This is a genomic window from Bacillus sp. TE8-1 (genome assembly GCF_008368855.1).
GTDB classification, from domain to species: domain Bacteria; phylum Bacillota; class Bacilli; order Bacillales; family Bacillaceae_G; genus Bacillus_A; species Bacillus_A cereus.
Map to the genome: position 1 here is coordinate 230,685 of NZ_QPET01000021.1, position 115,343 is coordinate 346,027.

A 115,343-nucleotide genomic window follows, 5' to 3' on the forward strand; every position below is an offset into this window, starting at 1 on the left:
AGCAGGCTCGCATTGGAATGGAAAAGAAATATAATATGATTATCTTGAAGCCAATGGAGTATAACAATACATATGCACTAGCTATGCCGAAAAAAATAGCAGATCAAAAGAATATAAATACAATTTCTGATTTAGGGAATGTTGCGCAGGAAGCCAAAGTAGGATTTACATTGGAATTTGCTGATCGTGAAGATGGTTATAAAGGAATGCAAAAATTATATAACTATAAGTTCTCGAATGTTAAAACGATGGAGCCGAAGCTGCGTTATAGCGCAATTGAATCTGGAGATGTTAACGTAATTGATGCATATTCAACAGATAGTGAATTGGAGCAATACGGACTGAAAGTGCTGAAAGATGATAAAGGGTTATTCCCACCTTATCAAGGAGCACCATTATTAAGAAAAGAAACGTTACAGAAATATCCTGAACTTGAAAAGGTATTAAATAAATTATCTGGAAAGATTACAGATGAAGAAATGCGAAAAATGAATTATGAAGTTAACGTAAATGGTAAAAGTAGTGAAGAAGTCGCAAAACAATTTTTACAAAAAGAGAAGTTACTTCGTTAAATTTACAAGAAATATACAAATTTATATGTTTGAAATGACCGTTCATTACAAAATGAGCGGTTTTTTTGTGCATACTTATACATTTTTTCAAAAAAGTATTCCATTTTTGCTCATTTTCTTTTAGAATAAGTAATGTTTTCCTGAAAAAATATAAGAGAAACGTCTATTAGAGAAAAAGGTGACTTTAATAGTTGAACGAACATAACACCTAGAATGACAGATGGGGTGGTACAAATAGAAAAGAAGTTAGGATTTTTTCCATTAATCGCATTAGTAGTTGGAACAATGGTTGGTGGCGGTGTTTTTAGTTTACCGCATGATTTAGCAGTAGGAGCAAACAGTGGTGCAATAATAATTGGCTGGTGTATTACAGCGATGGGAATGATTCCACTTGCGCTCGTATATCAAACGTTAGCAAGACAAAAACCGGAACTTGAAGGTGGAATTTATAGTTATGCACGTGCTGGTTTCGGTGAATACATTGGATTTAATAGTGCTTGGGGATATTGGCTAGCAGGAATCTTAGGTAATGTCGCAACAATTATGTTACTGTTTAGTACATTAGGTTATTTCTTTCCAATTTTCAAAGGAGGAAATAATGTTGCGTCTATCGTTGGGGCATCACTTTTATTATGGACACTTCATTTTTTAATTTTATTTGGAATCCGTGAAGCTTCTATTATGAATGTGATCGCAACAATAGGGAAGTTAGTTCCAATCGTTTTATTTATTGTTGTAATGGTAACAGCCTTTCGCTGGGATACATTTACACATGATTTTTGGGGAGAAGGAACGATCTCACTTTCCGCTATACTTGGTCAAGTGAAAAATACAATGCTTGTAACACTTTGGGTTTTCATTGGAGTTGAAGGAGCGGTTGTATTATCTGGAAGAGCGAAGAATAGTCGAGATGTTGGTAAGGCAACAGTATTGGGACTTATTTTAGTAATGTCCATTTATATTTTAATTTCTGTCCTGTCAATGGGTGCTATGACAAGAGGCGAACTTTCTGTGTTAGAAACTCCGTCAATGGGACATGTATTAGAGCACGTTGTTGGTCCATGGGGTGCAGTTGCGATTAACATCGGATTAGTTGCTTCACTTGTCGGTACATTAATTGGCTGGTTTTTACTTGTTTCTGAAATTTCTCATGTAGCAGGAAAAGATGGCGTATTTCCGAGAGTCTTTACGAAAACAAATAAGAAGCAAACACCGCACATGGCATTATGGATTTCAAATGGTGTTGCCCAAATTATATTTATCATCGTTTTGTTTTCGGAATCAACATATCAAATTATGTATTTCATTGCATCAACATCAATTTTATTACCATATTTATTATCAGCGTTATTCCAATTTAAATTAGTCATTACAAACGAGTTAAAAGACGCTAAATTAAAAAACGGAGCGTTAGCTTTAATTGCTTCTATTTACTCTGTATGGCTTCTTTATGCAGCTGGTTTAAAGAATTTACTACTCGTTTCAATTGTGTATGGAATTGGAATTATTGTTTACACGTTTGCAAGAAAAGAACAAGGGAACCGTTGCTTTGTAGGTGCAGAGAAGTATGTGATGTGGGCAATTATTGTTGCGGCTATCACATCCATATATATGTTATTAACTGGAAATATAAAAATGTAAAAAGTCCTTTTCATTTAAAGGGCTTTTTTCTTTGTTTAGAGAATATTTACTACATAAGATATTCAGGAGGGATGAGAATGGAAGAAAAAGAACAGTTGTCTAGAATAATTGATTTAGCTAGTGAGTTAAGGAAAGTATTAGTGCAAGAATCTTTTTTTAATCATCATCCTGAACTAAGAGGAGTCATTGAAAATTTAGCAAGTTCTGTTGAAAATTTGGCGGAATTACAAATAAGTAAAGATGAAAACGCTGAAGATCGATTACGTTACGTACTTGCGAAAATGAAAATTGCTCATAATGCAATTTTACAAGAGAAAAAAGCATTTCCTTCTCATTAATATAAGTTTTTATTTTGAACCTGGCGGATAACGTCAGGTTTTTTATTTCTAGTTTTTCGTTTCTTTCATACACTAAGAATAGTATGAAAAAAGAAGGTGACTAAGGTGAAATTACATAAAGCTCTTCAGCCAAGTTTTATAAAACGAATGTACTATATGAGATTTTTAGGGAAATTTACAAAAGCTGAGAAAGAGAAGAGTGGAGAGAATTTTTTTGTACAATGCTTATCGCCAATACCATTCACTTTACAGGAACAATTTATAAATGAACCATATGTATTTGAAGGGTTATGTAGCAATAAAAAGAATGAAAAAATCTTTTCGGAATTAAAGAAGAGGAAATTAGAAAAGCAATTAGTAATGTTTCGTCTTTATTATGAAAGAGGAAATGTATACGTGGAGTTAATATGTACAGAAGAACCGAAAGAAATAGCAAGCAGCTATAAAATGATTCCGGCACCTAAAGTTACAAATCATAAAAAAAGAGAATCTTTAGAGCGAAAACTTAGCAACGGTTATTTATCATTTCTTATGCCAAAATTTCCGAAAGACTTTGAGCCTCCTGAATTATTGTGGCACGATGGAAGACTGTACGGAAACATATCCCTAAAGTCATCAATTAGCTCAATCGCCTATTTTGAACAGAAACGTGAATGTAAATATATAAACTGCAGTGACTGGACGAAGTATGTAGAAATAGCGGTAGAAGATCAATTATATTTTGTAAGTGATTATGTGTATGAGCAATTAAAAAAACGAATGCATGAAGAAGGTAAGCTAGTTGAAGTAGAGGATATAAAAATACAAAAAGATGAATGGGAATGGGATGAGCGTGAATCGTCCTTTTTACAGTATGTACAAAGTATGGTGCATAATAAAGGGTTATATTTGGATGAAACGGATATTTATAATTTCCATATAAGTGTAAAAACAAATATGTTAACGATTCTTGGTGGTATACCGGGCGTTGGAAAATCACGTTTTGTGCAAACTTATGCAGAAGCATTAGGGTTACAGTATGGGGAAGAGTTGGTTTGGATTCCAATTTCGCCATCGTATCAAGAACCACATGATTTACTTGGTTACCTTCATCCAAATGGTACTTTTATTGAATCTGAAGCGAAGTTAGTTAGGACGTTAATGAAGGCGAAAGAAAATCCAAATCAACTGTATATAATCGTTTTTGATGAAATGAACATGTCTCATATTGAGCATTGGTTTACTCCGTTTCTATCTGTTCTTGAACTTGAAACAAAAAATCGTATTTTAAACTTGTATGAGGGTGTACAGGACATAGAGAATTCAATTCCATCAACAATTGAAATTGGAGAAAATATTATATTTGTAGGTACTGTAAATTTTGATGAAACAACGAAAGAGCTCTCTGATCGATTATTAGACCGAACGAACCTAATAACGTTACAGAAAATTCCGTTTTGTGAGATGGGCATGGAACAGGGGAAAGTCGTATTACATCCACCTTTGAAAGTAACGGCGGGAGAATTTCGGATAAATTGGATGAGAAATAAAGCGATGATTGAAGTGTTTTCTGAAGAAGAATTAGAGCTATTAGATAAGTTGCATGTCGTATTGTCATCACATGACGCGTCTAAGGGAATTTCTTTCCGATGTGCAAATGCAATTGCGACTTATTTGCAAAACATACCGTTTCAAAATAACCATACCTATATGATTAGTAGAGAAGAGGGGTTTGATTTACAAATAAAGCAGCGTGTATTGACGAAAATCAGAGGGACCGAAATGATGGTTGGGCCTTTACTTTCTGAAGAAGCAAAAAGGGGGGCGACCTTAGTACCTCTTTTGCAATCTACACTTGCAAACAGAGTATCTACATTTGAACACTCTTTAGCATATATACGAGAAAAACGTAGAGAACTGGAGTTGTATGGATATGCAAAATGAAGGGCGTTATGAAACAAAAATCGTTGATACGAATGAAACGCTCCCTTTTGTATTAAAGTTAATCATTGGAAATGAAGGGAAAGGAGATTATATTTTATTAAATCGTCTTTGTACATCTACTACAGCATTAGTTCAATGTATTTATAAAGTACAAGAATTAAAACCAATAAGATTACAGTACAATTATAAAATCCCAATGAATATTACTTTTATATGGAATAAAGTATATGAGGGACAGAAAAATATAAAAGAGGCTCAATATGAAATAAATGAAAAAAAACAAAGAGTATTAATATATGAACATGGGAAAACAGAATTCTTTTATCCATGGCGCTGTGGTCTATACCATTTTGAAGTGCGTATAGAAGATACAACGTATTATGGCGCATTTCAAATCGTACCGAAAAACTTTTTTGATGATCAATTTGAAATGATTCAAGACTATGTGAAGTCAATTTTAAATGAGTTGATTTTGGATAGAGGTTACTATAAAAAGACCTTCTCTGCACTTAGCGATATTGAGGATTCTTCTTATTTAGTGTTACTTAGAAAGTTACCGCAAAAAATGAAAATGATAAAGCAAATCTTTAAGAAAATAGAATCAAGCTCAACTTTTATAAATGAATATAAATGGGAAGGAAAAGAGCGAAAGCCAACAAGAAAAGGAACTATAGTGGCAGAACGAAAACCTTATGCCAAACATTATAATCGTAAGTTTATGGAACAAAAAAATAGTAAGGAAAATGCATTTCTTAAATATAAAGCGATGCAATTTTATCATTATTTAATTGAAGCTAAAAGTTTTTTACGTCAAACAATTGAAATCTTAGAAAGAGAAAAAAAGAAAAAATCAGAAGAGTTTCAAGCTGTAAAAACGATTATACAAACAATTGAGCGTAATGGATCAGTAACCGATAGAGAGAAGCAAAAATATAAAAATATACATTTACTAAAAGAAGCCGATTTACGAAAGAGCTCAATGAAAATACAAGAATATAAAATATTGGCGCATATTGTGCATGAAAATGTACAATACTTTCAAATGTTAATGCACTCTTCATTTTGGAGGGAAGTTACTGAAACAAGTAACATGAACTTACATGATTTACCGATACCACATCAACAATTACTACATCATTTAGAAGTACTCCCGCAATATACGGATCAATCTCCATCATTATTATTTGTTTATAAGCCAACGTTTTTAGTGTATGAATATTACGCTTTTTTTATCGTTATTTCACTTTTAGAGCAAATTGGTTTTGAGGCTAGAAACTCCATCCGTGAACAAATACAAGAACATTTTTATGTAGATGGATTACAAGATGGAACGACAGTAGTTTTAGAACGAGATGATATAAAGGTGCATGTCGCATTTAATGACTTAATTGAAACACATCCTCTTATTGCATTAAGTAAAGGTAGTAATTTTTACAATGGTGAGGATACGAAGAAGCCAGATATTCGCTTAGACTGTTATGTAAAAGAAGATGGGAAATACGTATATAAATCTTCTATTATTATTGAAGTGAAGTATAGTCCAATGTACAATATTTTTCAGCACGTCGGAAATACGAAAGCAACTGAGCAAATGTATAAGTACTGGTCTATAAAGTATGTAGAAGAACAGGATGGAAAGCGAGTCTATTATCGAAGGTCAATTTATGAAGTCATTTGTGTATATCCAGGAAGCCATATGCATAGTAAAAAAATTGAGTCTGGATGCGGTGTTTTCTTGCAGTTATATCCATATAAGACGAAACAAGGGGAAGAGAAATTAGCTGGAAAACATGGGATGGTACAAATTTTTGAAAAATGGCTAAAAAGCATTAAGAAGTAAAAGAAATCCTTTTTCATAAAGGATTTCTTTAGATTAAGAAGAATTATATGCTGTATGGAAAGAAACGTAGTGTAATTGAGATTTGAAAAGTGCTACAAATGTGTTATTAAAAGGAATGTGAGCGCGGGATAAAAGTCGATTAAATTGGAATCTAATTCATTTTGCAGAATATAATAAGTCATAAATATTTTTAGTTGCATACGAAGATTTGTTCTTATATGATAGATAGTGAAAGCGTTATCAAAAAACAGAGCGGCGATGGGAAAGGCGGTTAAATATGTTCCAGCGTGTTCAAACAAAGGAAGAACATTTTGGGTTCGAGCAACTATGGGGAGATTTTTGTGAAGAAAGAAACTTAATGTTCGTAGAACGTAATTTAAATCCATCACGATTTTTATTAATAGAAGATGAACATCCTATTGGTACAGTAGAATGTATTAAGTATACGGTACCTGAACAATCAAATTCTGAGTTTTTCTATCCGTTTTCTAAAAATTATTTAGTAAAAGATTTGAAGAATGTATATGAAATAGGCAAGTTAAGTATTTCGAAAACGTCTCGTGGAAGAGGACATTTCAAAAGGCTAACAGCTATTTTATTTATACATGCGTTAGAAACAAAAGCTGAATGGTACATTGCAGCAGTAACAAAAAGAATGTATATGTATTTACTTACACTTGGTTTTCCAATTGAACCAATAGATAATCCTTTTCAGTTTCATGATACTTTACAAGGTGTACCAGTAAGAATTCATGCTCGAAAAGGGGTTACGCATTTGTATTCTTTAAAAGAATTTCGTGATGTGATTCAAGGGAATGCTCATGCACAGGCATTAATTACAGAATACAGTAAAAATATTATGTTAACGAAATAAAGCGAAGTGAATATGTATAATAAAGAGAATAATATTTGTATAGGATATAACTCTTCATTAAAAAAGACCCTTATTATTTTAATAAGGGTCTAAAAATTATAATCCAAATATACTAAAAATCATTTTGCGGCGCTTCGGTTTCTTTTCTCGTTCATATGTTGGTTTTGAATCCGGAGTAATATAAATGGGTTCTTCTTTCGTTAGGGCAGCTTCTAACTTTTGAATTCGCTCTAACATTTCCTCCATTTCACGACGGTGTTGTAAAAGTTGGTACGTGACGACATCATTTGCCTTATCTTGCATTTGTTCTTCCATTCGATCAAGTCTTCTCGTAATAGTGTTTAATTGATTAGCTAATTGCTCAAAATCATTCGATGATATGTTTTGAACAATTGTATTAACTTGAGTTTTTAATTCCTCAACTTCATTTGAGGAAGCCTTTTGAGTAGATTGAGAATTTTGAGATTGCTCTATTTGAAATCGATGGTGTTCTAACATTTGATCGACATCCTCTTGTGTGAAAATAAAGTGGCCATATTTGTTTTTCTCTATCGTAAGATTTAATTGTTGCGCGATCCGGACAACAGCCTTTGGGCTAACACCTAATTTCTTTGCGATAAATGGTGTTTTATATTCCAAAATAATCCCTCCTATATATATCCTGTTGAATGATTTCGAGCTATGAAGTAAGTTCCCTTCTAGTGCGACAAAAGAAGTGTGGAATCGGCAAAGAAAGTGTTTTTTCACGAAATTGAGTTGAGGAGAATAGTTCTTTTAAATAAAAATGTCTTATCGTAACATTTAGAATAATTTGACGAGTGTAAATGAATTAGATTATCATAATGATAAATATCTTTTTTATGTATGCATATAATATATAAAAAGGTGGTTGCTAATGTAGAATTTTGTTAGAGTATTAGAATGCTTACTTCACTTGAATAAAATTAAGTAGGAGGTGGCTTCCTTGCTTACAAAGTAAGTAAGGAAAAGTATTTGGACATATATAGTATAAGTATAGTGATTGTTTTAATTGCCTTAACGGCATTTTTCGTTGCAGCAGAATTTGCAATTGTTAAAGTGAGAAGTTCACGAATTGACTATTTAATTGCAGAAGGAAATAATCGTGCAACATCGGTCAAAACAGTCATTACAAACTTAGACGAATATTTATCTGCTTGTCAGCTAGGAATTACTGTTACAGCTTTAGGAATTGGGTGGTTTGGTAAACCTGCGTTAAAGCAAATGTTTGATACGCTTTTTGCAAATTGGAATATCTCTACTCAACTAGCAGACATTTTTGCTGTAATTTTAGTATTTTTGTTAATTACTTTTTTACATGTTGTAATAGGGGAATTGGCCCCAAAAACATTTGCAATTCAAAAGTCTGAACAAGTGAGTTTGCTTGTTTCTAAACCGTTAATTTTCTTTTATCGTATTGCATTCCCATTCATTTGGCTATTAAATGGTTCAGCTCGAATCATTACGAAGCTGCTAGGGCTGAAACCGCCGAAGGGGCATGATGAGGTTCATTCAGAAGAAGAATTACGGTTGTTAGTTTCAGAAAGTTATAGAAATGGTGAGATTAATCAATCTGAATATAAATATGTGAATAAAATTTTTGAATTTGATGATCGGATTGCAAAAGAAATAATGGTACCTCGAACTGAAATGAATATTATAAGTAAAGAGATGCCTGCTGAAGAAGCTTTGCAAAAAATGTCTCGTGAAAAATATACAAGGTATCCAGTTGTTGATGGCGACAAAGACCACGTAATAGGTTTTGTGAATTTTAAAGATATTTTTACTGAATTTGTACAACATAAAGCTGTTAATAAGAAGACAGTAGAGCAATATATGAGACCAATTATTTTAGTTATCGATTCTATTCCAATTCATGATTTGTTTTTGAAAATGCAAAAAGAAAGAACACATATTGCTATATTGATAGATGAATATGGTGGAACATCTGGACTTGTTACTGTTGAAGATATTCTGGAAGAAATTGTTGGAGATATTCAGGATGAGTTTGATACGGATGAGCAGCCAGAAATTCAACAAGTTAGTGAAACGAAGACGATACTAGAGGGAAAAGTACTTGTTAGTGAAGTGAATACGTTATTTGGTTTAGGGATTGATGATGATGGTGTTGATACAATCGGTGGTTGGATTTTAACGAAGAATATAGAGATTGCTGAAGAGGATTCCATTGAAATTGAAAATTATAAGTTTTGTGTGAAAGAATTAGATGGACATTATATAAAAAGATTAGAAGTTACAAAGATAGTAGAATCGATTGTTATTTTAGAAGATGAAAAACAAATTTCGTTACAAGAGCAAATTAGCTCGTAAACTCTGCTATATAGCAGAGTTTTTTTGAGCATAATGTTTTTTGAGGGATAAGGGCTATGATACAATGACATAAGTCAAACCTTTCACTAGGTGAAGTATTGTTGTATACATATATTTGGAAGGAGCAGAAGTATGAAAAAGCATTTATATATAAATGGAGATTGGAAATCTGTAAACACGTATAAACCATTATACGCACCATATTCTGAAGAAACATTAGCGGAAATTGCACAAGGCACAGAAGAAGATGTAAAAGAGGCTGTTACCGCTGCAAAAAATGCAATGACAAAAATGAATACATTATCTGCATATGATCGTGCGACTATTTTAGAGAAAGTTGCACAAAAAATGGATGAAAGAAGAGAAGAATTTGCAGAGATTATTGCAAAAGAAGCTGCAAAACCAATACGTGCTGCAAGGGGAGAAGTAGATCGTACTGTTCAAACATACAAATTTGCAGCTGAAGAAGCGAAGCGTATATATGGTGAGACATTGCCATTAGACGCCGCACCTGGTGCAGATGGGCGTATTGCATATACAATCCGAAAGCCGATTGGGGTTATAGGGGCTATTACACCATTTAATTTCCCATTAAATTTAGTAGCGCATAAAGTTGGACCAGCAATCGCTGCCGGAAATACAGTTGTATTAAAGCCAGCTGATCAAACGCCATTATCATCTTATGCATTAGTTGAGTTATTTGAAGAGGCAGGATTGCCAAATGGAGCTTTAAATATCATTTCTGGCCCTGGCTCCACGGTTGGTGAGGCAATCGTCAAAAATGATTACGTTGCTTCTATTACTTTTACCGGAAGTCCAAAAGTTGGAATCGGAATAAAACAAAAGGCTGGGCTAAAACGAGTTACGTTAGAACTAGGCTCAAATGCTGCTGTTATCATTGATGAAGATGTAGAGTTAACAGATGAAATAATTGAACGTGTAAAATGGGGAGCATTTGTTAATAATGGGCAAGTTTGTATTTCAGTACAACGTGTTTTTGTACATGAAACGAAAATGCATGAATTTCTTTCGAAGCTAAAGAAAGCGATGGAATCAGTTGTTGTTGGTGATCCACTGCTTGAGGAAACGGATGTATCAGCTTTAATTTCAAAAAGAGATGTAGAGCGAATTGATATGTGGGTTCAAGAAGCAATTAAGGAAGGAGCAACTGTTTTATGCGGTGGTAAGAAGCGGGATGCAAGAATTTTTGAACCGACTGTATTAACAAATGTTCCAGATCATGTATCTGTGCAGTGCCAAGAAGTATTCGGTCCACTCATGACAGTAAATACATTTAAAGAATTTGATGAAGCGATTGGGCAAGTAAATAATTCGCGTTACGGCTTACAGGCAGGAGTATTTACAAATAATTTATTTAAAGCAATGCGTGCAATTGATGAGCTAGAGGTTGGTGGTGTCATGATTAATGATATTCCAACGTTCAGAGTAGATCATATGCCTTATGGTGGTGTGAAAGAAAGTGGCACGGGACGCGAAGGAATTAAATATGCAATAGAAGAAATGACAGAAATGAAATTAGTATGTATTAAAAAATAAAGTGGAAAAACTTAAAACTTGCACTAAAAAACGAGTAGGAAATGTTTACGATTCCATACTCGTTTTTTACGCTTCTAGTAACTATTTAATTAAGTGTAACTTTTACTTCATTTCTTGTTTGAAAATAGTATCTTCTACATAAATTTGTTCTTTATCTATAGCAGTAGCATGAGTTAATACTAAACCGATTGGTGTTTTTGTATCTTTATTTTGAACAATTGTAAAAGGAACATTTTTTTCGTTTGCTAATTTAATGTATTTTGATAAATGTGGGTAAGCAATGCCACCATTTAGGAGGAGTTGTAATGATTGAGAAGAGCGCATGCTACCCGCTACTTCAGAGTATACATTACTTTGCATTACTTGACCGATTGTTAAAGCGATTTCCACACGCTCACGTAATGTAGTTAAATACATATTACGTTCTTCTGGTTTGTTTTGCTTTTGGCCGTAAATGCCTTCTTGGAGATAATCTTCCACATTTTTATTTACCATATTTTTCACACCTTTCATTTTCTATTGTACGCAAGAATTAAAAATGATGCAAAAAAAAGTCGTTTTGATTACGGAAATAATGAAAATATGTGAAGGAAAAAGGGGATTTGTATACAATTAGTTAAATAAGAAAGAAAAAATAATTTTATCAACAGAAATTAACAAAATGTGACAAAAATCTATTAACGAATCGTATTTTTTGTGTTAATATTCAAAATATAAAGGGTATTCGTCGTATGGAAATGGAGGGAATGGAGGTTTTTCCAATCGATAAGGATATTAAAGAAATATTTTGTTCACACTTGAAAAACAATAGGCACCAATTCGTAGAGAACTGGAAAAACAAAATGATAATTTCCGAAAAAGATCCATTTAAACTAGAAGTAGTTCAAAATGGAGAGGATTTACTAGAGTTAATTATCGAACTTACTATGGAAGATAAAGATATAAATTATCTTCAACCGTTATGTGAGAAAATTGCTATTGAACGTGCTGGAGCAGATGCGAATATTGGAGATTTTGTTTATAACGCAAACGTGGGAAGAAATGAACTTTTCGAAGCGATGTGTGAATTAGATGTTAGCGCTCGTGAATTGAAACCAATTATGGCAAAAATACATACTTGTTTTGACAAATTAATTTATTATACCGTTTTAAAATACTCGGAAATTATATCGAAGAATTTAGAGGAAAAACAGCAATATATTAACGAAACACATAAAGAAAGGCTGACGATTTTAGGGCAAATGTCAGCTAGTTTTGTACATGAATTTCGTAATCCGCTTACTTCCATTATGGGGTTTGTTAAATTATTAAAGGCGGATCATCCGAGTTTATCGTATTTAGATATTATTTCGCATGAATTAGATCAATTAAATTTTCGTATTTCGCAATTTTTACTCGTATCGAAAAAAGAAATGTGGAATGAATCGGAACGGTTTTGGCTTAATGACTTGTTTCAAGACATTATACAATTCTTATATCCGAGTTTGGTCAATGCGAATGTTTTGATTGAAAAGAATTTACCGTATCCAATTCCGCTTGTTGGTTATCGGAGTGAAGTGAGGCAAGTATTTTTAAACATATTAATGAATTCAATTGATGCTCTTGAATCAATGAAAGAAGAACGAAAAATTATCATTGATGTATTTGAAGAAGATCAAGCTATTCGAATTGTGATAAAAAATAATGGACCAATGATTCCAGCTGAAAATGTAGAAACGATTTTTGAACCATTTGTAACTACTAAAAAGTTAGGAACTGGTATTGGATTATTTGTATGTAAACAAATTGTGGAAAAACATAATGGATCCATTATGTGTCGATCAGATAACGATTGGACAGAATTTCAAATTGCATTTCAAAAATAAACAGTCTACACCAAATGAATGGTGTAGACTGTTTTAATTTGTGAGTATAAGGGCTTCTAATTTAGGATCTTTAGTTGAATAACCTACTATTGAAATTGTATAAATAACATTTGGTTCAACATTGAATTTCGGTATAGTCAATAAAACGTTTTTATTATCTGCGAGTGAAATTTCAATATCTGCTGTACCAGGGCTAACTTGCAAAAAATCTGTTATTTGTTTAAAGAGTACATTTTCAAATAAATGATCCCCATCTTTTAAATCTACGTTTACAACAGGGGTATCTGGAGAGAAATGTGCAAACCGTATTTTGGCTTGACCAGCTGGTAAATGTGTATTATCAAGTATAGGCTGTAATTGTAGGTGATTATCACTATTTATTGCAGCGAGAGTATAAGTATGATTTCCCATTATTGGTACCAACGCTGAAAAGATTGGAGTTTCATTTCCGACAGGAACAATATCTATACGGTATTTACCTTGCACTAATGATAAATAAGGGCTGAATTGCTTAAATGAAATATTTTTAATAACCGTTTGTCCGTTTACTAAAATGTCAACCGCTGGTATATTTGGATCGGCATGAAAAATTCTTATATGTGACGGTAAAGCAGCTTCTTGTGAGTCTCTTGTTTCATACGCCTGTACAAGTTTTGATAGTGCATCGTAATATTTCATATATAATTCTATATATTTTTTAGGATTACGAAACTGATAGTAACGTGCGAGTTGTTCGTATTGTGTAACTTCTTGTCCATATTTTTCGATTTCAGATTGAGACATGAACATTCCTCCTTTGTCATCATTAAAACTATATGCGAAGCAAGAAAGCGGTTATGCAAAAAAAATGATTTTATAAAGGGAAAATTAAAAATTGACAACAAATATGTTTTCATAAAGAGGTGCTGGTGCTTACGAGAATTTCGCAGAGTAAGGCAGTACATATGACTGTACGAAAGTAAAATAAATGCCAAATTGAAAGTGCATTTCAATTAACATATTGAATACATGTCCAAAAATCGCTAGAAAACTAGGGATTTTTTAAATTATAGGCAAATACACATACAAAGTGATAATTGTCCTACATAAATTATAAAGGAAAGATACTTTGAATCTGAGGAAAGGAGTGCCACTTCGGGATAGGGATATCCCGATAGTAATTGTGAATGAAGTTATGAAAAGGTTTTGTGTTATAGGCTGTAGGATGAATTTGTAAACTTCATTTTTCTATTTATTTTAGCAATTGACAGTATTAACCCATAAGAGAGCGTCATGACGAACTGATTAGTGTGGTTAATCGGTTCTTTTTTTATAGTTTAAAACTGAAAAGTTTACATAATGAATAGGAATCTGAATTGATTAGTAAGGTGGGTGTCGAAATTTGTTTTAAAATATGCAATTTAAAGTAGGATAATAGGAAGGAGTTTAACGGGAGTTCCGTCGAAGTGTACAGAATGTCGGCATTTAAGGACAGCTGGCATTATGCTATAAAAACATTTGGTGATGTAGTCATTTCATATAAAAAGGAGGGTTATTTGGGCGTATAGAAAAGGGTTGGTCTTCGTTTTTTAGTTCTGAATTTTCTGTTTTATAAAAATTTTTAAGCACTCATTTGTATATTTTATAATAGTTTTTTGATAAATTCACTGCTTTTGCAGAGGATTCTTTTTTATGAAAGAAACGTCAATTTTCTTCATATATATATACAAATTGGAGAAATGGGGGAGCGCTATGCGCGATTACTTAATTAAACCACTTGTTGGTCAGCCGTATCCAATGATTTCACATGGAAAAGGTGTTTATTTGTATGATCAAAATGGCAATAAATATTTTGATGGTTCGTCAGGAGCAATTACGGCAGGTATTGGGCATGGCGTAAAGGAGATTGCAGACGTTATTAAAAAGCAAGCTGAGGAGATTGCTTTCGTTTATAGATCACAGTTTACGAGTGAACCAGCTGAAAAATTAGCGAAGAAGTTAAGTGATTTAAGTGTAGGAGATTTGAACTGGAGTTTTTTTGTAAATAGTGGTACGGAAGCGAATGAAACAGCTATGAAAATTGCAATTCAGCATTTTCAAGAGCGAGGTATTCAAGGGAAACATAAAATTTTATCAAGATGGATGAGTTATCACGGTATTACGATGGGTGCTTTATCGATGTCTGGGCATCCACTACGTAGACAACGTTTCGTATCTATTTTGGAAGATTATCCGACTATACCAGCTCCATATTGTTTCAGATGTCCTGTTCAAAAGGTATATCCAACTTGTCAGCTGGCATGTGCGACTGAACTAGAAAGATCAATTGAAAGAATTGGTGCAGAGCATATTGCTGCTTTTATTGCTGAGCCGATTATCGGAGCAGCTGGAGGCGCGGTTGTTCCGCCGAAAGACTATTATAAAGTCATTAAAGAGATTTGCGACCATTACGATATTTTATTTATTGCGGATGAAGTAATGACTGGGCTCGGTCGTACTGGAGCATGGTTTGCGATGGAGCATTGGGGCGTAGAGCCGGATATTATGACACTTGGTAAAGGGTTAGGAGCGGGATATACACCGATGGCAGCGACAGTTGTAAGTGATCGTGTTATGGAACCAATATTACGTGGATCACGTTCAGTAATGAGCGGTCATACGTTAAGTGCAAATCCATTGTCTGCAGCAACGGCTTTAGCTGTTATTGAATATATGGAGAAACATAATCTTCCTGAAAAAACAGCAGAAAAGGGAGAGTATTTAATAAAAGGCTTACAGAAAGTTCAGCAACAATCGACAATCATTGCTGATGTGCGCGGAAAAGGGTTGCTAATCGGAGTAGAATTGCAACCGTTTACAAAAGCGTCAGAGCTTATTTCAGTTGCAGCTAAAAATGGTCTGCTTTTATACCAAGCAGTTTCAGGGCAAGCAGGAAAAGAAGATAGTGCACTGCTTGTAGCACCGCCAATGACAACTACATATTCCGAGTTAGATGAATTACTTTCAATTTTCTCTAAAAGTGTGGAAGAGATGATGCAAAAAGGAGGGCATAGTATCGCATGACAACTATTACAAATACATTCGGTAAATTAAAAGAAATTGAGGAAGTAATTTCTTTGTTCCATGATGATATGACATTGATGTTTGGGGGATTTGGAGGGATTGGATCCCCTCCATCTTTAATACAGGCAATTTTAGAAAAAGGCGTTACAAATTTAAATTTAATTGGAAATGACACTGGATTTCCTGATGTAGGTATCGGTCGTCTTGTTACAAATGAAAGAGTTAAATCAATAATTACTTCTCACATTGGCTCCAATCCAAATGCAGGAAGGCAACTAAACGAGGGAAGATTACAAATTGAATTTTCTCCGCAGGGAACATTAGCAGAGCGTATTCGCGCTGGTGGCGTTGGTCTTGGTGGTGTTTTAGTTGATGTTGGTGTTGATACGATTGTGGAAGAGGGAAAACGAACAGTTGAAATGAATGGTAAGACCTACTTAGTTGAAACAGCATTAACTGCTGAAGTTTCAATTGTATATGCGAAAAAGGCAGATCCGTTTGGTAATCTTGTATTTGACAAAAGTGCACGAAATATGAATCCCCATGTAGCTATGGCTGGGGATATAACAATTGTAGAAGCAGAAGAAATAGTCCCGCTTGGAAGTTTAGATCCAGAGGAAATTGTCGTTCCAGGTGTTTTCGTAAATTATATTGTACCGTCGGAAGGAGTGAACTGGAAATGGGTATGGGCGTAGAAGTGAGGGATAAGATTGCTAGGCGTGCGGCGAAAGAAATACAAAATGGTATGATTGTAAATTTAGGTATTGGCATACCATCGCTTGTACCAAATCATTTGCCTGACGATATAAATGTTATGTTTCATGCGGAAAATGGAATCGTCGGCATGGGACCAACGCCAAGTAAAGGGAATGAAGATGAAAATTTGTGTAATGCAGCAGGTTTACCAACTTCTCTTATAACAGGAGCGAGTTATTTCGATAGCTGCACAGCGTTTGGGATGATTCGAAAAGGTTTGCTAGACATAACGATTCTTGGTTCATTACAAGTAAGTGAAAATGGTGATTTAGCAAACTGGATTGTACCTGGAAAACGTGTTCCAGGTATTGGTGGAGCAATGGATTTAGCACAAAAAGCGAAGCGGGTCGTTGTTGTGATGAATCATGTTGATAAGTACGGAAATGCAAAAATTGTTTCAGAGTGTACATTGCCATTAACTTCAAAGAAATGTGTAGATTTAATTATTACTGATATGGCAGTCATGGAGGTAACTCCGAGTGGACTTATATTACAAGAATTAATGAGCCCATACACAGTAGAAGATATAAAACGACATACAGAAGCTGATTTTCAAATTAGTTCTAACTTACTAGTAATTGAATGAAGGGAGATGTAATATATGGAGCAATTAAAAAAGCAAGTTTGTGATTATATTGAGAGCCATGAAGAGGAAAGTGTGAAATTTTTAAAACGATTAATTCAAGAAAAGAGCGTAGCTGGTGATGAAAGCGGTGCGCAGGCAATTGTGATTGAAAAATTACGTGAATTAGGTTTAGAGCTCGATATATGGGAGCCTTCTTTTTCTAAAATGAAAGATCATCCTTATTTTGTATCACCCCGTACAAGTTTTTCAGATAGCCCAAATATTGTAGCAACTTTAAAAGGAAGTGGGGACGGGAAATCTATGATATTGAATGGGCATATTGATGTAGTTCCAGAAGGGGATGTGAATCAGTGGGAACATCATCCTTATAGCGGTGAGAAAATCGGAAATCGTATATATGGCCGTGGAACGACGGATATGAAGGGCGGAAATGTCGCACTTATGCTTGCGATGGAAGCGATTATTGAATCTAACATTGAATTAAAAGGAGACATCTATTTTCAAAGTGTAATAGAAGAGGAAAGTGGCGGAGCAGGGACATTAGCAACTATATTACGAGGATATAAGGCAGATGGTGTCATTATTCCGGAGCCTACTAATATGAAGTTTTTCCCGAAACAACAAGGTTCCATGTGGTTTCGTCTACGTGTAAAAGGGAAAGCTGCACACGGTGGAACGCGCTATGAAGGGGTTAGTGCAATAGAAAAAAGTATGTTTGTTATAGAACATGTAAGAAAGCTAGAGGAGAAAAGAAATAGTCGAATTACAGATCCGTTATTTAAAGAAATTCCGATTCCAATTCCAATTAACATTGGGAAAATTGAAGGAGGGAGTTGGCCAAGTTCTGTTCCCGATGAATTAATTTTAGAAGGAAGATGCGGTGTTGCGCCGAATGAGACTATAGAGGCGGCAAAAGAAGAGTTTGAGAATTGGATTGCTGAATTAAATGATGTGGACAATTGGTTTGTTGAAAATCCAGTAGAAGTAGAATGGTTTGGAGCGAGATGGGTTCCTGGTGAACTAGAAGAGAAACATGAACTCATTACGACACTTCATCACAACTTTGTTGAAATCGAAGGGAACGAACCAATTATTGAAGCATCTCCGTGGGGGACTGATGGAGGTTTATTTACACAAATTGCAAACGTACCAACAATAGTATTTGGTCCAGGAGAGACGAAAGTAGCACACTATCCAAACGAATATATAGAAGTTGATAAAATGATAGCTGCCGCAAAAATTATTGCATGTACATTACTAGATTGGTGTGAGGTGAAAAAATGAAATACTATGAATCTTTTAGAGAACAGACGAATTGTTATACAGTAGAAGGTGTTTTAGATTATTTTAATAAGCGTATTCGGGTAGATCACTATACAGGAAATGTTGAAAGTATTATACAGACCATTGACGAACTAGCAGAGAAACATTCTTTCACTAAATGTATTATTAAAGGAAAGGGAGAGCATGTTTCAACATGGCTCTCTTTCGGTTTTTTGTTGGAAGCAACGATACCTCATTATTTTCAAGGGCACGATGCATACTTTTTTGTGAAATATAATAATGATGAAAGACGAAATAGTATGCATTGGACTGAGGAAGATACTATATTAAGCGGTGTAAAAGGAAAAGAAATAAAAGAAAAAGTAGTTCCAGAGAAATTTTTGCTGAGAAAAGCGACTGAAGAAGATGCAGAAGAATTAGCAACTGTATTCGGAAAAGTATTTGAAGTGTATCCGACACCTTTAAATGAAGCGAGTTATGTATTACAGACGATGAAAGAAGACGATACAATTTACTACGTGTATGAATTTGAGGGGAAAATTATTAGTACAGCATCTGCAGAAATGAACATAAAGGAAGGGAATGCAGAATTAACGAATTGTGCTACTTTACCTGAATACCGTAAACATGGATTTATGAAAAGTTTACTAATTAAATTAGAGGAAGAACTTCAAGAAAGATCTATTTTCTGCTCCTATACAATTGCTCGATCGCTTTCTTTCGGAATGAATGCTGCCTTTCATCAATTAGGCTATACGTATACAGGAAGACTGGCGAATAATTGCTACATTTTCGATAAGTTGGAAGATATGAATATATGGGTGAAAGATCTATCTAGCTATTCGAAAGCAGTAAAACTTCCACCTCAAAATTTGGCTGTAAAGCAAAACAGTTAGGTGGAGCTGGGTGTTTGAAAAAGCCGCACTAATTAGAGTTTCGAGTTATCTAATGAAAATATAAAATTGATTAAAATTATAGAACGGAATCGTCATGCTTACAATCGCACATAGGTGTGCCGAAAATTCGGCATGTAATTGCTGGATTTTCGGCAAGAGGGGGGATGACATTGCTAGCAGTTTCGACACAAGAAGTCATTGAAGCGATTTTGGGCAGTATTGATGAGGCTATACACGCTGTAGATGAAAATGGAATTACAATATTTTATAATTCTGTAGCTGCAAAACACGATGGATCGAAGATTGAAAAAGTGTTAGGGAAACATCTGTTAGAAGCGTTCCCTTCTTTATCAAGGGAAACGAGTACATTGATGAAAGTACTAGATACAAAAAAACCTATCGTACATCAGGTACAACATTATCAAAATTTAAATGGTGAAGATGTTTGTACAGTAAATACGACGTTACCTATTTTTATAGATGGGAATATTGCTGGGGCTGTTGAAATTGCAAAGGATTACTCTACAATTCAAAAGCTTACTGACACAATTGTTGACTTACAGTCGAAAATAAAGCGATCATCTAGAAAAAAAGTGATTAAAAAGCACGCTGCATTTGAGACGATAGTGACAAATGATACGCGGTTTAAACAGACGAAAGAGTTAGCACAAAAAGTAGCACCAACAGACGCGAATGTTTTAATATATGGTGAAACAGGAACAGGAAAAGAACTGTTCGTACAAGCAATTCATGAAGCTTCTAAAAGAAAAAACAAGCCATTTATTGCACAAAACTGTGCAGCTTTACCAGAGTCGCTATTAGAAAGTTTATTGTTTGGAACGACAAAAGGAAGCTATACGGGAGCGATTGAAAGAGCTGGGCTATTTGAACTTGTTGATGGTGGTACATTATTTTTAGATGAACTGAATTCAATGCCTCTTGATTTGCAGGCAAAAATGTTACGAGTGTTAGAAGATGGAGTCATTAGAAGAATTGGTGATAATAAGACGAGAAAAGTAGATGTTCGTGTTATTACCGCGATGAACCAGCCTCCAGAAATATGTTTACGAGAGAATAAAATTCGCACTGATTTATATTATCGCTTAAACGTATTTTCATTATATATCCCACCGCTTCGTGAAAGAACTGAGGATGTACTATTATTAGCATCTTATTTTTTGAAAGAATATAATAAAAGTTATAAAAAAGGTGTACTTCAAATTGATGAGGAAGCGAAAGATAGACTGCAAGCTTATCAGTGGCCTGGAAATGTACGGGAGTTAAAACATACGATTGAACATGCTGTTATTATTGCAGAAGGGAATACATTAACAGCCAATTGTTTACCACGTACATTTCGGAAAGAGAAGTTTTCGAAGAAGAAGGGTATAATGCCACTTAGAGAAGCACTTCATCAAACAGAAAAAGAATTAATAGATCAAGCGTTGATTGAAACGGAAGGGAATATATTACAAGCCGCAAAAATGTTGGGTATCCCTCGTCAAACGCTTCAATATAAACTGAGCAAGTACGACAAAACCGCCGAATAATCGGCGGTTTTTGTGTGTTTGCACCAATAAAAGAGCGTTTACATATATAAAAAGTAATGAATATGATGTTAAGTATTGATTTCATACAACGCTTAAAAATATTTTTTCGCTTATGTAATAGGGTTCTCCGCACATTTACTTATCAACAATGTAAAGTTGGCATAACTATTGCTTATATAAAGGATGAGCGTATAAAAAGGGGGAATAGCAATGTTACATGATGTATACAAACCAAATCGTCACTGGAAGGATATCGAATTATGGAAAGATGTTACTGAAGAGCAATGGAATGATTGGGTTTGGCAATTAACGAATACGATCAAAACGTTAGATGACTTAAGAAAAGTAATTAACTTAACACCTGAAGAAGAAGAGGGCGTTAAAATTTCAACGAAAACGATCCCGTTAAACATTACACCGTACTATGCTTGGCTAATGAATCCTGATGATCCACGCTGTCCGATTCGGATGCAATCAGTACCGATTTCGGAAGAGTTATATAAAACAAAATATGATTTAGAAGACCCACTTCACGAAGACGAAGATTCACCAGTTCCAGGGCTAACACATCGTTATCCGGACCGTGTACTATTCTTAGTAACAAATCAATGTTCTATGTATTGTCGTTACTGTACACGTCGTCGTTTTAGTGGACAAATTGGAATGGGTGTACCGAAGAAACAATTAGATGATGCAATTGCTTATATTCGTGAAACGCCACAAGTACGAGATGTATTAATCTCCGGTGGTGACGGACTTCTAATTAACGATAAAATTTTAGAATATGTATTAAAAAATTTACGAGAGATTCCGCATGTTGAGATTATTCGTATCGGAACGAGAGCACCAGTAGTATTCCCACAACGTATTACAGAAAACTTATGTAACATTATTAAAAAATACCATCCAGTATGGTTAAATACACATTTCAATACATCTATTGAAATTACTGAAGAATCGAAAAAGGCATGTGAAATGTTAGCGAATGCTGGTGTTCCAGTCGGAAACCAAGCAGTAATTTTAGCTGGTATTAACGACAGCGTTCCAATTATGAAAAAACTTATGCATGACTTAGTAAAAATCCGTGTACGTCCATACTACATTTATCAATGTGACTTATCTGAAGGTATCGGTCACTTCCGTGCACCAGTATCTAAAGGTCTTGAAATTATTGAAGGTTTACGTGGACACACATCTGGTTATGCTGTTCCGACATTCGTTGTTGATGCGCCAGGCGGAGGCGGTAAAATTGCACTTCAACCAAACTATTTAATCTCACAAAGTGCAGATAAAGTTGTACTTCGTAACTTTGAAGGTGTTATTACGACGTATCCAGAGCCAGAGAGCTATATTCCAGGAAGAGCGGAAGGATACTTTAAAGAGATTTATCCGAACTACGAAGAAAAACGTTCAGATGTTGGTATCGCAGGTCTTATGAGCGATAAGAAATTTAACCTTGTTCCAGACGACTTACAGCGTATGAACCGTCGTAAAGACTACGAAGATAATGATACTCACGCATCTTTAAAAGATAAACGTGATAAGCGCGATCAATTAAAAGATAAAAAATATCAAGCACAAATGGCTAAGTTAGAAGAAAACGACAAAAAAACTGAGGGTGATGCAGTATGAATTGTATGTGGTGTGACAGTACAGAAGCGAAAGAAAGCTTGAATACTGTATATTGGGAATTACCAGATGGTACGAAAGCCATTGAAATCCAAGAGACACCATGTATTTCTTGTTCCTCGTGCGGGATGGACTATCAATCAGACCATACAGTAAAAGAAATTGAAGATCAATTATTCTTAATTTACACGAAAGATTTACCAAAACAACTAACATATGAAGAATTAATGGGAAGACCGCGTCTATTAAAAAGAAATTATTTCGACTTTTAACCAGCTTTTATGCTGGTTTTTTTCTTTTTTGCCTTGTATAATGTACCCAAGTTAGAAAGGTAGGGAATATTTTTGAAAAAGACATTTTACCATTATATGATGAAGCATCGTGCAGCTTTATTTAGAAATGAAATTTCAGATTTAGCAGAGGCGATGTATGATGATTTAAGTTTTCCGAAGCAATCTGAAGACTATGATGAAATTAGTTCATACTTAGAGTTGAGCGGAATGCTAGAAAGTATGTCTATATTTGATGAAGCCTGGGATTTATACATACAAGATAGATAAAAACTATTTGAAAACATACAGAATACATTACTTTATTTAAAGTGAAGTATTCTGTATGTTTTTTTATTATGAAATTTGTTGATTTGAAGCTAGTCTAGTTACTAGCTTTTGTTTGAGTGTAATGTAAATTTTATAAGATTATATTTTTTATTGAAAAAATTTATGAATATAAGCTTCTGTGATAAGCGTTTTTATGTAGGTTGCATATACTGATATCAAAATCACGACGTCAAAAAAAGGAGAGATAGAGATGGCAAGAAAAAAACAACCTAAATACAACGTAGGGGACATAGTCGTGATTACGCTATATGGAACCGTTGGGAAAATCACAAATATGAAGGTTTTAGATGGAGTTTATGTATACGAAGTCAATAATCACGATGGATTTTACGTAGAGCAAACATTGCAGCACGTTACAGAGCAAGATATGAAAAAGGGCGATACGGAGTGGATTGAATTAAATTATAATTTCACGTTTGGTGATCTTGTGCAAGTAACTGGATATGATAAAGATGTTTTCCGTATTGTTGGTTTTCGTACAGAAGTATGGAGATATAAGAATGACGCATGGGAAGATACAATTTATGAATTGTCACGGATTACGGATGGTGAATGGTTAGAAGCGGATGAATCAGATTTAACGTTACTCGCCAATGCTCAAACGGCAAATGCAATTTTGAAGAAAATGAAACAAGATAAAGCAGGTATGAATAAATTAGATTTAGGAAAGTTAAAGTCAATTAACAACTCGAAAAAAGTGAGTGTTAAGACGAATCGTCAAGAAATCATTGATGGATTACTTGATATTTATAACGATTATCAATTATTGTTCGATACATTTAAAGATGAAGAATATAAAATTGTAATGGATGTTGTTCATAATTATTTAGTTAAATTGACAGAGAAAAAATAGTTAACTAGAAAGAGAGAATAAATTGAACAACAACATATGCAGTATAAGGTATGCCTACAACTATTAAAAAAATAAAAAGCCACTTTATAAGAGAGTCTGCCCATTGATCTTCATGCATGAACTCTTCTTTTGTTTGTCCTACTTCATATTGATTTTCCATTATTATTTCCCCCTTTGAATAGCTTGTACTACAATCGTATGCATCTCGTCCAAAGCTTATGACCTATAAAAAAATAAAATCTATTTTTCTAATCTCATATACATAATTTTGAGATTTTTTCATAAAACAGAAATAAAGGAGTGATGCTCATGAAGGAAATTGAAGTCGTGATTGATACGGAAGAGATTGCGGAGTTTTTTTATGAGCAACTAATTGAAAGAGGGTACGTCCCAAAACGAGAAGAAATTGAAGATCTCGCAGATATTACATTTGAGTATTTATTAGAGAAATGTATGATTGATGAAGTTTTTGATGAAGAGGATGAATGAAAGTAACGACGGGCATAACTCGTCGTTTTTTACTCTTTACAAACCTGTCACAAATATAGTCAATAATTATTGGTATAATGAAAAGGAAATTTTACTCAAGAGGTGAAGGAATGTTCAAAAAAATTATTGATTCTTTATTAGGAAAGAAAAAATATCGTTCGTATTCAAGTAGTGATTATCGTCGTAGAGGGCGCTCGTATTCAAGTAGCGACTATAAACGACGTTCATCTGGTTATGGACATCAACATTATAAAAGAAAACATAAAAGCCGTAGCTTCTTTTCAAGTAGCTGATGAAATGGTGTCGTGTACTAGCATTATTTGATAGACCACTGCGAAAAAATACAATTGTTGCAGAACGTTATAAAATTGAATCAGTAATTGGAATGGGCAGTTATGGGGTTACATACGTCGTTAATGATTTACAAACAAATAGATATAAAGTCTTAAAACAATTAAGACAAAGTAAACAAAGATATGAGTCTGGTAGAAAATCATTTGAACAAGAGAAAATGATTTTACAAACATTAAATCATTATGCAATTCCTAGTCTATATGATCATTTCATATGGGAGAAAAAGAGCTTCTTTGTGATGGAGTACATGCCTGGTGAAAATTTTGAAGATTATATTTTCATAGATGGGTATGTATATACAGAACGTGAAGTTTTTAAGATTTTATATGAAATATTAGAAATTGTATCGGTGTTTCATAGTGAAGGCATTATTCATCGAGATTTACGCATTCCAAACATACTAATGAAAGAAAATCAAATTAGTATTATTGATTTTGGATTGGCTAAATGGAAAGGTGAGGATGATGAGCGAGCTACAACTTACGAAGGTGAACAAGCTTTGATGCGAGAAGTTCACTTTCGTAGCGACTTTTATGCGCTCGGTCATTTCTCATTATTTTTATTATATGCAGGATATGAATCTAATGAAAAACAGGAAAAACCATGGTACGAAGAATTAACTTTGGAACATTATAATCGCGAAATTCTTATGCGAATGTTACAAATAAAAACGCCGTACTATGAGAATGTACAAGATTTAAAACAAGATGTAGCTTCTGCTTTAGAAAGGATGGAGACTCCATGTTTCAAAAGTTTTTAGCAAGCGTTGGTATTGGAAGTGCAAAGGTAGATACTGTTCTTGAAAAAGATGAGTATATTGTTGGGGAAGAAATAGTTGGAAAGGTTCATATAACTGGAGGTTCAGTTAGCCAACAAATTGAAAGCATTTACTTAACATTATCGACGTCGTATGTACGAGAAGTGGATGATAAAAAAGTAACAGCAACATATGATTTAGAGCGAGTACGCTTAACAGAACCTTTTTCTGTAGAACCGAATGAAAAAGTTGAAATTCCATTTTCTTTTCCAATGCCAATTGAAGCACCACTTACACTTGGTATGAAAACGGTTTGGATTCATACAGGTCTTGATATTAAACGTAGTATAGACCCAAGTGACCGCGACTACGTTCAAGTGTTACCCAATGCATTATTAAGTAGTGTTTTAGATAGTGTAAATGAATTAGGGTTTAAAGCACGTCATATAGAATGTGAAGAATTACCGCACCGATTACGTAAGCAAGTTCCATTCGCACAAGAATTTGAGTTTATTCCGGTTTCTGGAGAGCACTATGGGAAATTAGATGAATTAGAATTATTAATCTTGCCACGTGCATACGACCGACTAGAAATTATTATGGAAGTAGATAGAAAATCCCGTGGTTTAGCTGGATTATTCGCTGAGGCGCTTGATCTTGATGAGAAGGTGATTCGTTTTACCGTAACAAGAGAAGATATCCCTGAGATGAAGCGGAAAATTAATAATTATATTTTTTAATAAACTATGCATAAAAAAGAAATGGAGAGGAAAACTAAAACAACCGCTCCATTTTTTTGCATAGTGAGGTTATGTATGTGAAACGATATCGACATTTATACTTGCTAAGTTTTACGTTACTCATTTGTTTTGTCGTATTATCACTTTCGTATCATACCGCTTGTATTGAGAACTTTGACAATATAGTCGCACATTTTATTCAAAGCTTTCGAAACGATTATTTGACGACCTATTTTACTTGGGTGTCTTTTATCGGTTCCAAAAGAATATATTTTCCATTACTCATTATTCTTGTAATGTATTTTCTCGTTAGAAAAAAGTTGCTTAGTGCGTTACTTCTAACAATTAATTACTACGGATCTCGTTATTTAAACAGTATGCTTAAACTATGGTACGAACGAGCAAGACCTGATGTCACGCAGCTTGTTACTGCAACTGGATATAGTTTTCCGAGCGGTCATACGATGAATGCTACTGCTTTTTTAGGATTTATTGCATACGTCACAATTACTGAAGAACGTATTTCGTTGCATAAAAAATTGTTAATTATTCTTATAGCAAGCTTTGTTGTATTATCTATTTCAGTTAGCCGAATATATCTTGGCGTGCACTATCCATCTGACATATTAGCAGGATGGGCAGCTGGCGGTAGCTGGCTCGTTTTATGTGTTATATTCCATAAAACGTTCATAAAAAAAGAACCTATGTCATAATAGGTTCTTTTTTCATTGGCTCAACATGAATGTGTGCATGGTAAATTCCAAATTTTTTGCGCAGCATAGCTTCGATGTTGTCGGTAATACAGTGACTTTCTCCAACATCCATGCGAGCATCTACTTCAATTGTAATATCAACGTACGTTTGATTCCCATACATACGTGCTCGAATATCTACAATGTTTTCCACACCGCCAATATGCTCAATAGCATCAGCGTATTCTTCCATTTTATCAGGATCAATTCCATCTGTTAGCATATGAGAAGATTCTACGAAAATCTCCCATGCAGTTTTACAAATAATAAGACCGACAATTAAAGCGGCAATAGGGTCTAAAATAGGCATTTGGAACTGAGAACCGACAATACCTACTACGGTACCAATACTTACGAGTGCATCTGATAAATTATCCTTTGCAGCGGCTTCTAATGATTTACTTTTTGTTCGTGCTGCAATTTTTTTCGTATACAAATACACGCAGTACATAACGACAGCAGAAAATAAAGCAACCCATGCAGCGAGTACATTAGGCGCTGCTTGTTTCGGATTTAAGAAAGATTGAATGGCACTAATAACAACTTCTAATCCGACTGTTGCCATAATGAAGGACGCAACAAGTGATGCGATTTGTTCGGCACGCGAATGCCCATACGGATGATCTGGGTCACGAGGTTTACGAGATATTTTTAGACCAATTAATATCGCTAAAGAAGCACCGATATCCGTTAAGTTATTTAAACCGTCAGCGCGTAATGCGCTAGAGAGGGTAATATAACTGATGATGATTTTCATAGAGGATAAAAATATGTAGGCCATAATGCTGACAATAGCACCTTTATCAGCTTCTTTATGAGAAAGAGTATCCATTTTAATCACTCACCTTTCTTTAAAGGAATTTCTTTCTATAAATAGAGTATCAAACGAAAGTCGTGTGGGTCTATACAAACATTGTTGACGTTTTATAGCTTTTTAAGAAGGGGATAACAAAGTTTCGTAAAGGAAAAATATGTTGAAAAGTACAAAGTCAAGGTGTGAACCTAATTGGAGTTTATTTACTAAAGAGATAGGAGGGTAGATGGATGAGGAAACGAATACTTTTCTTACTACGTATTATTCTTATCATGACAAGGTGTAATTCATTAAACGATGAAAAACTTCAAAAGATAATTGTGAAAATAGATGAAAACCCTCTGAAAAATATTTTCCAGAGGGCTTTCATTTTAGTATGCTTCTAAAAACTCAGTAACTTGCTCTTCTGTTTTTGCATTAGCACTATGTAAGTGGCCTAGCTTCTCACCGTTTTGGTATACAAGTAAACTTGGAATACCCATTACTTGATACTCTTCAGCGATACTTGGAAACTCATCTTTATTGATAGAGTACCATTCAAATTTATTGAACTCTTCCATTACATCTCCGATAAAGTTGTCCATACGTACGCAATCTGGGCACCATGTAGTAAAGAACTTAACAACTACAGGCTCCTCGCTTGCGATGATGTCTTTGAATTCTTGTTCTGTTTTAATTTCTTTCATAAGTAAAACTCCTTTCAATATCACACGAATTTATATGCAAAATTCGTATTTGCAAACATGTTGCAAACTTATTATTTGTTTTTTAGTTTTGTAGTTCGTTCACACTTATAAAATTATATGTAACATGACTGCGCTACTAAGTGTGAAAATAATGGAACCTCACTTTTCTTTATAAGCTTTTTCCAGGATTGTGTCAAACTTTTGAATTTTATACAGAAATTAAAGAAGCCCACACTTTGATTGAGTATGGGCAGAGTGACTAAAATTAATCGCTTATTAATTTCGAATAGATATTTAAATCGATAAGCTTTCCAGCTGATTTTTCGCTCTTTCTCAGAATCCCTTCTAGATTAATTAACTTTTATTATACAAGAAAATTACTACATTGAACAAAGGCGTTAATTGGAGGTAACGAAATGACAAACTCATCAATTGAATATTGCGTTCAGTGTGATTAAGAAAGTGGTGTATAAAGATGGGAAGAGATGAGAGTTACTTCCAAACTAAAAAAAGAGTAGATAATTTAAAAACATTTTACATTCATTTAACCATCTACATACTAGTCAATCTGATGCTTTTTTTACTTTTTAAGTAGTGAATTAGCTATTTTTTATTTTAATTACAAAAATTGAATAAGGTTAGAAATTATATGGTTGTAATGGGAATTGAGGGATATGAATAAAAAAATTTTATCCCGCTATTTGTCGGGCAGTAATACCCCCACCTCAAAATTCAGCGGAAGCAAAGAAGTTAGGTGGGGTCGGGCTGCCAGTAAAAGCCCGATTGGTGAGAGCTGATTAAAGTTTCACTTTATTAGGGATTTGCCTTAAACATTTATTACAGTCAAGAATATTTATAATAATATGAACTAAAAAAGGTCCAATTTTTGTAATGTTGGAGGGGATTATTGTGGACATAACTCAAAGTGTATCAAGAATAGTGGTTAATGGGAAAGACCTTTCTTTCACTTCAGTTCAAACCTCTGCATGGAATCATGGACCTGTAAATGATTTAATCGTTACGACGAATCAGAGAGTGAATGAGCTTTATCAATTCATGTGGTCGCAAGTACCGGTTACGATTTCGGTATATTTCCTTCAAGGAGCGGATTTACTGAGGTTCGTTAGGGTTGCGGGAATTAATGAGCGTGTAACAGGAGAATATGTATATCATTTCATTTGGTGATAAGAAGGAGTCAAAGTAGTCTAGCAGCTACTTTTTTATTTTGTCATTTGAATATAAGCGAGCGGACTAGCTTTATAGTACCCACTGAAATAAAGAATCATAATATAATTTGTAATAAATTATACGGGAAGGGAACTGAGAATCATGTTTTATTCATATTTTAATTCTGAAACTGGTATGCGACCAGCATATGGTACATCTATAACGTATAGTGGAGCACAAAGTACAGTCCAAGCTATTCAACAAGCATTGCAAATGCAACAACAAATGCAAATGCAGCAGCAAGGAGTACAACCATATTACTCATCCGTAGAGTATTTTTACCCAGTACATCATGTTACACCGTACGGAAGTTCTTTTCTTACTATTCCATATGGAACTATATACAACTTATAACTAGTAAGGAATGAAGTGGTGTATATAAATAAGGGTGCAGATTAATAGCGCCCTTATGAATAATAAAAATAGCTAGTCCAAACCTTATAAATCAATCTTACATAATATATAGTAATAAGTTTGAAAGGGGAATCAGTATGTCTTGTTATTACTACTGTAAGTATTGTAAGGAGTATAAAAATAAGCATCATGATTGTTGTAAGAACACTAGTAAGTGTCATGATAACAAGGACAATCTTGTTAGAGCATCGGCATTTAGAGCTAGAAATACTGTGAATCAAAATGTTCCTGCTAATACTTTTGTGAAAGTGTTATTTCAAAATGAACAATTTGATTTAGCGAATGAGTATAATCCAGCAACATCTATTTTTATGCCGAAGACTAAAGGTGTATATTCTATTATTGGAACGATTGGTTTCTTTCCAAACGATCCAACTTTAAATTATAGAGCGCGTGTAGAAATTCGTGTGAATGGAAACGCAGCGATAGCTATAGATAATGACTTTTTTGGTCCAATAAGTTTTGGAAATGTCGTAAGTGTTTCGACGATTGTTCAATTGAATGCAGGGGATGAAGTTGAGATTTATGCACAAAGTAGTATAGATGGAGTTTTAAGTCCTTTAGAAGATGGTGCACATTTTGAAGCAGCAAGATTTCCTTCTCCAACTAAATAAAACTGATCATTAAATGTTTTTTAGTAGGTTTAGTTAATCCCCTTACCAAATGGTAGGGGATTATTATTGTTTTTCTAAAATATATAAGTAAATAGGTAAAGCGTAGTTTAATTTGTAGGGGCTTCAACCTTCTTCAGATAATAAACAGAATAATAAGTAACATGCTTGTAAAAACGCATTGTTAGTAAGTTTACTAGTTTTCTTATAGAACAAGAAAGACGGAATACATAAAAAATCGTATCATTATGTTTTTTCTTTACTATATAGAAATTATATATTGAACATAGATTTGTGTAGGGAATGCTAATACACTGAAAAGAATAGCATAAAGGCGATTACACTATATAAAAACAAAATCAATCCTAAGATGAGTAGTATTGGATGCAACTTGAACATATTTGACCTCCTTGAGTATATAAAGAATTTTAATATATTGTTGGTCAATTTAGAAGGGGGACGGTTACATAAAAAAAGAGCATACATAAAAAGTACGCTCCAAAGAAAGATAGGTTTTATGAGTGGATAATCTCCATACGATAATATATGTTCTTTTCATAAAAACGTGTAAAAAATCAATGAATTATCAATGGAATATCATAACATGAGTAATTTTAGTCTAGGAATGCAGTTATTTTCTTTCTCGGTTATTTTAGGTAATAAAGTTGTGAAAATCGTGCATTATGCGGACTAACAACGGGATAGCGATCGTACTTCCGTTACATATTTCTTAAAGTCTGGGTATTGCGTGATAGTTTGACATTTAGGGGTGCATAGTTGATTAATTATAGACACATTTGTAATTACTTCGTTACAAGGACCGAAAAATGTAATTTTTAGCTTTGAATTTGGTGGGATTTTGAACACGATAGGTTTTTTTTCCATGAAATCAGCTCCTAATATTGAGTATTATAATTTAATGGATATAGAGTCGTATTAGTATAATATGAAATTTCAGTGGATTTGCTTATAATAAAGAATTTTATAGTAGTAAAAGTGCTTAAAGATGTAAAGGGGAAATTGAGAATGGGAAATAAAATGTTTAATTAATATAATCAATAAATACGCAAATGGTTAATATAACTAATGCATTTTTTTGTTTGTTACATATTATGTTAGTAAGAATGGTATAAGGAGGTAGTATAAAATAGTGGAAGAAAATGTACAAGCGCAGCTTTCGCCACCGTGGATCACATATTTTAATGAATTAAAAAATTCAATAGGTGCTGATCCAACTGTTACAGTTGGGCCGCTTATTCCTGTTGGTGGTAATTATATTATTTTAGTGCATGCGTTAAGCAACGAAAAAGCGAGAGCATTAGCAACGCTTTTAAAATCTTTTGTACAATTTGGGAATGTAAGTGTGACAGTTATTGTAACGAATAATGAGAATGAAATTGTAAATCCATTTCCTTGTCCACTAGATGCATTTGAAATAGCTCATTTATTTCAAGTAGCACTAGAAAATAATCCTTATTTTGAACAAGTTGTGGTACAGCCTCAGTTCCCTGGCGGACCGAATGTTGTTTTTCCGGTTTTCGCTGCGGAAGTCATTCAGTTTTTCAATGACGATATTTCTAACTTATGTCAAACGTTTACAGGTGTTGCTGCCAATGTGTTTCGTGATGTAATGAATGATGAGGTTTGTGGTATCCCAATTCTATTTTCCACAAGTTGTGTTATGAGCAGTGAAAACTCACAATTACAAAATACAGATTTAGCACCAAAGTTGTTTTATTAAACTGTAAAAAGACATTTTCAGTAATAGAAAATGTCTTTTTTATGCACCAATAGTGTTCAGGTTGGAAAATAGCAATTTAATAGGAGTAAACTTCAATTAATTAAAATTTTTCTAAATCTCAAATTTCATGTAGAGGTAGTAATTTTGACTTAAGAGTATATAGAAAATGAGGGATGAAATTTTTTAGTTGAAAGGAAATCGATACTGAAAGTTATAATTTAATAATACAGGGAATTTTTTTTTAATATCTGTAAAAATGATTGATAGGACGAGATTACATAATAAATGAATAGTAGGGTATATTTCGAATGTTTTATGTGGCATACATGTTAAAGTTGATAGAAATATTTCTGAAAGAGAATATATTTTGAAAAACAGTAAAGATTCTTTTTATTTATATTATAGATAGCTAGTTTTAGAGAGAGGAGGCTTACAATAAAACAAGCTATGAATAAGACATTCAAAAGGAGCTGGAATGTATGGGGTATATTGTAGATATTTCAAAATGGAATGGAACTATTAATTGGGATATTGCAGCATCTCAGCTAGATTTAGTGATTGCTAGAGTTCAAGATGGCTCTAATACGGTGGATTTTATGTATCAAAATTATGTTAGTGAAATGAAAAAGCATAGTATCCCATTCGGTAATTATGCTTTTTGCCGTTTTATATCTATTGCTGATGCAAAGAAAGAGGCACAAGATTTTTGGAATCGTGGTGATCAATCTGCTAAGTTTTGGGTAGCGGACATAGAAGTTCAAACGATGGTAGATATGCAAGGCGGGACACAGGCATTTATTGATGAATTACGCCGTTTAGGTGCGGAAAAAGTAGGATTATACGTAGGGCATCACACGTATTTATCATTTGGAGCATGTAATATTGAAGCTGATTTCATATGGATCCCTCGTTATGGAGGGAATAAGCCAGCATATCCATGCGATATGTGGCAATATACGGATTCAGGGAATGTTCCTGGGATTGGGAAATGTGATCTGAATCGATTAGTAGGAAATAAGTCACTTTCTTGGTTTTATAGATTCCAACAAAGCAAATCAATCTAACATAGTGTATACACAGCAACCGAATGGCATTGGTATTGCAGTTTCGAAATATCCTGATGGATACGGAATAAATTTATATGAAACTCCCATGACCCCTCAATTTACAGGTGCACTCACTCAGAAAATTCCATATTTAATCTTAACAGGTTATTGGGGAGGCGGTGAGCAAGATATGATTTGTTTAGGGAACGATAAGCAGTGGGCATATTTAAAACATTTTAATGTGAAATGGTTTTATGCAACTTCGAAATATCCTGCCGGTTACGGAGTAAATTATTATGAAGAGCCTGAATGTATGAATTATAAAGGGAATATAGATGGATCGACATCTTTTCGAGTGTGGGGTAGAGTGGGAAATGCGATAGATATCGGGCAGAATAGTTGGATACCTGAAAAACATGTAATTATTAAGTAACTATAGCGGCAGTATTGTTTTTAAGGAGTATGTAAAGAGTCTTCTTACTATACATAATAGTAAGAAGACTCTTTACGTTTAAAAATGAAAATACATGATACATAGTCTACTCATATGAAATGAATTACATGTAGAAAACACACTGTTTTCACAATGACTGTGTATAGTTAATTTGCATAATGATAAAAGTGAGGTATTTGAATTGAAAAAGAAAAAAATATTTATTGGAACAATTATTTCATGCGTGATGCTAGCATTATCTGCATGTGATTCCTCAGACAACGTAGTAACATCAAAAGTAGGGAATGTTACAGAGAAAGAATTAAGTAAAGAATTACGACAACAATATGGAGAAAGTACTTTATATCAAATGATGTTAAGTAAGGCATTGTTAGATAAATATAAAGTTTCAGATGAGGAAGCAAAAAAGAAAGTAGAAGAAGCAAAAGATAAAATGGGTGAGAACTTTAAATCGACTTTAGAACAACTTGGGTTGAAAAACGAAGATGAATTAAAAGAAAAAATGAAGCCAGAAATTGCATTTGAGAAAGCGATTAAAGCAACAGTTACAGATAAAGATGTGAAAAATAACTATAAACCAGAAATGAAAGTAAGTCACATTTTAGTGAAAGATGAAAAAACGGCTAAAGAAATAAAGGAGAAAGTAAATAATGGTGAAGATTTTGCTGCCTTAGCAAAACAGTATTCAGAGGATACTGGTTCAAAGGAACAGGGCGGGGAAATATCTGGTTTTGCTCCTGGGCAAACAGTGAAAGAATTTGAGGAAGCTGCGTATAAATTAGATGCAGGCCAAGTAAGTGATCCGGTTAAAACAACTTACGGTTACCATATTATTAAAGTGACGGATAAAAAAGAATTGAAGCCATTTGATGAAGTAAAGGATAAAATTCGTAAAGATATAGAACAACAAAGACTACAAGATACGACAGGTAAATGGAAACAACAAGTAGTTAATGATTTATTGAAAGATGCTGATATTAAAGTGAATAATAAAGAATTTAAAGATACATTTAAATTTCTAGAAAAGAAATAATGACTGTAATCATAATTAGAAAAGGGAACTCATATAGAGTTCCCTTTTCTAATTAGTGTGTGAGTTATAAATAGATAGTAAGACAATACAATATTACATTTAAATATTAAGAATTACAATGGAAAATTATGGTTTATAATTATTTCAACGAAAGTGGGTATTCTACGGTTTTCATTATGCAAGTTTATTACATATATTTACTCTTTAATAATGAATATCGAACATAATTTAAAAAATAATACATATAATGTTTTTGAATAAATATTTAACATGGATAATTAGTAAAAAGCTGAGCATTCGATTGGAAAGGATGCTCTTTTTGTTGTGAAAATTTTAGGATAAAGAATGAATCGTTTTAAACGCATCATTTACCACATCAATAAATTAAGGTGGGGAGAATATATGAAAGTAATCTTTCAAGGAGAGGGCGGAGCGAAAATTTTTGAGTCATATGATGAAAATATAAGTGATTTATTAGCTATATTAAAAGAAACGAAAGGGATTAAAATCGGAATTGTTGAGTATAAAGTGTTAAAGTACGAACTTAATTATTTTCGTCATCCGAAAAAAGCGGATACAGAGAGAGAGTTACATATAATAGTACAACCTAAGTATATGTAATGAAATATAATAATAAAAATCACTGATTCAGTTTTGTAAAGTTCCATAGAGTATGTAAGAAAAGAGAGTGTTGTAAATGCTCTCTTTTCTTATGCTTTGTGAGTTCGTTCATCATAGTATATGTGTTCAGTTATAGATGGTTAATAAACGAAAAAATTTAAAACTTTTTTGTTTAGGCAGGGATTTTATATTTGAGTAAATAAATATACTATGAAGTATTTTTTATACGAATATTGGAGGAGTATAAAATGAGTTTAGCAAGTTACATAGGCTGTAATGTAGAAATTCCGTTAACGGAGCCCGATTCTAATGATGTAATTGTTTTTGGACCATGTTTTGCAGATGAAAGTATGCTTGAAATTGTACAAGAGTATCAATTCCAAAAAAATTACATATATGAGGTTTCAACTAGTTGGGGAATTGAACTTGTCGAGTGGCAAAACGTAAAGGAAAAAAAAGAAGCGAAAGAAAAACTTTTAACTTTATGCAAGATTATGGAAGGTTATTTGGAAGATGGAGACTATTTTGAATTATTCAGTTGTTGGGTTGGTGATGAAGATAAGGAACGAGTAGGGGAATTGAAATTAAAAATAAATCATTTTAATATAGATGAATTATGTATTCCAGAAAGAACATTAGTTAGGATAGAAAAATAAGCTTTGAATATTTTTTAGAAAAAGGCGATTTCACTTTGTGTGAAGTCGCCTTTTAGTTTTTATATGCATTTTATATAAGAAATGAAAAGTTTATTTGATAAAGGAAAAAATATGGAGATAAATAAAATTATGTTTTTTGTTAAGAAATAATAAGTATAGCTCTTCTCAAAGGAACGTAAGTTCGTGTATAATAAGAACGAATGTTCTTTTAAGAGGTAACCTAATTATAGTTTAGAAGTAAATTCGAGTTTAGTAAGTATTAAAAATAACTAAGGGATAGCATGAATAAATAAATGTATAAATGATCAAGGAGATAAAAAATGAACGATGTAAAGATACAAAAAGAAGAAAGAGAGTGGGTTCCGTTTACAGTAATGTCCGAACAACTTTTAAATATGAGAAAGATTATTGGAGAGAAATTAAAAGTACAAAAACCGCTTTTAACAAATGAAGCAAAAGAGAGGATTTCTGATAAATTATTAACGTCATTACTGTCTGAGAAAGAAATATTGGTAACATATTTTGAAGATGGTTACATATTAACAAGCTACATGACTGTTGTACATATCAATCCGGTAAAACAAATTGTAATTTGTACAGACGCCTTTTATAAAACTTACGTATTTAACGCTATGGATATTATTGAAATAATGTAAAAGAAGCTGAATATTAAATGGCAGCTTTTTTTATTTCTGATTTATGAGACAAATAATATAAGAAAAAGCAGCTAGCTTTGTGCTAGCTGCTGAGCCCCAGGGAAAGGGAGAAAAAGATAGGGTACTCCAAAATCGATAAGAGCTGTCAAACAGCCTGATTATAGTATAGACAAATTAAAATTTTCTATACAAAAAGTTGAACATAAGATTAGGCTGTACCCACTTGGTTTTGATCTGCAAGGTCAGAATCAAATGTATTGGTCGCGCTAACACCGCTAAAAGTATTAACAACAAAACCAACGTTTGATGCGCCGGAACCATTATAAGCTTTCGTATTTTCTTTCGGAGAAACGTTGTAGAAATCACCTAAGTTAAATGATCCATTACTATTTTGTACAACTAAATTTCCTACAACTGATGGCATAATTTTCACCTGCTTTATAAAAAGTTGTTAACATTACTATATGGAGTTATAGTCCAGATGGTTCATATAATAAAAATTGTGGAATAGTAAAACGTTTGGAGCATGGATTTCAATAAAAGTGTGTTAAAATTAATATAATAAAGTTGAGTAATTTTTTTAAAAAATTTGTATAATTGATATATATGAAAATAAAGGAGGCAAAATGTAATGAAAGTTATTATGAAAAAAGTTGATTTAACAGATGCCAAATCAAGTAATCTTGTTGCACTAATTTATAGTAATGAAGTTATATTAGTTGAAGACGCATTTTGTCCAAATGAAATAAAATTAAAGTTTAATGAAATTGCAATTTTATCTGCAATTAAAACAGCTCATATTGCGAAAGTGTCTATTAGGAAAGAACTTGAAGCGCTTTTTCATGATACGGGTGTTATATTAGTGAAACAAAATGTTGATTATGGTAGTAGCCAATCTATTACCATGCATTTTGAGCAATTTAAAAAGTTGCAAGATGAGATTGAACATTTAAATAAAAGTATGTAATAAAGCAGCTAAATAAAGGTTCTATCATAAAGGTGGAATGTGTTGTGTTGAAAAAGTGGTTTAAAAATTATTTGGGTGAATCGCATTGTAAACATAAATATATTTTTATTAAGATGCAGGATAATGAGGATTTTAAAAAAGGTACATTAGGTGTAGTTTATATTTACCAGTGTGAGAAATGTGGAAAAGAGAAGTTGAAATATAAAAACAATAATGAAATAAACAATGAATTTTTAGATATATAGCAAAAAGTAACCATGATGGTTACTTTTTTTGTTTATGTATACAATATCAAAACCATTACTAAAGTATGAGTTGAGTTAATACTATAGTAAATCGCTGAATAAAAATGAAGAGAGTAAGATATAGGGAAGGAGGATGAGAGAAATGAAGCGAAAAGAAATTAGTAAATCTGTAATTATTACAGGCGTGACACAAGGGTTAGGGCGTGCGATGGTTGATCGATTTCATGAATTAGGGTGGAACATATATGGTTGTGGACGTTCAAAAGATAAAATTGAAGAACTAAAAAAACAGTACAGTAAAATACATGATTTCCAAGTAATTGATGTTTCAGATTCTCAGCAAGTTAACAATTGGGCAAATTATATACTTAATACACATACAGCTCCCGATATGATAATAAATAATGCATCGATTGTAAATCAAAATGCACAACTTTGGAAAATTACGGCTCAAGAATTCGAAAATGTAATGAATGTAAACGTGAATGGTGTAGTAAATGTAATAAGAGCATTTGTTCCAGCGATGGTAGCTAGGAAAGAAGGAATTATCATTAATATGAGTTCTAGTTGGGGGAGAGAAGGTGAGGCTGAGCTTGCGCCATATTGTGCCTCGAAATTTGCTATTGAAGGTATCACTAAATCTATGGCCCTGGAATTACCTCATGGCATGGCTGTACTTGCTTTAGATCCTGGAGGGAGTATTAGTACTCCAATGCTGAAGTCATGTGCGCCACAATATATAAATGAATCGCCTACACCTGAAACTTGGTCACATAAAGCAATTGAATATATATTGAATATAACAATAGATAAAAATGGAGATTCATTGACATGCCCAGCATTCATATAAAAAGCACCTTTAAGGTGCTTTTATATTAGTAGCACATTATATCATTCACAAAATTACATCTAAAAAATAAAATAAAAGATTAAGGGTGAGATTTGTTTGTTTTGAAAGCTTTAGAAAATATTTAAATAGGTGATAAAAATGAATCCAAGCAGTTTAAAAGTGACAGGGGCATGGTTTCAAGTGGGAGGGAACCTTACAGCTGCTATTGGAACGACAAGAGGATTTATTGGAGAAGAGAAAGTTGAATCGGATCTTGTTATTGTAGGAAGCTCATTACAAGCCCTCGGATATATATTACAAATCATTGCGAGCAATTATGATGATGGGGAAGAAAAAAGAGAAAATCAAAATATAGACTTAGAGAATCAAAGTAAATTACTTGATCAAATAGGAATTGAGTTATTAGCATTAGGCAATATATCAAATGTAATAGGAACATATTTTAATATAAATGAACATTTGAAAGAAAATGATTATCTTATCATTACAGGGAACAGTTTACAATCGATCGGTGCTTTTTTAGGAGTAGAAGCAGCTTTGTTGGATATAAATGTATTACAGAAAATTATTATACTGGGTAACTCCATGCAAAGTTTAGGGGCTGGATTACAAGCGTATCAAGGTGTTTCAAATGTATTGAAAGATGAGAGAATCATTGCACTCATTGGTATTTGGATACAAGCGATAGGAACGTTAATTTCTGCAATTGGAGTAACTGCAATAGAGGAAGAAAATAGGCTAGAAAACAATAAAAAGTCTGAAATACTTATTTAAATAGAAGGAGATACATTGATTTTAGAGGTAGGTTAAGATTAAAATGGTAGTAGGTTTTTTTGCGTATATTTTGAAAAGGGATATATAAAATACAAAATAAGGAGTTTTCAAGGGATGATGTATTTATTAGCAATTCTTCTTCCACCTGTTGCTGTATTATTTTGTGGAAAACCAATTCAGGCAATCATAAATTTCATATTAACATTAATATTTTGGGTTCCAGGAGTTATACATGCAATTCTTGTAGTGCATGATAAAAAAGCTGATCGGCGTTTGAAAAAACAAATTCAAGCATATGATGAAATTAATAAGAGGAATCGAAGATAATTCATCTGCAAAATGTTTTTAAAAGAAAGGAGGATTAACCTCCTTTCTTTTTTAGTGGGTGTTAAGTTTAGATTTTTGTGTGGCGGAAAGAATTTTTAATGTAAGTATTATGATAATAACTTTTAGATTGTGCATGTAATAGGCCAGTATAAATACTTTCTGGTACATTAAAGAAATCGTACATACCATTCTTTAATTGGATTCGCAAAATCATAGAAAAAGGATTGTAGCCAACAGCAACTATATTTTTTGAAATTACGGGAGATAGCTTCATCATTACGCAACTCCTCACTTTTCATTTTTAATACTTTTTTGTAGATGTTGAGGTTGTGATGTTGAAATCCTTATAATTTAAGAGGTATTATACTTATATGCAATATATTAAATGTTTGTTATACGTAATTATAAGGAAGTTCACACGAAGTACATATCGTTGTGCTATTTTTATTTCACCTTTGATTTATAAATAAGAAAATATTGACCATTTGAAAAAAAGGTATATTATTTATACGAGGTATTAAAAATTCACTTTTTACATTCTATGCTTCAAGGGGCAGCGTTATTAGGAAAAATAGAAGTGAAAATAGTTTGTATAAGAAGTATTCTAAAATTTATAATCTGTGAATTGGGAAAATATTGAATGCTCCAGGTCAATATACTTTCTTAATCAAATTCATTTTAGAAAGTGACCTCAATATTTTTAAGTAAATCAACGGGAGAATTGAAAGGCAGGAGAAAGTAACATGTCAGAAAATTATCGTTCTCGAGAGGAACGACGACAAGTTAAAAAGAAAAAACAACCAGCTTCTAAAACACAAAAGCCAAAAGGTAAAACATCATTCTTTCGCAAGTTTTTAATTACTTGTTTATTACTTGGTATTGTTGGTTTAGTGGCGGGGGTTGCTACCTTTTTCGTAATGATTAAGGATGCACCAAAACTTGAGAAAGCAAAACTTGTTAATCCGTTATCCTCAAAAATTTATGATAAAAACGGGGATTTGGTATATGAATATGGAAAAGAAAAAAGGACGAATGTTACGTATGAGCAAATACCTAAATTAGTAGAAAATGCATTTTTAGCGACAGAAGATTCACGTTTTTATGAGCATAGCGGAGTAGATTTTAAAGGTACTGCCCGTGCTGTTCTAGTAAGTCTTAAAGGGGATTATGGTTCTCAAGGTGGAAGTACGATAACACAGCAAGTTATTAAAAACTACTTCTTATCAATGGACAAAACACCAAAGCGTAAGGCGCAAGAAATATATTTAGCTTATAAGCTAGAACAACAGTATTCAAAACATGAAATATTAGAGATGTACTTAAATAAAATTAACTTAGGAAACCGTTCATATGGGATCGCAACAGCAGCACAAAACTACTATGGTAAAGAATTGAAGGACTTAACATTACCAGAAGTTGCGATGCTTGCAGGTTTACCGAAAGCACCGAATAACTATGATCCAACGAAAAAAGAAAATGTTCAAAAAGCAACAGAAAGAAGAAATGTTGTTCTAAGTTTAATGAACCGACATGGATATATAACAAAACAGGAAATGGAAGAAGCAATAAAAGTTGACGTAGAAAAGGGACTCAAGCCTGCAACTCAACTACAAACAATGCCATACCCTGCATTTATGGATGCAGTTGTGAAAGAAGTAGAAAAAGAATTACCAGATGCTAATATCGGTTCTGACGGTTTAGAAATTTATACAACGTTAGATCCGAAAGCACAGAAACTTGCTGATAATATTTTAAATAATAATATCATTGATTATCCGAACGATAAATTCCAAGGTGCATTCACATTTATGGATACGAAAACAGGAGAAGTTCGTGCTATAGGTAGTGGCCGTGGAGAAAATAAAGCTGTATTTAAAGGGCATAATATGGCAATTGAATTAGATCGTGCAGCTGGTTCAACGATGAAGCCGATTTTCGACTACGCTCCTGCAATTGAATATTTAAAATGGGCTACGTACCATCAAATTGATGACTCTCCATTTAAGTATTCAACGGGACAAGAAGTACGAAATGCAGATAGAAGTCATATGGGTCCAATTACAATGCGTGAAGCATTAAAAATGTCGCGTAATATTCCTGCAATTAAAACTGCAAAAGAAGTAGGGATTAGTAAATCAAAAGAATTCTCTGAGAAACTAGGTATTACATTTAATACAGCACCGACAGAATCGACAGCGATTGGTACAAATGAAGTATCGCCAACTGAAATAGCGGGTGCTTATGCGGCATTTGGTAATGAAGGTAAATATACGAAACCGCATTTTGTTAAGAAAGTCGTTTATCCAGACGGTAAGTCACAAAGTTTTGGACAAAAACCAAAACAAGTTATGACAGATTCTACCGCATACATGATTACTGATATGCTTCGTTCTGTAGTTACATCTGGTACTGGTACATCGGCAAATGTAGGCTCCTTAGATGTAGCTGGTAAAACGGGTACGACAAACTATTCATCAAAGCAATTAGCTCAATATAAAATTCCAGAAAGTGCAACTCGTGATAGTTGGTTCGCTGGATATACACCGCAATATACGATGGCAGTATGGACTGGGTATATGAAAGATGGTAAAGACGAGTATATTAGTAGTAAAAATACGAAAATTGCACAGTTGATCTTTAAAGAAATGATGAGCGAAATGGCTACAGATAAATCACGCTTTAAAATGCCAAGTAGTGTTATTCAAGAAGGTAGTGAGCTACGTATAAAAGGTGAAAAACGTGATTCATCGCCAAATACTAGCGTACCGGATACAACGGAGCAACCAAAACAAGATCAACAGCAAAAAACTGAAGAAGAGAAAAAGCAAGAAGAATTAAAGAAACAAGAAGAACTGAAAAAACAAGAAGAACAAAAGAAACAAGAGGAACTTAAGAAGCAAGAAGAACAAAAGAAACTAGAAGAGCAAAAGAAACAAGAAGAACAAAATAATGGAAATGGCCAAGGAACGACACCTCCAGCAAATAACGGAGGAGGTCAAGGAAATACGACACCTCCAGCAAATAATGGAGGAGGTCAAGGAAATACGACACCTCCAGCAAATAATGGAGGAGGTCAAGGAAATACGACACCTCCAGCAAATAACGGAGGAGGTCAAGGAAATACGACACCTCCGGCAAATAATGGAGGAGGTCAAGGAAATACAACTCCACCAGCGACCACACAACCAGAGACTGGCGGTAATGCAGGAGAGACCCCTGCTAATAATGGGCAATAAGAAAAATTTATAAAAAATATTAAAAAGCACTTAAGATTTGTGAAAATTACAATCTTAAGTGCTTTTTTCGTTTAAATGTAGTAGCTATGAAATGATGTGTTTTAAATGTTAAACGTACCATAAAAATTTTGAAAATAAATTGATGGGAAATGATAAAAGACTTGAGCCTGAGGTAGTGGAGCGTGGCTAGGATGATAAAAGGTAGTGCTACTTGGATGGGCACCATGATGCCAAAATGAAGGGGTAGCTTGACCTGGTGATTGGTATTGTTGCCAAATTGCTGGAAGTTCAATGCCGACATCGGAACTTGCTGTATGAACGGCGGGGGCATGTATTTCGGGTATCGAAGGAACCGCGACAGTTACTCTTGATGATAATACCCACATAAAATAATCACTCCTAAGTTGTGATAATAAATTAGCATATTCTTTTCACACGTATAAAGGTACATATATAGGACTTTCGTTTAAAATATGCGTACAAAGTCTTAAGACTAATGTAAGCTGATGGTGGACTATTTAATATGAAAAGATACGTCTATTTGCGGAGGGAAAAGAGATAAAAAAAATATACAATGAGGGTGTTAATCGTAATATTTTACGAGTGTATGGAGGTATTTTTATGGAACGATTATGGACGAAATCATTTATTCAAATGACTTTCGCAATGTTATTTTTATTTACAGGATTTTATTTACTTGTTCCAACGCTCCCGCTCTTTATTAAAGAGATAGGTGGCAATGAATCGCAAGTTGGACTTATGATGGGGATGTTTACAATAGCTGCTGTTGTAATACGACCGATTATTGGAGGAATGTTAGATCAATATGGTAGAAGATCCTTTATTATTTTCGGACTCATCTTTTTTGGCTTAACGATGTACTCCTATAATATAGCATCGACTATTGTCCTTTTAGCTGTTTTACGTGTTATTCACGGAGTAACATGGGCTGTTTCTACAACAGCTGTTGGAACAGCAATAACGGATATTATTCCAGATTCACGCCGCGGTGAAGGTATGGGTTGGTATGGGATGTCGATGACAATTGCAATGGCGATTGGACCTATGATTGGATTATGGGTTGTGCAAAATTATTCATTTGATGGTCTATTTTTATTAGCGACGTTGTTATCTTTTATGGCAGTTGTATTATCATTAATAACGAAGATCCCATTTACGCCACAAAAAGAAAAAGGGAAAATTCATCTATTTGAGAAATCCGTATTAACAATCACGATTGTAGTATTCTTTTTATCGTTTGCATATGGAGGAATAACAACCTTTTTACCGTTATTTGCATCATCAATTCATGTAAACCCGGGAACTTTCTTTCTTGTATATGCAATTGCATTAACAATTGTAAGACCAATTTCAGGGAAACTATTAGATAAGTATGGAGAAGTATTCATCATACTTCCAGCATTATGTATTACTATTTTAGCTATAGTTGTTTTAACTATCTCAAATGGTTTGATAGGTGTAATTATCGCAGCAACATTATACGGTATTGGATTTGGTTCAGCGCAGCCAGCTTTGCAAGCGGCAATGCTTACAATTGTCGATCCGAGTAAAAGAGGAGTTGCAAATGCTTCATTTTTTACAGCGTTTGATTTAGGAATCGGGTTAGGTGCTATTTTACTTGGAGTTGTTTCACAAATGTTTGGTTATCGTATTTTATTTTCAGGGAGTGCAATTTCAGCATTGATAGCCTTAATTATTTTCGTCTTCTTTGTAAAACAACGATTAGGAAAAAAAGAGTTTGCGTAAACTGGAGGAATAAATATGAGAATTTCAATTGATCGTAAAGCTCTGCAATGGTTCCAGGAAGAATTACGTATAAAGCACGGTGAATCTGTACGTTTTACTGTAAGGTACGGAGGGGATAGTTCAATTCAGCCCGGATATTCTTTAGGGGTTGTTGCTGAGAAACCCGATGGCGAAATAGTGTCAGTTGAGAAGGAAGGTATTATATTTTTTGTAGATTCTGATGATCTTTGGTATTTTCAAAACTATGATTTATTTGTAAGTTATCATGAGGAAATGGAAGAAATTCAATTTAATTATGTAAAATAATAACTTTATTAAAAATGAATAAATTTTATATAAAAATTATATTTAAGAGATAGTGAAATAAATATCATATAGTAACGAGCTGTATTTATGTACAGCTCGTTTTTTCTATTTCTCAAATAAAATTAGAATAATTGTATATTTGGCGGTGTTATATGAAAAATCTTTATATCTTGTTTTTGAAAATACGCAAAGAAGTCTATCCTTTCTTTATAAAATATAAGAATTATTTTCAAAAAATTGTATTGTTACAGTAAGAAAAGTGTAGGAAACTTATCATTATAAAATAAATTGAAATCTTCTAAAAACTCTGATACATTGAAATGGAAATGTAGTTTCACAATATTGTAAAGGCTTACAGTTATGTGCACGAAGATCTATTAGGATTGGAGGAAATAATGATGAAAGCTGAAGAGAAATTTTCCCCGGGATTAGATGGTATAGTGGCAGCGGAGACGAAAATCTCGTTTCTTGACACAGTAAAAGGTGAAATTGTAATTCAAGGGTATGACTTAATCGAACTCTCAAAAACAAAAGAGTATTTAGACATTGTGCACCTTTTATTGGAGGAACACCTACCGAATGAAGATGAAAAAGTAACACTTGAAAAGAAATTAAAAGAAGAATATGCAGTACCAGAAGGTGTATTCAACGTACTAAAGGCATTGCCTAAAGAGACGCATCCCATGGATGGATTACGTACAGGTGTGTCAGCGTTAGCTGGTTACGATAATGATATCGAAAACCGCTCGTTAGAAGTGAATAAAAGCCGAGGGTACAAGCTGTTAAGTAAAGTGCCAAACATTGTAGCGAATAGCTATCATATTTTAAATAATGAGGAGCCAATTGAACCTCTTAAAGAATTATCTTATAGTGCGAATTTCTTCTATATGTTAACTGGTAAAAAACCAACTGAACTTGAGGAAAAGATCTTTGATCGTTCCCTTGTTTTATATAGTGAGCATGAAATGCCAAACTCTACATTTACAGCTCGCGTTATTGCATCAACACAATCAGATTTATACGGTGCTTTAACAGGTGCAGTTGCATCTTTAAAAGGAAGTTTACATGGTGGTGCAAATGAAGCGGTTATGTACATGCTTTTAGAAGCTGGTAATGTTGAGAAATTTGAAGAGTTATTACAGAAGAAACTATATAACAAAGAAAAAATTATGGGCTTTGGACACCGTGTTTATATGAAGAAGATGGATCCAAGAGCACTTATGATGAAGGAAGCTTTAAAACAGTTATGTGATGTAAAAGGTGATTATACACTATATGAAATGTGTGAAGCTGGAGAAAAGATTATGGAAAAAGAAAAAGGAATTTATCCAAATCTTGATTATTATGCAGCTCCAGTATATTGGATGCTAGGTATTCCAATTCAACTTTACACACCAATCTTCTTTAGCTCTAGAACAGTGGGATTATGTGCGCACGTTATTGAGCAACATGCAAATAATCGTTTGTTCCGTCCTCGTGTAAATTATATTGGCGAGCGACATGTACTTAGTAAATAAGAACAACTGGGGAGTTGTTAGCGCCGCCCGCCAGATGGGTGTTTGACCGACACCCATCATTAATAATAACGAATTTTCGACAGAAAGGGAAGAATAGCATGATTAAAACAAATGAAATTAAGCAAAAAGATGCATTATTAGAAGAGATTACCGATTATGTATTAAATAAAGAGGTTACTAGTGCAGAAGCATTCAGTACAGCTCGTTACGTATTACTTGATACACTTGGATGTGGAATTTTAGCACTGCAATATCCAGAATGTACGAAATTACTAGGACCAGTTGTGCCAGGAACAATCGTGCCAAATGGTACACGTGTACCAGGTACGTCTTATGTACTAGATCCAGTAAAAGGTGCATTTAATATCGGATGTATGATCCGTTGGTTAGACTATAACGATACTTGGCTTGCAGCAGAGTGGGGACATCCATCTGATAACCTAGGCGGAATTTTAGCAGTTGCAGATTATATTAGCCGTGTTCGTATTTCAGAAGGAAAAGAAGCTTTAAAAGTACGTGAAGTATTAGAAATGATGATTAAAGCACATGAAATTCAAGGCGTGCTTGCTTTAGAAAACAGCTTAAACAGAGTTGGTCTTGACCATGTATTATATGTAAAAGTAGCAACAACTGCAGTAGTTGCGAAAATGCTTGGCGGAACACGTGAAGAAATCTTTAATGCATTATCACATGCGTGGATTGATAATTCTAGTCTTCGTACATATCGTCATGCTCCAAATACGGGCTCACGTAAATCATGGGCTGCAGGTGACGCAACGAGCCGCGGTGTTCATCTTGCAATGACTGCTCTAAAAGGTGAAATGGGTTATCCAACAGCATTATCTGCGCCAGGATGGGGATTCCAAGATGTATTATTCAATAAACAAGAATTAAAATTAGCAAGACCACTAGAGTCATATGTAATGGAAAATGTATTATTTAAAGTGTCATATCCAGCAGAATTCCATGCACAAACGGCTGCAGAATGTGCAGTGAAGTTGCATCCGGAAATTAAAGAGAGATTAGATGAAATTGACCGTATTACAATTACAACTCATGAATCAGCAATTCGTATTATTGATAAAGAAGGTCCATTAAATAACCCAGCTGATCGTGATCATTGCTTACAATACATTACGGCAATTGGTTTATTAAAAGGAGATATCGTTGCAGACGATTATGAAGATGCAGTAGCAAACGATCCACGTGTAGATGAATTACGTAATAAGATGGTTGTTGTTGAAAACAAACAGTACAGTTTAGATTACCTTGACCCGAACAAGCGCTCAATCGCCAACGCTGTTCAAGTTCACTTTAAAGATGGCACAGTAACAGAAAATGTGGAATGTGAATATCCGCTTGGTCACCGCTTCCGTAGAGACGAAGCAATTCCAAAAGTTGTTCAAAAATTCACTGCAAATATGGCAGGTCATTATTCTAGTAAACAACAAGAACAAATTCATGAAGTTTGTTTAAATGAAGAAAAACTAGAAAATATGAATGTAAACGAATTTGTAGATCTATTCTTAATTTAATAATAGGGGGGAATTTAGAATGGCTTGGGTTGTGAAAAAGCAGTCAACACAAGAGGAGCTTGCGAATCGATTCCGAGCTTTAGTAGAAGCAAATGAAATTTTGCAAATTCCAGGTGCTCATGATGCAATGGCAGCTCTTGTTGCGAAAAATACAGGTTTTTCAGCTCTTTATTTATCAGGAGCTGCTTATACTGCAAGTAAAGGTTTACCAGATTTAGGTATCGTGACGTCTACTGAAGTGGCTGAGAGAGCAAGAGATTTAGTAAGAGCTACAGACTTACCTGTTCTTGTTGACATTGATACAGGATTTGGTGGTGTACTAAATGTGGCGAGAACAGCTGTAGAAATGGTGGAAGCGAAAGTAGCAGCTGTCCAAATTGAAGATCAGCAATTACCAAAAAAATGTGGACATTTAAATGGTAAGAAACTTGTTACTACAGAAGAATTGGTTCAAAAAATTAAAGCGATTAAAGAAGTTGCACCGAGCTTATACATTGTAGCACGTACTGATGCTCGTGGCGTTGAAGGATTAGATGAAGCAATTGAAAGAGCAAATGCATATGTAAAAGCAGGTGCAGACGCAATTTTCCCTGAAGCGCTTCAATCAGAGGAAGAATTCCGTCTATTTAATAGTAAGGTAAATGCACCTTTGCTTGCGAATATGACTGAATTCGGAAAAACTCCATATTATAGTGCAGAGGAATTTGCGAATATGGGTTTCCAAATGGTTATTTATCCTGTAACTTCACTTCGCGTTGCAGCGAAAGCGTATGAAAATGTGTTTGCTTTAATTAAAGAAACAGGTTCTCAAAAAGATGCACTTTCTAATATGCAAACGAGAAGTGAATTATACGAAACAATTTCATATCATGACTTTGAAGAGTTAGATACTGGTATTGCAAAAACAGTATTATCAGAAGATCAATAGATAAAGCAGCGAAGGCGATGAAAATACATCTTTGGCAAAATAAAATGCTTGATGTGAAAAATCATCGCCTTCTATTTTCAAAAAAGATATTCCACTCATCGTAGACGAGCATAAGCAAAAAGCTATGAAAGCCGAATGATAGGGGGATACATATGGAGAAAACGAAGTTACCATGGGATGAATTTTTTTCACTTAATAAAGATATAAATCATACTTACTTTACACCAGAAGATTTTTCAGGTGATGAAGATTTAATCGCAAAAACGACAGAACAATTCGTTAAACAAGAAATTGTTCCACAAATGGAGAATATTGAACAACATAACTATAAAGTTTCTCGTCAATTATTTGAGAAAGCTGGGGAACTTGGATTATTAGGCATTGAGGTACCAGAAGATTATGGCGGGTTCGAGTTAGGAAAGGCTGTCTCAGGTCTTGTAGCAGAGAAAATGGGTTACGCTGGTGCGTTTAGCGTTTCTTTTAATATACACGCTGGTGTCGGTACATTGCCTTACATATATTATGGAACGAAAGAGCAAAAAGAAAAATATTTACCGAAAATCGCATCGGGAGAATGGATTGGGGCTTATGCTTTAACAGAGCCAAATGCTGGTTCGGATGCATTAAGTGCAAAAACAAGCGCCGTATTGAATGAAGAGGGAACAGCTTGGAAGTTAAATGGTGAGAAACAATGGATTACAAATGCTCATATGGCAGATGTATACGTTGTTTTTGCGAAGACAAATAAAGGAATGACAGCGTTTATTGTCGAAAGAACATGTGAAGGTGTATCTATTGGATTAGAAGAAAAGAAAATGGGGATTAAAGGTTCTTCAACAGCGACTCTTATTTTAGAAGATGTTGTCATCCCTGCTGAAAATGTTTTAGGGGAAGTTGGGAAAGGGCATCACGTAGCCCTTAATATTCTTAACTTTGCTAGACTTAAACTTGCTTTTGGAAATATTGGAACAGCAAAACAAGCAATTGGTTTGTCGGTTCAATATGGAAAAGAGCGAAAACAGTTCCAAACGGAATTAGTAGACTTTACGATGATTCAAGAGAAAATTGCAAATATGATCATTGCTACATATGGAGCCGAAAGTGCAGCTTATCGTACGGCAGGTGTAATCGATGAAGCAATTCATGAGAGCGATGAAGATCTTATGAAGAAAATGTCCCAATTTGCAATTGAATGTGCACTGAATAAAGTAAATGCTTCTGAAACACTTGCTTATATCGTAGATGAAGCTGTACAAATTCATGGTGGTTACGGTTATATGCAAGAGTATGAGGTAGAACGATTATATCGTGATGCTAGAATTAGTCGTATTTTTGAAGGAACGAACGAAATTAATAGATTAACAGTTGCTAAAATGCTAATGAAGCAAATCGAACAATTAGAAGATACTGAAGTAGAAAGTGATGTAGCAAATGTAGAAAGAAACCATCGTTACATTTTATTAGCGAAAAAATTGTTGAAACAATCTTTGAAAACGCTCTCTAAAACTCCAGGCCTAAAAATTGACCAAGAACAAGAATATTCACGTGTAATTTCAAATATGTTGACGGACGTGTACGTCATGGAATCAGCGTTTTTACGTACGAGAAAAGCGGTACGTAAAAATGGTGAGGAAAAAGAACGTACGAAGCAATTAATAACGGATGTTATTTGTGAAGAAGGATACCGTAAAGTAGAAGAAGCGACGATTTCTGTACTTTCAGCAGCTGTCACAGAAGAACAAGATAGACATGTGATTTTAGCTGAAATCCGTCAATTATTAGTGCCTTTATACACGAACGTATTTACGAAGAAGAGAGAAATTGCGAAAACCATTATAAATCGCGGGAAATATATTGTGTAAATAGGAGGAAAGCGATATGAAAAAGATTGGTTTTATCGGTTTAGGTAACATGGGCCTTCCAATGTCAAAAAATCTAGTTAAATCAGGTTACACAGTATATGGCGTGGACTTAAATAAAGAGGCGGAAGCGTCCTTTGAAAAAGAAGGCGGAATTATCGGTCTATCAATCTCAAAACTAGCAGAAACATGTGATGTAGTTTTTACAAGTTTACCTTCACCTCGCGCTGTTGAAGCGGTATATTTTGGAGCAGAAGGATTATTTGAAAATGGTCACTCGAATGTAGTTTTCATTGATACAAGTACGGTATCGCCGCAGTTAAATAAACAGTTAGAGGAAGCTGCAAAGGAAAAGAAAGTAGACTTTTTAGCAGCACCTGTGAGCGGTGGTGTAATCGGAGCCGAAAACCGTACATTAACGTTTATGGTTGGTGGATCAAAAGACGTATATGAGAAAACGGAATCTATCATGGGCGTACTAGGCGCGAACATTTTCCACGTTAGTGAGCAGATTGATAGTGGTACAACTGTTAAGTTAATTAATAACTTATTAATTGGTTTTTATACAGCTGGTGTGAGTGAAGCTTTAACATTAGCGAAAAAGAACAATATGGATTTAGATAAAATGTTTGATATTTTAAATGTAAGTTACGGTCAAAGTAGAATTTATGAACGTAATTATAAAAGTTTTATAGCACCTGAAAACTACGAGCCAGGATTTACTGTGAACTTATTGAAGAAAGATTTAGGATTTGCAGTTGACTTAGCTAAGGAAAGCGAACTCCATTTACCGGTAAGCGAAATGTTATTAAACGTATATGACGAAGCGAGTCAAGCTGGATATGGTGAAAATGATATGGCTGCTTTATATAAGAAAGTTAGCGAGCAATTAATTTCTAATCAAAAATAAATTATACAAAGGAGAGAATACAATGATTACAACTGAAATTAAACGAGTAAAAAATCACATTAACGGTGAGTGGGTTGAATCGACAGGTACGGAAGTAGAAGCAGTTCCAAATCCAGCGACTGGAAAAATTATCGCTTACGTTCCACTATCTCCAAAAGAAGATGTTGAAAAAGCTGTTGAAGCGGCAAAAGCAGCATTCGAAACATGGTCTAAAGTACCAGTTCCAAATCGTTCAAGAAATTTATATAAATATTTACAGCTATTACAAGAAAACAAAGATGAGCTTGCAAAAATCATTACGCTAGAAAATGGTAAGACGCTAACGGATGCAACAGGTGAAGTACAGCGTGGTATTGAAGCGGTAGAACTTGCAACATCTACGCCAAATTTAATGATGGGTCAAGCACTTCCGAATATCGCTAGCGGAATTGATGGATCGATTTGGCGCTACCCAATCGGAGTTGTTGCTGGTATTACACCGTTTAACTTCCCGATGATGATTCCGTTATGGATGTTCCCACTTGCAATTGCTTGCGGTAATACATTCGTATTAAAAACATCTGAAAGAACGCCACTTTTAGCGGAGCGACTTGTAGAATTATTCTATGAAGCAGGTTTCCCAAAAGGCGTATTAAATTTAGTGCAAGGCGGAAAAGATGTTGTAAATAGCATTTTAGAAAATAAAGATATTCAGGCTGTTTCGTTCGTTGGCTCTGAGCCGGTAGCTCGTTACGTATATGAAACAGGTACGAAACACGGAAAACGTGTACAAGCGTTAGCAGGTGCGAAAAACCATGCGATTGTAATGCCAGATTGCAATCTTGAGAAAACAGTACAAGGTGTAATTGGATCTGCATTTGCAAGTAGTGGAGAGCGCTGCATGGCATGCTCAGTAGTAGCAGTAGTGGATGAAATTGCTGATGAATTTATTGATGTATTAGTAGCAGAAACGAAAAAATTAAAAGTAGGCGATGGCTTTAACGAAGATAACTATGTTGGACCATTAATCCGTGAATCTCATAAAGAGCGCGTTTTAGGCTATATTAATAGCGGTGTAGCAGATGGGGCAACTTTATTAGTAGATGGCCGTAAAATTAATGAAGAAGTTGGAGAAGGTTACTTTGTAGGTGCGACAATCTTTGATGGCGTGAATCAAGAAATGAAAATTTGGCAAGATGAAATTTTTGCTCCAGTATTAAGTATTGTACGTGTTAAAGATTTAGAAGAAGGTATTAAACTAACAAATCAATCTAAATTTGCAAATGGTGCGGTTATTTATACGTCAAATGGTAAACATGCACAAACATTCCGTGATAACATCGATGCTGGTATGATTGGTGTAAACGTAAACGTTCCAGCACCAATGGCATTCTTCGCATTTGCAGGAAATAAAGCTTCATTCTTTGGTGATTTAGGTACAAATGGTACAGATGGCGTTCAATTCTATACACGTAAAAAAGTTGTAACTGAGCGCTGGTTTTAATATAGAGTAAACAACCAAATCAGTTATTAGATGAAAACCACCACTATTAATAGTGGTGGTTTTCGTCTTGTTAATTATTTTTTTCAAAAGCTAGTTTAATACCAAATCCAATTAGGACGACTCCTGTTAGCCCTTGAATATAACGTTGCGTCTTCGGTTTTTTCATAAAAGCACTAATTTTATCAATTAAAAATATATAAAATGCAAACCAAATGACTGTTAAAACGAGGTAAGTAAGGCCCATTACAAGAAGTTGGATAAATGTATTATGATTTGGATTTAAAAATTGTGGTAAAAAAGTTAAAAAGAAGACTGCTACTTTAGGATTTAATAAATTTGTAAGAAATCCTTGGCAAAAGCAAGAAGTATGTTCGTTTTCATTATTCAAAGATAGATCATTTGTATCTAAGTTTTCTTTGTTTCTTACTGCTAAAAGGGCTTTAATACCGATATATATTAAATAGAGAGCCCCAACGTACTTGAAAATAGAAAATAAAAGAGCTGACTTTACAATAAGTGCAGAAAGACCAATTACAGCAGCTAAAGTATGAATTAATAGTGCAATACATGTACCAAACACTGTTTTCACTCCACCGACTTTACCAGCAACCAATGTATTTTTCGTAGCCATTGCTGTATCTGGACCAGGTAAAATGATGAGGCAAATAGACATAATGATGAAAAGAAGATAATTTTCTATCATAGCCGTCCCTCCTTTTTATTTTTAGAATATTTGATTAAAATCAGTGTAGCACAAAAATGGATTTAATAAAATTAAATTTTATTAAAAATAATTAAATAGAAAAGACTATATAGTAGCTCTAATTACACTACTATATAGCCTCGATTTTATACCGCTATTTGCGGGTAGTAAGATTTTCACCGCACAAGATTTAGCTGAAGAAAAGAAGTTAGGTGGGGGATGAACAAAACCTCCCCTCATGACAATTTCATTTTATGCATTAAGTAAGTTAAAGAAACGATTCACATCTTCTTCTGAAACGTCACTTAACTGTTTATATTTATAATTCGGATTTTGATCTTTATCAACGACAACGGAGCGTACTCCCTCGAAGAAATCTTCATGTCTCATGAAATTTTTAGCAAGTATAAGGTCCGTAGCGAAACATTCTTCAACGGATTTATCTTTTCCATCAATAAACTGTTTTAATGTTACTTTTAGTGAAATAGGGGATTTTGATAACAGTGTTTCTTTCGTTTTTAGAGCAAAGGAACTTTCATCTTTCTCCAATGAATGGATGATTTCTTCAATTGTATCGAAAGCAAAATGTGAATTGATTACTTCTAATGAAGGAGCAAGCTCGCTTTCTAAGTTTGGAGCAGTTGCAAATGTACGAATAACTTCTTTTAAATTAGTATGTACATCATCTTCTTTATGCCAATTTACACTTTCAAGTTCAGTAAGAAACTCTGGTAATGAATCAGATGTCATAAAGTAATCAGCAGCATTAATAAATAATACGTCAGAAGCTTTTAAAATAGATGCTGTTAAAGCAACGAATCGTCCTGTATATCCAGGCGCTTTATTTAAGAAATATGCAGCTCCGACGTCTGGGAAGAAGCCGATATTCATCTCTGGCATTGCCCATTTCGTACGCTCAGTTACAATGCGATACTTCGCACCATTTGTAAGACCGACACCACCGCCCATTACAATTCCATCTAAACAAGCAATAATCGGTTTTGTATATTGATAAATATATGTATCAATTTCATACTCTTCTTCAAAAAAACGTTCTGCATGTTGCAATGCCACTTCATTGGAACGCGCTTCATAAAGAGTTTTAATGTCGCCGCCTGCACAAAAACCTTTTGTGCCAGCTCCTTTTAACACGATAAGTGCAATACGCTCATCGTGTTCCCACTCTTTAAGTTTTTGTCCGATAGGTTGTAACATGTCATAAGATAAAGAATTAAGTGCTTTTGGACGGTTTAAAGTAATTGTTGCAACGCCGTTTTCACTAACAGAAAATAAAACTTGTTCAGTCATAATGCATCCTCCCTTACATATCTTCTTATTCTTAATTCTTGATATGTACTGAAATGTCCTTTATAAATTTTGTCAAAAGTTGACGGTAAATATTAATTTGGTCACTGCATATTTTGACGAGTTATCTTTGCAGGATTTCAGAGACTGAGGGGGAATATTACAACATTACTGTAAGTGTAATTATTTGAAGTTATAATGATAAAAGCGCTATTATATAGGTGTGAAATGTTCATTATCAATTCTAAAAGTGTGTTTGAAGAAAAAATAAATCGTACAATTGTAATAAAAAATTTTACACTGAATTAGAAATAGAGAAAGGAGAAATCGGAATGCCAGGACCTTTACTATTGTCGGTTATTATTTTGTCTTTTTTAATGATAGGAATAACGCAGTATTTTCATCATACAGATACGACAGAAGAAGTGAAGGATAAAGTACGTCTCGTATTTCCGATTTTTATAATATCTATTTCATTCTGTATTTTATTAAATAAAGATGGCTACATTGTCGCAGTGTTCTCATTTTTCGTCGCAATCGTCTTAATTACCGTTTTATATTATGTAATGAAAGACTTTATACAAAAATAAAGATGTCACAATAGGCATTTTTATTTTGGGGAAAATGTAAAATTTCACATACCGTATTTTATATAAAATACATAAAGCATATAACAATAGAAAAGTGTGTACTTTGCTGTGTATGTACTTGTCAATCTTGCATAGCCACTATACTATTAAAATGTAGAGATTATAAAAAGGGGTTGTATCTATCATGAAATTTGAGATGCACACAAAAATTATTTCAAATGAAAAAGAAGTAAGATTACATATTGAAGAAAATATATTTCAATTAATATTGGATGGTTATCACTTATTTACAGTTCAAGAAATATTGCCTTTATATAAATCAAATGAAGAAAGAATTGGAAGTGCAACGATATTGAAGCTAGAGTGGGAGAACGGAAAAACTACAATAAACTATCAACTCGTTTCACTAAAATCAGTAAATTAAAAGGAGTAGAAAAATATGAAGTTATTTCATACAGCGGATTGGCATTTAGGAAAGCTTGTTCATGGCGTGTATATGACTGAAGACCAAAAGATTGTATTAGATCAGTTTGTACAGGCTGTTGAAGAAGAAAAACCAGATGCTGTAATTATTGCAGGGGATTTATATGACCGAGCAATTCCACCTACAGAAGCAGTAGACTTATTAAATGATGTGCTGCAAAAAATAGTTATTGATTTACAAACACCAGTTATTGCAGTAGCTGGTAATCATGATAGTCCGGATCGTATCCATTTTGGAAGTAGTTTAATGAAAAAACAAGGATTACATATTGCAGGTCAATTTCAATTCCCGTACGAACCTGTTGTACTAAATGATGAATATGGAGAGGTTCACTTCCATCTAATACCGTATGCAGACCCAAGCATAGTGAGGCACGTGCTGAAAAATGAAGACGTACGTTCTCATGATGATGCGATGCGCATTTTTATGAATGAGCTCTCTGAAACGATGGATAAAGAAGCTAGACATGTATTTGTTGGACATGCATTTGTAACTTCTTCAGGAGAAGCGGAGGAGAATACAAGTGATGCAGAACGACCACTTTCAATTGGTGGTGCTGAATATGTAAATAGTCATTATTTTGATAAGTTTCATTACACAGCGCTTGGACATTTACATCAAGCGCATTTCGTACGTAATGAGACCATTAGATATTCAGGTTCACCACTTGCCTATTCAATTTCTGAAGAGAAACATAAAAAAGGTTATTACATTGTAGAACTGAATGAAACGGGTGAAGTAGCAATTGAAAAAAGGTTACTTTCACCACGTCGTAAAATGCGAACAGTAGAAGCGAAAATAGATGAATTATTACAGCACCCAGTAAGTGAAGATTACGTATTTGTAAAATTATTAGACGAAAACCCTGTCTTACAGCCAATGGAGAAAATACGATCTGTATATCCAAATGCAATGCACGTTGAAAGAGCGATGCAAAGGCGAGAACTCACAGATACAAATGAAGTAACGGTTTCAAGACATAAAACGGATGATTTATCTCTTTTAAAGGCTTTCTATAAAGAAATGAAAGGGTTAGATTTATCAAAAGAGAAAGAACGCCTATTTATAGATGTATTACAAACAGTGCAAGAACGGGAAGGTGAACGAGGATGAGACCGATTCAGCTTATTATGACAGCATTCGGGCCATATAAACAGAAAGAAGTAATCGATTTTGAAGATCTTGGAGAACATCGTATTTTCGCTATTTCTGGGAATACGGGAGCTGGAAAAACAACGATTTTTGATGCGATTTGTTATGTGTTATATGGTGAGGCTAGTGGAGAAGAACGTAGTGATACGAGCATGCTTCGAAGTCAATTTGCTGATGATAATGTTTATACAAGTGTTGAATTAACCTTTCAGTTAAAAGGGAAACGCTATGAAATAAAACGACAACTTGGACATAAAAAACAAGGGAATAAGACCATTACAGGACATGCAGTAGAATTATATGAAGTTATTGATGGAGAAAACGTTCCAGCCGTCGATCGTTTTCATGTAACAGACGTAAACAAAAAAGTGGAAGATTTAATTGGGTTAAGTAAACATCAATTTAGCCAAATTGTTATGTTACCCCAAGGGGAATTCCGAAAACTATTAACATCTGAGACGGAAAACAAAGAAGAGATTTTACGTCGTATTTTTAAAACGGATCGTTATAAATTAATGCGTGAGTTACTTGATCAAAAGAGAAAACAATGGAAAGATGTCTTGCAAGAAAAACAAAAAGAGAGAGAGCTCTATTTCCGTAATGTTTTTAAATTACCAATCCGTGATGGAGCATTATTAGAGACATTAGTGGCACAAGAACATGTAAATACGCATCAAGTAGTAGAAGCGTTAGAACAAGAAACAACCGTGTATAAAGCAGAGGTTGAGCAATTACAAGTAGAACAAGATGTTCAAACGAAGCAATTAAAGGATGCAGACACACGTTTTCATGCAGCAAAATCTATAAATGAGAAATTTATAGATTTACAACAAAAGAATGAGAAATATAACACTTTACAAGAGAACCGTGCAGCAATTGAAAGGAAAGAAAAATCCTTTAAACGTGCGGAACAAGCAAAGCGCTTATTACCATTTGAACAATGGTATGAAGAAGCGATGGAAAATGAGCAGAAAGTTGAAAGTTTGTTAAAACAGATAATTGTCAAACAAGAACAGATAATGAACAGCTTTGAACTTGCTAAGGAGAAGTATGAAGTAGTAAAGAATAAAGAAGCTGAACGAGAAGAGGCTAAAAAACTTGTTCAAAGATTAGAAGAGTTACAAGCAATCATTGAATCATTAGCTGAGAGAAAGCTGAATTTACAAAATGCCGAAATTCAAATAGGGAAATTAAAAGAAAGTATGCAAAAGTTAGATCAACAACTAGAAGAGCATACAAACCAAAAACAGAGAATGTCTGATGAATTGCAGCAATTAGAACAAGCACTTGAGCAATATGTAGCTAAAGTAGAAGAACTAACGAATATGCGAGAAGATGCAAAAGTTTTAAAGCAAGCATATGATGTTTGGCAAGAAAAACAAAAATTCGAGCAAGAAAAAGAAGCGGCAACTAATAAAATGCAAGTGGCAGTTCGTGCATATGAAAACATGGAGCGCCGCTGGTTAAGTGAACAAGCTGGTATATTAGCTCTTCATTTACATGACGGTGAATCTTGTCCGGTATGTGGTAGTACGAATCATCCGCAAAAAGCTACAGAGCAAAGTAATGCGATCGATGAAAAAGAGTTAAACAATTTAAGAGATAAGAAGAACATTGCTGAAAAATTACATGTGCAAGTAGAGGAGAAATGGAATTTCTATCGACTACAATATGAACAAGTGATAGAAGAAGTTGTGAAGCGCGGCTACAATTCGGAAAAATTAGCTGAAACATATAGTGCACTTGTTCAAAAAGGAAAACAATTAGCTGCAGACGTGAATACGTTAAAAGCAAGTGAAGAAACACGTAAGCAGATTGCTGCGAACATGAAAAGCGTAGAAGAAAAAATAGAAGAACTTCAGAAACAAAAACGAGAAGTGGAAACAATGCAGCACCGTACAGAAATGGAGTGTATGCAACTTCGTACGTCATATGAACATGATAAACGAAATATTCCAGAAAACTTACAAACAGTACAAGCTTGGAAAGCACAGTTTGACCAAGCTATGCAGGAACTTAGGTTAATGGAAGACGAATGGAAGAAAGTCCAGGAAGCGTATCAGCATTGGCAAAATGAAAATATACGTATTCAAGCAGAACAAAAAGGTGCTTCTAATCAATTTGAAAGTGCAAAATTAAAGAAAGAAGAGACTTTCGCACGCTTTATGAAAGAGCTAGAACAAAGTGGGTTTACAGATGAATTCACGTATAAAGAAGCCAAATTAAGCGATGCCGAGATGGAGATGTTACAAAAAGAAATTCAAGGTTATTATTCATCGCTTGAAGTGCTTGCAAAACAAATCGAAGAGTTAAACTCAGAATTAAAAGATAAAGAGTATATGGATATTACATCTTTAGGTGAACACATAAAAGAACTAGAAATTAATCTCGATATCATTAAAGAAAAACGTCAACGTGCGCAAAATGCGGTAACATATATTTCGGATTTACATGAAAACATTAGACGTATTGATGAGCAAATTCATGAGGAAGAAAAAGCTTTCCAAGAACTTGTTGACTTATATGAAGTAATGAAAGGTGATAACGAGAGCCGTATATCATTTGAACGTTACATCTTAATTGAGTATTTAGAACAAATTGTTCAAATTGCAAACGAACGATTACGTAAATTATCAAACGGACAATTTTATTTAAAACGAAGTGAACGAGTTGAAAAGAGAAATCGTCAAAGTGGATTAGGCTTAGATGTGTACGATGCATATACTGGCCAAACACGCGATGTAAAAACACTATCCGGCGGAGAGAAATTTAATGCATCACTTTGCCTAGCGCTAGGAATGGCAGATGTCATTCAAGCATATGAAGGTGGTATTTCCATCGAAACGATGTTCATCGATGAAGGGTTCGGTTCATTAGATGAAGAATCATTAACGAAAGCTGTAGACGCCTTAATTGACTTACAAAAATCAGGCCGATTTATCGGTGTCATTTCACACGTACAAGAGCTGAAAAACGCAATGCCAGCTGTATTAGAAGTAACGAAGCAGAAGGATGGGTGTAGTCAGACGCGGTTTGTGGTGAAGTAAGCTTAAAAAATGGAGTAGGGAATCTACCGATACTTTTAGTGTCATATGTATGAATAATAAAACGTCGTCTCTTCATATTGGAGGCGACGTTTTATTTTATAAAATATCTATGAATTATCTGTAGAAGGCGGCGTATTCTCCAAACGATTATAAGCTTTAAAAGCTGAAATTGCTGAGATAACCCCGCCTACTAAAAATAAAGTCGATCCTCCCACTAAGATGATACGACTGACATATGTTTCCCGTGCTTCTTCGACTTCTTCTTGTAACGCTGTAGGCATATGAATCCTCCCTTTATAAAAGTTGTTTTATAAATAGTATATACAAACGCCTAAAATGTGTTAAAATAACTGATGATTTTATGCAGTGGGTAATTAGATGAGTAGGATGCGAGTGGCTAAGTAAATCTTCATCACAAATTTATGTGAACTTCACATAGAGCACATATTAACATTGTATTATGTATATGTACCAAATAAATAAATAAAGTAAATGTAAGTTCTGTTTTCAAAAATTTAAAATCCTTTTATTTCTATATGAAAGTTTTAATCAAGGGTTTTAAAAAATTTGGAAATAGATCTTATGAATATGGAATTCATATAAAAGGGGAATGTCTTATGACAACATATACGAGTGAAATGAGAAAAACTTTAGTTTCAGAAGAAGATGTAGATATTTTAAAAATTATGGCGCATCCAATCCGACTGCAAATTGTAAATGAATTAAGTACGAGAAAAACTTGTAATGTAACACAATTAACAGAGTTACTGAATATTCCGCAATCTACTGTTTCACAACATCTATCAAAAATGAAGGGTAAAGTGTTACGAGCAGAGAGAAGAGGTTTAGAAATTTATTATCATATTAACAATTTAAAAGCGAGTAAGATTGTTAATGTTTTAGGGTATATAAACTAGTGAAATATTTTTATATAAAATAGCCCCTGCTGTTGAGCAGGGGCTATTTTGTGTTGTTTTATGTATTTGTATTTAAAACTTTATAGTTTTTATGATTTACAATTGTTCGATCAAATTCAAAAGTACCACCGCTTACATTTGTAATTTCAACTAAGACCGATTCAGTATAAAGTTTTAATACAGATCCTGTAATCTTTAAATTATTTCGTTGAAAAAGTATAGTATCCCCTACGTTTGCTTTCATAGTACCTCCTCATTAAAGACAGAAATATTTTTTTATTATATATATTAAACCACGGATAGATATATTAGTGAATATTTAGTTTTATTTATTGGAAAAAAATTTGTTCTCTAATTGAAGAGTATAAAGTACTCCTGTGTTAAAAGTTATATTTTATTTAAGTTTATCCCGCTATTTGCTGGGCAGTAAGACCCCCGCCTCAAAATTCAGTGGAAGCAAAGAAGTTAGGCGAGGGCTGATTAAAGTTTCACTGTATTATAAGCAAAGTAAATTGTTTTCAGCATTAGCGAAACTAAATACTGCAGAGAAACAAATTATTTAAAAGACAGACACTATGTAGCACAAAACGTAAAGTAGATAAGTAAAGTTTTTTTCAGGAGTATAAGAAAAATATACGTTTATTAATAAGATCTCTAATTGGTAAAATTCCAATTAAAAACATAGGAAAACTTTAATATAAAAAGGGAATCAATTACAAATGTAGAAGTAATATATACGAAAGGAAAGATTTATATGTCTAAAGGGAAAAAACAAGTTAGTCAACTTAGTTTTCTGGTGAATTTTATGAACGACAAGGGGAGTCTTGTGAAAATTTAATAGTATTATAGTATCCCCTTGTGAAAAAATGGTTGGGGGAATATATAAATGATAACAGAAATGAATATTAAAGTAGTTTGTGAAGAATCGTTTTCAAAAAGAGAAATAAAAATTTTAGAGACGTTTCTTTCAACTTTATCGGGACATTCTAATGCTCTCGTTACAAAAGAGGGGATGTTTTTAAACCCATTAAGTAAAGAGAAGAGTGTGATTTATTATCACAACTTTGTATTTGTAAAATCACTTACAGAACAAATGTGTGCAGAATTAAAAGAAGTTTTAACAAGACGTATTAAAAATGCTTTCATTATGATGGAATTTGTAGAGCCAATTGTTACATTTGAAGAAACAATTATAAACGTATAAAGAAAGTCAGGCTTATGAATTGACCCAATAAAACCGTCTCTTTAATAAATAGTAAAGAGACGGTTTTATTGTTTCACTTTTTAAAAAAGAGTTCAAAAATAAATGTAAATCGATCTTATACAAAAACTACTTATTAAATAACTGTTACGTATTTAATAAGTAGTTTTTGTATTTCATCCTTCGTTTTTTGTAACTGATTCTACGTTTTTGACGCTCTATCTTGTAAGTGCTTACATAAGCGAAAACATCTTATACAATGAAGGTGTCAAATCAAAAGAGGTGACCAAAATGAACATAAAAAAAGTAAATTTAGCGAATAGCATTGAAATAGAAAGAGGAGGCGGAAAGGTATGAAAAAATCAACTGTTAATCCATGGCTTGTTGTCCTTGGCACAGTTATAGTACAAATGGGGCTTGGGACGATATATACATGGAGTTTATTCAATCAGCCTTTAGTTAGTAAATACGGTTGGAGTCTTAACGCTGTTGCGATAACTTTCTCAATTACTAGTCTTTCTTTAGCATTTTCAACTTTATTTGCGAGTAAATTGCAAGAAAAATGGGGACTTCGTAAACTTATTATGATAGCTGGATTAGCATTAGGACTAGGATTAATACTTAGTTCACAAGCATCCTCATTAATATTACTTTATGTACTAGCGGGAGTTGTTGTAGGTTATGCAGATGGTACAGCATATATCACTTCACTATCAAATTTAATAAAGTGGTTTCCAGAGCGTAAAGGTTTAATTGCTGGTATTTCTGTCTCTGCATATGGTTCAGGTAGCTTAATCTTTAAATACGTTAACGCACAGTTGATTGAATCAGTTGGTGTATCGCAAGCATTTATATACTGGGGTTTAATTGTTACAGCTATGATTGTAATTGGTGCTTGTTTAATCCATCAAGCTGCAGATCAAGGAGCAGTTCATGAAACAAAAACTAAGGAATACACAACGAAAGAAATGTTAGGCACAAAACAAGTATACTTATTATTTATCATGTTATTTACATCATGTATGAGTGGCTTATACTTAATTGGTATGGTAAAAGACATTGGTGTTCAACTTGTAGGACTTAGCGCAGCAACAGCAGCTAATGCGGTGGCTATGGTTGCAATCTTCAATACATTAGGCCGTATCATTTTAGGACCATTATCGGATAAAATTGGGCGTTTAAAAATCGTTACTGGTACTTTTGTTGTTATGGCGAGTTCAGTCTTAGTTCTAAGTTTTGTAGATTTAAATTATGGTATTTACTTCGTATGTGTAGCAAGTGTAGCGTTTTGCTTTGGTGGAAATATCACTATTTTCCCAGCTATTGTTGGTGATTTCTTCGGTATGAAAAACCATAGTAAGAACTACGGAATTGTGTATCAAGGATTTGGATTTGGGGCGCTTGCAGGTTCCTTTATCGGTGCACTTCTAGGTGGATTCAAACCAACGTTCATGGTGATCGGTGTATTATGTGTCGTGTCATTCATTATCGCAATTTTAATTCAAGCACCTAAACAGAAAAAAGAAAAAGAAGAAGAGTATCGCAGCGTAGCATAAGTATATAAATCTTCTATAACAATATGATTACGAAAAAGCATCCTATTCTATTAATTAGGATGCTTTTTTATGAGTTATTTTAACAAGATTAAATTACTTTTGTGATTTTCATAGATGTAAAAGTGAGTGAAATGCCGATTTGGATTATATTGAAATATAATAAATCGATACATCGTATTCGAAATATATATTAAATCTTAAATGACAAAAAAGACATTCATTAGTATTTGTAAGATATATTTTCAGAAAAATATTGAGAAAATATATACTTGAGTTTTTCATAAAGCATTGTAAATGAACGTATCTCTAGTTTAGCTTCTTCAATTTTAAAAAGAGGACTTTGAATTTTATTTATAATATAAGTACTTTTAATGTGTTTACATATGATTTTATTAAGAAGCATTAAAATACTTTATCTGAAAAATAAAAAAAGATTGACAAGTTTATTGAGAAACATTATCATTTCGGTGTAAGATAGTAAATGAAAAACATTATCAATAAAATGGATTTTAAAGTAATGCGCACTTGACCAATTAGTTTAGTAAGTGTATTATTTTTTACAACACAACTGATAATGAAAATCAATATCAGTTGTGTCACTTAATGAAATTAATGTTTATGTGAAAGGATAGAGAAAATGAACTTAGGGGAATTTGATGGGAAAACAGTTTTAGTAACAGGTGCAGCACAAGGCATAGGCAGTGTCGTGGCCAAAATGTTTTTAGAAAGAGGAGCCACAGTTATTGCGGTTGATCAAAATGAAGAGGGATTAAATGTACTCTTAAATCAAAATGAATTAAATAAAACACGTATGAAAACGTTTCGTTTAGATGTGAGTCATAGCGCCGCTGTTGAAGACATGGTAAATCATATTGCAAATGAAATAGCGCCAATAGATATTTTAATAAACGTTGCAGGGGTTTTACGTATGGGACCAATTCATTCGTTAAGTGATGAAGATTGGAATAAAACATTCTCTGTAAATACTACAGGGGTTTTCAATATGTCCCGAGCGGTAAGTAAAAATATGATGTTAAGAAAATCGGGGGCAATTGTTACAGTCGGTTCAAATGCGGCAAATACGCCAAGAATGGAGATGGCTGCGTATGCTGCGTCAAAGGCTGCAACGACGATGTTTATGAAATGTTTAGGACTAGAGCTTGCGGCATACAATATACGCTGCAACTTAGTTTCTCCAGGTTCTACTGAAACTGAGATGCAAAGATTACTATGGGCTGATGAGAATGGAGCTAAAAATATAATTGCTGGTTCTCAAAATACATATAGACTCGGAATTCCATTACAAAAAATTGCACAACCTTCAGAAGTTGCTGAAGCCGTGTTATTTTTAGCCTCAGATAGAGCAAGTCATATTACAATGCACAATTTATGTGTCGATGGCGGTGCTACGTTAGGAGTTTAATAAAAATTCAGGAGGTTATTATATTATGAATGAACATATAGCTGTAAAGGAATTGTCAGAAAAACTTTTAGAAGATTATAAGACTGAATCTTCATTCTTTTTCGCTTCACCAACTCGAACGATATTAGCAGAAGGAGAGTTTACTACAGTAAAGCATCGTGAAATTGAAAATTTCCCAGAGCTTGTGCAAGCGACATTAAGTAATGCGAAACAAGCTGGAAATCCAAATCCTATCGTTGTGGGTGCTTTGCCATTTGATCGTAGAAAAGAAGTCCAACTTATCGTACCAGAATATAGTAGGATTTCTGAGCGTTTACAATTGGATACAACAAATCAGCTTGAAACAAATGAGAACGTAACATTTGAAATGACGCCAATGCCAGACCCTGAAGTTTATATGAATGGTGTGAAGCAAGGAATTAAAAAAATACAGGACGGTGATTTAAAGAAAATCGTTCTATCCAGATCGTTAGATGTTAAATCTTCCGAAAAGATTGATAAGCAAAAACTTCTGCGAGAATTAGCAGAACATAATAAGCATGGTTATACATTTGCTGTGAATTTACCGAAAGATGAAAAAGAGAACAGTAAGACGCTAATTGGAGCAAGTCCTGAATTACTTGTTTCACGTAATGGTATGCAAGTTATTTCTAATCCGTTAGCTGGTTCAAGGCCACGTAGTGAGGACCCAGTAGAAGATAAAAGAAGAGCAGAGGAATTACTTTCTTCTCCAAAAGATTTACATGAACATGCGGTAGTAGTTGAAGCGGTTGCCGCTGCACTTCGTCCGTATTGTCATACATTACATGTTCCAGAAAAGCCATCAGTTATTCATAGTGAAGCGATGTGGCATTTGTCTACAGAATTGAAAGGTGAACTGAAGGATCCAAATACTTCTTCTTTACAATTAGCAATTGCCCTTCATCCTACGCCAGCAGTTTGCGGAACTCCGATGGAAAAAGCAAGAGAGGCTATACAGCATATTGAGCCATTTGACCGCGAGTTCTTTACAGGAATGCTAGGATGGAGCGATTTAAATGGAGATGGAGAATGGATTGTTACAATTCGTTGTGCTGAAGTACAAGAAAATACACTGCGTTTATATGCAGGAGCTGGAGTTGTTGCTGAGTCAAAACCAGAAGATGAGTTAGCAGAAACATCAGCTAAGTTCCAAACAATGCTAAAAGCTTTAGGGCTAAGAGATAGTTCACTTAATGAAAAATAGGGGGAAGAAAGAATGCTAGTAGGTTATACAGAATGGCCAAAAGAATTTGCCGATCGTTACCGAGAAGAAGGATGTTGGCTTGGTGAAACATTTGGAGGAGTGTTAAGAGAGCGGGCTGAGAAATATGGAGATCAAATCGCGGTTGTAAGTGGTAAGAAGCATATAACATATAGTGAACTTAATAAAAAGGTAGATCGTTTAGCAGCAGGTTTACTAAATTTAGGAATAAAGAAAGAGGACAGAGTTGTAATCCAGTTACCTAACATTATCGAGTTTTTCGAAATATGTTTTGCACTATTTCGAATTGGAGCGCTTCCTGTCTTTGCACTGCCGTCACATCGAAGCAGTGAAATTAGTTATTTTTGTGATTTTGGCGAGGCGAGCGCTTACGTTATTTCAGATAAGGCTCTCGGTTTTGATTATCGAAAACTAGCAAGAGAAGTGAAAGAGAAAGTGCCAACTTTACAACATGTAATTGTAGTGGGAGAAGAAGAAGAGTTTGTGAACATAAATGATCTGTATATGGATCCCGTCTCATTACCAGAAGTTCAGCCAAGTGATGTTGCGTTTCTCCAATTATCAGGAGGCACAACAGGTCTTTCTAAATTAATTCCTAGAACACATGATGACTATATTTATAGTTTACGTGTTAGCGCTGAAATTTGTAATTTGAATGCAGAAAGCGTCTATATGGCAGTTCTTCCAGTAGCACACAATTACCCAATGAGTTCTCCAGGGACATTTGGAACTTTCTATGCGGGTGGAAAAGTGGTATTGGCAACTGGTGGTAGTCCAGATGAGGCCTTTGCTCTTATTGAAAAAGAAAAAGTTACAATTACAGCGCTCGTTCCGCCATTAGCAATGATTTGGCTTGATGCTGCATCTTCTCGTAATGCCGATTTATCGAGCTTAGAGGTTATTCAAGTAGGTGGTGCTAAGTTTAGCGCTGAGGTTGCAAGACGTATACGCCCTACATTTGGATGTACGTTACAGCAAGTATTCGGTATGGCGGAAGGATTAGTGAACTATACAAGATTAGACGATCCGGAAGAAATTATTATTCATACACAAGGTAGACCAATGTCTGCACTCGATGAAGTACGAGTTGTTGATGAAAATGACAACGATGTACAACCGGGCGAGGTAGGTAGTTTATTAACACGAGGTCCATATACAATTCGTGGTTACTATAAAGCTGAAGAGCATAATGCACGATCATTTACAAAGGATGGGTTTTATCGCACAGGTGATCTTGTAAAAGTAAATGAACAAGGATACATCATTGTAGAAGGAAGAGATAAAGATCAAATTAACCGTGGTGGTGAGAAAGTTGCTGCGGAAGAAGTTGAAAATCATCTATTAGCACACGATGCGATCCATGACGTAGCAATCGTATCTATGCCTGACGATTATTTAGGTGAACGCACCTGTGCTTTTGTTATAGTTCGCGGACAAGTTCCGGCAGTAAGTGAATTAAAAATGTTTTTAAGAGAACGTGGTATAGCGGCTTATAAAATTCCAGATCGAATTGAATTTATTGAAGCATTCCCGCAAACAGGAGTCGGAAAAGTCAGCAAAAAAGAACTACGTAAAGTCATTGCTCAAAAACTTATTACAGTAAAACAATAATAAAAATCGGAAGGAAGTGATTAGATGGCTATCCCATCTATTTCAGTATATAAAATGCCAATTGAATCAGAACTACCAAAAAATAAAGTGAATTGGACACCAGATCCGAAACGTGCAGTACTTTTAATTCATGACATGCAAGAATACTTTCTTGATGCATATAGCGATAAAGAATCACCAAAAGTAGAACTTATTTCAAATATTAAAATGATAAGAGAAAAATGTAAGGAACTTGGTATACCAGTTGTTTATACAGCACAACCTGGTGGGCAAACGTTAGAACAACGAGGTTTATTACAAGACTTTTGGGGTGACGGTATACCTGCTGGACCAGATAAAAAGAAAATTGTTGATGAACTTACTCCTGATGAGGATGATATATTCATAACAAAATGGAGATATAGTGCATTTAAAAAGACAAATCTATTAGAAATTTTAAATGAACAAGGAAAAGATCAACTCATTATTTGCGGTATTTATGCGCATATTGGCTGTCTTTTAACAGCTTGTGAAGCATTTATGGATGGTATAGAGCCGTTCTTTGTAGCAGATGCAGTTGCTGATTTTTCACTAGAGCATCATAAACAAGCATTGGAGTATGCATCTAATAGATGTGCAGTAACGACATCAACAAACCTACTGTTAAACGATTTACAAAGTGTAAAAGATGATGAGAGTGAAGGAATCACTATACAGGAAGTGCATGAACTAGTTGCACAACTACTTCGTGAGCCAGTAGAGAGTATTGATATTGATGAGGACTTATTAAATAGAGGGCTTGATTCGGTCAGAATTATGAGTTTAGTAGAGAAGTGGCGTCGTGAAGGGAAAGAAATCACTTTTGCAGATTTAGCAGAACATCCAACTGTTGCAGGTTGGTACAGTTTACTATCTTCACAAACAGCACAGGTGCTGTAACAAATAGACTACATAATAAAGGGGTAGTAAAGAATGCCTAACAGTCAAAAGATTCGTCATTCGTTATCATCTGCGCAGTCTGGTATGTGGTTTGCGCAACAATTAGATCCGCTTAATCCAATTTATAATACTGGGGAATATGTAGAAATAAACGGAAATATTCATCAAGACATTTTTGAATTAGCTGTACGTAAAGTTGTAATGGAAACAGAAGCACTTCATGTTCGCTTCGAAGAGGATGAAATTGGCCCATGGCAAGTTATTGAAGAATCACAGTTTCATATGCATTTTATTGACGTTCGTAAAGAAGAAAATCCTGAAGAAGCTGCTAAAGTATGGATGAAAAATGATTTATCTATGCCAGTCGATTTGAAAAAAGATACTTTATTTACTGAAGCACTTATTCAAGTTGAAAATAATCGTTTCTTTTGGTATCAGCGCATCCATCACATTGTGATGGATGGCTATGGATTTTCACTTCTTAGCCAAAAGGTAGCGAATGAGTATACATCACTTATAGAAGAAACAAACAAGAATGAAAAACCATTTGGTTCTCTTGCAAAAGTCGTGCAAGAAGATATTGAGTATCGTGAGTCTAAACAATTTCAGGAAGATCGTATTTTTTGGTTAGAAAAGTATGCAGATGAACCAGAAGTTGTAAGTTTGGCAGAACGAGCACCGAGAACATCAAATGGATTTTCACGAGAAACAGCTTATTTATCTAGTTCTAGCACGAAAACTTTACTAGAAGATATCAATATTTCGTTAACAAGTTGGCCGGAATTCATTGTCGCTATAACAAGTATTTATATGCATAAATTAACAGGTGAAAATGATATTGTTTTAGGTTTACCGATGATGGGACGTCTAGGTTCTGTATCTATTCATACACCAAGTATGGTAATGAATTTAGTTCCACTTCGTATTACAGTAACTCCAAATATAACTCTTGCAGAATTATTGCAACAAGTTTCTAAAGAAATCCGAGATGTACGTCGCCATTATAAATACCGTCATGAGGAATTAAGAAGAGACTTAAAGTTACTAGGTGAAAATCAAAGGTTGTTTGGACCGTTAGTGAATGTTATGCCTTTTGATTACGGGCTTAACTTTGCTGGAAATCGTGGTATTACGCATAACTTATCAGCAGGACCTGTCGATGATTTATCAATAAATGTATATAAACGTTTTGATCAAAATGAGCTAATGATTCATTTTGATGCGAATCCCGAAGTATATAATGGCGCGGAGCTAGCATTGCATAAAGAAAGATTTATGAATCTATTTGAATTAGTAGTAAATAATTATGAGAAAAACGAGTCGATTGGAAAAATAAACATTACTCTGCCTGAAGAAAATCATAAAGTTTTATTGGAATGGAATGAAACGAAGGAAGACGATGAGTTAATCAGTCTGCCTATATCATTTGAAAAACAAGTGCAAAAAAATCCCAATAAACTAGCGATTACTTGTGACGGTGTAAACCTTACGTATAAAGAGCTAAATGAACGAGCGAATGAACTAGCACATTATTTAGTAGAAGAAGGAATACGACCAAACCAGTTTGTAGCTTTAGTATTCCCTAGATCAATAGAAATGGTAGTTAGTATGCTAGCAGTCTTAAAGGCTGGTGCAGCGTATTTACCAATAGATCCAGAATACCCAGCAGATAGAGTTACTTATATAGTAAATGATGCAAAACCAGTTTGTATCATAACACATTCATCTGTTTCATCTAAGTTAGTTATAGAAAAGGATATGAAAAAAATTGTATTAGATGACGAAGAAACGAAACTAGCGTTACATACATATTCTCGTATGAATATAGCATGTAAGAATGATGTATCACTGTTAAACCCAGCCTATACAATATATACTTCAGGCTCAACAGGAAACCCAAAAGGTGTAATTGTTCCTATGAGAGGTTTAAGTAACTTTTTAATGGCTATGCAACAAAAGTTTTCATTAAATGAAAATGATCATTTATTAGCAGTTACAACGTTTGCATTTGATATTTCTGCACTAGAAATTTATTTACCTCTTATTAGTGGTGCAAGTTTAACAATTGCGCAAAAAGAAGACATACAAGAGCCTTCTGCATTAACGACACTTTTACATGAAGAAAGAGTGACCATTATGCAGGCTACACCGACGCTTTGGCAGGCGTTAGTAACTGATTATCCAGAGAAGCTACAAGGGCTAAGCATACTTGTTGGTGGTGAAGCTCTTCCAGCGCATTTAGCAAATAAATTACGAGAATTAGGTTGCTCAATAACTAATTTATATGGACCAACTGAAACGACGATTTGGTCTACTTTCATGAACATTGATGAAGGTGAAAAGGGTATACCTCCTATTGGAAAACCAATTTGCAATACAGAAGTGTATGTATTGGATGCAGGGTTACAACCAGTTCCACCTGGAGCTATTGGTGAATTATATATTGCAGGGGAAGGACTTGCAAGCGGATATTTAGGAAAACCTGAGTTAACAGCTGAACGGTTTGTTGCAAATCCTTATGGAGAATCAGGGAAGCGCATGTACCGTACAGGAGATCTTGTGAAATGGCGTAGTGATGGTGCGTTAGAGTACATTAGTCGCGCAGATCATCAAATTAAAATTCGTGGATTCCGAATTGAATTAGCTGAAATTGAAACGGTATTACAACGACATAAAAATATTCAACAAGCGGTAGTAATGGTACGAGAAGATCATGCAAATGATAAACGCATCATTGCGTATATCGTTGCAGAAGAAAAGGAACCGATTAATCTTTCAGAAATTCGTTCTTATGTTTCAGAAAGTTTAGCGAATTACATGATACCATCAGCATTTGTTGTGCTAGAAGAATTACCATTAACGCCAAATGGTAAGGTGGATAGAAAGAAATTACCTGCTCCTGATTTTAATGGAATGAACAATGAGAGAGTTGCTAGAAATCCGAAAGAAGAAATATTATGTGATTTATTTGCAGAAGTACTTGGTGTCTCTCGAATTAGCATTGATGATAATTTCTTTGAAATGGGTGGACATTCACTTCTCGCATCTCGTTTAATGGCTAGAATTCGTGAAACGTTAAGCGTGGAATTAGGAATTGGGAAACTATTTGAATCACCAACTGTTGCCGAACTGGCGAAACAATTAAACCATGCAAAAAGCGCAAGACCAGCTATTCAGAAAGCAAGTAGGCCAAATGAAGTTCCACTTTCATTTGCACAGCGCAGGTTATGGTTCTTAAATTGTTTAGAAGGTCCAAGTCCTACTTATAATATTCCGCTAGTCATTCGTATGAATGGAATATTGAATCGGGAAGCATTACAAGGTGCTTTTTATGATGTAGTTGAGAAACATGAAACACTTAGAACAATTTTCCCTAACGTATTAGGTAGTTCCTATCAGAAAATTTTAGATATGGAAAACTTAAATCTAGAAATGGTTATAACTAATACATGTAAAGATGAATTAGAAAGTGTACTTTCAGAGGCGGTAAGATATAGCTTTAACCTCGATTTTGAGCCGGCAGTTCGTTTACAACTTTTTACAGTGAGTGAAAACGAACATGTATTATTAATTCTATTACATCATATTGTAGGTGATGGCTGGTCATTACAGCCGTTAACGAGAGATTTTACAGCGGCGTATAAAGCGCGATGTCAAGGGGACAGAATTCAGCTGGAGTCACTTCCAGTTCAATACGCAGATTATGCACTTTGGCAACAGCAATTGCTAGGTGATGAAACGACACCAGAGAGTCTTATTTCAACACAATTAGATTTTTGGAAAGAAGAACTTAAAGGTTTACCAGACCAAATGGAGTTACCTACAGATTTCCAGCGTCCAATTGAGACGAGTTACCGCGGGGAAACAATTCATTTTCATATAGATGAAGGTATGCATAGTAGGTTAGTAGAGCTTGCACGTGAGAATGGAGTTAGTTTGTTTATGGTATTGCAAGCAGGGCTTAGTGCACTATTTACAAGATTAGGTGCAGGCACTGATATACCCATTGGAAGTCCGATTGCTGGAAGAAATGATGATGTACTTTCAGATATTGTTGGTTTATTTGTAAATACATTAGTGTTACGTACAAATACTTCAGGAGATCCAAGTTTTAAAGAATTATTAAATAGAGTGAAGCAGGTAAACCTTGCAGCTTATGAAAATCAAGATGTTCCATTTGAAAGGCTTGTTGAAGTATTAAATCCAGTACGTACTCGAAACAGCCACCCGTTGTTTCAAGTTATGTTAGCTTTTCAAAATACACCAGAAGCAACGTTTCATGTACCAGATTTAGAAGCGAGCCTTGAAATTCAAAGCGTCGGTTCTGCAAAATTTGATTTAACATTTGAAATTAGTGAGAATAACGGAGTTGATGGTACTCCGAACGGTTTACATGGATTACTAGAGTTTAGTACCGATTTATATAAACGTGAAACGGTTCAAAAACTAATAGAACGATTCATTTTGTTATTAGATGATGCAGCTACAAATCCGGATCGATCAATTGGCACATTAGAAATATTAGCTGTAGCAGAGAAAAATACAGTGTTAGAAAAGTGGAATGGTGGTTTTCAAATTGCACCAGAAATGACATTGCCACAATTGTTTGAAAAGCAGGTTCATATAAATCCAAATTCTATTGCTGTTGTCTTTGAAGATAAGAAATTAACTTATGAAGAGTTAAATAGAAAAGCAAATAAAATAGCTCGATTCCTAATAGCAAAAGGGATTGGTCCTGATCAACTCGTTGCTTTAGCGATGCCAAGATCATTAAACATGGTTGTAAGCTTATTAGCTGTTCTTAAAGCTGGTGCTGGATACCTTCCGTTAGATCCAGATTACCCAGCAGACCGTATTTCATTTATGCTACACGATGCGAAACCATCACGTGTTTTAACGAATTCAGAAGTGGAAATTGAATGTGATGAGGCACTAAAAGTTTTAGTTGATGATGTGAAAGTACTAGCAGAAGTTGAGAAATATAGTGAAGAAAATATTGATGAAGTGGAACGAATTAAGCCATTATCTCCATCACATATTGCTTACGTTATTTATACGTCAGGCTCAACGGGTAGACCGAAAGGCGTTATGATACCTCATCAAAATGTAGTAAGACTTTTAGGAGCAACTGATCATTGGTTCCAGTTTGACGGAAACGATGTTTGGACGATGTTCCATTCATACGCTTTTGATTTCTCGGTTTGGGAAATTTGGGGACCTTTATTATACGGAGGGCGTTTAGTTGTAGTTCCACATACTGTAAGTCGCTCGCCGAAAGAATTTTTACAGCTTCTTGTTAAAGAAAAGGTTACGGTTTTAAACCAAACTCCATCAGCGTTCTATCAATTGATGCAAGCAGATCGTGAAAATGAAGAGATCGGCCAAAAATTATCTTTACGATATGTTGTTTTTGGAGGAGAAGCACTTGAGCTAAGTCGCTTAGAAGATTGGTATAGTCGACATCCTCATAACGCACCAAAGCTTATTAATATGTACGGTATTACGGAGACGACAGTGCATGTTAGTTATATTGAATTAGATGAAACTATCGTCTCTTTACGAGCAAATAGTTTAATTGGGTGCAGTATACCTGACCTTAAAGTGTATGTGTTAGACAACTATTTACAACCAGTCCCACCTGGAGTAGTTGGAGAAATGTATGTTGCAGGTGCAGGACTTGCGCATGGATATTTAGGAAGAGCAGGATTAACGGCTGAACGCTTTATCGCAGATCCATTTAGCAAGCCAGGTACAAGAATGTATCGTACAGGAGACTTAGCTCGCTGGCGTAATGATGGGACGCTAGATTATATAGGACGTGCAGATCATCAAATCAAAATTCGTGGATTCCGAATTGAATTAGGAGAAATAGAAGCAGTCATAATGAAGCACCCTAAAGTTGAGCAAGTAGCCGTTATTGTACGTGAAGATCAACCAGGGGATAAACGGTTAGTTTCTTATATCGTTGCATCAAATAATGAAGCAATTGATACGAATGAAATGCGTCAGTTTGCTAGTGGTAGTTTACCAGATTATATGGTTCCATACGCTTTTGTAGTAGTAAATGAGTTACCTTTAACTCCAAACGGTAAATTAGATAGAAAGGCATTGCCAGCTCCAGAATTTATCGCATCATCTTCTAGTCGTGGTCCAAGAACACCGCAAGAAGAAATGTTATGTGACTTGTTTACAGAAGTGCTAAGTGTACCTCAAATTGGAATTGATGACGGATTCTTTGATCTTGGTGGTCATTCACTCCTTGCAGTGCAGCTTATGAGCCGCATGAAAGAGGCGCTTGGAGTGGAACTAAACATTGGTACTTTATTTGCATCACCGACTGTTGCAGGGTTAGCTGAAAGACTTGAGATGGGGAATGGTCAAAGTGCACTTGATGTGTTGCTTCCATTACGAGCAAGCGGGGATCAATTACCACTATTTTGTGTACATCCAGCAGGTGGATTAAGTTGGTGCTATGCAGGACTTATGAAATCTTTAGGAACAGATTATCCAATCTATGGTGTACAAGCACGTGGTATTGCTAAAAATGAAGAACTTCCAAAAAGTTTAGAGGAGATGGCGGCGGATTACTTGAAACATGTTCGTGAAGTACAGCCTTATGGACCATATCGTTTATTAGGTTGGTCGCTTGGAGGAAATGTTGTGCATGCAATGGCGGCGCAACTACAAAATGAAGGGGAAGAAGTAGAATTACTCGTTATGCTTGATTCTTATCCTGGACACTTCTTACCAAATACGGAAGCGCCTACTGAAGAGGAAGCGTTAATTGCATTACTTGCTTTAGGCGGATATGATCCAGATAACATGGATGGTAAACCCCTTACAATGGAAAGTGCAGTTGAAATCCTTCGTAAAGACGGAAGTGCATTAGCAAGTCTTGAAGAAGAGACTATATTGAACTTGAAAGAAACATATGTAAATTCAGTAGGGTTGTTAGGGAAATATGTACCGAAAGTTTATAACGGAGATATCTTATTCTTTAGATCTACTGTTATACCAGACTGGTTTGATCCTATTTCTCCAAATACGTGGCTAAATTATTTAGACGGGCAAATTGTGCAGCACGATATTGATTGTAGACATAAAGATCTATGTCAGCCAGGTCCACTTACGGAAATTGGGCAAGTATTAGCGAAATATTTGCAGAATAAGAAAGGGGTAAGTAGAGTATGACGAATCCATTTGAAAATGATAATTACACATATAAAGTATTAATAAATGAGGAGGGCCAGTATTCTCTCTGGCCTGCTTTTCTCGATGTACCTATTGGCTGGAATGTCGTATATGAAGAAGCTAGTAGGCAGAGCTGCTTAGAATATGTTGAATATAACTGGAAAGATTTGAATCCACAAGGTAATCAAGTTCGCGAAAAAACATTAGTAGGAAAACGATAATGAAAGAAAAACTAAATCCAAAAGTAGTTGTAAGTATCGTTTATATAACTGCGATGTTTATGGCTGCGATGGACGCAACGATTGTAAATGTAGCACTGCAAACGATAAGTAGGGAACTACAAGTACCTGCATCTGCAATGGGGACGGTGAATGTTGGGTATTTAGTTAGTTTAGCTGTTTTCCTTCCGATTTCTGGTTGGTTAGGAGATCGTTTTGGTACGAAAAGAGTATTTTTAATTGCTCTTTTCGTATTTACAATTGCCTCTGCTTTATGCGGAATGGCTAACGATATTACTTCATTGAATATTTTCCGTATCATTCAAGGTGCTGGTGGAGGGCTTTTAACACCGGTCGGAATGGCGATGTTATTCCGAACATTTTCACCAGAGGAAAGACCGAAGATTTCCCGGTTCATTGTACTGCCAATTGCTGTAGCACCAGCAGTTGGTCCTATCATCGGTGGTTTCTTTGTAGATCAAATGTCTTGGCGTTGGGTATTTTATATTAATCTACCGTTTGGAATCGTTGCATTGCTCTTTGGACTTCTATTTTTAGCAGAGCATGTTGAAAAATCAGCTGGTCGCTTTGATTCGCTCGGCTTTATTTTATCAGCACCAGGATTTGCGATGCTCATATATGCACTCAGCCAGGGACCGTCAAAAGGATGGATTTCTCCAGAAATTATGAGTACCGGGGTAGCTGGGGGTGTATTCATTACGTTGTTTATAATCGTAGAACTGAAAGTAAAGCAACCGATGTTAGATTTACGCTTATTAAAAGAACCAGTCTTTAGAAAGATGAGCCTTATATCATTATTTTCATCAGCCGGTTTATTAGGAATGTTATTTGTTTTTCCACTTATGTATCAAAATGTGATAGGAGTTTCCGCGCTAGAATCAGGACTTACGACATTTCCAGAGGCGATTGGATTAATGATTTCTTCACAAATTGTGCCATGGTCATATAAGAAATTAGGAGCTCGAAAGGTAATTTCTATTGGATTAATATGTACGGCGGTTATATTTGTTTTATTGAGTTTTGTAAATCACGATACGAATCCGTGGCAAATCCGCGCATTATTGTTTGGTATCGGTATTTTCTTAGGTCAATCTGTCGGTGCGGTTCAATTTTCTGCCTTTAACAATATCACGCCGCCTTCTATGGGGAGAGCTACTACTATATTCAATGTGCAAAATCGACTAGGTTCAGCAATAGGAGTAGCTGTTTTAGCTAGTATACTAGCCGGTTTTGGAAGTAATAACGTTCAATTCGATTTTTTACCATATCAAGCAGCACTAATTGGATCAGCAATATTTTTGCTCATAGCACTACTATTTTCTTTACGTATTTCCGATAAAGAGGTAATGTCAAAGAAGAAAGAAAAAACATTATCTGTATCAGAAAAAGAGAAAGTACTTGTCAATGAATAACAATATACGCATGCTTTCTTATGAAAATTGATATTCGTTGAATAAAGGAGAGTTTACATGATAGAAAGTAAAGTTGTAGATTCTATTCCAACTTTGAATGAGAATGATTGTCAAATATGGTGGGCAAGAATTTCAGATTTACAATCATGGCATTACAATTTACTAAATGATATAGAGCGAGAGAAAGCAAATTCGTATCACCATTCGGCAGATCGAGCTCGTTTTATAATAGGTTGCGTAATAAGTAGATTAGTTCTCGGTAAGATACTTTCTATGTCACCAGTCCAAGTACCAATTGATCGAATGTGCTCAGTATGTAAATTGCAGCATGGAAGACCACAATTACCAGAAGGTATGCCGCAATTATCCGTTTCACATTCAGGTGAGTGGGTTGTCGTTGCTTTTACAAAATCTGCACCTGTTGGCATAGATGTAGAACAAATGAATCCAAATGTAGATGTTATGAAAATGGCAGAAGGTGTATTAACAGACATTGAAATAGCGCAAGTTATGAAACTGCCAAATGAACAGAAAATAGAAGGATTTTTAACATATTGGACTCGAAAAGAAGCGGTGCTGAAAGCGACAGGTGAAGGACTAATGATTCCGCCAGTACATATTACAGTATCAGCTCCAAATGATCCTCCAAACTTGTTGGTTTTTAAGGATAGACAAGAGTTATTAAATAATACAATGATGGAAGATGTAAAGCCTAGTTTAGATTATAGGGCCTCTGTTGCAATATTCAGTAAGGAAGTAACTGAAATTACGCAATTAGATGCGGCAGCACTTTTAAATCTTAAATAAAAAAATTATAGAAGAGGTGTTCCTCATGTTAGTAGCGGAAAATAGAAAGAATGAATTCACTTATAACGTACAAGCAATTAAAAATATTTTATTTTCTGGAGATACATCATCCATTCATGCTTTAGAAAAGCTTTTAAATGATACAGTTCAGTTTGATGTTCTTGAACAAGAGGCACTTGGTAGACAGTACATTCCGAAAGAAGCAAAGAATTTCTTTGATAAAGATGGAACATTTCTTTACCGTGTATCTAATGTTAGTTATAAAGGCAAGGTGTTATCTGAAAATCTAATTTTTGCAGACACTTCGTTTTTACCGGACGCAATAAAGAGTGAATTAGAGAGTGGAAATATTCCTGTTGAAAAGCTTATAGAAAAGATGGAAGTAAGAAGAAATGTATTATATGAAGGATATCAGCCATCTGGAAATATTATTGAATTGTTTGATGGATGTTCTGTTACAGCGAATGTGTATCCAACTAGAAAGTATCAAATTGTAAGTAAATGCAAATGTGTATTTTATATTTGTGAAGTGTATCATGCAGAGAATATAAAGCAATTACTTAAATAAAAACAAGAAACCAGCCTATAAAATGGCTGGTTTCTTGTTTATTTAACAGCTTCTTTTAATTCTTTACCTGCTTTAAATGCAGGAACTTTACCAGCGGCGATTTGAATTTCTTCGCCAGTTTGCGGATTACGTCCTGTACGAGCAGATCTTTCGCGCACTTCAAAAGTTCCAAAACCGATTAGTTGAACTTTATCTCCAGATTGTAATGCATTAGCAATTGTGTCAAATACGGATTGTACAGCTGCAGAAGCGTCCTTTTGAGAAATATCAGCTGATTGAGCTACGTTTTTAATTAATTCTGTTTTGTTCATGTTTTCACCTCATAAAAAAATTTTTGGAATGAATGTTTTAGTATAATAGATAGTAAAGATAAAGCTATCACTATGATTAGATAGAATACTATATAATTATGTTAATTTCGTTGCAAGAGACTGAATCCCTTCTATTATTTAGGGATTAATTAAGAATCGATGCATATAAAAAGCTTTAATATGAGGATGAGGGGGAGTATATGAATGATTTTTCGTGAAAAAAATGAGAAGGAAAGTATATTAATTCGTCAACATGATCATGGTTTTTTAGCTGGAGAGATTGCAAAACATATAAAAGAAGACTTTTTTGAAAGTAAAACATATTTAAAAGAAACAGTTGATGCAATATATGAGCATGACAGAGGATGGATAGAGCTTGATAAAGTACCAATTTTGAATGATGCTAAAAATATTCCATATACATTTATGGATTGTCCAAGCCCATTACGTTTTGTTTTTTATACGATTGGTTTGAATGAAATTGAAAATTCTAATCCATACGGGGCATTGCTTTGTAGTAAACATTTTTTATCATTTCCACTAAACGAGGAAGATGAAGAGATGATGTCATTTTATAAACATGAATTAGAACGACAAAAAAGAATTTTGAAAACGTTAACAAAGGAACAGTTTGCGATGTTCGATAAACATTATAGATTATTAAAGTTTTGTGATGAACTTTCTTTATACGTATGTATGAATAAGCCTGGTGTCAAAAAGAAAGATGAAATTGACTTATTTAAAGATGGTTTTGAAGGAACAGAAATGTTTAATAGTAAAGAGGAGAAACTTATTCAAGCTGAATGGGTGGACGAGGAAACGATTCGGATTACACCATTTCCATTTCAAACGGAATTTTATACGTATGTAAAATATAAAACGATAAATAAGCATGAAATGAAAGAAAAAGGGATTGCAAAGGCTGATAGAGAATCAGAAATGAAGAAACAAACCATTCGTTTCATACAATAAGGAGGTAATATAAGTTGAAAGATTATATATTAAAACAGTGTGATTACCATGCTTGGGCTAATACTAGATTATTCAATCGATTAAAAGAGTTACCAAACTATGAGACGATTTTTAATGAGCAGATACAGAGTGTATTCCCATCCATTAAGGATACTTTTGTGCATATTTATATTACAGATCAAGTGTGGTTACATATATTGCATGGTAAAAGTATGGATGAAGCAATACAAGACCGAGAAGATTTACGAAAACAAATTGAAACTAAATCGTTACATGAATTAGAAAAAATGTTTGAAAACATGGCAAATCAATATAAAGAGTTTTTAATTACAATACAAGATGTGAATGCTGTATTTGTTATTGAGAATCCATATGTAGGGAAATTAGAAACTTCGATTTTAGAATTAGTGCAACATGTCGTAAATCATGGTACATATCATAGAGGAAATATAACAGCGATGATCCGTCAACTTGGTCATTCGTCAACAATGATGGATTTTGTACTGTATTTACATATGGTTAAAAAGCAGGGAGAGTAATATAGTTTGTAAAAAGGAGAGGCTTTAATTGTAGAAGTCTCTCCTTCTATTTTATCCGGCATTAATGGTAGATCGACTGATTAAAATTTTACTTTATTTATTAAGAAGCTTTATTTTCTTGTAATTGCTTAGCGTATTGTACAGCCTTATATGCATTGACTCTACCGTTTTTCCAGTACGTACCTGTACCACTAATTTTATCAGTAGTAGACTCAATAATTTGGCGGATTTGTGTATTGCTATATCCTTGATTTGCTAAAAGAGCTGCGACTCCTGCAACATGAGGTGTTGCCATAGATGTACCACTTAATGATTGATACGTACTTCCTTTATATGTTGAATATATATTTGAACCTGGTGCTGCAACATCTACCCAGCTACCATAAGTAGAGAATGAAGATTTTCTATCTGATTGATCTGTAGAAGCAACTGCAATTACTTCGCTGTAATAAGCAGGGTAATTAGCTTTTGTATTTCCAGCATTTCCAGCAGCTGCAACTATAACAGAGCCTTTATTCCATGCATATTGAACGGCTTGTTGTAATGCAGTACCACCATTTGGAGCTCCTAAACTTAAACTAATTACTTTTGCACCCGAATCAGCAGCTTCTCGAATACCTTGCGCTACAGCATCAAGAGTACCACTTCCTTGATTATCTAATACGCGGACAGCATAAATTGAAGTTTGTGGGGCAACACCAGCAATTCCGACGCTGTTATTCGTAAGTGCTCCAGTAATTCCAGCGCAATGTGTACCATGACCATTACCATCATCAGATGTATTGTCGTTATCAACATAGTCATGCCCGTAAATTACTTTCGAAGCCAAATCAGGGTGTGAGCCTTGAACTCCTGTATCAATAATAGCTACTTTTACACCAGGATCACTTCGTTGGCTATCCCAAGCTTGTGGAGCTTGAATCTTTTGTAATCCATATTGATTATTAAAATATGGGTCGTTTGGAGTCCAAAAGGCGTGAACGTAATAATTCGGTTCTGCATATTCCACATCTGGATTATTTTTATAACTCTTTATTTTTTCTTTTACAGTACCTTTTGAAAATTGTACGACTTCAAAACCTAACTTATCATCTTTAGATAAGACATTAGCTCCGACAGATTTATGAAAAGATTGCACATTACTTAAAGATGCATTTTGTTTGAACTTAACGATTAATTGGTTAGGAACGTAATCAGTAGATGATGTTTCAGCACTTGAAGTATTCGTGTTAAAGAAGAAACCACCAATAATAAATGATAAAACAGATAGGAAAACAATGATTTTGTTTTTCAAAAGATTTTTCCTCCCTTTTCTTGGATGAGTTTTTCAGCGACACTTTAATGTCGCATTCCTTTTCAACTATATAGTTAGACCATACGATTTATGACATTTATGTGAAAAACTTTTGGAGGAATAAAAAGGAGTAAATATTGATATAAATATATTTTTAATGATAGTAATTGAGTAAAAGAGGGGATGAAAAAAGGAATGCTCATCATGTATGAGTCATTCCTTTTTTCATAGATTAACTTGCCTGTTTTTTATTATTTTCTTTCAATTTCTCTGCTTGTAAAAAACGATTCGTTTCAGCAACAACAATACTACTTAATCCAATTAGACCAATCAAGTTTGGAATTGCCATAAGTCCATTTGCAATATCAGCAAATGTCCATACGATTCCTAGCTTTAAATTAGCACCAATTGCAATCATGACAATAAAGATTGCTTTATAATATTTAACTGCACTTTCTCCGAATAAATAAGCTACACATTTTTCTCCATAATACGACCAACCTAAAATAGTAGAGTAGGCAAATAAAATAATTGCGATACCGAGAATCATACTACCAGCAGTACCAAATACAGATTGGAACGCAAGTGTTGTAGCTTCAACGCCAGTTTTACCAGATTTCCAAGCGCCTGTAGTGATTAATACTAGTCCTGTAATTGTACATACAATAAACGTATCTAGAAAAGTACCAGTCATTGAAACTAAAGCTTGCTTTGCAGGCGAATCAGTTTTTGCAGCCGCAGCAGCAATTGGTGCACTCCCTAAACCAGCTTCGTTCGCAAATACACCACGCGCCATTCCGATTTGGATAGCTGATGCAACTGTTGCCCCGATAAAACCACCAGCAGCTGCTGTACCATTAAATGCACCAGAAAAAATAAGTGAAAATGCTTCTGGAATTTGGTCGTAGTGATAGAAAATAATGATAAGACCAGCAATTATATAAAAGAAAGCTTTAATAGGAACGACATATCCCGTCACTTTCCCGATTTTTTTTACACCGCCTAAAATAACAATTGCGATTAAAAATGACATTACTATACCAGTTAAAGCAGGAGGGAAAGAGAAATTAATTCGCATTGCCTCTGCAACTGAATTAGATTGCACCATATTACCAATACCGAAAGAAGCAGTTGTACCAAATATAGCGAATAATATAGCAAGCCATTTCTTACCTAAACCACGCTCTAAATAATACATTGGTCCACCTGAATATTCACCATTTTCATTACTAACACGGTATTTCACTGCAAGTATTGCCTCTGCATACTTTGTTGCCATACCGAATAAAGCGGTAATCCACATCCAAAATATTGCACCAGGACCACCAATTGTAACAGCTGTTGCAACACCGGCTATATTTCCCATACCAATCGTTGCGGCCATAGCTGTCATAAGTGCTTGGAAGTGACTAATATCTCCAGAAGAAGAGGCATCTTCTGATTTTTTAAATGCTAGTTTGTGAGCGTATAATAGTTTACTAAACTGTAAACCTTTTAAACGCACTGTGAGAATGATACCTGTTCCAACGAGTAGCAACAAAGTTGGTAATCCCCACACGTATTGATTTAGTTGTTCTAATACTTTACTTACTGTCTCCATCTTTATTCTCCTTTTTTAGAAAAAATAAAAACCACTTCAAGTAAATGAAATGGTCTCTGGAGAAACAAGGGATAGAAAAATAAACCGATACAATCGGCTTTTTCTTTCGCTTGTCTCTGTCCTTTTACCTGAGAGATTATCCGCTAAAGTAGCGGATTTGCTCCTTCGGTGCTCGTTTTCCTCCGCGCTCTATGAAAGCGAGAGGGAGTCTCTCCAGAGATTCGTCCCCATGCAGTTCTACTTGTAACCAAGACCTGAGAGTTTCAAAGTTGGTATAACAACTTTTTGCCCCGTCGGTAGATCAATAGACCTTCTCCTGAATGGTTCATCCGAATTATAAAATTTATAAACACATTGATTGTAAATCAATAAAAACATTATAGACATACAAATTGTGAATTGCAATCATTTTTTATTTTAAAATAGTAAATAGTTTTATTTTTTTGTAAGTCCTAATTTATCTTCAACTTCATTTAAAGTAGATAAAGCGATGACAATATGTTGATCCGCAAGTCCTAAAGCTTGTTTTGTTTTTTCAATAGTTTCATTGGTTGGAGTAGAGTTATTTGCTCCGTCTATAATTAAATTTGCTGCATTTTTCATGAAATTTGATGCGGATTTAAACTGAGTTGTGAATTGAAGTAGTTGTTTTTGTATATCTATATCTGTTATGTTTTCTTCAATTTTAAGCGTGTCTATTTCGTTCATAATTGTTTCGTACTGTTTGGAAACAGCACTCATTGTAACTAATAGTTTATTTCGATCTACTGAATCTCCATTCGTGTTAATCTCTTCCCAGGCAGGTAACCAATCTTTTTCGATGATGTCATTATAATGAGTAGTCAATTCATTAATTTTAGGTTGTAATTTCGTTTTGAAAGTTTTTGTCTCCGCTGTTTCTACAGTTGCTTTTTCGCTGTTATTATTAACATTAGTAACGTAGAAAATTGTACCAAAAATGATGAAAATAGAAATAACAACTGTCCATTTAGTAAAAAGTAATTTCTGCAATATGTAACGCCTCCAAAATTTAAAAACTTATAATTATAATATATAACAATAATGTTGTTTAAAGTAGAGAAAATAGGTTAGAAATAATTTAAATTATGTCTTTTCTATACGTGAATAATTAAATTTAGTAAAATGATGAAAGTTATATGCGAGAAAAGAGGGTTTTTAGTGAAAATGAATAGAAGAAAACTGGTTTTAAGTATTTCAATGGCTATGTTATTAGTTGGTTTATTTGCACTCATATATGTAGACAAAGAATCTAAAATTAAAGATTTTCCAGTGCCAATGTCAGCAATCCATATTAACGATGATAATGAAGAGGACTATCAATATATAAGTGTAATGCCTATTACAAAGGCAAATGGATGGGAGAACTTAGGGGAAAACGGGCATACTGTTAGTTTTAAAAAAGAGGAGCGGAAGGTAACTGTATTACATTATCCAGGAGAAATTACGTATTATTTATTTGAAAAATAATTGATGATAAGAGAGATAGGGAGTAGATGATAATGTAGGATTGTTTACTTTCTATCTTTTTTGGATTTTAATTCTGAATTGTTTGAATTTAAAATAGTATGCGTATAGAATAAAATAGTATATTTTATTGAATGATATAAATAGTAATACATAATTATATTATGTAAACTATAACTGGGATAAGAAAACAAAGTAAGAGATTTTAATTTTTATATTTTAGATGTATTTTTACACGGTAAGTATTCTCGTAATCAACTTACAACATTTACGGAGGGCATCAAATTTTGATTAAGTAATGGAGTTGATAACAAAAAATTAATGTTTGTGTATATGGAAAAATAGAAAGTATGGCGAGTGGGAAATGGATTGGATCATAAGGGGGAATTAAAAATGCTACTAAAAACAATCTACTGTAAGGTGGAAGAAGAGAAAAAGGAATTGTTTTCAAATGCGCAAGGAAAATGGCGTGATATACGGCACCTAGATGGGTTTCATGGACAATTTGGTGGATGGTATGAAGATGAGGCATGTGTATTTACTTTATGGGAAGATAGAAGTACATATCAATCATTTATGAATGGTGCTCACGATACAATTTATTTAAATAGTAATCAAGAGGATACGTTTCTTTCATGTGAAATTGAATTATTTCAAACGTTGTATGATATAACTGATACGCATTTGAAAGACGTTGTTACAGAAGGATCATTCGTAAGAATTGCTATATGTGATGTAAAGGTGGAAAAGGAAAATCATTTTTTACAGAAGCAAGAAACAATTTGGAATAAAGGAATGGAAAAAGCAAAAGGAATGTTAGGTGGAGTAGTTGGGAAGTCTTTAAAAAATGAAAATCGTTACATAGTGTTAACGTATTGGAAAGATGAAAAGACGCATCAACATTATGTGGAAGAGATTTTCCCAGGTTTATATAAATTAGCTAATATTCATGAAGAGATAGAAGAGATAAAAGGAAAACAAGCTGTATGTAAGGAAGAATGGCTTGTATATTAAACGCTGAAAAAGTGCATAAATGAATGTATAATAAAGATATTTTCTTATAAACAAGTAATTAATAGAAGACGTTATATACCCTTTCATGTTAATATATTTAAGTTATAATAGGAGGCTTACCCTTTTGTATTGTACGGTAGAAGCAGTGTGAGCTTGAAATTTTTTTTAGAAAAGGATGTGCCTAATTTGCGTATCAATAAATTTATTAGTGAAGCTGGAAAAGCGTCTCGACGTGGAGCGGATAAACTAATTAATGAGAGAAGAGTAATTATTAACGGTAAGGTTGCAAAAATTGGTGACCAAGTGAACCCAGGTGATGATGTACGAGTAAATGGAGAGCAGCTTCGAATTGCTCGAGATCACGTATATATCGCTTTAAATAAACCAGTAGGTATTACATGTACGAGTGAAAAATCAGTAAAAGGTAATATTATCGATTTAGTGAACCATCCTTTACGAATTAGTCACATTGGACGTCTTGATAAAGACTCAGACGGTTTAATTTTGTTAACGAATGATGGTGATATTGTTAATGAAATTTTACGTGCTGAAAACAAACATGAGAAAGAATATATCGTTTCAGTAGATAAGCCAATTACACCTGATTTCTTAGAGAAAATGGCAGCGGGTGTTAAAATTTTAGGAACAAAAACGCTTCCTTGTGAGGTTACACAGTTATCAAAATATGAGTTCCAAATTATTTTAACACAAGGGCTAAATCGTCAAATTCGCCGTATGTGTGAAGCTTTAGGTTATCAAGTATACACGTTAAAACGTACGAGAATTATGAATATCGAATTGAATAATTTACCAGTTGGGCAGTGGAGAGATTTAACGAAGAAAGAGAAAAGACGTCTATTTGCAGACTTAAATTACGAACCACAAGATTGGTAAAATTGTGAAGTGAAACCAAAAAAAATTGGTTTCACTTTTTTAAATTAAATAAATAATTTTTTTAAACACTTGCAAAAATAAAATGAATAAGATATATTAAATAACAATAAATGGATGTTTTACAAAAAGCAAAGAAAAGGACACGAGTTATTTTCCCCGGTTATACAGAGAAGGAAGGAAAGCTGAGAACTTCCTAACGCAGAAAAATAACTTACCACCTTAGAGCTGCACTAGGGAAATGAAGTATCTAGTGCCGTGTATGCGACGTTATCGCAAAAGAAGCCATTATGTTTTTTGTGATGGGAATCTGGGTGGAACCACGGATATAAGCATATTCGTCCCTATATTTAGGGATGAATATGCTTTTTTGCATTCAATTTCATAATAAGCGAAGAAAAGGACACGAGTTATTTTCCCCGGTTATACAGAGAAGGAAGGAAAGCTGAGAACTTCCTAACGCAGAAAAATAACTTACCACCTTAGAGCTGCACTAGGGAAATGAAGTATCTAGTGCCGTGTAAACGACGTTACCGTAAAAGAAGCCATTGTATATTTACAATGGGAATCTGGGTGGAACCACGGGTAAAAGCACGCTCGTCCCTATTTTAGGGATGAGTGTGCTTTTTATTATGAAATGGAGAGATGAAAAATGAAAGAACAAATGATTGAAATTAAATTTCCAGATGGTAGCGTTAAAGAATTTGTAAATGGAGTTACTTTAGAAGAAATTGCTGGATCCATTAGCAGTAGTTTGAAAAAGAAAGCAGTCGCGGGGAAAGTAAATGATGGATTATATGATTTACGCCGAAATATTGAAGAAAATGCGGAAGTGGAAATCATTACTATAGATTCAAATGAAGGGGTAGAAATTGCAAGACACTCCGCGGCACATATTTTAGCGCAAGCTGTAAAAAGATTGTATGGTGATATAAATCTTGGAGTAGGACCTGTTATTGAAAATGGATTTTATTATGATATGGATCTTCCAAGTAGTGTAAACATAGAAGATTTACGGAGAATCGAAAAAGAAATGAAAAAGATCATAAATGAAAATATAAAGATAGAACGAGTTGAGGTTTCTCGAGAAGAAGCAGCTAAACTGTTTCAAGAAATGAACGACTGCTTGAAATTAGAACTTTTAGAAGCAATTCCTAGTGGGGAAAGTGTAACACTATATAAACAAGGTGAATTTGTAGATTTATGTAGAGGACCACATTTACCATCTACAGGTTATTTGAAAGCATTTCAATTAACTCACGTTTCCGGTGCATATTGGCGAGGTGATAGTAATAACCAAGTGCTTCAGCGCATATATGGTGTTGCATTCTCTTCTCAAAAAGAATTAGAAGAGTATTTACATTTCGTTGAAGAAGCAGCAAAAAGAAATCATCGTAAGTTAGGCAGTGAGCTTGAGTTATTTATGTTTTCTGAAGAGGCTCCGGGAATGCCGTTTTATTTACCGAAAGGACAAATGATTCGTAACGAATTGGAAGCATTTTTAAGAGAAATTCAAAAAGAGTACAATTATCAAGAAGTACGCACTCCGTTCATGATGAACCAAGAAGTATGGGAGAGATCAGGGCACTGGGGACATTATAAAGATAATATGTATTTCTCTGAAGTAGATAATAAAAGTTTTGCATTAAAACCGATGAACTGTCCAGGACACATGCTTATGTTTAAAAATAAATTGCATTCTTATCGTGAATTACCGATTCGTATGTGTGAATTTGGTCAAGTACATCGTCATGAATTTAGTGGTGCGTTAAACGGATTATTAAGAGTACGTACTTTCTGCCAAGATGATGCACATTTATTTGTAACTCCAAAACAAATTGAAGATGAAATCAAATCCGTAATGGCGCAAATTGATTACGTATATAAAACTTTTGGATTCGAGTATGAAGTAGAGCTTTCTACTCGTCCAGAAGATTCAATGGGTGATGATAAATTATGGGAGCAAGCAGAAGCGGCATTAGAAAATGTATTACAATCGCTAAATTATAAATATAGACTAAATGAAGGTGATGGCGCATTTTACGGGCCGAAAATTGATTTTCATATTAAAGATGCTTTAAATAGAAGTCACCAGTGCGGAACAATCCAGCTTGATTTCCAAATGCCAGAGAAATTTGATTTAAATTATATAGATGAAAATAATGAAAAGAAAAGACCAGTTGTTATTCACAGGGCAGTTTTAGGGTCATTAGATCGCTTCTTAGCAATATTAATTGAGCACTTTGGAGGTGCGTTCCCGGCATGGGTGGCACCAGTTCAAGTGAAAGTAATTCCAGTTTCAAATGCAGTACATGAACAATATGCCAATGAGATTGCACATAAATTAGCACAAGCTGGAGTTCGTGTTGAACAAGATGCACGAGATGAAAAATTAGGATATAAAATAAGAGAAGCACAAATGCAAAAAGTACCGTATGTTCTTGTTATTGGGGATAAGGAAATGGAAAACGGAGCTGTAAATGTACGTAAATATGGGGAAGAGAAGTCAGAAGTTATTGCGCTAGATGTATTTGTGGCAAGTATTGAAGAAGAAATAAAGAATAGAAAATATTGATTGTAAAGAAAACACACTATTAGAAATTAGTGTGTTTTCTTTTTTATCTTACAAAAATGTAAGGTAAATGTAAGCGAAATCGAGGGAACGAGTTGTAGAAAAATGAGAATATGAAGTAGGAAAAAGGTTCATGTTACAGGTGTAACTCTTCTTAAATGAATAATTAAAAAATTCTTAAGGATTCACATGACAAAATAATAAGAAATATGTGAGAAATTAATTTTATACAAAAGGGATGGAGTGAAAGAGATGTCAACAAATGTAGTTACTGTAGAAAGTGTAGAAAAAACGTATGGGAAAAGAAATGAGAATCAGTCAAAAGCATTAAGGGGTGTATCGTTAAGTATTAAAGAAGGAGAATTTGTCGGGATCATGGGACCTTCTGGGTCTGGAAAAACGACTTTACTTAATGTGATAAGTACACTTGACCAAGCGACAGGTGGTAGTGTGACGATAGCTGGTACAAATATTACTTCTATGAAGGGCAATGCGTTATCTGATTTTCGCTCTCAAAAATTAGGTTTCATTTTTCAAGATTTTAATCTTCTAGAAAACTTATCAATTTATGAAAATATAGCTTTACCACTTTCTTTGCAAGGCGTACCGTCAAGTGAGATTACTGGAAAGGTAAATGACGTTGCGAAGAAATTAGGCATCACCGAAATTTTAACAAAATATCCGACGGCTGTTTCTGGAGGACAAAAGCAAAGAACAGCGGCGGCCAGAGCTTTAGTACATAATCCAGCAATTGTATTAGCAGATGAACCGACAGGTGCGCTTGATAGTAAAAACGCAAAAAGTTTATTAGAAGCGATGCAAGATTTACATGAAAATCACAATGTAAGTATTTTGATGGTTACACACGATGCATTTAGTGCAAGTTATTGTGAGCGTATTTTATTTATTCAAGATGGTCTTCTTTATAAAGAATTAAATCGTCAAGGCACTAGAGAGAATTTCTATCAAGACATTTTAGGTGTGCTCGCTCATATGGGCTCAGCTGCTGAGTCTAAGTAGGGGGCGAAACTATGTTATTTAAATTATCACGTCATAGTATGAAAAAGATGTTAAAAGATTATATGGTTTTACTTATTGGTCTCGTTATTAGCATTAGTATTTTTTACATGTTCCAAACGATGGCGATGAATAGTGAATTTACGAAGGATAATAGTCTTATTAGTAGTATTAGACTCGTATTCTGGGTAGGTGCAATACTATTATCTTTCATTACTGTATTTTATATTATATATGCCAACTCTTTCTTACTCACATTAAGAAGAAAAGAACTCGGTATGTACATGATGCTTGGTGCAAAAAAGAAAAAAGTAGCACAGTTATTATTTATTGAAACATTCGGTATGGGGATTGTCAGTATTATTATCGGTATTTTAGTAGGGATGTTACTTGCAAGTGTAGCAGGAAACTTTTTAATGAATGGAATGGAAATTTCAGCAAAAGGTAGTTATGCATCTGTATACACACCAGCAATTTTAGTTACAGCTATTTTCTTCTTAATACTATTTTTCATTACTGGCTTAATGAACAGTGTCCGATTGTTACGTAAAACTGAACTAGAGTTAATTCGTGAAGATGAAACACTAGATGAAGTGAAGAAAAGTAAAACTCGCATTATTATAATGACAGTACTTGGTGTATTACTAGTAAGTATAGGGTACTATTTTATGATCAATGTAAAAATATATGCTGAATTAGGTTTTATTATAGCAACCATCGTTACAACACTTGGAACATATTTTATCTTTAGTTCATTACTCCCATTTTTTGTGATGAAAATTAAGGGGAATAAAAAACGAAATGAAACTGGTCTAAATAGTTTTACATATGCACAGCTACGCTTTCGAGTAAATAGTTTATCGAGAGTATTAGGTACTGTAGCGATGTTAATTGCATTAGGGGCAGGTGCGATGACGGCAGGTATGGCTTTCCAAAAAAATGTAGGTATTATGACAGACTTTTCTCGTGTATATGATGTTGTAATTCATGATCCGAATGATCAAGACAAAGCTGCCTTGAAAGAAATGGAAATTGTTGAAGAAAGCAAGTACAAATATAAAGTAGATGGAGAAGCGGTTTATTATTTACGTAACGACTTAACTGCGAAACCACCACTTGTTTCAGACCATTTTGATACAAAAACGTTAAAAGAACCTGTTCGTAAACGTGTGACTGAACCTTTAACAGAACCTATATATTCAGCTTTAGAGGCTCCTGAATTAGTAAAATTCCCTCGTATGCCAAAGGATTGGGAAGACGCAGTTGTAAGAGAGATACAAATTACGCATAATCAATTTAACGGAAAACCAGTAAGAATTGCAGACGAAGAGCATTATAAAGGAATTCAAGGAACAGAACACACTGTAACATTAGCAAAAGTAGATGATATGAAAAAATATAAACTGTTATTGATCGAAATAGACAAGAGACAAAAAGCACAAATTGAAAAAGTAACAGGTGAAAAGGTAGACTTATTTACGAAAATGACAATTTATCAGTTTATGAACAGCTTCATGAGCGGAACAATGTTTATGGGATTTTTCCTCGGAATTGCCTTTTTAGCAATGATGGCGAGTTCCCTTATGTTCAAAATATTAACAGGTGCTTCTCGTGATGTACGCCGTTATGAAATGTTACGAAAAATCGGTGTAAGACGTAGCATGTTAACGAAAAGTATATATAAAGAAATTTCATATTTATTTATCTTCCCAGCGATCATTGGCATTTCTCACGTTTTAGTAGGGCTTAACTTATTCAGCTTTATATTAGTTGACCCGTTTGTAAAAGTGTGGGTGCCAATAGGAATTTTCTTAGTCATTTATTTCATTTATTACTGGATAACTGTTCAACTTTATAAAGGTATGGTAATGCCGAAAGAAGAGGTAGCTAAATAGTTTATGAAAAGAGTCCTTGTGTTGAGAATAAGGGCTCTTTTTTATGTTTTTTATTAAGAAGGAAAAGATTGGATAATGGTCGAAAAATATAATGTAACTTCCAATAAATGACTAAAACAGTACTATTTTGTCGAGAGAAAGGATACGAAGTATGAAAGAAATGCTACAGTTATTTCGCAACAAAGTGTATGCACGTTTTTTTCTAGCAAATATTTTAGAGCGACTCGGTTCTATGATTGCTGGAATTTCTTTAATGTTTTATTTGCTAGATCAATACGGAAAACAACCAGTTTACGCAACGATGACACAAATTATGATTGCATTACCTGCATGAATCTTTTTTCTATTAGTAGGGACAGTAGTGAATCGTTTTGATAGACAACGTATATGTACAGTAAGTAACATATGTTGTTCGCTCTGTAATATTGGAATCCTAATTTCGCTTTATTACGGGATGATTATACTTGTCTTTATATTTTTATTTTTGGAAAATGCATGTATACAATTTTTCTCTCCATCAGAACAATCGATGATACAGGGAGTAGTTGAATCAGACCAATACGGTGCAGCAGCGGGTATTAATCAAATGGTAAATAGTTTGTATGCTTTGTTTGGTGTAGGAATTGCAACGATGGTGTACTGGACTTTTGGAATTTATGGGAGCATTTTAGTAAATACACTTACTTTTATTACGAGTGGTATTTTGATTCAAACGATCTCCATTCCAGAAAAAGTTCGTTTACCAAATGGTAGAACAAAATGGAAAGAAGTTAATTTGAAGATGTTAATAACAGAGTTTAAAGAAGGGATTAGGTATATATACCAAAATGAAACTTTAAAAAAATTACTTTTGGGATTTATCGTGTTTGGTTGATTATTTTTTGTTACGTGTTTATTCCAAGCTATTTTACTAAGTGGGAAAAAGCGAATTCAAGGTATGGTTGAAGATGTTTGTTTTTTCTGAATATTCTTTTTTAAAGGGGTAATAGTTATGTTGATGCGAACTGCTAAGTGGTGTGGGATTACTTGTTTACAATTATTCGCTGCAATTCTATGTATAATCTGTTTAGGTGCGCTCCCTCGATTATTTAAGGGATTACAAATTGATTTAATTGGTTTTTGGAACACGATTGTGTTTATTGGAGGAAAGTTACTCCAACCTTGGGAAATTACATATGGATTTCGAGATTCGAGGAAATTATTTCTGCAAATATGGATTCATTATTTAGAGACAATGTTTGTATTTATTTCGGCATTTTTACTGTCATTACTTATTGCGTATGTTCTCGTTGTGTGGGTATTACAACGGTCTCAATCAAAGCAACGAATGTGGAATGGGATTTTTGTTGTACTTGAAAGCATCCCAGATATTTTAATAATTTTATTATCGCAACTTCTAGTCGTAATAATCTTTCAAAAGACAGGCTTTATGCCAGTAAAACTAGCGGGGATTGGGGAGGAAAGGGCTCGCCTATTGCCAATAATATGTCTAACTTTGCCTACAACACTATTATTTATTAAGCTACTACTATTACGTTTCAGAGAAGAATTAGAGAAAGATTATAGTATATTTGCTAAAAGTAAAGGGCTTAGTTTACGACATATTTTAACAAATCATATTTCAAGAAATGTTTTGTTAACAACAATCTATTATGCAAAAACAAATATTTTATTTATGTTATCAAATTTATATATTATTGAATGGATATTTAATACGTACGGTATGTTTGTTTTTGTAAAAGAAAATTCGAAATTAGAAATATTTACAGTAAGTTTAATTATATTATACGTACCGCTTTTTATACTATTTCGTTTATTACATACGTTTTTACAAAATGTAATAAAGGAGCGTGTTTAGCATGTGGCAAGTTGTAAAAAGAGATGTGAGATTTTGGTTTGGTGTTACTTTTTTAAGCGTACTTATGATTGTTAGTATTGGAAATACTTTATTTTTCGATGGGAATATCCGTGAACTTACGATGATGTATAACGAAAAAGGAGAACTAGAGGCTGCTCCATTTTCACCGTCGAATAAATTTTGGTTCGGTAGTGATGAGAAAGGACGCGATCTTTTCCAGCTAATAATAGAAGGAGCGAAATGGACAGTTGGTGCGAGCGTAATTATAGCGATTCTACGAGTTATAGTTGGAGGAGGTATTGGTTTGCTTCTTGGTATGTATAGCAAACGTTCTTTTCCAGTTATAGCATCTTTTTTTGATCCGTTCAGCATTGTACCTATGGTTATGATTTCTTTTTTTGTGTTAAAGGAAGTTTTAGTGTTTGAAAATGGGACAGTACCAGAGCCGTTTCATTTAAGGGTAATATTTCAAATGGTTATCCTTACGTGTTTAGCGGTACCAACAATTATGTTATATACAGCGCAGGAAGTCCGTCGGATAAAAAGAGAAGAATTTATGATGGCAGCAACTGTGCTTGGGGGCAGTAAATGGCATAGAGTGAAAAATCACGTATGGCCACACGTATTACCATCATTTTTTTTACTTGTTGCTCAACAATTTGTGAGTACTTTATTACTTCTCTTGCATCTTGGCTTGTTAGAGTTATTTTTTGGTGGAACAATTATCTTTGGTACAGAGGCAGATAGTGTAACAAAAGAATGGACCGGCCTAATTGGTCAAAACTTCCGTCATTTAACTACTCATACATGGATTGTACTTATACCGATTGCTTTTTATAGTATGACAATTTTAGCTGGAAATCTAATTAGTAATAGCATGCAAGATGCGATTAAGTTAGGAAATGTGAGAAAGCTAGAGAGGGAAAGTAAAGAATTACAAGTAGAGAAACAAGTACAACCAACTATGAATGACTTTTCTTTTTATAGAGAGATACAAAAATAAAAAAGATAGCTGAAGACAAATTGTTTTCAGCTATCTTTTTTCGTTTAAAGTGGAGGTAAATCAATCTTACCTTCTTCAAATAATTCTTTTATCATATGCTTCGTATAACCAGCGGCTTGACCAAATGTGATTTTTGCTGGCATTGGTGCTTCGTTAGCATCTACAACTACATCAATAATACACGGTTTATTTTGTTTTACTGCATTTTCGAAAGCGGGAAGGAGTTCATCTAAATTCTCAACACGGTATCCAATACCTCCACACGCCTCTGCATATTTTGCAAAATCAGGGTTCGTTAAATCTGTTTCGAATTCGATATTACCCATAACTTCTTGCTCGAATTTAATCATCGCAATTTTATTATTGTTTAATACGACGACAACGATTGGCAATTTATATTTTACAGCTGTTACGAAGTCATTCATCGTCATTCCAAATCCGCCATCACCACAAACTGCAAATACTTGTTTATCCGGGAATGCAATTTTTCCAGCAAGAGCACCAGGTAAACCGCAACCAAGTGTTGCGAGCCAGCTAGAAATGACAAATTGCTGGTTTGTCATACGGAAGTGTCTTGCGGTCCATACTGTTACATTTCCGACATCGACTGATAGAATTGCGTCATCATGTGCTACTTGCTGCAGAGCATGCATAACGCGTTGTGGTTTAATTGGAATGGAAGAGTCTTCTTCTTGATCGTGTAATTTTTCTTCCCACTTTTTCATCATTTCTTGGTGATGTTCTAAGAAGGAATGGTCTGTGTGTTCTTCAACATTTTCAATTAACCATCGTAATGTTTTATCAGCATCACCAGCTAAACCAATATCTGTCGCATAACGTTTCCCGATTTGGGCAGGATCTGTATCGATATGAATTGTTTTTGCTTTTTCAGGTAAGAAGCCGGTGAACGGATAAGAAGTACCGACCATAATTAAAGTATCTGCATGCTTCATTGCTTCATAAGAAGGTTTCGTTCCAATTAATCCTAATCCACCAATACAAAGAGGGTGTTCATCAGGAATAATTCCTTTAGCTGGTAATGTAAGTACGATTGGAGCACCAATATGTTCTGCCAATGCAAGTAAAGATTCTCTCGCATGTTTTGTTCCTTTTCCAGCTAAAATCACAGGCCTTTTCGCTTCATTTATTGCGAGTTTCGCTGCATCTAAATCGTTTTTTTGTGGAAACAACTCAGGCAAAGTAAAAGAAGTATTTGTAACACGGGCACCATTTTTTACTTCGAATTTAGGGACATCATCTGGAATTGTAAGAACGGATACACCTTTTTTCGTATAAGCCATTCGAATTGCTTGATTCACTACGGCAGGTAGTTGCTCTGCTGACATAATACGCTGGTTATAAACCGCAACATCATCAAACAATCTTTCTAAATTTACTTCTTGGAAAAAGTCCGTTCCAAGTAAATCGGTTTCTACTTGACCTGAAATTGCTAGAACAGGGGCTTTATCGAGTTTCGCATCATATAAACCATTTAATAAATGAATAGCACCAGGTCCTGCAATTGCCATACAAACGCCAAGTTTTCCTGTTAATTTCGCATAGGCAGCCGCTGCTAATGCACCAGCTTCTTCATGGCGAACTTGAATGAATTTAATTTTATCTTGTTTTTTTCTTAAAGCTTCAATGATAGAATTAATGGAATCTCCAGGCATGCCGTATATGTGTTCTACTCCCCAGTCAATTAATAAATCAACTAATGCTTCACCGGCTGTTTTCCCAAACATAATTGTTCCTCCTTATAATAGGTAGATAACATTATGTTTTGGAAAAATAGGAAAAATATACAAATAAGAAAATTTATCTGGTTATTTGTAATCCAAGAATCAGTGTGGGAGGAACAAAAGTTTCACTTTAGCAACTTTAATGATGACCAGCGAATAAAGTGAACACTGTTATTAGTAAAAAACCACTAGTTGCCCACATTAGAAATGTAAGGAAAGAGAGCTGTTTCTTAGCTTTCCAAAGCATTTCATGAATTGTGACATATCCAAGTGAACCAATAGCACTTCCCATAATGAGGCCTTGCAGGTGAAGAGCTTTTCCTTCCATCAAAATGCCAAAAACTGTGCCAGTACCGAGAATAAGAGAAAGTAATAAAGTTGTTAATAAAAAGGAAATATATTTATGTTTTGTAAAAAGAAATGGAATAATTAAAGCTAATCCTTCTGGAATATGGTGAACGACGATTGCTATTAAAAAGGGAATGGCAGAGTCATTATGATTTATAAAAGCTGTACCTAACGCAAATCCACTCGGTATATTATGAATAAATATAGCGAAAGAGAGAAAAAGAAAGGTTTGCCATGCTTGTTGATCTTTTTTATGTATCATTGGATGGTGACAATAGTTATCTAATAAGCCCATAACTAAAATACCGATAGCTATACCAAGTATAGGTCCAATCATTTCATAGCTTGAAAATGTTTCAGGAATAATTTCAAGTGACAATAACCCAAACAAAATACCGCCACATAATGCGTATAAACGATGCATCTTTTCTTCAATGAGTTGGCGTGTTGCTACTCCAACAGCACCGCCTAATAGCAATCCACCGAACGAAAAAAATGTTACAATCATTGGGATCCATAAACGTTCCATAGTATCACACTCCGATTCTATTCCCTTATTTTTAGCTTACGAAAAGAAAAGTTAGATTAGTCCAAGTAATTGTGTTTGAGTATAGAGAAAAAAGTAGTGATTCGTTATAATCTATATATTAAACTTAAGTGAGGAAATGAAAAGGGGAATTGGTTATGCAACAAATTAAAAAAATAGGAAACTCATTTTGGTATATGACACCTGTTTCTGAAACAGATAGACCTATATTAGGAATGGTTGTTGGAAAAGAAAAAACGTTAATGATCGATGCAGGGAATTCAGAAGAACATGCACAATTATTTTTAGAAATGTTAAAAGAACAAAATGTATCAAATCCTGATTTTGTAGCACTAACGCATTGGCATTGGGATCATATTTTTGGATTATCTGTATTACGGAATGCATTAACTATTTCGCACGCTGAAACGAAAAAAGAAATGCAGACAATAGTATCTTATGAATGGACAGATGAAGCGTTGGATGCACGCGTAAAAGAGGGTACTGAAATTGAATTTTGTGCGGATTGCATCAAGAAAGAGTTTGAAGAAAAAGCGAGAAATATTAACATTATTCCTCCGGCCTTAACGTTCCAGGATCAAATGGAATTAGATCTTGGTGAGGTGACATGCGTGTTAAAACATGTGGGCGGAGATCATGCACATGATTCAGTTGTTATGTACATAAAAGAAGAAAAGATATTGTTTTTAGGGGACTGTATATATGCAGATATTTTTTCCTCGAAGTGGAACTATACGACGAAAAGAACGTTTGCATTAATAGATGAATTAGAAAACTTTGATGCTGAGACATATATTCTTTCTCATGGGGAAGCGATAAATCGAGAGGAGTTTTTACAAGAGATTCGCTTGTTAAAAGCAGTAGGAACTTATACAGAAGCTCATAAGGGCGATGAAGAGAAGATAAAGGCAGCGTACAAACAAGAACTAGATAGAGAATTAAATGAAGATGAGTTAGAAACAATAACGTATTTTGTCAATGGTTATGAAATGAATAATCTGTAAGACACTACATTAATCAAATATAATTAAATTGCACAAAAAGAGTATTGAAATTTAATTCAATACTCTTTTAAATATTAAGTCCCAAGCAATTTCTAAATTTTTTGGCTGGTTCATCATCTGGATTTATACCACTTTCAAAACTGGTAGTGAAAGATAACCACTGCCAATCTTCGCATCCTACAAAAGCTACTCTTGACCAATTCTCAATGAATTCAATGAAATTATTCGCAATCTTATACCCATGTCCTTCTCCATCGTCGTGGCTTAGGTAAATTATTGGAGCATCTATATCATCTTTCATATCAAATGCTAAATAATCTCCATTTCCCACTTCACAAAATGCTAATTTGTTGTGCCAAACTACATCATATTCATCATCTAAATTTGAAAAAAACTCGTCAACCAAGTCTTTACGTTCTTTTTCGAATTTAGAAAGACTTTCTAAACTCCAGTGGGGTGTTCCGCAAAAAATATCAGTAAATTCATTTGGTAGCTCTACATCGTCAGGTAAAAACCAGCGTAAGCTAAAATTTCCTGAGAACTCTAAAAGTACTTTTTTGAAGCTATTTGGTAGTTTAATATCCAGTTTTTCTTCTACTTGGATTATTTGTTCAAGGGAAGATGGTTCATCTATATAAACTTCTTGAACTTCACCACCTATGTATTTAATTCTAGAAGTTATAATTTCTATTCGTTCTTTTAGTAACTCATAATCCATCTTATCACCTCATGTTATATTAATTAAAGTATATCATTCTTAATAAATTTTTTTCGTGTTATTGAGGTTTCAAGTAGCAGCTTTTTTAGCTAATTTAGTAATATATTCAAAGAAAACATCGTGTTTTACATCGTAAACGACATTTACAGGTCGTCCATTAGTAGTTTCCTCTGTACGTCCTTGGCTTGGTCCGTATGTATGAACAATACTATTAATTGTTTCAGTTTTTGCAAGGTTAGTGTTTCCGACAAGCGCGGTAGTTAGTACATCCCATAAATAGTAGGTAGAGTTCGTTGAGAAGTGAACGAGAGGGGGAACCATTGCATAGCATTGACCAAGGAAATCCATACCAATATACTTTCGTTCTTTTGCCCACTGTTCACGTATGTTTATAGTTAACGGAACTTGGTTTGTACTTTCTAGTGTCACTAAGTCGATTTTAATTTGTGCATCCCATACACGAGCCACTGCTTCAGGGTCCCAAAACGAATTCCACTCAGCTGTTCCATCATGCTCTGGTTCATGTACATTGCCTGCTGTAAGAAATGTACCACCCATCCAAACGAGACGTTCAATTTTATCTTCGATGATGGGAGTTTCATATAATGCACGAGCAAGGTCAGTTAGGGGCCCGGTAAATAATAAAGTTGTTTTTCCTTCCGTTTGTAGAAGTGTTTCTATTAAATGGTGATGTGCAGGCTTTGCCACCACGGGTGTTACAACTTTTCCAGACTCATTTAAAATTGGTAAAGCATCTACATAAAATGCATGCATCCGCCAGTCTTTCGGAAACGGGTTTTGCCCGCGAGAGTTTGAAGCGGCTACGGCAATATTACCTTTGCCGAAACGATCGATAATTTTACGACTGGCAGACATTGCGGGTTCTAAATAGCAGTCTGCTGGGATAACAGATACACCGGTAAGTTCAACGTTTTCCATTTGAAGTAATAAAAATAATGAAATTAAATCATCTACGCCGCCATCATGATTGAAGTACACTTTTTTCTTCATTGTAATCTCCATCCTATATGATTTAGTTAGAAATTAAATATGAATTGAGGAGAAGTCATCAATAATTTCCACCACTTCAATTTCTCCATTAATCAGTAGCTCAGGAAGCTCATTTCTAATATTTCCTTTCCAATACTCTCTAGCTTGTTCGATTTTTTGAGAAAAAGGAATACCATCTTCTTTCGGTAAAAGATTCCAGTCACCTTCAAAAGAACTTCCGATTACTCGTAGTTTAACAATCTGCAAAACTTCTCGATTGTAAGAATCAAATAGCGCTCTCCATTTCAAAGCATCCTCATAGCTTTTAGCAGCGTATAAACAAGATAATCTGGAAGGGTATTCAGGGAATTCTTGTAGTCTAACCATTTCTACAATTGTTTCTCTAACTGCTCTAATTGTTTGATCCATATAATTCATAACTACTTTAGCATTTTCATTATTTATATGTAATTCGTTATTTTTATAGTGTTTATTTAAAATTTGTATGCCATCTTCACCATTAGCATTTAATTGTTCTCTTTCAAAAAAGAAATGGTATAGAGTATTGTGTTGATTTTTGTTAAAAGGAATGATTTGTCCGATATGCATTTTTTTCCTTGTTACGATGTGATATGCGTAAAATTCTGCTTCATTCATGGTTATCCTCCTAGTAATAATGTAATGCAATGTTAAATTTAGTAATTCAACATTGAAATATATAAAACCTTTATAAGTAAAAGTGAGAATTTGAGTTGAAAGTAAAGAAAATACATGAAAACGTTTTAAATTTGTTCACAAAATGTTCACTTACGAAGGGGGGGTCAATGTCGATATAATGACAAAGACTCAAAGAGAGAGGATGATGAAATTTGCCAACAACAAGAAAGGAAAACCTCCAATTTGGCATGATGATGTGCCTTGGAATGGTTATCGTAATGACGTTTTACAATTTACTAATGAATGAAACAGGAGGATCAATTTATATTAAAGAGATTGCATTAGAACTATTAATTGGCTTTATTATTGCGCTATTAATTGAAATATTTATAGTTGGACCTTGTGCGAAAAAAATTGTATTCATGTTGCCATTTGATAAATCTAAGAAAATAAATATTATCGTTGCAATGGCGACAACTATGGTAATTGGAATGGTGTTCTTTATGTCATTTTTCGGTATGGCTATGATGCATTTACATGGTGGACTAAAAGGAGATTCATTTGTTTCAATTTATTTTTCGATTTTTATTAAAAATTTCATAATGGCATATCCATTACAATTAATTATTATGGGACCGCTTGTACGTTTCTTATTTGCAAAGTTTGTTATGAAAAAGAAATCTTTTAATGTAGCGTAATTTAAATTTATAAAACTTTATATATGAATAATTAACATAAACACATCTCGCATTTTTGAGGTGTGTTTTTTGTTCATTCCAAGTTATTTTCATAGTGATGTGACATTTGTCCTTTTGCGATTATAGGATGATGGTTTTTAATTAAGTCAGAAATAAAGGATGAGGAGATGATTTTTTGAAAGGTATTATATTTGCTGTTTTTGCGGGGATATTTATAACACTTCAAGGAACCTTTAATGCGAAACTTAGTTCACATATCGGTATATGGTCGACGAGTATTATAACCCATTTAATTGGATTCATTATTGCAACAACTGTATTTTTGTTAAAGAAAGAAGAGAAAGTAACAGATTTAAAGAGTGTGAAAAAAGTATATTTAGCAGCGGGTGCATTTGGTGGATTCATTATTTGTGCAGAAACGATGGCGATATATTCACTAGGAGTTACATTGACAGCTGGCACACTAATGGTTGCTCAATTGTTAACGGCAACAGTTATTGAAATGAAAGGACTGTTTCATATAAAAAAGATACAGATGGAGAGATATCATATTGTGGGAACAATAGTAATGATTATAGGTATTGTTGTATTTAATATGTAAATGAAAGGAGAAATGAATATGGAGGATAAATCAGCTTTAATTAAGCATTATTTGAGAACCAATAAAACGCTCGAGATTTTTTCAGAAATAGATACAGCTTATTTTCAATTAAATCACTTTGAAAAAGGCGAGCTTATTTGCAATATAGATGACGAAATGGATCGTTTATATTTTGTTGTTAAAGGTAAAGTAAAAGTTTACACGATTACACCTGAAGGGAAGAAACTAATCCTTCGCTTTATCAATCCATTGGCCATTGTTGGTGATATTGAATTAATTCAAAATAGCAAAGCACATAATGTCGTTGAGGCTTGTTCAGATGTTGTAGCAATCTCTATTTCTAATACGGTTATTAGAAACAAGTTATTACATGATCCTATATTTATGAAGTTCTTGCTTGAAAACATTGCCAACACGTTAAAAATATCGACTCGTTTTACTGCTCTTAATTTACTTTATCCTGTAGAAGTACGTGTAGCTAGTTATTTGCTTTCAATTTCAACAGATAGTAACGGGAATATGTATAAAGGGGATTTGGATGCAACTTCAGTAACGAGTATTGCAGATTTTATAGGGGTAAGTTATAGGCACGTAATTCGGGTATTACAAAGATTTTATAATGAAAAACTAATTGAAAAGAGTAATGGAGTTATTGTAATTAAAGATTTTTCTAGAATGAAGGAAGTCGCTAAAGATAATATATATGAGCAATGAAAGGGAGAGGAAGATTTTGATTGGATTTAGTTTAGCTATATTAGCAGGAATATTAATTAGCGTACAATCTGTTTTTAATGCAAAAGTAAATGAAAATGTAGGACAGTGGTTAACAACTACATGTGTCCTTGGAATAGGTCTCATTAGTTCTATTCTATTTTATATCATTACAGAAAACAGTATTAACATTAAAGTGTATACTACAAATTATTTGTTTTATGTAAGTGGGTTGTTTGGTATCGGGTTAATTATTTGTATAATGGGTGCAATAAAGAGCTTAGGTCCAGCATATACGGTGTTAATTAGTATTATTACTCAATTGGTCGTTGCGTTATGCATTGATACATTCGGATTATTTGGAATGGAGAGTGTTCCATTACAAGTAAATAAATTAGTTGGTATAGGTTTATTAATTGTGGGAGTAGGAATTTTTAAAAATCTATTTTTGAATAAGAAAGCTATTCATATAAATGAGGATAGTGTCTAAAGAATATAAAGGGGAAAAGTGTAAATGGTCAGAACTTATACATTTAGATAGTAATAAGTGAGCGATGAGGAGAGAGGATAAATGAATCAGTTAATGTTGCAAGATGGTATACACTATTTGAAAATCAATGGGATTATGCATTGGTGTAAAGTTGCAGGGACAGCTCATAATACAGTCCCTCTTATTATAGTACATGGTGGTCCAGGTGGTAATCATTATGTATTCGAAAGAACGCTTGGTTTGAAGTTAGAAGGAAATATGACTGTAGTTTATTACGAACAAAGAGGTTGCGGACGAAGTGAGGCACCACAAGATGACGGTGAGTACTCAATCAATACTCTAGTCGAAGATTTAGAGGAATTAAGAAAGCAATTACATGTAGAGAAGATAAATTTGTTAGGATATTCTTTTGGTGGACAAATTTGTTTAGAGTATACTTTGAAATATCCAAAAAATGTTGAACAAATGGTATTGCAAGCACCATCGTTAGATGATTTTAATGATATGTATACTGTGCAGATAGAAGGTTTTCTACAAGTAACGAAAGGGGAAATGAAAGAACAAATATTGATAATAAGTAAGTCAGAAATTCCTTTAAAAGAAAGGTATAATCAAGTTTGGAGTATAGTTGATACAAAAGCTGTAGATCGACTATTGTTTAAAAATGAAGAATTTGCAAAGCTAAATCGGAGTCTTTGGGAGGAAAGTCAGTTAAGTAATACAGGGAAGATGAGCAAAGTTATTTTTGGAACAAAAGCATCTTTACCGCTTATTGAGCGTATTAAAGGTTTAGAAATTGATACGTGTGTCATAGTTGGAGCGCATGACTATAACACGGGTGTAGGAATGAGTTATAGAATAACGAGACAATTGAAAAATGGTAAACTTGTTATATTTGAAAATAGTGGACATTTCCCAGATATCGAGGAGATGGATAAAGTCTGTGAAACGATTATTGAGTTTTTGGAATAAAAGGGGGATATTAAGGTCGAACCGAATTAATAGAGTTGAATTGGCTATTGGGATATTAAATCATGTAATATGCTAATTGTTTACTTGTAATTGAGGAAGAATCAATTAGTGTATTTGGAAAATAAGTAAAAAAGATCTCGTAAGGTGGAGGTCTTTTTTACTTATTATTTAATATTTTGAACTTATATGAACTGAAGTAGAAGAGTATGATAAGCACTTTCAGGGAACGAGAATATAACCGAAAATAAAATATTACTAAACGTATATAACTAATGAATACAATGTCTTTTTCGGTTATTATGTTGTAAATAATTTTATGATAAAATCTTTTACATAATGAAATAAAGGGGTAGTATTCTATGGGTTATTTCTCAAATGGTTTATTAGTTTTGTTTGTGCTAATCGTATGCAGTTGTATATTTTTTGGTTAATAATATAATGAGAGTCTTATATAAAAAGAAGTTATCTTAAGTGAGATAACTTCTTTTTATTTTATATTGAGAAGGAATTCTATCTTTCTTATTGAAGTTTGTTCTAGTTATTTTTACATCGATCAGATTTGTGTAAAAGGAATTTTATGAAATATAAACAAGCCAGAGAATAGGGAGTATTTACATGGAAAATAGTATACGCTACACAAGTGAACATCCTACAGATTTTAATGGATTATTATCCTTATACGAATCTTTAGGATGGAATTCTCTTAAATTAACGGTTAACGAGTTAGAACGAATGTGTAAGCAAAGTTGGTATGCAATTTATGTTTTTGATGATAAGAGGTTGGTAGGGATGGGGCGTGTCATATCAGATGGAGTCATAACAGGCATTATTTGTGGAGTTGGTGTATTGCCAAAATATCAGTCTAGTGGCATCGGAAAAGAAATAGTGAAACGATTAATCCAGCACTGTGAACAAAACAAGGTTATTCCACAACTTATGTGTGTAGAAAAGTTGCAATCTTACTATGAATCTATAGGGTTTGAAGCATTCTCTATTGGGATGACAAAACATATTATAAGATAGAGGTGCTTTATCCCGCTATTTGCCGGGTAGTAAAACCCCCACTGATTAAAGTTTCACTTTATATTTTCAGTTTACTCGTACATATTTTCAAACTTCAACATAAAGGAGAATGGCTGTATGGAGATTGCTAAAGGGATAGAAATGTTACAACTTGAATTTCAAGAATTTGTTATTCATCCAATTCTTTTATGGAATGATGAAATGGCAGTATTAATAGATACGGGTTTCCCAGGACAAATTGAAGATATACAAGTAGAGATGGAAAAGGTTGGGGTATCATTTGATAAGTTAAAAGTCGTGATTTTGACGCATCAGGATATTGATCATATAGGTAGTCTTCCGGAGTTGTTGCAGCGCTGTCGAAGTAATATTAAAGTTTATGCGCACGAACTAGATAAGCCATATATCGAGGGGGATTTACCTTTATTGAAGGACGGAAATATAGAGAACCGACCAAAAGGAAAAGTGAGTGACACTGTGATTGACGGGCAAGAACTTCCGTATTGCGGTGGAATACTAATTCTCCATACTCCAGGGCATACTCCGGGGCATATTAGTTTATATTTGAAACAAAGTAAAATTCTTGTCGCTGGAGACTCGATGTATAGTGTGAATGGAGTGTTAGGAGGAGTTCATGCCCCAACAACTTTAAATATTATGGAAGCACGGCAGTCTTTGAAGAAGTATTTAAATCTAGATATTGAATCTGTAGTTTGTTACCATGGGGGATTAAGTAAGGAGAATATAAATGTTCAACTTCAAAATTTGTAAAAGGTAAAGATAATAATTTTTTAATAATGGATGCTAAAGTGTAGTCTAATTGTTGGTATATAAATAAAACACTTAAATGATAAAAAAGCATGTTTGAAAAAATTCAAACATGCTCTTTTATTAAAGCAAATTAGTTTAATATGAATGACCTAATCCGTTCCAATAAAAAGAAACGATTTCTTGTACTAATTCATCTATATTTGCAAGAATAGGATTGTGATTTTCATCTTTAAAATTCCCAATAGATAATAAAGATACGAAAGCATGAGCCGCAAATTTAGCGTTTCCTTTCGGAATTTCTCCGATGTGCATCGCATTATCGAGTGCTTTTTCTAGTACTTCATACATATTATCTTCAGCATTTTTTAATTGTTTCAATTGTTCTTCAGATAACGACAGTTTTGCATCTTTCATAAAATTTTTCATATCAATATCCATCGTTGCGTGTAAGTAAACTTTAGCGAAGTCTAATAATCTTTCTTCTAAAGTTTTGTTTGTAGAGAGTATTTGAGACATATTCTCACGTATACGTACCATCATTTCGATCATAGTAGCGGTAAATAAATCGGCTTTTGTTGAATAGTAATAGTAGACAGTTGCTTTCGTAACACCACAAACTTTTGCGACCTCATCCATAGAAACGACTTGATAATTTTGTGTAAGAAATAAGCGGGTTGCTACTTCTAAAATGGTTTCTTTTGTAGATTTTGTATTTTTATTTTGACGCGGCCTTCCGAGAGGACGTTGTTTTTGTTCCAAATACATTCGCTCCTGACATTTATGATTGAGATAATTATAACATAATTTTCAATCATTCTTGATTAATTAACCGACCAGTATATATAATTAATAATGGAGGAAAAAAGGAAGGTGGGTTTTTATGAAAAAGCACCCGTTACATATGTTAGGGAGGCTTGTAGCAGGGAGAAATACGCAGTGGATCACTTTATCGGTGTGGGTTCTTATTACATTATTACTTTCATTTACGTTACCACAAGTAAACAGTACGAAAGAACCGAATCCGAAAAATTTACCTGAAACAGCTATGTCACAGCAAGCGGAAGCACTTATGAAAAAAGAGTTTCCGAATAATGCAGGGAATCCATTGTTAGTAGTATGGTATAGAGATGGTGGATTACAGTCACAGGATTATAAACTCATACAAGATGTTTATAAAGAGTTAAAAGCTAGTCCTTTAAAAGAACAATCAACGTTACCACCATTTGATACAATCCCAGAGCAAGTATTATTAAAAAGTGCGTCAAAAGATGGTACATCATTTGTTACACCGGTATTTTTTAATAAATCTGCTGGTACGGATATATTAAAAGGAAATCTTGAAGAGTTTAGAAAAATAGTGAATAGTAAGGTGGATGAAGATCCATTTAAACAAAAAATAAGTGAATCTGGTTTACATGTTCGATTATCAGGACCTGTAGGTATTCAAACGGATGCAGTTAGTTTATTTAGTCAAGCAGATGTGAAATTGTTAGTGGCTACTGTACTACTAGTGTTAGTTTTGTTAATTTTACTGTATCGTTCACCAATTTTAGCGATTTTACCTATACTTGTTGTTGGCTTTGCATACGGTATTATTAGTCCTACACTCGGTTTTTTAGCTGATCACGGATGGATTAAAGTAGATGCCCAAGCGATATCAATTATGACAGTATTATTGTTTGGCGCTGGAACGGACTATTGTCTATTTTTAATTTCGAGATATAGAGAGTACTTGTTAGAAGAAGAAAGTAAATATAAAGCATTACAACTTGCGATTAAAGCTTCTGGCGGTGCAATTATAATGAGTGCATTAACTGTTGTACTTGGATTAGGAACATTACTACTTGCTCATTATGGAGCCTTTCATCGATTTGCAGTACCATTTAGTGTTGCTGTATTTATAATGGGAATCGCTGCTTTAACGATTTTACCAGCACTATTATTAATATTCGGTAGAATTGCATTTTTCCCGTTTATACCGAGAACAACTTCAATGAATGAGGAGTTTGCAAGAAAGAAAAAGAGGGCTGTAAAAGTTGAAAAATCAAAAGGCTCCTTTAGTAAAAAACTTGGAGATATTGTAGTACGAAGACCGTGGACAATAATTATGCTAACTGTATTTGTATTAGGCGGATTGGCTTCATTCGTACCACGTATTCAATACACATATGACTTATTAGAGTCGTTTCCAAAGGATATGCCTTCTCGTGAAGGGTTTACGTTAATTAGTGATCATTTCTCAGCTGGTGAACTAGCACCAGTAAAAGTTGTTGTTGATACGAAAGGCAAAGAGCTTCCTATTAAACAAGAACTAGAGAAATTTTCTTTCGTAAATACAGTGAAAGAGCCAAAAGAGGGAAAAGAAAATAAGCAAATACAAATGTATGAAGTTTCTTTAGCGGAAAATCCATACTCAATTGAAGCGTTAGATCAAATTCCTAAATTGAAAAGTAATGTAGAAAAAGTATTAAAAGATGCTGGGATTAGTAATGCTGAAGAGCAATTGTGGATTGGTGGAGAAACAGCTTCATTATATGATACAAAGCAAATTACGGAACGTGATGAATCAGTAATTATTCCAGTAATGATTAGCATTATCGCTTTACTATTACTTGTCTATTTACGATCGGTTGTTGCGACGATTTATTTAATTGTAACTGTTGTCCTATCATTCTTCTCAGCGTTAGGAGCAGGATGGATATTACTTCATTACGGTATGGGAGCGCCGGCCATTCAAGGTGCGATACCGTTGTACGCATTCGTATTTTTAGTTGCTTTAGGTGAAGATTATAATATCTTTATGGTTTCAGAAATATGGAAAAACAGAAAGACACAAAATCACTTGGATGCAGTAAAAAATGGTGTAATACAAACAGGTAGTGTTATTACATCGGCAGGTTTAATTTTAGCAGGAACTTTTGCTGTGTTAGGTACACTTCCAATTCAAGTATTAGTTCAATTTGGTATTGTAACTGCAATTGGCGTATTACTAGATACGTTTATCGTAAGACCGTTACTTGTACCCGCGATTACAGTAGTTTTAGGTCGATTTGCTTTTTGGCCAGGTAAACTTTCAAGAAAGAGTGAAGAAATACAAAAGGTGGATGCATAGTGAAAAAAGCCAAGGATATTTCCCTTGGCTTTTTTCAATGTAGTTAATTAATTTTTTGAAGTCAAATCATCAGCTGCAGCGTGATCAGCATCTTCAATTGTTGTTTCGGGCATTCCGTATAAGCCGTTCATTGCTTGTTCTTCAATAGTAAGGTTTGCAGTATTATTATTTTGAATAGATGTAGTATTTTCAGTAACATTTTCTTTTTTATTCATATTTTTGTCATTCATGTATGTATCCTCCAAATTTCATTTGATTTATCTATAGTATGTGGATGGATTTCCAGAAATATGTGAATTGATTCTTACATATGTTATATAATTAAATAAATAATTAGGGTCAAATGTATAAACTGTTAGGAGTGAACAATTATGGTGAAAGCAAGGGAATTAGCCTTCTAAAATAAAAAGAAAATTTTAGGAGGCTATTAGAATGAAGTTTCATGTAATTGATAGAGAAGATTGGAATAGAGAGCAGCATTTTGAGCATTATTTAAAGTTGAAATGTACATTTAGTATGACTGTGAATGTTGATATCACGATGTTATTAGGGGAAGTATATCAAAAGGGAATAAAATTTTATCCCGTTTTTATATATTTAATTTCTAGAGTAGTAAATAATCATAAAAAATTTCGAACATGTTTTAACGATGAAGGAGTTGTAGGCTATTGGGAGGAAATGATACCGAGTTATACAATCTTTCATAAAGATGATAAGTCTTTTTCAAGTATATGGACGGATTATTCAAGTGATTTCCGCACTTTTTATAATAATTATGAAGACGATATGAGATGCTATGCTAATGTTCATGGTCTTTTCACGAAAGAAAATATTCCGCCTAATGTATTTCCGATTTCTAGCATACCTTGGATTAGTTTTACTGGATTTAATCTTAATATTAATAATGATGAAAATTTTCTATTGCCAATTATAACTTGTGGGAAATATTTTAACGAAGGAAACAAGGTTATGCTACCAGTTTCATTACAAGTACATCATTCGGTTTGTGATGGATATGATGCGAGTCAATTTATAGAAGATTTACAGCAGTTAAGTAATACTTGCAACGAGTGGCTTAAGTAATATCTAATTTTTAATTATATAAAGTGAAACTTTAATCAGTGGGGTGTCAGCCCCCGCTGATTATTAGCCCGACCCCCACCTAACTTCTTTGCTTTCGCTGAATTTTGAGGTGGGGGTCCTACTGCCCGGCAAATAGCGGGATAAAATTGAAAATGAATAAAAGAAGAGAACATGTTTATATTACATGGTCTCTTTTTATTATTCATTAATATTAAGCAATCGTGGAAAATATAGGGTGATTTGTAGTTTAATAGTAAAGAGGGTGATTAGTGTTAATTTTCTTTGTTTTTAAAAAATTAAGGATATAAATGTTTTAATAGGGGGTAATAAAGTGAATTGATAATTATGCCATTCACAAAAATGGTTGGTTTGTAATAATGAAGGGGAAAACGAAAATGACGAAAATATCTATAGAAAAAGCTACAATTTTAGATGCTGAGAAATTAACAGAAATAATGAAAAGAACATTTGATGCAGAAGCAAAACAATGGCTATACGGCCAAGATGATGTCATTGATTATAACATTCAACCGCCAGGATATTCTTCAGTTGAAATGATGGAATATTCCATTGAAGAATTGGATTCTTTCAAAGTTGTAATGGATAAAGAAATAATCGGAGGGATAATAGTTACGATTTCTGGTAAGTCGTACGGTCGAATTGATCGTATTTTTGTAGATCCTGTTTATCAAGGAAAAGGAATTGGATCACATGTTATGAAATTAATAGAAAAGGAATATCCGAACATAAAGATTTGGGATCTCGAAACATCTAGTAGACAAATTAACAATCATCACTTTTATAAAAAGATGGGTTACCAAATGATTTTTGAATCGGAAGATGAGTATTGTTACGTGAAAAGAATAAAAACAAGCTCAAACAAAGCGAGTGTAGTTACAAATAAAGATATGAAAAATAGTCAATACGAAAACTGTAATTTAGCAAATACAGAGTATTATCAAGTGAATTTAAAAAACAGTTCATTTGTTGGTAGCAATATAATGAATATGAATATGAGTAATTGTAATGTAAGTCAATCCAAGTTTAGAAATATAAATTTTAGAAGGTCATCATATGCAGATTTAAATCTTTCTGGCAGTAAATTTAATTTGGTGACTTTAGGTGGAGTGCAATTTAAAAATACAAGTCTCGGAGATGCGAAGGAACCTATTGTATTCGATAAATGTGATTTGGAAGGTAGCACTATAAGTAATAGTAATCTGAAAAATATTGAAATAGAAAATTGTGATATAGTCGGCATGAAACTAAATGGTATTCTGATTGAAAATTTGCTTGATTTATATAACAAGGTGAAAAGTTAACCAAATCCATATAGTCGTTAATATTTTTGGAAATTAAGTATTATATCGAAATAATTATGTAAAAATGACATAAAGAAATACGGGCGAGAAGGTCATTCGTGAACGTTTCTAGAATACACACAAATATATTGTTATTTATATGGAGGAGAGAAAGATGGGAATCAACGTTAGAGCAGTAGAAATACAAGATGCTAGAGCAATTCATCGTATATGTATACAGGATGACGTTTTACCGTATATGGTTTTCTTACCTAGCATGCGTGTAGAAGCTATGGAAAATAGAATTCGAAATTTAGCACCAAATCAATTTGAATTTGTTGCAGAATATGATGGAGAAGTTGTTGGGTTTGTAGGTTTAACACAAAGTCCGGGCCGAAGATCTCATTCAGGCGATTTATTCATTGGAGTAGACAGTGAATATCATAATAAAGGAATTGGGAGAGCACTTCTTATGAAGATGCTTGATCTGGCTGATAATTGGTTAATGTTAGAGAGAGTAGAACTAGGTGTGTTAGAAACGAATCCAAAAGCAAAAGCTTTATATGAAAAATTTGGATTTGTAGAAGAGGGAGTAAAGATAGGGAATTTGAAAGCTCATGGAAAGTTTATTAATGAAATTATGATGAGTCGTTTTAGACCGAATGGTTTAATTGTACATAATGAATAGTTAAAAGCATGACAGTATACTGTCATGCTTTTTTATTAGAACTTGGCTGCAATAAAAATAATACTAAACCAATAAAAATAACGGTAATTCCTAGTCCTTGTTGTAAAGAAATGGTCTCATGTAATATAAAGTACGCTAGTATACAAGTGCCAATTGTTTCACCTAAAATACTCATTGAAATTACAGTAGCACCCATCCATTTTAATAACCAATTAAAAATGGTTTGTCCTAAAATTGTAGCAATGAAAGCTAATCCAATAAAGCACAACCAAGTTTGTGTAGAGTAATGGATGAAAGATTCTTGTTGCATGAAAGCAAATATGCCAAGAAAGCCAGCACTACTTCCATAACTAATTACTGAATAGGGTATAAGTGACAAATCTTTACGAACGTGTTGGCTAATGAAAAAATAAGCAGTAATGATACCGGCAGCAATAAATGCTAAAATATCTCCATATAAAGCTTCTCCACTAATTTGGAAGTCTTGCCAGCCAATGATGATACTACCTGAAATAGCGATGAGGCAACCAATAACCGCTCCTTTCGTAAATCTTTCCTTAAATAAAAAATAACCACCAATCATTGAGAACAAAGGTTGTAACGTTACGATAACTGTAGAGCTTGCTACAGAAGTATATTGTAATGATTCAAACCATAGTACATAATGTGCAGCTAAAAATAGCCCAGATATGAATCCGAATGTCCATTGTTTTTTCGTTAAAGTTTTTAGCTCATTTCGACTATTTTTATTAAATAGTAATAACGGTAATAGGATCAGTGTGGCAAAGAATAATCGGTAAAAAGCAATGATTGTCGCAGGAGCATCTGCCAATTTTACAAAGATTGCTGAAGTTGATAAGGCGAATACACCAAAAAATAAGATGAAATATGAAAGAATAGGTGATTTCAAAGTTTGTCCCTCCGATAGAGTGTTTATTATAATAAACTTAATACGATATAATGTACAAAGGTAAGTATATAAGTCCTGGAGATAATAGGAAAGGATTATTTGCCTTTGTTTAGTATGTCAGCACAAAGACAATGAAATATGCATTATGATGGATGAAAGGAAGTTTTACTATGATACATGATAGGCTTGGACAAACAGTATTAAGTTATCGTAAGAAAAATAATATGAC

Annotated in this window: 111 protein-coding genes, 3 pseudogenes, 1 riboswitch and 2 other annotated features (2 of these 117 cut by a window edge); of the genes and pseudogenes, 88 read left to right on the top strand and 26 right to left on the bottom strand. The window is 34.0% G+C overall.

What is annotated here, in order from left to right:
- The 6 genes from DN404_RS20160 to DN404_RS20185 form a co-directional block, all read left to right on the top strand.
- Positions 1-572, top strand: partial view of an ABC transporter permease/substrate-binding protein gene (locus DN404_RS20160; protein WP_071740453.1) — the 3' end only. Its footprint begins 940 nt before the window's first position; 572 of the gene's 1,512 nt are visible here — the last part of the coding sequence; its start codon lies beyond the left edge, outside the window; its stop codon occupies positions 570-572.
- Positions 573-785: 213 nt separating this feature from the next.
- Entirely contained in the window at positions 786-2,213 is a 1,428-nt protein-coding gene (locus DN404_RS20165) for a basic amino acid/polyamine antiporter (RefSeq protein WP_000129451.1), read from the top strand.
- Between the two features lie 77 nt (positions 2,214-2,290).
- On the top strand, positions 2,291-2,551 hold the full coding sequence (locus tag DN404_RS20170) for a hypothetical protein (RefSeq protein ID WP_000391445.1): 261 nt from the start codon (positions 2,291-2,293) through the stop codon (positions 2,549-2,551).
- A 105-nt stretch (positions 2,552-2,656) separates the two neighbouring features.
- A complete protein-coding gene (locus DN404_RS20175) occupies positions 2,657-4,474 on the top strand; it encodes an AAA family ATPase (protein WP_000766194.1) in 1,818 nt (605 codons plus the stop codon).
- Entirely contained in the window at positions 4,464-6,314 is a 1,851-nt protein-coding gene (locus DN404_RS20180; protein WP_149215378.1) for a hypothetical protein, read from the top strand. The genes DN404_RS20175 and DN404_RS20180 overlap by 11 nt, the downstream gene beginning before the upstream one ends.
- 277 nt (positions 6,315-6,591) lie before the next feature.
- Positions 6,592-7,188: a hypothetical protein gene (locus DN404_RS20185; RefSeq protein WP_149215379.1), complete on the top strand. Its 597-nt coding sequence runs from the start codon at positions 6,592-6,594 to the stop codon at positions 7,186-7,188.
- Positions 7,189-7,284: 96 nt separating this feature from the next.
- Here the strand turns inward: DN404_RS20185 and racA are convergent, their stop codons facing one another.
- Positions 7,285-7,827, bottom strand: coding sequence for a chromosome-anchoring protein RacA (gene racA / locus DN404_RS20190; protein WP_000456023.1), 543 nt, complete (start codon positions 7,825-7,827; stop codon positions 7,285-7,287).
- A gap of 354 nt (positions 7,828-8,181) precedes the next feature.
- Here racA and DN404_RS20195 point away from each other — a divergent pair, with 354 nt between their 5' ends.
- Both DN404_RS20195 and DN404_RS20200 read left to right on the top strand, forming a co-directional pair.
- Positions 8,182-9,537: a hemolysin family protein gene (locus tag DN404_RS20195; protein WP_000356250.1), complete on the top strand. Its 1,356-nt coding sequence runs from the start codon at positions 8,182-8,184 to the stop codon at positions 9,535-9,537.
- 132 nt (positions 9,538-9,669) lie between these two features.
- On the top strand, positions 9,670-11,094 hold the full coding sequence (locus DN404_RS20200) for an aldehyde dehydrogenase family protein (RefSeq protein ID WP_000716460.1): 1,425 nt from the start codon (positions 9,670-9,672) through the stop codon (positions 11,092-11,094).
- Between the two features lie 102 nt (positions 11,095-11,196).
- Here the strand turns inward: DN404_RS20200 and DN404_RS20205 are convergent, their stop codons facing one another.
- Positions 11,197-11,589, bottom strand: coding sequence for a YueI family protein (locus tag DN404_RS20205; RefSeq protein ID WP_000247558.1), 393 nt, complete (start codon positions 11,587-11,589; stop codon positions 11,197-11,199).
- Positions 11,590-11,825: 236 nt separating this feature from the next.
- Here DN404_RS20205 and DN404_RS20210 point away from each other — a divergent pair, with 236 nt between their 5' ends.
- Positions 11,826-12,959: a BA2291 family sporulation histidine kinase gene (locus DN404_RS20210; RefSeq protein WP_000425086.1), complete on the top strand. Its 1,134-nt coding sequence runs from the start codon at positions 11,826-11,828 to the stop codon at positions 12,957-12,959.
- Between the two features lie 33 nt (positions 12,960-12,992).
- Here DN404_RS20210 and DN404_RS20215 read toward each other — a convergent pair whose 3' ends face one another.
- Positions 12,993-13,742 carry a DUF4397 domain-containing protein gene (locus tag DN404_RS20215; protein WP_000083285.1) on the bottom strand — a complete coding sequence of 250 codons (750 nt, stop codon included), beginning with the start codon at positions 13,740-13,742 and terminating at the stop codon, positions 12,993-12,995.
- Positions 13,743-14,690: 948 nt separating this feature from the next.
- Here DN404_RS20215 and DN404_RS20220 point away from each other — a divergent pair.
- From DN404_RS20220 to DN404_RS20265, 10 genes are all read left to right on the top strand, one after another.
- Positions 14,691-16,001, top strand: coding sequence for an aspartate aminotransferase family protein (locus tag DN404_RS20220; RefSeq protein WP_001205882.1), 1,311 nt, complete (start codon positions 14,691-14,693; stop codon positions 15,999-16,001).
- A complete protein-coding gene (atoD, locus tag DN404_RS20225) occupies positions 15,998-16,696 on the top strand; it encodes an acetate CoA-transferase subunit alpha (protein ID WP_000208102.1) in 699 nt (232 codons plus the stop codon). Before DN404_RS20220 ends, atoD begins: the two co-directional genes overlap by 4 nt.
- Positions 16,681-17,343 (top strand): CoA transferase subunit B, encoded by a 663-nt coding sequence (locus DN404_RS20230; protein ID WP_000525277.1) that lies wholly within the window; start codon positions 16,681-16,683, stop codon positions 17,341-17,343. The genes atoD and DN404_RS20230 overlap by 16 nt, the downstream gene beginning before the upstream one ends.
- Before the next feature lie 15 nt (positions 17,344-17,358).
- Entirely contained in the window at positions 17,359-18,627 is a 1,269-nt protein-coding gene (locus DN404_RS20235) for a peptidase (protein WP_149215380.1), read from the top strand.
- Positions 18,624-19,523 carry a putative beta-lysine N-acetyltransferase gene (ablB, locus tag DN404_RS20240; protein ID WP_086385972.1) on the top strand — a complete coding sequence of 300 codons (900 nt, stop codon included), beginning with the start codon at positions 18,624-18,626 and terminating at the stop codon, positions 19,521-19,523. The genes DN404_RS20235 and ablB overlap by 4 nt, the downstream gene beginning before the upstream one ends.
- A gap of 164 nt (positions 19,524-19,687) precedes the next feature.
- Entirely contained in the window at positions 19,688-21,073 is a 1,386-nt protein-coding gene (gene rocR / locus DN404_RS20245; RefSeq protein WP_011110073.1) for an arginine utilization transcriptional regulator RocR, read from the top strand.
- Between the two features lie 210 nt (positions 21,074-21,283).
- Positions 21,284-22,705, top strand: coding sequence for a lysine 2,3-aminomutase (gene kamA, locus DN404_RS20250; protein ID WP_000902142.1), 1,422 nt, complete (start codon positions 21,284-21,286; stop codon positions 22,703-22,705).
- Complete coding sequence (locus tag DN404_RS20255; protein WP_000995763.1) at positions 22,702-22,974, top strand: YokU family protein; 273 nt, start codon at positions 22,702-22,704, stop codon at positions 22,972-22,974. The genes kamA and DN404_RS20255 overlap by 4 nt, the downstream gene beginning before the upstream one ends.
- A gap of 72 nt (positions 22,975-23,046) precedes the next feature.
- Complete coding sequence (locus tag DN404_RS20260; protein ID WP_000750717.1) at positions 23,047-23,262, top strand: YozE family protein; 216 nt, start codon at positions 23,047-23,049, stop codon at positions 23,260-23,262.
- 250 nt (positions 23,263-23,512) lie between these two features.
- Complete coding sequence (locus tag DN404_RS20265) at positions 23,513-24,175, top strand: hypothetical protein (RefSeq protein ID WP_000101499.1); 663 nt, start codon at positions 23,513-23,515, stop codon at positions 24,173-24,175.
- Positions 24,176-24,179: 4 nt separating this feature from the next.
- Here the strand turns inward: DN404_RS20265 and DN404_RS20270 are convergent, their stop codons facing one another.
- Positions 24,180-24,335, bottom strand: a complete 156-nt coding sequence (locus tag DN404_RS20270) for a DUF3930 family protein (RefSeq protein ID WP_000431486.1) — start codon at positions 24,333-24,335, stop codon at positions 24,180-24,182.
- Positions 24,336-24,484: 149 nt separating this feature from the next.
- Here DN404_RS20270 and DN404_RS20275 point away from each other — a divergent pair, with 149 nt between their 5' ends.
- The 5 genes from DN404_RS20275 to DN404_RS20295 all read left to right on the top strand — a co-directional run bounded on the left by DN404_RS20275 (position 24,485) and on the right by DN404_RS20295 (position 27,228).
- Positions 24,485-24,664 (top strand): YozD family protein, encoded by a 180-nt coding sequence (locus DN404_RS20275; RefSeq protein WP_000658451.1) that lies wholly within the window; start codon positions 24,485-24,487, stop codon positions 24,662-24,664.
- A gap of 110 nt (positions 24,665-24,774) precedes the next feature.
- Complete coding sequence (locus DN404_RS20280; RefSeq protein WP_016122446.1) at positions 24,775-24,957, top strand: hypothetical protein; 183 nt, start codon at positions 24,775-24,777, stop codon at positions 24,955-24,957.
- Positions 24,957-25,778 carry a serine/threonine protein kinase gene (locus DN404_RS20285; protein WP_006927693.1) on the top strand — a complete coding sequence of 274 codons (822 nt, stop codon included), beginning with the start codon at positions 24,957-24,959 and terminating at the stop codon, positions 25,776-25,778. Before DN404_RS20280 ends, DN404_RS20285 begins: the two co-directional genes overlap by 1 nt.
- Positions 25,760-26,515, top strand: coding sequence for a sporulation protein (locus DN404_RS20290; RefSeq protein ID WP_000486626.1), 756 nt, complete (start codon positions 25,760-25,762; stop codon positions 26,513-26,515). Before DN404_RS20285 ends, DN404_RS20290 begins: the two co-directional genes overlap by 19 nt.
- A 77-nt stretch (positions 26,516-26,592) precedes the next feature.
- Entirely contained in the window at positions 26,593-27,228 is a 636-nt protein-coding gene (locus DN404_RS20295; protein ID WP_000833370.1) for a phosphatase PAP2 family protein, read from the top strand.
- Here the strand turns inward: DN404_RS20295 and DN404_RS20300 are convergent.
- Both DN404_RS20300 and DN404_RS20305 read right to left on the bottom strand, forming a co-directional pair.
- Complete coding sequence (locus tag DN404_RS20300) at positions 27,218-28,099, bottom strand: cation diffusion facilitator family transporter (protein WP_000380385.1); 882 nt, start codon at positions 28,097-28,099, stop codon at positions 27,218-27,220. The two genes, DN404_RS20295 and DN404_RS20300, sit on opposite strands and share 11 nt — an antisense overlap.
- A 353-nt stretch (positions 28,100-28,452) precedes the next feature.
- Positions 28,453-28,767: a thioredoxin family protein gene (locus DN404_RS20305; protein ID WP_000658787.1), complete on the bottom strand. Its 315-nt coding sequence runs from the start codon at positions 28,765-28,767 to the stop codon at positions 28,453-28,455.
- Between the two features lie 475 nt (positions 28,768-29,242).
- Here DN404_RS20305 and DN404_RS20315 point away from each other — a divergent pair.
- From DN404_RS20315 to DN404_RS20330, 4 genes and pseudogenes are all read left to right on the top strand, one after another.
- A pseudogene (locus DN404_RS20315) lies at positions 29,243-29,353 on the top strand (2TM domain-containing protein); the annotation flags it as partial.
- A 323-nt stretch (positions 29,354-29,676) separates the two neighbouring features.
- On the top strand, positions 29,677-29,952 hold the full coding sequence (locus DN404_RS20320; protein WP_000355695.1) for a hypothetical protein: 276 nt from the start codon (positions 29,677-29,679) through the stop codon (positions 29,950-29,952).
- A gap of 144 nt (positions 29,953-30,096) precedes the next feature.
- Positions 30,097-30,348, top strand: coding sequence for a DUF3947 family protein (locus DN404_RS20325; protein ID WP_000500100.1), 252 nt, complete (start codon positions 30,097-30,099; stop codon positions 30,346-30,348).
- A gap of 137 nt (positions 30,349-30,485) precedes the next feature.
- The gene (locus DN404_RS20330; protein WP_016122449.1) at positions 30,486-31,022 is read left to right on the top strand and encodes a C1q-like domain-containing protein; all 537 of its coding nucleotides are present in this window, start codon (positions 30,486-30,488) and stop codon (positions 31,020-31,022) included.
- Between the two features lie 687 nt (positions 31,023-31,709).
- Here the strand turns inward: DN404_RS20330 and DN404_RS20335 are convergent.
- On the bottom strand, positions 31,710-31,904 hold the full coding sequence (locus DN404_RS20335; protein WP_000412555.1) for a hypothetical protein: 195 nt from the start codon (positions 31,902-31,904) through the stop codon (positions 31,710-31,712).
- A 265-nt stretch (positions 31,905-32,169) separates the two neighbouring features.
- Here DN404_RS20335 and DN404_RS20340 point away from each other — a divergent pair, with 265 nt between their 5' ends.
- The 6 genes and pseudogenes from DN404_RS20340 (at position 32,170) to DN404_RS20365 (ending at position 37,226) form a co-directional block, all read left to right on the top strand.
- The gene (locus DN404_RS20340) at positions 32,170-32,760 is read left to right on the top strand and encodes a hypothetical protein (RefSeq protein ID WP_000392281.1); all 591 of its coding nucleotides are present in this window, start codon (positions 32,170-32,172) and stop codon (positions 32,758-32,760) included.
- 479 nt (positions 32,761-33,239) lie between these two features.
- A pseudogene (locus DN404_RS20345) lies at positions 33,240-34,239 on the top strand (glycoside hydrolase family 25 protein).
- A 202-nt stretch (positions 34,240-34,441) separates the two neighbouring features.
- Positions 34,442-35,293: a peptidylprolyl isomerase PrsA gene (locus DN404_RS20350; RefSeq protein ID WP_149215381.1), complete on the top strand. Its 852-nt coding sequence runs from the start codon at positions 34,442-34,444 to the stop codon at positions 35,291-35,293.
- 402 nt (positions 35,294-35,695) lie between these two features.
- Complete coding sequence (locus DN404_RS20355) at positions 35,696-35,914, top strand: hypothetical protein (RefSeq protein ID WP_000864271.1); 219 nt, start codon at positions 35,696-35,698, stop codon at positions 35,912-35,914.
- A gap of 248 nt (positions 35,915-36,162) precedes the next feature.
- Positions 36,163-36,570: a hypothetical protein gene (locus DN404_RS20360; protein ID WP_006925988.1), complete on the top strand. Its 408-nt coding sequence runs from the start codon at positions 36,163-36,165 to the stop codon at positions 36,568-36,570.
- A gap of 320 nt (positions 36,571-36,890) precedes the next feature.
- Complete coding sequence (locus DN404_RS20365) at positions 36,891-37,226, top strand: YolD-like family protein (RefSeq protein WP_002024004.1); 336 nt, start codon at positions 36,891-36,893, stop codon at positions 37,224-37,226.
- Between the two features lie 208 nt (positions 37,227-37,434).
- On the opposite strand, the gene gerPF is transcribed toward DN404_RS20365, so the two are convergent.
- Positions 37,435-37,650 (bottom strand): spore germination protein GerPF, encoded by a 216-nt coding sequence (gene gerPF / locus DN404_RS20370; RefSeq protein WP_001141569.1) that lies wholly within the window; start codon positions 37,648-37,650, stop codon positions 37,435-37,437.
- A 207-nt stretch (positions 37,651-37,857) separates the two neighbouring features.
- On the opposite strand from gerPF, the gene DN404_RS20375 reads away from it, so the two are divergent.
- From DN404_RS20375 to DN404_RS20395, 5 genes are all read left to right on the top strand, one after another.
- Positions 37,858-38,193 (top strand): hypothetical protein, encoded by a 336-nt coding sequence (locus DN404_RS20375; protein WP_149215382.1) that lies wholly within the window; start codon positions 37,858-37,860, stop codon positions 38,191-38,193.
- Between the two features lie 44 nt (positions 38,194-38,237).
- Positions 38,238-38,438 carry a hypothetical protein gene (locus DN404_RS20380; protein WP_000915143.1) on the top strand — a complete coding sequence of 67 codons (201 nt, stop codon included), beginning with the start codon at positions 38,238-38,240 and terminating at the stop codon, positions 38,436-38,438.
- 142 nt (positions 38,439-38,580) lie between these two features.
- The gene (locus DN404_RS20385) at positions 38,581-39,288 is read left to right on the top strand and encodes an SDR family oxidoreductase (RefSeq protein WP_025686726.1); all 708 of its coding nucleotides are present in this window, start codon (positions 38,581-38,583) and stop codon (positions 39,286-39,288) included.
- Between the two features lie 138 nt (positions 39,289-39,426).
- Entirely contained in the window at positions 39,427-40,062 is a 636-nt protein-coding gene (locus DN404_RS20390; protein ID WP_149215383.1) for a DUF6944 family repetitive protein, read from the top strand.
- Between the two features lie 114 nt (positions 40,063-40,176).
- Positions 40,177-40,389: a YqaE/Pmp3 family membrane protein gene (locus DN404_RS20395; RefSeq protein WP_000990233.1), complete on the top strand. Its 213-nt coding sequence runs from the start codon at positions 40,177-40,179 to the stop codon at positions 40,387-40,389.
- Positions 40,390-40,456: 67 nt separating this feature from the next.
- Here DN404_RS20395 and DN404_RS20400 read toward each other — a convergent pair whose 3' ends face one another.
- Positions 40,457-40,666 (bottom strand): KTSC domain-containing protein, encoded by a 210-nt coding sequence (locus tag DN404_RS20400; protein ID WP_000977081.1) that lies wholly within the window; start codon positions 40,664-40,666, stop codon positions 40,457-40,459.
- Between the two features lie 466 nt (positions 40,667-41,132).
- On the opposite strand from DN404_RS20400, the gene DN404_RS20405 reads away from it, so the two are divergent.
- On the top strand, positions 41,133-43,625 hold the full coding sequence (locus tag DN404_RS20405; protein WP_001293958.1) for a PBP1A family penicillin-binding protein: 2,493 nt from the start codon (positions 41,133-41,135) through the stop codon (positions 43,623-43,625).
- A 101-nt stretch (positions 43,626-43,726) separates the two neighbouring features.
- Here the strand turns inward: DN404_RS20405 and DN404_RS20410 are convergent, their stop codons facing one another.
- Positions 43,727-44,011 (bottom strand): hypothetical protein, encoded by a 285-nt coding sequence (locus tag DN404_RS20410; protein WP_000270101.1) that lies wholly within the window; start codon positions 44,009-44,011, stop codon positions 43,727-43,729.
- 235 nt (positions 44,012-44,246) lie between these two features.
- Here DN404_RS20410 and DN404_RS20415 point away from each other — a divergent pair, with 235 nt between their 5' ends.
- The 8 genes from DN404_RS20415 (at position 44,247) to DN404_RS20450 (ending at position 53,930) form a co-directional block, all read left to right on the top strand.
- A complete protein-coding gene (locus tag DN404_RS20415; protein WP_149215384.1) occupies positions 44,247-45,392 on the top strand; it encodes an MFS transporter in 1,146 nt (381 codons plus the stop codon).
- 15 nt (positions 45,393-45,407) lie between these two features.
- Positions 45,408-45,698, top strand: coding sequence for a HesB/YadR/YfhF family protein (locus tag DN404_RS20420; RefSeq protein ID WP_001222842.1), 291 nt, complete (start codon positions 45,408-45,410; stop codon positions 45,696-45,698).
- 395 nt (positions 45,699-46,093) lie between these two features.
- Entirely contained in the window at positions 46,094-47,215 is a 1,122-nt protein-coding gene (gene mmgD / locus DN404_RS20425; protein WP_002041090.1) for a citrate synthase, read from the top strand.
- Between the two features lie 98 nt (positions 47,216-47,313).
- On the top strand, positions 47,314-48,750 hold the full coding sequence (gene prpD / locus DN404_RS20430; protein ID WP_000598123.1) for a 2-methylcitrate dehydratase: 1,437 nt from the start codon (positions 47,314-47,316) through the stop codon (positions 48,748-48,750).
- A gap of 19 nt (positions 48,751-48,769) precedes the next feature.
- On the top strand, positions 48,770-49,678 hold the full coding sequence (prpB, locus tag DN404_RS20435) for a methylisocitrate lyase (protein ID WP_000312639.1): 909 nt from the start codon (positions 48,770-48,772) through the stop codon (positions 49,676-49,678).
- A gap of 152 nt (positions 49,679-49,830) precedes the next feature.
- A complete protein-coding gene (locus DN404_RS20440) occupies positions 49,831-51,540 on the top strand; it encodes an acyl-CoA dehydrogenase family protein (RefSeq protein WP_006918546.1) in 1,710 nt (569 codons plus the stop codon).
- 16 nt (positions 51,541-51,556) lie between these two features.
- Positions 51,557-52,447, top strand: coding sequence for an NAD(P)-dependent oxidoreductase (locus DN404_RS20445; protein WP_000719409.1), 891 nt, complete (start codon positions 51,557-51,559; stop codon positions 52,445-52,447).
- A gap of 22 nt (positions 52,448-52,469) precedes the next feature.
- A complete protein-coding gene (locus DN404_RS20450) occupies positions 52,470-53,930 on the top strand; it encodes a CoA-acylating methylmalonate-semialdehyde dehydrogenase (RefSeq protein ID WP_000633344.1) in 1,461 nt (486 codons plus the stop codon).
- Between the two features lie 70 nt (positions 53,931-54,000).
- Here the strand turns inward: DN404_RS20450 and DN404_RS20455 are convergent, their stop codons facing one another.
- Together DN404_RS20455 and DN404_RS20460 are read right to left on the bottom strand one after the other, a co-directional pair.
- A complete protein-coding gene (locus DN404_RS20455; protein ID WP_149215385.1) occupies positions 54,001-54,633 on the bottom strand; it encodes a LysE family translocator in 633 nt (210 codons plus the stop codon).
- Between the two features lie 252 nt (positions 54,634-54,885).
- The gene (locus DN404_RS20460) at positions 54,886-55,941 is read right to left on the bottom strand and encodes an enoyl-CoA hydratase/isomerase family protein (protein ID WP_000139776.1); all 1,056 of its coding nucleotides are present in this window, start codon (positions 55,939-55,941) and stop codon (positions 54,886-54,888) included.
- A 329-nt stretch (positions 55,942-56,270) separates the two neighbouring features.
- Between DN404_RS20460 and DN404_RS20465 the strand changes: the two genes are divergently transcribed.
- From DN404_RS20465 to DN404_RS20480, 4 genes are all read left to right on the top strand, one after another.
- Positions 56,271-56,528, top strand: a complete 258-nt coding sequence (locus tag DN404_RS20465; RefSeq protein WP_001119404.1) for a hypothetical protein — start codon at positions 56,271-56,273, stop codon at positions 56,526-56,528.
- Positions 56,529-56,712: 184 nt separating this feature from the next.
- Entirely contained in the window at positions 56,713-56,952 is a 240-nt protein-coding gene (locus tag DN404_RS20470) for a DUF2584 family protein (protein WP_000667346.1), read from the top strand.
- Between the two features lie 15 nt (positions 56,953-56,967).
- Entirely contained in the window at positions 56,968-58,125 is a 1,158-nt protein-coding gene (locus DN404_RS20475) for an exonuclease SbcCD subunit D (protein ID WP_048558415.1), read from the top strand.
- Positions 58,122-61,211, top strand: a complete 3,090-nt coding sequence (locus tag DN404_RS20480) for an AAA family ATPase (protein ID WP_149215386.1) — start codon at positions 58,122-58,124, stop codon at positions 61,209-61,211. The genes DN404_RS20475 and DN404_RS20480 overlap by 4 nt, the downstream gene beginning before the upstream one ends.
- Before the next feature lie 107 nt (positions 61,212-61,318).
- Here DN404_RS20480 and DN404_RS30615 read toward each other — a convergent pair whose 3' ends face one another.
- The gene (locus DN404_RS30615) at positions 61,319-61,492 is read right to left on the bottom strand and encodes a hypothetical protein (RefSeq protein WP_001141668.1); all 174 of its coding nucleotides are present in this window, start codon (positions 61,490-61,492) and stop codon (positions 61,319-61,321) included.
- Positions 61,493-61,828: 336 nt separating this feature from the next.
- Between DN404_RS30615 and DN404_RS20485 the strand changes: the two genes are divergently transcribed.
- A complete protein-coding gene (locus DN404_RS20485) occupies positions 61,829-62,128 on the top strand; it encodes an ArsR/SmtB family transcription factor (protein ID WP_000214801.1) in 300 nt (99 codons plus the stop codon).
- Positions 62,129-62,186: 58 nt separating this feature from the next.
- Here the strand turns inward: DN404_RS20485 and DN404_RS20490 are convergent, their stop codons facing one another.
- Complete coding sequence (locus DN404_RS20490; RefSeq protein WP_000646793.1) at positions 62,187-62,372, bottom strand: YkvS family protein; 186 nt, start codon at positions 62,370-62,372, stop codon at positions 62,187-62,189.
- 642 nt (positions 62,373-63,014) lie between these two features.
- Here DN404_RS20490 and DN404_RS20500 point away from each other — a divergent pair.
- The 11 genes from DN404_RS20500 (at position 63,015) to DN404_RS20550 (ending at position 80,297) form a co-directional block, all read left to right on the top strand.
- Complete coding sequence (locus DN404_RS20500) at positions 63,015-63,332, top strand: hypothetical protein (RefSeq protein ID WP_000627304.1); 318 nt, start codon at positions 63,015-63,017, stop codon at positions 63,330-63,332.
- Positions 63,333-63,682: 350 nt separating this feature from the next.
- Positions 63,683-64,885 (top strand): L-lactate MFS transporter, encoded by a 1,203-nt coding sequence (locus DN404_RS20505; RefSeq protein ID WP_006918566.1) that lies wholly within the window; start codon positions 63,683-63,685, stop codon positions 64,883-64,885.
- 637 nt (positions 64,886-65,522) lie between these two features.
- Positions 65,523-66,308 carry a 2,3-dihydro-2,3-dihydroxybenzoate dehydrogenase gene (gene dhbA, locus DN404_RS20510; RefSeq protein WP_149215388.1) on the top strand — a complete coding sequence of 262 codons (786 nt, stop codon included), beginning with the start codon at positions 65,523-65,525 and terminating at the stop codon, positions 66,306-66,308.
- Between the two features lie 25 nt (positions 66,309-66,333).
- Complete coding sequence (gene dhbC / locus DN404_RS20515; RefSeq protein ID WP_086411506.1) at positions 66,334-67,533, top strand: isochorismate synthase DhbC; 1,200 nt, start codon at positions 66,334-66,336, stop codon at positions 67,531-67,533.
- Between the two features lie 12 nt (positions 67,534-67,545).
- A complete protein-coding gene (locus DN404_RS20520; protein WP_149215389.1) occupies positions 67,546-69,162 on the top strand; it encodes a (2,3-dihydroxybenzoyl)adenylate synthase in 1,617 nt (538 codons plus the stop codon).
- Between the two features lie 24 nt (positions 69,163-69,186).
- Positions 69,187-70,080 carry an isochorismatase family protein gene (locus DN404_RS20525; RefSeq protein ID WP_098770214.1) on the top strand — a complete coding sequence of 298 codons (894 nt, stop codon included), beginning with the start codon at positions 69,187-69,189 and terminating at the stop codon, positions 70,078-70,080.
- A 33-nt stretch (positions 70,081-70,113) separates the two neighbouring features.
- Entirely contained in the window at positions 70,114-77,271 is a 7,158-nt protein-coding gene (locus DN404_RS20530) for an amino acid adenylation domain-containing protein (RefSeq protein ID WP_149215390.1), read from the top strand.
- Positions 77,268-77,492 carry an MbtH family protein gene (locus tag DN404_RS20535; protein WP_000184059.1) on the top strand — a complete coding sequence of 75 codons (225 nt, stop codon included), beginning with the start codon at positions 77,268-77,270 and terminating at the stop codon, positions 77,490-77,492. The genes DN404_RS20530 and DN404_RS20535 overlap by 4 nt, the downstream gene beginning before the upstream one ends.
- Positions 77,492-78,922, top strand: coding sequence for an MDR family MFS transporter (locus DN404_RS20540; RefSeq protein ID WP_006918579.1), 1,431 nt, complete (start codon positions 77,492-77,494; stop codon positions 78,920-78,922). Before DN404_RS20535 ends, DN404_RS20540 begins: the two co-directional genes overlap by 1 nt.
- A 57-nt stretch (positions 78,923-78,979) precedes the next feature.
- A complete protein-coding gene (gene sfp / locus DN404_RS20545; protein WP_006918580.1) occupies positions 78,980-79,729 on the top strand; it encodes a 4'-phosphopantetheinyl transferase Sfp in 750 nt (249 codons plus the stop codon).
- 25 nt (positions 79,730-79,754) lie between these two features.
- Positions 79,755-80,297 (top strand): hypothetical protein, encoded by a 543-nt coding sequence (locus tag DN404_RS20550; RefSeq protein ID WP_000959125.1) that lies wholly within the window; start codon positions 79,755-79,757, stop codon positions 80,295-80,297.
- Positions 80,298-80,335: 38 nt separating this feature from the next.
- Here the strand turns inward: DN404_RS20550 and DN404_RS20555 are convergent, their stop codons facing one another.
- A complete protein-coding gene (locus DN404_RS20555) occupies positions 80,336-80,608 on the bottom strand; it encodes an HU family DNA-binding protein (protein WP_001043905.1) in 273 nt (90 codons plus the stop codon).
- A gap of 204 nt (positions 80,609-80,812) precedes the next feature.
- On the opposite strand from DN404_RS20555, the gene DN404_RS20560 reads away from it, so the two are divergent.
- A complete protein-coding gene (locus DN404_RS20560; RefSeq protein ID WP_006918586.1) occupies positions 80,813-81,580 on the top strand; it encodes a DUF3891 family protein in 768 nt (255 codons plus the stop codon).
- 14 nt (positions 81,581-81,594) lie between these two features.
- Positions 81,595-82,119, top strand: a complete 525-nt coding sequence (locus tag DN404_RS20565; RefSeq protein WP_016122462.1) for a DinB family protein — start codon at positions 81,595-81,597, stop codon at positions 82,117-82,119.
- Between the two features lie 100 nt (positions 82,120-82,219).
- Here DN404_RS20565 and DN404_RS20570 read toward each other — a convergent pair whose 3' ends face one another.
- From DN404_RS20570 to DN404_RS20580, 3 genes are all read right to left on the bottom strand, one after another.
- Positions 82,220-83,413, bottom strand: coding sequence for a S8 family peptidase (locus DN404_RS20570; protein ID WP_000790937.1), 1,194 nt, complete (start codon positions 83,411-83,413; stop codon positions 82,220-82,222).
- A 232-nt stretch (positions 83,414-83,645) separates the two neighbouring features.
- Complete coding sequence (locus tag DN404_RS20575; protein ID WP_000451035.1) at positions 83,646-85,013, bottom strand: alanine/glycine:cation symporter family protein; 1,368 nt, start codon at positions 85,011-85,013, stop codon at positions 83,646-83,648.
- Positions 85,014-85,119: 106 nt separating this feature from the next.
- Positions 85,120-85,240, bottom strand: a riboswitch (glycine riboswitch).
- Between the two features lie 208 nt (positions 85,241-85,448).
- Positions 85,449-86,024, bottom strand: coding sequence for a hypothetical protein (locus DN404_RS20580; RefSeq protein ID WP_001170892.1), 576 nt, complete (start codon positions 86,022-86,024; stop codon positions 85,449-85,451).
- Between the two features lie 132 nt (positions 86,025-86,156).
- Here DN404_RS20580 and DN404_RS20585 point away from each other — a divergent pair, with 132 nt between their 5' ends.
- From DN404_RS20585 to DN404_RS20625, 9 genes and pseudogenes are all read left to right on the top strand, one after another.
- The gene (locus DN404_RS20585; protein WP_048558420.1) at positions 86,157-86,501 is read left to right on the top strand and encodes a hypothetical protein; all 345 of its coding nucleotides are present in this window, start codon (positions 86,157-86,159) and stop codon (positions 86,499-86,501) included.
- A gap of 390 nt (positions 86,502-86,891) precedes the next feature.
- Positions 86,892-87,512: a DUF4937 domain-containing protein gene (locus DN404_RS20590; RefSeq protein ID WP_000925169.1), complete on the top strand. Its 621-nt coding sequence runs from the start codon at positions 86,892-86,894 to the stop codon at positions 87,510-87,512.
- Between the two features lie 186 nt (positions 87,513-87,698).
- Positions 87,699-88,406 (top strand): 23S rRNA pseudouridine(2604) synthase RluF, encoded by a 708-nt coding sequence (rluF, locus tag DN404_RS20595; RefSeq protein ID WP_001222171.1) that lies wholly within the window; start codon positions 87,699-87,701, stop codon positions 88,404-88,406.
- Positions 88,407-88,528: 122 nt separating this feature from the next.
- Positions 88,529-88,752: a binding site (T-box leader), on the top strand.
- Between the two features lie 36 nt (positions 88,753-88,788).
- Positions 88,789-89,011 (top strand) — a binding site (T-box leader).
- A gap of 44 nt (positions 89,012-89,055) precedes the next feature.
- Complete coding sequence (thrS, locus tag DN404_RS20600) at positions 89,056-90,978, top strand: threonine--tRNA ligase (protein WP_149215391.1); 1,923 nt, start codon at positions 89,056-89,058, stop codon at positions 90,976-90,978.
- 249 nt (positions 90,979-91,227) lie between these two features.
- The gene (locus tag DN404_RS20605; RefSeq protein WP_000106426.1) at positions 91,228-91,995 is read left to right on the top strand and encodes an ABC transporter ATP-binding protein; all 768 of its coding nucleotides are present in this window, start codon (positions 91,228-91,230) and stop codon (positions 91,993-91,995) included.
- 11 nt (positions 91,996-92,006) lie between these two features.
- A complete protein-coding gene (locus DN404_RS20610) occupies positions 92,007-93,887 on the top strand; it encodes an FtsX-like permease family protein (RefSeq protein WP_006918597.1) in 1,881 nt (626 codons plus the stop codon).
- 151 nt (positions 93,888-94,038) lie between these two features.
- Positions 94,039-94,758, top strand: a pseudogene (locus DN404_RS20615) (MFS transporter); the annotation flags it as partial.
- A gap of 120 nt (positions 94,759-94,878) precedes the next feature.
- Entirely contained in the window at positions 94,879-95,745 is an 867-nt protein-coding gene (locus DN404_RS20620) for an ABC transporter permease subunit (protein ID WP_149215392.1), read from the top strand.
- A gap of 1 nt (position 95,746) precedes the next feature.
- Positions 95,747-96,748: an ABC transporter permease subunit gene (locus tag DN404_RS20625; protein ID WP_000267878.1), complete on the top strand. Its 1,002-nt coding sequence runs from the start codon at positions 95,747-95,749 to the stop codon at positions 96,746-96,748.
- A 44-nt stretch (positions 96,749-96,792) separates the two neighbouring features.
- On the opposite strand, the gene DN404_RS20630 is transcribed toward DN404_RS20625, so the two are convergent.
- Positions 96,793-98,493: a pyruvate oxidase gene (locus tag DN404_RS20630; RefSeq protein WP_000467225.1), complete on the bottom strand. Its 1,701-nt coding sequence runs from the start codon at positions 98,491-98,493 to the stop codon at positions 96,793-96,795.
- Between the two features lie 136 nt (positions 98,494-98,629).
- Positions 98,630-99,367: a ZIP family metal transporter gene (locus tag DN404_RS20635; RefSeq protein WP_000440615.1), complete on the bottom strand. Its 738-nt coding sequence runs from the start codon at positions 99,365-99,367 to the stop codon at positions 98,630-98,632.
- Between the two features lie 155 nt (positions 99,368-99,522).
- On the opposite strand from DN404_RS20635, the gene DN404_RS20640 reads away from it, so the two are divergent.
- The gene (locus tag DN404_RS20640) at positions 99,523-100,389 is read left to right on the top strand and encodes an MBL fold metallo-hydrolase (RefSeq protein WP_149215393.1); all 867 of its coding nucleotides are present in this window, start codon (positions 99,523-99,525) and stop codon (positions 100,387-100,389) included.
- Positions 100,390-100,456: 67 nt separating this feature from the next.
- Here DN404_RS20640 and DN404_RS20645 read toward each other — a convergent pair whose 3' ends face one another.
- From DN404_RS20645 to DN404_RS20655, 3 genes are all read right to left on the bottom strand, one after another.
- Positions 100,457-101,107: an SMI1/KNR4 family protein gene (locus tag DN404_RS20645; protein ID WP_149215394.1), complete on the bottom strand. Its 651-nt coding sequence runs from the start codon at positions 101,105-101,107 to the stop codon at positions 100,457-100,459.
- 69 nt (positions 101,108-101,176) lie between these two features.
- Entirely contained in the window at positions 101,177-102,130 is a 954-nt protein-coding gene (locus tag DN404_RS20650; protein ID WP_113303728.1) for a nucleoside hydrolase, read from the bottom strand.
- Between the two features lie 21 nt (positions 102,131-102,151).
- Positions 102,152-102,754 carry a DUF2441 domain-containing protein gene (locus tag DN404_RS20655; protein WP_149215395.1) on the bottom strand — a complete coding sequence of 201 codons (603 nt, stop codon included), beginning with the start codon at positions 102,752-102,754 and terminating at the stop codon, positions 102,152-102,154.
- Between the two features lie 212 nt (positions 102,755-102,966).
- On the opposite strand from DN404_RS20655, the gene DN404_RS20660 reads away from it, so the two are divergent.
- The 7 genes from DN404_RS20660 (at position 102,967) to DN404_RS20690 (ending at position 108,020) form a co-directional block, all read left to right on the top strand.
- The gene (locus tag DN404_RS20660; RefSeq protein ID WP_016122471.1) at positions 102,967-103,452 is read left to right on the top strand and encodes a DUF2798 domain-containing protein; all 486 of its coding nucleotides are present in this window, start codon (positions 102,967-102,969) and stop codon (positions 103,450-103,452) included.
- 175 nt (positions 103,453-103,627) lie between these two features.
- Positions 103,628-104,053, top strand: a complete 426-nt coding sequence (locus DN404_RS20665) for a DMT family transporter (protein WP_006918615.1) — start codon at positions 103,628-103,630, stop codon at positions 104,051-104,053.
- Between the two features lie 18 nt (positions 104,054-104,071).
- On the top strand, positions 104,072-104,767 hold the full coding sequence (locus DN404_RS20670) for a Crp/Fnr family transcriptional regulator (RefSeq protein WP_000389681.1): 696 nt from the start codon (positions 104,072-104,074) through the stop codon (positions 104,765-104,767).
- 16 nt (positions 104,768-104,783) lie between these two features.
- Positions 104,784-105,254, top strand: a complete 471-nt coding sequence (locus DN404_RS20675) for a DMT family transporter (RefSeq protein WP_088362940.1) — start codon at positions 104,784-104,786, stop codon at positions 105,252-105,254.
- A gap of 81 nt (positions 105,255-105,335) precedes the next feature.
- Positions 105,336-106,226 carry an alpha/beta fold hydrolase gene (locus DN404_RS20680; RefSeq protein ID WP_149215396.1) on the top strand — a complete coding sequence of 297 codons (891 nt, stop codon included), beginning with the start codon at positions 105,336-105,338 and terminating at the stop codon, positions 106,224-106,226.
- 615 nt (positions 106,227-106,841) lie between these two features.
- Positions 106,842-107,249, top strand: coding sequence for a GNAT family N-acetyltransferase (locus tag DN404_RS20685; RefSeq protein WP_000431735.1), 408 nt, complete (start codon positions 106,842-106,844; stop codon positions 107,247-107,249).
- 117 nt (positions 107,250-107,366) lie between these two features.
- Entirely contained in the window at positions 107,367-108,020 is a 654-nt protein-coding gene (locus DN404_RS20690; protein ID WP_025709635.1) for an MBL fold metallo-hydrolase, read from the top strand.
- Positions 108,021-108,155: 135 nt separating this feature from the next.
- On the opposite strand, the gene DN404_RS20695 is transcribed toward DN404_RS20690, so the two are convergent.
- Positions 108,156-108,779 (bottom strand): TetR/AcrR family transcriptional regulator, encoded by a 624-nt coding sequence (locus DN404_RS20695; protein ID WP_149215397.1) that lies wholly within the window; start codon positions 108,777-108,779, stop codon positions 108,156-108,158.
- 121 nt (positions 108,780-108,900) lie between these two features.
- Here DN404_RS20695 and DN404_RS20700 point away from each other — a divergent pair, with 121 nt between their 5' ends.
- Complete coding sequence (locus DN404_RS20700) at positions 108,901-111,132, top strand: MMPL family transporter (protein WP_088362942.1); 2,232 nt, start codon at positions 108,901-108,903, stop codon at positions 111,130-111,132.
- A gap of 47 nt (positions 111,133-111,179) precedes the next feature.
- Here DN404_RS20700 and DN404_RS20705 read toward each other — a convergent pair whose 3' ends face one another.
- Positions 111,180-111,362, bottom strand: coding sequence for a DUF4021 domain-containing protein (locus DN404_RS20705; protein WP_006918627.1), 183 nt, complete (start codon positions 111,360-111,362; stop codon positions 111,180-111,182).
- Between the two features lie 202 nt (positions 111,363-111,564).
- On the opposite strand from DN404_RS20705, the gene catA reads away from it, so the two are divergent.
- The 3 genes from catA (at position 111,565) to DN404_RS20720 (ending at position 114,204) form a co-directional block, all read left to right on the top strand.
- Positions 111,565-112,215, top strand: a complete 651-nt coding sequence (gene catA / locus DN404_RS20710; protein ID WP_149215398.1) for a type A chloramphenicol O-acetyltransferase — start codon at positions 111,565-111,567, stop codon at positions 112,213-112,215.
- Between the two features lie 377 nt (positions 112,216-112,592).
- Complete coding sequence (locus tag DN404_RS20715; RefSeq protein ID WP_142384909.1) at positions 112,593-113,537, top strand: GNAT family N-acetyltransferase; 945 nt, start codon at positions 112,593-112,595, stop codon at positions 113,535-113,537.
- 154 nt (positions 113,538-113,691) lie between these two features.
- Positions 113,692-114,204: a GNAT family N-acetyltransferase gene (locus tag DN404_RS20720; RefSeq protein WP_088362945.1), complete on the top strand. Its 513-nt coding sequence runs from the start codon at positions 113,692-113,694 to the stop codon at positions 114,202-114,204.
- 22 nt (positions 114,205-114,226) lie between these two features.
- Here DN404_RS20720 and DN404_RS20725 read toward each other — a convergent pair whose 3' ends face one another.
- Positions 114,227-115,114 (bottom strand): DMT family transporter, encoded by an 888-nt coding sequence (locus DN404_RS20725; RefSeq protein ID WP_044307221.1) that lies wholly within the window; start codon positions 115,112-115,114, stop codon positions 114,227-114,229.
- Positions 115,115-115,284: 170 nt separating this feature from the next.
- On the opposite strand from DN404_RS20725, the gene DN404_RS20730 reads away from it, so the two are divergent.
- Positions 115,285-115,343, top strand: partial view of a helix-turn-helix domain-containing protein gene (locus DN404_RS20730; RefSeq protein ID WP_000581031.1) — the beginning only. 502 nt of this gene lie beyond the right edge of the window; only the first 59 of its 561 coding nucleotides appear in the window; the start codon lies at positions 115,285-115,287; its stop codon lies off the right edge, out of view.

Coding starts and splice junctions, on each gene's coding strand:
- DN404_RS20685 (WP_000431735.1), top strand. CDS start 106,842: ATGGAAAATAGTATACGCTACACAAGTGAACATCCTACAGATTTTAAT.
- DN404_RS20620 (WP_149215392.1), top strand. CDS start 94,879: ATGTTGATGCGAACTGCTAAGTGGTGTGGGATTACTTGTTTACAATTA.
- prpB (WP_000312639.1), top strand. CDS start 48,770: ATGGCTTGGGTTGTGAAAAAGCAGTCAACACAAGAGGAGCTTGCGAAT.
- DN404_RS20170 (WP_000391445.1), top strand. CDS start 2,291: ATGGAAGAAAAAGAACAGTTGTCTAGAATAATTGATTTAGCTAGTGAG.
- DN404_RS20465 (WP_001119404.1), top strand. CDS start 56,271: ATGCCAGGACCTTTACTATTGTCGGTTATTATTTTGTCTTTTTTAATG.
- DN404_RS20475 (WP_048558415.1), top strand. CDS start 56,968: ATGAAGTTATTTCATACAGCGGATTGGCATTTAGGAAAGCTTGTTCAT.
- DN404_RS20700 (WP_088362942.1), top strand. CDS start 108,901: ATGAAAAAGCACCCGTTACATATGTTAGGGAGGCTTGTAGCAGGGAGA.
- DN404_RS20440 (WP_006918546.1), top strand. CDS start 49,831: ATGGAGAAAACGAAGTTACCATGGGATGAATTTTTTTCACTTAATAAA.
- DN404_RS20270 (WP_000431486.1), bottom strand. CDS start 24,335: ATGGAAAATCAATATGAAGTAGGACAAACAAAAGAAGAGTTCATGCAT.
- DN404_RS20420 (WP_001222842.1), top strand. CDS start 45,408: ATGAGAATTTCAATTGATCGTAAAGCTCTGCAATGGTTCCAGGAAGAA.
- DN404_RS20715 (WP_142384909.1), top strand. CDS start 112,593: ATGAAGGGGAAAACGAAAATGACGAAAATATCTATAGAAAAAGCTACA.
- DN404_RS20165 (WP_000129451.1), top strand. CDS start 786: ATGACAGATGGGGTGGTACAAATAGAAAAGAAGTTAGGATTTTTTCCA.
- DN404_RS20520 (WP_149215389.1), top strand. CDS start 67,546: ATGCTAGTAGGTTATACAGAATGGCCAAAAGAATTTGCCGATCGTTAC.
- DN404_RS20410 (WP_000270101.1), bottom strand. CDS start 44,011: ATGTGGGTATTATCATCAAGAGTAACTGTCGCGGTTCCTTCGATACCC.
- DN404_RS20585 (WP_048558420.1), top strand. CDS start 86,157: ATGATGAAAGTTATATGCGAGAAAAGAGGGTTTTTAGTGAAAATGAAT.
- DN404_RS20405 (WP_001293958.1), top strand. CDS start 41,133: ATGTCAGAAAATTATCGTTCTCGAGAGGAACGACGACAAGTTAAAAAG.
- DN404_RS20500 (WP_000627304.1), top strand. CDS start 63,015: ATGATAACAGAAATGAATATTAAAGTAGTTTGTGAAGAATCGTTTTCA.
- DN404_RS20220 (WP_001205882.1), top strand. CDS start 14,691: ATGCGCGATTACTTAATTAAACCACTTGTTGGTCAGCCGTATCCAATG.
- DN404_RS20645 (WP_149215394.1), bottom strand. CDS start 101,107: ATGGATTATGAGTTACTAAAAGAACGAATAGAAATTATAACTTCTAGA.
- mmgD (WP_002041090.1), top strand. CDS start 46,094: ATGATGAAAGCTGAAGAGAAATTTTCCCCGGGATTAGATGGTATAGTG.
- DN404_RS20275 (WP_000658451.1), top strand. CDS start 24,485: ATGAAGGAAATTGAAGTCGTGATTGATACGGAAGAGATTGCGGAGTTT.
- DN404_RS20525 (WP_098770214.1), top strand. CDS start 69,187: ATGGCTATCCCATCTATTTCAGTATATAAAATGCCAATTGAATCAGAA.
- DN404_RS20640 (WP_149215393.1), top strand. CDS start 99,523: ATGCAACAAATTAAAAAAATAGGAAACTCATTTTGGTATATGACACCT.
- DN404_RS20200 (WP_000716460.1), top strand. CDS start 9,670: ATGAAAAAGCATTTATATATAAATGGAGATTGGAAATCTGTAAACACG.
- DN404_RS20625 (WP_000267878.1), top strand. CDS start 95,747: ATGTGGCAAGTTGTAAAAAGAGATGTGAGATTTTGGTTTGGTGTTACT.
- DN404_RS20180 (WP_149215378.1), top strand. CDS start 4,464: ATGCAAAATGAAGGGCGTTATGAAACAAAAATCGTTGATACGAATGAA.
- DN404_RS20450 (WP_000633344.1), top strand. CDS start 52,470: ATGATTACAACTGAAATTAAACGAGTAAAAAATCACATTAACGGTGAG.
- DN404_RS20690 (WP_025709635.1), top strand. CDS start 107,367: ATGGAGATTGCTAAAGGGATAGAAATGTTACAACTTGAATTTCAAGAA.
- DN404_RS20185 (WP_149215379.1), top strand. CDS start 6,592: ATGTTCCAGCGTGTTCAAACAAAGGAAGAACATTTTGGGTTCGAGCAA.
- DN404_RS20540 (WP_006918579.1), top strand. CDS start 77,492: ATGAAAGAAAAACTAAATCCAAAAGTAGTTGTAAGTATCGTTTATATA.
- DN404_RS20575 (WP_000451035.1), bottom strand. CDS start 85,013: ATGGAGACAGTAAGTAAAGTATTAGAACAACTAAATCAATACGTGTGG.
- DN404_RS20335 (WP_000412555.1), bottom strand. CDS start 31,904: ATGGAAAAAAAACCTATCGTGTTCAAAATCCCACCAAATTCAAAGCTA.
- DN404_RS20460 (WP_000139776.1), bottom strand. CDS start 55,941: ATGACTGAACAAGTTTTATTTTCTGTTAGTGAAAACGGCGTTGCAACA.
- DN404_RS20705 (WP_006918627.1), bottom strand. CDS start 111,362: ATGAATGACAAAAATATGAATAAAAAAGAAAATGTTACTGAAAATACT.
- DN404_RS20265 (WP_000101499.1), top strand. CDS start 23,513: ATGGCAAGAAAAAAACAACCTAAATACAACGTAGGGGACATAGTCGTG.
- DN404_RS20455 (WP_149215385.1), bottom strand. CDS start 54,633: ATGATAGAAAATTATCTTCTTTTCATCATTATGTCTATTTGCCTCATC.
- DN404_RS20210 (WP_000425086.1), top strand. CDS start 11,826: ATGGAAATGGAGGGAATGGAGGTTTTTCCAATCGATAAGGATATTAAA.
- rocR (WP_011110073.1), top strand. CDS start 19,688: ATGACATTGCTAGCAGTTTCGACACAAGAAGTCATTGAAGCGATTTTG.
- DN404_RS20395 (WP_000990233.1), top strand. CDS start 40,177: ATGATGTATTTATTAGCAATTCTTCTTCCACCTGTTGCTGTATTATTT.
- DN404_RS20445 (WP_000719409.1), top strand. CDS start 51,557: ATGAAAAAGATTGGTTTTATCGGTTTAGGTAACATGGGCCTTCCAATG.
- DN404_RS30615 (WP_001141668.1), bottom strand. CDS start 61,492: ATGCCTACAGCGTTACAAGAAGAAGTCGAAGAAGCACGGGAAACATAT.
- DN404_RS20680 (WP_149215396.1), top strand. CDS start 105,336: ATGAATCAGTTAATGTTGCAAGATGGTATACACTATTTGAAAATCAAT.
- DN404_RS20285 (WP_006927693.1), top strand. CDS start 24,957: ATGAAATGGTGTCGTGTACTAGCATTATTTGATAGACCACTGCGAAAA.
- DN404_RS20535 (WP_000184059.1), top strand. CDS start 77,268: ATGACGAATCCATTTGAAAATGATAATTACACATATAAAGTATTAATA.
- DN404_RS20480 (WP_149215386.1), top strand. CDS start 58,122: ATGAGACCGATTCAGCTTATTATGACAGCATTCGGGCCATATAAACAG.
- DN404_RS20255 (WP_000995763.1), top strand. CDS start 22,702: ATGAATTGTATGTGGTGTGACAGTACAGAAGCGAAAGAAAGCTTGAAT.
- DN404_RS20385 (WP_025686726.1), top strand. CDS start 38,581: ATGAAGCGAAAAGAAATTAGTAAATCTGTAATTATTACAGGCGTGACA.
- atoD (WP_000208102.1), top strand. CDS start 15,998: ATGACAACTATTACAAATACATTCGGTAAATTAAAAGAAATTGAGGAA.
- DN404_RS20415 (WP_149215384.1), top strand. CDS start 44,247: ATGGAACGATTATGGACGAAATCATTTATTCAAATGACTTTCGCAATG.
- kamA (WP_000902142.1), top strand. CDS start 21,284: ATGTTACATGATGTATACAAACCAAATCGTCACTGGAAGGATATCGAA.
- DN404_RS20555 (WP_001043905.1), bottom strand. CDS start 80,608: ATGAACAAAACAGAATTAATTAAAAACGTAGCTCAATCAGCTGATATT.
- DN404_RS20550 (WP_000959125.1), top strand. CDS start 79,755: ATGTTAGTAGCGGAAAATAGAAAGAATGAATTCACTTATAACGTACAA.
- DN404_RS20490 (WP_000646793.1), bottom strand. CDS start 62,372: ATGAAAGCAAACGTAGGGGATACTATACTTTTTCAACGAAATAATTTA.
- dhbC (WP_086411506.1), top strand. CDS start 66,334: ATGAATGAACATATAGCTGTAAAGGAATTGTCAGAAAAACTTTTAGAA.
- DN404_RS20305 (WP_000658787.1), bottom strand. CDS start 28,767: ATGAAAGAAATTAAAACAGAACAAGAATTCAAAGACATCATCGCAAGC.
- DN404_RS20205 (WP_000247558.1), bottom strand. CDS start 11,589: ATGGTAAATAAAAATGTGGAAGATTATCTCCAAGAAGGCATTTACGGC.
- catA (WP_149215398.1), top strand. CDS start 111,565: ATGAAGTTTCATGTAATTGATAGAGAAGATTGGAATAGAGAGCAGCAT.
- DN404_RS20605 (WP_000106426.1), top strand. CDS start 91,228: ATGTCAACAAATGTAGTTACTGTAGAAAGTGTAGAAAAAACGTATGGG.
- DN404_RS20230 (WP_000525277.1), top strand. CDS start 16,681: ATGGGTATGGGCGTAGAAGTGAGGGATAAGATTGCTAGGCGTGCGGCG.
- DN404_RS20560 (WP_006918586.1), top strand. CDS start 80,813: ATGATTTTTCGTGAAAAAAATGAGAAGGAAAGTATATTAATTCGTCAA.
- DN404_RS20365 (WP_002024004.1), top strand. CDS start 36,891: ATGAACGATGTAAAGATACAAAAAGAAGAAAGAGAGTGGGTTCCGTTT.
- DN404_RS20630 (WP_000467225.1), bottom strand. CDS start 98,493: ATGTTTGGGAAAACAGCCGGTGAAGCATTAGTTGATTTATTAATTGAC.
- DN404_RS20655 (WP_149215395.1), bottom strand. CDS start 102,754: ATGAATGAAGCAGAATTTTACGCATATCACATCGTAACAAGGAAAAAA.
- DN404_RS20650 (WP_113303728.1), bottom strand. CDS start 102,130: ATGGAGATTACAATGAAGAAAAAAGTGTACTTCAATCATGATGGCGGC.
- DN404_RS20355 (WP_000864271.1), top strand. CDS start 35,696: ATGAAAGTAATCTTTCAAGGAGAGGGCGGAGCGAAAATTTTTGAGTCA.
- DN404_RS20235 (WP_149215380.1), top strand. CDS start 17,359: ATGGAGCAATTAAAAAAGCAAGTTTGTGATTATATTGAGAGCCATGAA.
- sfp (WP_006918580.1), top strand. CDS start 78,980: ATGATAGAAAGTAAAGTTGTAGATTCTATTCCAACTTTGAATGAGAAT.
- DN404_RS20325 (WP_000500100.1), top strand. CDS start 30,097: ATGTTTTATTCATATTTTAATTCTGAAACTGGTATGCGACCAGCATAT.
- DN404_RS20360 (WP_006925988.1), top strand. CDS start 36,163: ATGAGTTTAGCAAGTTACATAGGCTGTAATGTAGAAATTCCGTTAACG.
- DN404_RS20390 (WP_149215383.1), top strand. CDS start 39,427: ATGAATCCAAGCAGTTTAAAAGTGACAGGGGCATGGTTTCAAGTGGGA.
- DN404_RS20400 (WP_000977081.1), bottom strand. CDS start 40,666: ATGATGAAGCTATCTCCCGTAATTTCAAAAAATATAGTTGCTGTTGGC.
- ablB (WP_086385972.1), top strand. CDS start 18,624: ATGAAATACTATGAATCTTTTAGAGAACAGACGAATTGTTATACAGTA.
- DN404_RS20300 (WP_000380385.1), bottom strand. CDS start 28,099: ATGGATACTCTTTCTCATAAAGAAGCTGATAAAGGTGCTATTGTCAGC.
- gerPF (WP_001141569.1), bottom strand. CDS start 37,650: ATGCCATCAGTTGTAGGAAATTTAGTTGTACAAAATAGTAATGGATCA.
- DN404_RS20505 (WP_006918566.1), top strand. CDS start 63,683: ATGAAAAAATCAACTGTTAATCCATGGCTTGTTGTCCTTGGCACAGTT.
- DN404_RS20290 (WP_000486626.1), top strand. CDS start 25,760: ATGTTTCAAAAGTTTTTAGCAAGCGTTGGTATTGGAAGTGCAAAGGTA.
- DN404_RS20670 (WP_000389681.1), top strand. CDS start 104,072: ATGGAGGATAAATCAGCTTTAATTAAGCATTATTTGAGAACCAATAAA.
- DN404_RS20280 (WP_016122446.1), top strand. CDS start 24,775: ATGTTCAAAAAAATTATTGATTCTTTATTAGGAAAGAAAAAATATCGT.
- dhbA (WP_149215388.1), top strand. CDS start 65,523: ATGAACTTAGGGGAATTTGATGGGAAAACAGTTTTAGTAACAGGTGCA.
- DN404_RS20590 (WP_000925169.1), top strand. CDS start 86,892: ATGCTACTAAAAACAATCTACTGTAAGGTGGAAGAAGAGAAAAAGGAA.
- prpD (WP_000598123.1), top strand. CDS start 47,314: ATGATTAAAACAAATGAAATTAAGCAAAAAGATGCATTATTAGAAGAG.
- DN404_RS20330 (WP_016122449.1), top strand. CDS start 30,486: ATGTCTTGTTATTACTACTGTAAGTATTGTAAGGAGTATAAAAATAAG.
- DN404_RS20720 (WP_088362945.1), top strand. CDS start 113,692: ATGGGAATCAACGTTAGAGCAGTAGAAATACAAGATGCTAGAGCAATT.
- DN404_RS20610 (WP_006918597.1), top strand. CDS start 92,007: ATGTTATTTAAATTATCACGTCATAGTATGAAAAAGATGTTAAAAGAT.
- DN404_RS20215 (WP_000083285.1), bottom strand. CDS start 13,742: ATGTCTCAATCTGAAATCGAAAAATATGGACAAGAAGTTACACAATAC.
- DN404_RS20375 (WP_149215382.1), top strand. CDS start 37,858: ATGAAAGTTATTATGAAAAAAGTTGATTTAACAGATGCCAAATCAAGT.
- DN404_RS20470 (WP_000667346.1), top strand. CDS start 56,713: ATGAAATTTGAGATGCACACAAAAATTATTTCAAATGAAAAAGAAGTA.
- DN404_RS20530 (WP_149215390.1), top strand. CDS start 70,114: ATGCCTAACAGTCAAAAGATTCGTCATTCGTTATCATCTGCGCAGTCT.
- DN404_RS20485 (WP_000214801.1), top strand. CDS start 61,829: ATGACAACATATACGAGTGAAATGAGAAAAACTTTAGTTTCAGAAGAA.
- DN404_RS20635 (WP_000440615.1), bottom strand. CDS start 99,367: ATGGAACGTTTATGGATCCCAATGATTGTAACATTTTTTTCGTTCGGT.
- thrS (WP_149215391.1), top strand. CDS start 89,056: ATGAAAGAACAAATGATTGAAATTAAATTTCCAGATGGTAGCGTTAAA.